We start from the raw sequence: 115,343 nt of genomic DNA on the forward strand, positions 1-115,343 counted from the left end.
GGGGAGCACCGCGCTGGTCGCGCCCGGCGGCGTCGCCCCGTACGGGAAGCTCTGCCCGTCGTGCAGGGTGAGCACGGTCTCCGGGTCGTTCTGCGACCGGAACGCCGTCCACACCCGGTCGCCCTCGGCGGCGCCGTACTTGGCGCGGGCGGCCACCCGGACCAGCGCGGACTGGATCTCGCTGCCGCCGCCCCCGCCGAAGAGCCCGCCGACGACGCCGGCGGTGGCGATGAGGTCGGTCATGGTGAAGTGCTTCGGCTTGCCGGCGCCGGCGAGCACGTACTCGCCCGGGTAGTTGTCCTCGGCGATCGACTTGTCGATGTAGGCGTTGATGCCGGCGATGTAGTCGACGACGTCGGTGTAGAGCTGCTGGCCCCGGGTGCCCTTGAGGCGCAGCGCGTCCACCTGGGCCTGGAGGTCCGCCTGGGAGTAGGGCGAGTTGGCCCAGATGCTCTGCTCCAGTTCCCGGTTGCCCGGCGCGCCGCCGGCGAACGAGGTGAGCGTGCCGCGACCGGCGTGGCGCAGCAGGTCCATCACCCAGAGCCGGTCCTGGGCCCCGGCGTAGCCGGCGCCGAACATGGTGCCGGCGCGGGTGGTGCCGGTGACGTGCGGGACGCCGGTGGCCTTGTCGCGCACGATGGTGACGTCCGCGCGCGGCGAGACGGTGCTCTCGACCTGCGCGGCCGGGACCCCGAAGGAGGCGTCGTTGTAGAAGTGGGCGATCTGCTCGTCGGTCAGCCCTGCGTAGTTGTAGACCAGGTTCGCGTACTCGTCGAGCTGGTCGCTGGAGTGCGCCGGGCGGGTGCCGAGCGTTTGGTGCGCCAGGATGGCGACCAGCGTGGCGTTGCCGTTCTGCCCCGGGGGCAGGATGTCGGCGCACTGGCCGAGGCAGTAGTCGTTGGCGGCGAACGTGCTGGCGGCCAGCGCCGGTGACGGCGGGGTCACCGTCAGGACGCTCGCGGTCAGGGCGGCGGCGGTGAACGCCGCGAGCCGGTTACGGAGAGCGGTACGGGGCATGGCGATCCTCCGGGGACGCGGAGTCGGGCCGTTCGGTCACGCCCGGCTTCCGGTGCCGACGTCTCGCCCTCCGCGCCCGGGCGGTCCGCCAGGAGGTGAGAGTGACTCATATCTATCTTCGGGCAATGATCGACGCAGGACCGCCGTCCGGGATACCCGTCGTTCACCACGCGCCAATGCCGACGTTTCGCCGAGCAAGGACGGCAACCTCGATGACCGGCAACATCTCGTCGTCATACAGCGGACCGGGAGCGCGGTCAGTTACACACTATGGTCGCGCTAGCCGGCGGCAGCCTCACGCTGGATCTGCTCGAATTGGGCGGCCATCGCGGCGGCCAGGGCCTGCGCGGCGGACAGCGGGCGAACCATGACTGTGAACTCGTCGATCAGGCCGCTCTCATCCAGGTGCAGGAAGTCGCATCCCTCGATGGTGACGTCGCCCATCCGGGCCTCGAACACCAGCGCGTGATCGCGACCGTTGTCGCCGCTCAGTTCACGGACGTACCGGAAGTCCTCGAATACCCGCAGGACGCCGCGCAGGATCGCCGCGGTGATTGCCTTGCCGGGATAGGGCTTGAACGCCACCGGGCTGCGAAACACCACGTTGTCGGCCAGGGCCGCCGCGACGGCATCGGGATCGCGTGCCTCAACCGCCGTACGAAAGTCGATCACCACACCAGCGTACGGGGCTTCCTCCCACCGCCAGAGGCGTCCGCTGCTGATTCAGCGGACCGGAAGGGCCTGTGCTCCGGCTGTGCGAGGACCGGAAAGTCGCCAGGCCCGCTGGGGCGTTCGAGCGCTACTTTCGTATCGTGAACCATCGCAGTCGTCGCAGGGGCTTCGGGCCGACTCTGTCGAAGGAGAGCCGGTCGAAGGCGGAGGTGGCGTTCAGGTTGGTGCTTCGCCACCTCCGCCAACGGTTCCACTGTGGCGCACCCGACCGCTCAGGCTGGCCATGGGCTTCATGGCTGGCCCTCTCATCTCGATGAACGTGTCGGCCCCCGTTGGCCCGAAGTCTTTCAACAGCATGTTGGCTCGATGTTGGCCGAAGGTCGGAGCCAGTTGTGTTCCCGAATTCCTGACCTCGGGGCACTTGACTTGCTGAGCTAGGGCCGTCGTGCCACGACCGGAAACCCTGCCGGGTACGTCCGAGGAAGGAATCATGCGGTTCGAAGTCCTGGGACCCGTGCGAGCCGTCGACGCATCTGGATCGAGGGTGCCGGCCGGCGGGCGCCAACATCAGGTGGTGCTGGCGTGCCTCCTTGCCGCCGACGGTCGAACCGTCACCGATGGCACGTTGCTGGAGATCCTGTGGGGTCACGGCCCGAGCGACAGTAAGCGCGTGGCACTACGGGTACTCGTCCATCACCTGCGTCACAACTTGGGCACCGAATCGATCGTTCGTGCGACCGGTGGCTACCGAATGGTGCTGGACGGCCACCAGCTTGACGCGAGCGAGTTCGTGGCGCTTGTCGACAGCGCCGCACATGACGAGGCGCGGGGCCGGCTCGGCGAGGCGCGCCGGAGCTACCGGAAGGCGCTCCGGATGTGGCGCGCGTCGGAGGCGTACCAGGGCACTGCCGACACCGAGCTTGTACGGGCGGCCGCCGACCACCTCGGCGAGCAGCGCATGATCGCCTATGAGAGCTGCGTGGACATCGAACTCAGCTTCGGACTGCACCGCGAGTTGTGCGCCGAGCTGTCGGCTCTGGCAACGGAGAACCCGCTGCGCGAGCGTCTTCAGGCACAGCTGATGCTCGCGCTTGTTCGCAGTGACCGGCGGGCGGAGGCATTGACCACCTACGAGCGGGTCCGGCGCCTGCTCGCCGACGAGCTTGGTGCGGACCCGGGCGCGCGCCTGCAGCAGCTGCACACCGCGATCCTGCGCGGTCCTGTGCCAGCAGGTGTGCCATCCGCCGTCTCCGATGCCGTTCGGCCGATGCAGCTACCCGCCCCACCCAGCAACTTCGTCGCACGCGACGATGAGCTTTCGGTCCTCGACAGCTTGCACCTGAAGGCCGGTCCCGGCCAACGGCTCCGTGGCTCGATGGTCGTCACCGGTGCTGGTGGTATGGGCAAGACAGCTCTGGTTACCCACTGGGCCCATCAACACCAGCGAGGCTTTCCCGGCGGGCAGCTCTACCTCGACCTCGACGACGACGCTCCGGCGGCGGCGGCACTGGCCAGGACCCTCATCGATCTCGGCATAGCCCCGGACGATGTGCCACAGCGGGCGGAGGCGCGGGCGGCGATGCTGCGCTCACTGCTGTCCACCCGAACGGTTCTGATGGTCCTGGACAACGTGAGCACCGCGGAGCAGGCACGGCCGTTCCTGCCCGGTAGCGGTGACAGCCTCCTGGTGATCATCAGTCGAAATCGGCTGGACGGGCTCGTCGCCCGCGAAGGCCTTCATCTGCTGGTACTCACCCCACTGCCCGTCGAGCCGGCTACCCGTCTGCTTCAGGAGACCGCCGGAATGTCCGAGTCCTCGAGTGGCGACGTCCGTACGTTGGTGGAGCTGTGCCATGGGATGCCGCTGGCCCTCCGGATCGTGGGAGCTCACCTGCGGCTGGGAGCCCAGCCAGGCGTCCTCGTGGCGGCCCTGAAGGATGAGCGAACACAGATCGCCGGGCTCACCACCACCGATGGCGACGTCAGTGTGCATGCCGTCATCGCGGTGTCGTACCGGCGGCTGGCGACCCCGGACCGTCGGCTCCTGCGCCGCCTCGGACTTTCAGGTGCCAGTGCGATCCCGCTGGGTGCCGTCGCCGCACTGGCCGGTGTCACGTCCGGCACCGAGCTGACCGGACTGATCGGCAGGCTCACCGCGGTCAACCTCGTCGCCCTCGAAGCGGGTCGAGTCGGCCTCCATCAGCTGACTCGCATCTTCGCCCGCGAGCAGGGCCAACGTGAGGACACGGCGGCCGATCGCGCCAACGCGGAACGGCGATTGCTGTCCTGGTACGGGCAGGCAACTGGCGAAGCACAACAACGCATCCGGCCGACCGCAGGCGGACCTGATGGTCAGGGCGCCCCTGACTCACGTCACCTCTTCCTCCCTGACCTGCCCGATACGGCCGCAGCCGTCCGCTGGGTCGACACCGAGTCGGACACGATCATCAAGATGATCACCGAGCACGCTCGGAGGCATCCTGATCTCGTCTGGCCCCTCGCCGCCAACATTCGCGGCTGGTTGCAACGCCGGGCCAACCGAGACACCTGGATCGCCGTCACCGAGCGGGGGATCCGGGCCGCGGCCCTGGCCGACAGCAGCACCGGCGAGGCCACCCTGCAAGGGAGCCTGGGCGTGGCACACAGCCTCCTGCTGCACCGCGACGAGGCCCGCGCCGCCTACCAGCGCGCCAGCGCACTGTGTCAACGTAACGGCGACCACGCCGGCATGGCCGACGTCGAGGCGAGCCTCGGCGGGATGCTGGTCGAAAGCGGGGAGCTTGACGAAGCACTCCCACCACTGCTGCGGGCCCGACACTCCGCGAACCTGCTGAACGACCCCGATCTCATCTTCAAGGTAGAACACAACCTCGGCCTCCTGCATCGCCGGGCTGGCCGCCAGCAGGAAGCGCTGGACTCCTACACGTCGGCGCTGGCCGCGGCCGACCGATCCAGCAACCGGGACTGGTTGTCCGCGAGCGTCCACACCAATCTCGGCCGGCTGCACTTCTTGCGCGACAACGTCGACCTGGCCGGAAACCACTACGACACCGCCGTCCGACTCGCCAGGAGCACCGGCGACCGGATGCGGGAAGCCTGGGCCCTGCACGGCTGCTCCGACGTCGCAGCAGCGCGACGAAACGTTCCCGCCGCCGTCGCGGCCATGCAGGAAGCCGTCACCATCCTCGAAACGCTGGGCGATCGTCGCCTCGACGAGATGCGTGCCCGGCTGGCCGAGTTGCTCTCGGACGGCACCGTGGGACAGACAGCGCCTGACCAGTAGACCTGCCGTAGGTGGGACCTGTCCGCCGGTTGATTCTGCCCGGGGTCGGCGCGATCCCATCCGCAGTGGGAGCGAGTGGTGATGCAGGTAGCCGTGGTGACGGTCGACGGGTTCAACGAGCTCGACCGGAACGACCCAACCAAAATCCAACGTCGATTCAGGATGATCCATCCCTAACAGATGCCGCCCATCCCGGGCTGGCACGGAGTCGTCGGCGCCAGGACGGTGCCGCGACGAGGGAGGACCGAGCCTTGTCACTGCCGAAGAAGGCCGCCGCTGCGGGCGCCGCTCTGGGCATGGCCGCAGCCACACTTGCCGTGGCTGCCCCGGCCAGCGCGGCGTCCAACTACATCCTCAACGCCAGCAACATCGGCGTGGGGGTCATCCACGTCCGGGACGGCAACTACACGCGCGGAAACTACGACACGGTCCTCGCCGCAGGCCACCGTACGAGCGAGTTCTGGGCGAACGCCGCCGGCTACTACATCGGTCCCGGCTACTGCGGTTACGAATGGATTCTCACCGGCGGCAGTTGGCTCCTGACCGACGACAGCGTGGACCCTGGCCAGCACTTCATCTCCACCACGCAAACCATCCGTGTGGTTGCGGAGCGTTGCTGACCGGCCGATGACCACGGAGGACGCTCAAGCAGGGACCGCGGTGGGGTGCGCCCGAAAGGACCCACCGCGGTGGGCGTCGAACCGACCTGGACACCAGCCTCGGCAGTCGCGTCAGCCAGGCCGGCTCAGCGCGTCGCGGAAAGTGGACGGAACGCTGCCCAGGTTGGGTGGCCGGGTCGCCCAGAGCGGCGTCATGCGGTAGTCGGCCCGTCTGAATTAGCGCTGCGAACGGGAGTGCGGGCCATTCCACCGGGGCTGGACAGAACGATCCGACAAGAATTCACCATCCGTCACGCACGATCTGATCTTGATCGGCGCCGCCCGCTCACCCACACGGACAGGAGCGTCAAATGCGAATGAGGCTGCGAACCCTTCGAACGACCGGTCACGAGTCACCGGCAGGCATGGGGAACACATTGCACAAGTTGATCCGATTGGTGGCGATCGGCGTTGCCCTCGCGGCGATGCTTGCCGCTCCCACCGCTGCTTCCGCGGCTCTCCCGGCAGGAGCGGAAGTCGCTACGACTGTGGAAGAGGCGAACGCCGCTGCCGGGATGTGCAACATCTACCGTGGGGCGTACCGGGGCGGGATGCTGTGCGGTGATTCTTACGCTTCCCGTGACTTCACGCACCCTGACGGCCGCAAGGAAACGTTCATCATTGGCTATGACCAAGCTATGTGGCACATCTACCAGCGTTACGCCGGCGACACTCAATGGAGCGGCTGGTCCTCGATGGGCGGCGGCTTCAACAGCGGTGTGTCACTGTGGCGGTCGAGCCCACTCATCGTGTATGGAAACGGATTGGACAATAGGGCGTACTGCAATTCGCTACGGGAAGGCCTTCCCTGGACCGGCTGGTACCGCTGTCCCTGGTAACGAGTCGTACGCCACTCGGGCCGCGCCCGCTCACGAGGCTGCGAACGGCGAGCCCGCGGCCCGATCCGACGATGTCAACAATGAGCCATTTCCATCGGGACGGTGCAGGTCACGAGTAGGCAAGGTCTAATGCGGACATATGCGAGGCTCCCGGTAAGACAGCAGTCGACCAAGATCCGACGCCCCAACCGGGAGCCTCGCTGTGCTCTCTTACCCCGCCGCGATTGCGCTGTCCACCCGCAGCCTGAACCACCTCGCCGACCTTATCCGGGCCCACCGCGCCCAGCGCCGGTCCCGATGGCGACGCCTCGATCCCGGCCGGCAAGCCGCCTGCTGGCCTATGCCATCCTCGACGGCACCCTCATCCCGATCGACCGGGTCGCCGACCAGAAGCCCCGGGGCTCAGCCGGTGAATTCGTTGACGCCGAGGGCGAAGTCCCAGTGGCCGACCCCGTTGCCGGCAAGGCCCACCGTGACCACGCCTACTCCTTCCAGCCAGTGCGCCATTTTCAGGCCGCCGACGTCCAGCGGGCGCAGGCCGAGGCTCTCGATGAATGCCGCCACGCCCGCCTTGGCCTGCGCATTGTCGCCAGCGATGAAGACGTTGGGCCGGCCCTTCTCCAGGACATTACGGAAGATGGTGTTGAATGCCTTCACCACGCTGGCGCTGGCCGGGGCCACCTTGGCGACTTCCTGCGCGATCGAGGTCTCCTCGCTGTGGGCCAGTCCGTCGAACGTGGCGTTGAAGGGGTTGCTGATGTCGACGATGACCTTGCCCGCGAGGGCGTCTCCGTACTCGGCGACGACCGGAACGACACCGTCATACAACAGGGCCGTGATGACGATGTCCCCGGCCGGGACGGCGCCCCACTTGCCCGTCGTCGCGCCGCCGCCCAGAGCCTTCGCCAGGTCATCGGCCTTGGACTGATCGCGTCCCATGACCTCGACGGTGTTGCCGCCCGCCACCGCGAGCGTGCCGATGGTACGGGCCATGTTGCCCGTACCGATGAGGGTGATGCTGCTCACGAGGTGTGCTCTCTTCCTGTTCTCAAGGTCTCGCTCTGTCTCGTTCGTGCCGGGTTAGGCGCCGGGCGTCGGCCGCGGAGTTTCTGGGCCAACTGCCGCGCCTTCCCGGCACCTCCGGCTCGTCGTCTTCCGCCGGTCGATTGGGCGTTGTGGGGTGTGACCGCGGCATTCCTGATGTGTGGTTCAGATGGCGGTGGTGCCGCCGTCGGCGACCAGTTCCAGGCCGTTGACGTAGCTGGAGTCGTCGGAGGCGAGGAACAGGGCGACGGTGGCGATTTCTTCGGGGCGGCCCATCTGGCTGCGGGGGATGAGGGACTCGAACTGGCGCTTGGTGGCCTCGTCGAACAGTTCTTCCTGCTTGGCGGTGGCGACCTGGCCGGGGGTCAGGACGTTGACCCGGATCTTGCGGTCGCGCAGTTCGTTGAGCCAGACGCGGGCCCAGGCCTGCTGGACGGCCTTGCTGCCGGCGTAGAGGCTCCAGCCGGGGAAGGCGCCGAGGGAGGCGTTGGAGCCGGTCATGAGGATGGAGCCGCCGTCGTTGAAGAGCGGGAGGGCCTTCTGGACGGTGAACAGGGTGCCCCGGGCGTTGAGCCCGAACCAGGTGTCGAACTGGGCCTCGGTGATCTCGCCGAGCGGGGCGGGCTCGCCGCCGCCGGCGCTGGCCCACAGTACGTCGAGGCTTCCCTTCTCCCGCTTGACGGTGTCGTACAGGCGGTCCAGGTCGTCCAGGTTGGCGGCGTCGCCCTGGACGCCGGTGACGTTGCGGCCGATCTGCTTCACGGCCTCGTCCAGGGCGTCCTGGCGGCGGCCGGTGATGAAGACGTGCGCTCCCTCGTCGACGAACAGCTTCGCGCCGGCCAGCGCCATGCCGGTGGTGCCGCCAGTGATGACCGCTACCTTGCCGTCAAGCTTTCCCATGATCGCTCCTTGGGGTCGGTGGTGCCGTGCGCACCTGGGGCGACGATGTTATGTACACCGCCCTGTGTGCTTAAGGTACGGGGCAGGCGGCCGGGACGCAAACTATGTACACCGGTCGTTACCCAGCTGGGGTACCATGAACCCATGACGGAGCTGGAGAAGGGCCCCCAGGGCCGCCGCCGGGGCCGGGGTGCCCGCGAGCGCATCATCAGCGCGTCCCAGCAGCTGTTCCGCGAGCAGGGCATCAACCGCACCGGCATGGACCAGCTTTGCGCGGCGGCCCAGGTGTCCAAGCGCACGGCCTACCAGCACTTCACCGGCAAGGACGAACTCGTCGCCGAGTACCTGCGCCGGTTCGACCCCTCCGTTCTGTCCGGCGTGTTCGACCGCACCGACCTCACGCCCCGCGAGCGGCTCCTGGCCGCCTTCGACGTCCCTCCCACCACCCCCCTGTGCCCCTACATCGGCGCCGCCGTCGAACTTCACGACCCCCAGCACCCCGCATCCCAGTACGCGCGCGACTACAAGGAAGCCGTCGCCGCGCGGCTCGCAGACACCGCCCGGGAAGCCGGCGCCGCGGAGCCTGAACAGCTCGGCGAGCAGCTCGCGCTGCTCATCGACGGCGCTGCGGCCCGGACCCGGGTTCTCAACGCCGACGCCTTCCCCACCGCCGCCGCCATCGCCGCCGTCCTCATCGACAACGCCATCCCCGCGTCATCTCCTCGGCAGCCCAGCGATGACCGCGGAACTACCGGGTCTGCTCCCGTTCCGGTGGGAGGCCAATGACGGCCGGATCACGCCTTGTCGCCCGGAAGGCGACGTCGAGTTCGGCGTAGCCGGAGCGGTAGATCACGCCGTACAAGGGCAAGATCAAACCCGATCCGCAGAAGGCCGCCAACCGGGCTCATGCCCGGCTTCGCGGGTCCGGCGAACGCGGCCAACGCCCAGCTCAAGTACCGGCGCATCCTGCTCAAAGTCCGCGTCAGCCCCCGCGGGGGCGGTGGACTCGCCAAAAACCATCCACGTGCTTCAGAACTACCAAGCAACCGCAGGATGAAAAGCGCCCATGATCCAGTGCAGCCCACTTGCACGACGCGGTTGCCCAGGCGCTCAGACCAACTGCCAGCTTAGGGATCGTCGACGGGCACCATCAGCGGCAGATCTGCGCACGAACCTCGGCGACGGCGTCGGCAAGGGCTTCCACTCCGTCGATGATGGAGCGTTCGGTGAGGGTGGCGTAGCCGAAGATCAGCCCGCCGGGTCCGGCGGAGCTCAGTCGGTACCGGGAGACGCCTTGCACGACCAGTCCACGCCGGGCGGAAGCAGCCACGACCGGCGCCTCGTCGAGGTCGTGCGGGAGCCAGGTTACGACGTGTTGGCCCGCCGCGACACCGACCGGTTCCAGTTCGGGCAGCCGTGCGCGCAGCGCGGCCAGGAGTGCGTCGCGGCGGCGGCGGTAGACCGGGCGCATGCGCCGTAGATGCCGGTCGAATTCGCCGCGGGTGAGGAAGTCGGCGAACGTTAGTTGGTCGATGACGGGAGAGCCGCGGTCGGCCCGTACCTTGGCCGCCGTGATGTCATCGACCAGGTGTGACGGCGCAAGCAGCCACCCGAGGCGCAGCCCTGGTGCCAGGGTCTTGCTCGCTGTGCCGCAGTAGACGACGGTGTCGGGTGCCAGCCCCTGCATGGCGCCGACCGGCGAGCGGTCATAGCGGTACTCCGCGTCGTAGTCGTCCTCGATCACCACGGCGCCGCGACGCTGCGCCCAGCCGATGACCCGCGCCCGCGCGGTGGCCGACAGGACGCCGCCGGTGGGCCACTGGTGCGAAGGCGTCAGCACGATGGCGTCCGCGTCGGTCTGTTCGAGCTTCTCGACGAGAATGCCGTCTGGCCCGACCGGGACGCCGATCACGTCCAGGCCGAGGGCGGCCGCGACGAGGCGGGCGTCGTCGTCCGCGGACGGGTCCTCGACGGCCAACCTGCGGGCGCCGCGCGCCGCGAGCACCTGCAGTATCAGCGCGACGCCTTGGCCATAGCCACTGCAGATCACGACGTTCTCCTGGCGGGCCGATGTGCCGCGGACCCGGCTGAGGTAGTCGATCAGGGCTGCGTGCAGTTCGGGTACGCCACGCCCGTCGAGGTAGGCGAAGCGTTCGTTCGGCGTGGTGGTGAGGACCGTTCGCACCGAACGCAGCCAGGCGGCCCGGGGGAATGACGACACGTCGGTGCGGCCGTACCCGAAGTCGATCCCGGCCGCCGGCCGATCCCCGCCGCGCCGGCCCGCCGACGGCGGAACCGGCTCGACCGCGACCTGGGTGTAGCCGCCCGCCCGACTGGTGATGTAGCCCTCGGCGACGAGTTGCTGGTAGGCCTCGACCACGACGCCGCGTGAGACTCCCAGATCGGCTGCGATGGTGCGGGTGGGCGGCAGGGACGTCCCGAGACGCAACCGGCCGGCCCGGATGCTGCCCCGGATCGAGGCGGCAATCTGCCGGTGCAGCGGTTCGGCCGCAGACCGGTCGACATGGATGAGCAGGTCCTCCGCGGTGCTCGAATTGGTCCTGGATCGGCCCATGAAATCGGACCTTACCGGGTGTACCGATTTCCGTCACGCTCAGACGTATGACAACGACCAGTCCCCGCTTCGACGGCCGCCTCCTCACCCCGGGTAATCCGGGTTATGACGCGGCCCGCACCGTCTGGAACGCCATGATTGACCGGCGCCCGCGGATGATCGTGCAGGCCGCCAGCGTCACCGACGTGGTGGCCGCGGTGCGCCTGGCCCGCGAACTCGACCTGGAGATCGGAGTGCGCTGCGGCGGGCACAACGTGGCCGGCCTCGCCGTCCCCGCGAACGGCCTGATGATCGACCTGACCCCGTTGAACGGCGTTCGGGTCGACCCGATCCGCCGACGCGCCCGGGTCCAGGGCGGCGCGCTGCTCGGCGCACTCGACCGGGCGTCGCAGCCATACGGCCTCGCCACGACCGCCGGTAACGTCTCGCACACCGGGGTCGGCGGCCTGACCCTCGGCGGCGGCATGGGCTGGCTCGCCCGCCAACACGGGTTGGCCTGCGACAACGTCGTCTCCTACACGATGGTCACCGCGGACGGGGACGTCGTGACCGCGAGCCGCACCGAGAACCCCGACCTCTACTGGGGCCTGCGTGGCGGTGGCGGCAACTTCGGCATCGTCACCGACTTCGAATTCCAGTTACACCACACCGGAACGCAGACCCTGGTCGCCGAATTCGACTTCCCCGCCGAGGACGCCGTGCCGGTGCTCGAGGGCTGGCGGGACCTCAACGCCGTCGCGCCGCGGCAGGCGACCTTCACCGCCGATGTCCACAGCACGGCCATCGGCCCGATCGCCACCGTCGGCTTCGTATGGGTCGGCGACCCGGCACAGGGTCACCGGTTGCTGCCGGCGATGCGCGCGCTCGGGCGCCCGGTCGCCGAGCGGGTCACTACGCTGTCGTACCTCGAGCTTCAGCACCGTGACGACACCGTCGGCGGCCACGCCTATCGGCGGTACTCCAGCGCGCACTACCTGCGGCAATTCCCCACCGCCGCGATCGAGGCGTTCCTGCTGCGCGGCGCGGCGGACCTGCGCGCCGACACCCAACTGCCCAGCGTCGGCCTGCAGGCGCACGGTGGCGCCATCGCCGACGTCGCGGATGCCGACGCGGCGTTCAGCCACCGCGGCACCATGTTCGAGTTCGGCGCCGGCTCCCGCTGGACCGACCCGTCCGAAGACGACAACCGGATGGCAGCGGCTCGCAGTGCCGGAGCCGCGCTCGACCCGTACGCCGACGGCGTCTACGTCAACTCGCTCGCCGCCGACGAGGGGCAACGCGGGGTACGCCGCGCATACCCGGCCGCCAAGCTCGCCAGGCTCACCGCACTCAAGACGATCTGGGACCCGCACAACGTGTTCCACCTCAACCACAACATCCGGCCCCACAGCCAGTAGCGCAGCCGGCTGCTCCTGCCCGGCCTGGCCACGGGCTGTCCGCGGCGCAGGGCCCTGGCGGCTCCGCTGGTGCCCTGCGGCGGGCTCACGCCAGTGACCGGCCGTATCGGTGCGCGCCGCCACCACCTCAGGCAGCGCCACGGGGCGCCGACGATGCCGGTGCAAGGATCAGCAATCCGCCGCCGGTGAACGCGTTAGACCGGTCCCGGCCACGAGCCCGACCTCCGAGCAACGCGGCTGCCGCCCAGGGGTCAGTCCTTGTCGCCCTTCTTCTCGTCGCGGTTCATGGCCAGGTCGAGCGCGAGGACGCTGCCGATGATGAGCAGCGGGTCGACGCCAGCGGTGACCTGCACGGCGTAGGTGTCCCGGATCGTCAGCCACCTCTTGGAGACCGCGGCCACCTCGGTGCCGTCGCGTTCGATCACGTACTCGTGGTCGAGCAGGTCACCCTTCATCTCCAGGTCGTCCGGCCCCGGCACGTCGATGGTGAACTTGTCGCGGAACGGCGTGAGCAGATTCTTGCGGACCTCCGCGGCCTTCTCGCCGCCGATCCGGATCTCGTACGTGGGACGCAGCGCCACCAGGTGCCGGTGCAGCGTGGCGACCTCACGACCGGAGGCGTCCTCGATGACGACCTTGTTGCGGACGCTGAGCACCTTGCCGTCAACGTGGAAGACCTTGGTCCCGTGCTCGTCGAGCACGTCGAAGTCGTCGCCGAACGAGAAGAACCGCTCCCTAATGACAAACATGATTCGATTCTCCCCCGCCGCGCACCGAGGCGTCGACCTCGAAACCGATCGTCATGGACCGCCCTGGCCCATCTCACGGCTGTCGCCCTCTGGCAGTAGCTCGCCGGTGACGACGTCGACGAGGCCGAGGAGGCGGTGGGCTGCGGTGATGGCGAGGCACAGGGTCCCAGCGCGGCTTGGTCGATGCGCTCGTCGAGGATCTGCCCGCAACGTGGCGGTGTCGACGCCGGATGGAAGACCCGCTCACCTCCCAGGGATCGACGACGGATCATGTGCTACGGTAGCCGAGTTGCAGTTTTGATTTCCGTAGACGTTTTCCGGCGCCTGATGGGGCATCTGAAACCCATCCAGGCGCCTTTCGTTTTTCGTGTCGTTTCGACGCGGGTGATCAACGCGGCGGCGTAAGGGTCCGCACAGTGCGGTCTCTAACAGCCTGCGAAGGAGCAGACATGACTACAGGCACCGTGAAGTGGTTCAACGCCGACAAGGGCTTCGGCTTCATCAGCCCGGACGACGGCGGCGCCGACGTCTTCGCCCACTTCTCCGCGATCTCGGCGAGCGGCTTCCGCAGCCTCGACGAGAATCAGAAGGTGGAGTTCGACATCACCCAGGGCCAGAAGGGCCCGCAGGCGGAGAACATCCGCCCGCTCTGATCCACACTCGACGAACGGCGGCCTGACTGGTTCAGCAGGCCGCCGTTCGGCGTTTCATGCGCTCACCACGGCATCGCGAGATCGTCCGATCGGCAGAAGGCCGACCGTCTCGGTGTGGAGCCAGCTCCAGCACTGCCCCCCTTTTCTCCACTCTGGACGATTCGGACCTCGGGCGCTAGTCTGCCCAGGCCGACTGTCAGCTCGCCCAAGGCGCGCCTCTGGCTCATGAACCAGACAGACCCAGACCTCCACCCTTATCGCCAAGAAGCCGAATTCCGCATCGCCGCCGCCCTGACGGTTGAGGCACGTACGGTCGCGGTCCAGGTGGAGCCCACCATGGTCGGACTCGACGCCGCGCCTCCTGATGACTGTCAGACAGCCGGGGCCCGGGGTGCACGGCGTTACATCCTGAAGGGTTGATGACTATGACGACGACCTACTCGGGTCCTGCGAGGCTGATCCTGGTCGACGGCGCATGCATATCCGGCATGGTTTCCCTCAGTACCAACCAGCGCGGAGGACTCAACGGCTGGGGCGGCACGTTCCGTCCGGACGAGATCACATCAGACCTTCGCAGCGCAGTCGAAGGGCTGCAATTGGAACTGCCCTACGATCGGATGGGGACGGTCGCCGTCACCGGCATTCGCAAGCTACTCGCCACGCAGGTGTTGATATCGTTGGCAGGCCGCGGACCCGCACCATTCTGATCGTGCGCCGCATTGCCGCCGCTACATCGTCGCCGCGACGCGGTCACTCTGCTCTGATGCAGCGAGCCACCGCCCTCACCGTTCACACCACCGGTGCCCTCATCGTCGGCTACCTCGTCGCCCTCGCCTGGTGGGGCATCCGACTCACCGCACACACCCTGCGGCTTGCCTTCCCCCAGCCTGGACTAGCGCTGCGCCGCCTCACCGACCGCCACAGCAACGAGAAGACTGAAGAAGCCGTTTCTGGTCGCTCGCGGAATCACGCTCTCTCCGCGGCCGTCTAGCACGAGGCGACCAACTCGGACGGACGAGGTCGCAGCTCACATGGATCATGATCCTGTGGGCCCATCCTCAGCTGGAAGACGTGAAGGCCCTACGCTCTGATCCCAGCGCGCCGCGCACCAGCATGGACCACAATGGCCGCGCCGGCTTCACCATAAGGCTCCCGCCCCAGGAAACCTGGCTGCTTGTTGAGGTGCGAACCGGGGCCAGGTGGCACTCGCCCTCCGAACCGGCTCCGCCTTACCCGCGGCTCGCGGTTGGGCAGCGCACGAGCTTACCGGCTCCATCGACATCTGCGCATGAAGAGGTACTTTCGTCCGTCTCGGACGAAAGTTCGGTTGAGCCGACGGAAAGTTATAGACACGTGCACATGTCTTTTGTAGCGTCGGCCAGGTCGATTGTGTTTCGTCGCGGTTAACCGCGACGTCGGCGGCCCTGGCTGCCGGCCGACACCTGACCGCCCCTGTCCCCTACCCGTGTCCTCCGCCCGCTCTCGACCACGCAACCTCGAGGCCGTCGGCAACCTGCTCGACGCCGCGGTGGCGGCGTGCGTCGCGACGGGCTACTCAGCCATGCCCGCACAGGTCCATCAAGGAGTTGTTGGCTTCCTCGACCTGCCCCGACCAGTCCCGAGCAAGGAGAGGCAGATGAAGAGACGATTCGCGCTCGCAGTAGCGGGTCTGACGACCATGGCGCTCGTCGCCACCCCCACCGTCGCGACGGCCGCGCCGACCAGCCCGCCGCCTGAGAGCGACTTCCAGAAGGTGACCCTCAACGACAACCCGGGCGAGCCGATGGACCTCGCGGTGCTGCCCGACCGCCGGGTGCTGCACGTGACCCGCGCCGGTGAGGTCCGGCTGCACGACACGGACACCGGCCGCAACACGATCGCCGCGACCCTAAACGTCTACCGGCACGACGAGGAGGGCCTGCAGAACGTCGCGATCGACCCGAACTTCGGCAGGGCCGGCAACAACTGGGTCTACCTGTACTACTCCCCACCCATGAACACCCCGGTCGACGACCCGTCGACGCCGAACGTCAACGAGGGCGACGCACCGGCCTGGGGCACCGCCGCGGACTTCGCGAGGTTCAAGGGCGCCCTCCGGCTGTCCCGGTTCCGGCTGGTCAAGGACAAGCTGGACCTCACCACCGAGCAGCAGATCCTCGATGTACCGGTCGACCGGGGCATCTGCTGCCACGTCGGCGGCGACATCGGCTTCGACGCCGAGGGCAACCTGTACCTGTCCACCGGCGACGACACCAACCCCTTCGAGTCCGGTGGCTACGCGCCGTTGGACGAGCGCCCGGGCCGAAACCCGGCGTACGACGCGCAGCGCACCTCGGCCAACACCAACGACCTGCGCGGCAAGATCCTGCGCATCAAGGTCGGCGCCAACGGCGGGTACAGCATCCCGGACGGGAACCTGTTCCCGCAGGGCACGGCCGGCACCCGTCCGGAGATCTACCTGATGGGCCTGCGCAACCCGTTCCGGATCGAGCTGAACCGCGAGACCGGCGACCTGTACGTCGCCGACTACTCGCCGGACGCGCGCCAGGCGGACCCGCTGCGCGGGCCGGCCGGGCACGGCAAGTGGCTCGCCGCCCGCGAAGCCGGCAACTACGGGTGGCCCTACTGCGCCACCGCGGCGCTGCCGTACACCGACTACGACTTCGCGACGGGCGTGTCCGGGGCGCCGTTCAACTGCTCCGCGCCGGTCAACGAGTCGCCGCACAACACCGGCCTGCGGGAACTGCCGCCGGTGGCGCAGCCGCAGGTGTGGTACACCTACGGCCGGTCGGCACAGTTCCCCGAGCTGGGCACTGGCGGCATCGGCCCGATGGCCGGGCCGGCGTACCAGTTCAGCCCGCCAGGAACGCACGGTCGTGCGCCGGTGGCGTGGCCGGCCTACTACGACGGCGTCCCGCTCCTGGCCGAGTGGACCCGCGACTACGTGAAGGGCCTGCGGCTGGACGCCGGCGGCGACCTGACCGGAATCGAGCCGGTGCTGCCGTCGTTCACGTTCGACAACCCGATGGACCTCGAGTTCGGTCCGGACGGGGCGCTCTACGTACTGGAGTACGGCGACGGCTACTTCAGCGAGAACCCGGACGCGCAGCTGGCCCGGATCGACTACACGGGCTGGACGGGCAACCACACTCCCGCGCCGCAGGTCTCGGCCACGCCCACCGCCGGGCTCGCGCCGCTGACCGTCACGTTCTCCAGCGACGGCACCACGGACTACGACGGCGACCGGCTGAAGTATGCGTGGGACTTCGACAACGACGGCAAGGTCGACTCGCGCGCGGCGAACCCGACGTTCACGTACCGGGACAACGGGCTCTACAACGCCACCCTACGGGTGACAGACCCGGGTGGGCTCTCGGCCGCCGCGTCGGTGCGGGTGGTGGTCGGTAACGCCCCGCCGGTGGTGGAGCTCGTCAAGCCGGTCGCGGGCCAGCCCTTCGCCTTCGGCGACACCGTGCAGTTCGAGGTACGGGTGACCGACGACCAGCCGGTGGACTGCTCCCGGGTCAGCGTCACGTACATCCTCGGCCACGACACCCACGGGCACCCGCAGACCACCGCGAACGGCTGCACCGGCTCGATCCAGACGACGGTGCCGTCCGGTCACGACCCGGCGACCGACCACCTGACCGGGGTGTTCGTCGCGTCCTACACCGACCCCGGCGGTGACGGCCTGCCGTCCCTGACCGGTACCGATGAGGTCGTCCTCGTCCCCAGCGCATAACGTTCGAGAAGGAGAGACCATGTGTTACGGACATGATGGGATGGCCGCGCTGCGGCGCTCCGTGGACCGGCGCAGCCTGCTGCGCGGCACGCTGGCCGTCGCCGCCGGCGTCGGGCTCGCCTCGTCCGGCCTCGGCGCGACGGCCGCGTCGGCCACCGCCCACCGGACCGGACGGCACCACGTACCCCCGGGTCTGATCAGCATCCAGCTGTGGACCGTGCGCGACGCCCTGTGGGGTGCGCCCGGCTACGACGCCACCCTCACCCACCTGGCCCGGCTCGGATATCCGCGCGTGGAGCTGGCGCTCGGATACTTCGGTCGGACCGCCGCCCAGCTGCGCCAGTTCCTGGACGGCATCGGCATCAGTGCCAGCTCCAGCCACGACGGGATCAGCGGTACTGCCGCGGAGCTGGAGCAGAAGGTCCAGAACGCGGTCACCCTGGGCCAGCAGTTCATGGTGGTGCCCTACCTGTACTCCGAGAGCACGGACGACTGGAAACGCTGGGCGGAGCAGATGAACGTCGAGGCTGCCGCGGCGCGGGCGGCCGGCCTGCGCTACGGCTACCACAACCACGCCCACGAGTTCACCATCGACCTCGGTGGCGGCAAGCGGCCGTGGGACGTGCTGACCGCCGAACTCGACCCGAAACTCGTGCACCTGGAGGTCGACCTCTACTGGGCGGTCACCGGCGGCATCAACTCCGGCGACGGCGTCGCGGACCCCGAGGGCTTCACCCTCGACGTCATCCGCTCCGCGCCGCAGCGCGTCCTGCAGTACCACGTCAAGGACCGGGACGTTACCACCGGCGACATGGCCGACCTGGGTACAGGGACCATCGACTTCGCCCGGATCTTCCGCGAGCACTCGGTCCTGGAATACATCGTCGAGAACGACACTCCCGACGTGACACCGCAGCAGACGGCCGAGATCGGCTACCGCTACCTGCGCAAGCTGCGGTTCTGAGATACCTCCGAGAGGAGCGCTGACGGACACCGGGCCGGCCGGAATTGCCGGCCCCGGTGTCGGACCGACATTTCATTCAATTGACTGCCGATAACCACTCTCTCCGTTGGGGAGAGTGGTTATCGGCATGCCTTTAAACCGTCGCGTCCGGCGACATGTGGGCGGCGCCGGAATATTGACCCTTCGGAATTGATCTCATAGGGTGCAGGAAACGTGGAAAGCGCTTTCTTACCACCGTCCCCGACAAGGAGCGCGTGTATGAGACGCCAACGCACGCTACTGTTCGCCCTGCTCGCGGCCGTCACACTCCTGTTGCCGAGCACCGCGGCGACCGCCACCGAATCCGCCACCGACGCCAATTTCCGAGTGCTGGTCTTCTCCAAGGTCACGAACTTCTACCACGACTCCATCCCCGCCGGCGTCGCCGCCATCCGGCAGCTCGGCGACCAACAGGGATTCGCCGTCGAGGCGACCACCGACGCGGGCGCGTTCACCGACGCCAACCTCGCCCGCTTCGACGCTCTCGTGTTCAACAACACCAACTCCACCCCCGCGTCCGGCGACCTCCTCGACGCCGACCAGCGGGCCGCGCTCCAGCGGTTCATCCGTAACGGCGGTGGCTGGGTCGGCCTGCACGCCGCGTCGGCGAGCGAGCGGAACTGGACCTGGTACGAGGGCCTGGTCGGGACCATCTTCGACCAGCACCCGGACTTCTCCGCCACGGGCGGCACCTTCCCGGGCCGGATCAAGGTCCTCGACCACGCCCACCCGTCCACGAAGGACCTGCCGGAGCTCTGGGAGCGCAGCGAGGAGTGGTACAACTGGCGGACCAACCCCACCGACAAGGTCCACACGCTCGCCCAGATCAAGGTGCGCGACGGCATTCCCGGGCTCGACGAGGGCACCGACCATGCCTACTCGTGGTGCCAGAACTACGACGGCGGGCGCTCCTGGTTCACCGCCGGCGGCCACAGCTCCTCGTCGTTTGAGGAGCCGGCCTTCCTCGCGCACCTGCTGGGCGGCATCAAGTGGGCCGCCGGCACCGCCCCCGGTGACTGCGGCGCCACCAGGACCACCAACTTCGAGCGGACCCCCCTGGTCAACCAGGACCTCTCCGACCCGTTCGAACTGGCGGTGGCGCCCGACCGCCGGGTCTTCTACATCGAGCGCACCGGCGCGCTGAAGGTCGTCAACCAGGACACCCTCGCGGTCACCACGCTGCTGGACTTCGCCTACACGCCGGCGCAGACCAGTCAGTCCGACGGCCTGCTCGGCATGACTCTGGACCGACACTTCGCCCAGAACAACTGGCTCTATCTGCTCTGGTCCGACCGGGTGGAGAAGCAGCTGAACCTGTCCCGCTTCACCGTCGACGGCGACAGCGTCAGCCTCGCCTCGGAGAAGCGCCTGCTCACGATCCCGACCTGGCGCGGTGAGGCTCGCGCCAACTCGCACATGGGCGGCTCGGTGACGATGGACCAGCAGGGCAACCTGTACGCCGCGATCGGCGACAACACCGACCCCTTCGAGTCCAGCGGCTTCACCCCGATCGACGAGCGGACCGGCCGTCGCGCGTACGACGCCCAGGGCACCGCCGGCAACACCAACGACCTGCGCGGCAAGATTCTGCGGATCAAGCCCCTGCCCAACGGCACGTACGCCATTCCCGACGGCAACCTGTTCGCCGCGGGCACGGCCCGCACCAAGCCCGAGATCTATGCGATGGGTATGCGGAACCCGTTCCGCATCACCGTCGACTCGAAGACGAACGCGCTGCTCGTCGCCGACTACGGCCCGGACGCCCGGTCCGCCAACCCGGCCCGCGGACCGGAGGGCACGGTCGAGTTCAACCGGATCACCAGCGCCGGCAACTACGGCTGGCCCTACTGCATCGGCAACAACATCCCGTTCAACGACTACGACTTCGCCACCGCCACCTCGGGGCCGACGTTCGACTGCGCCGCGCCGGTCAACGACTCCCCCAACAACACCGGCCTGACCAACCTCCCGGCAACCCGGCCGGCCCTGGTCTCGTACGCCTACTCGGCCTCCCCGCAGTTCCCGGAGCTGGGCACGGGCGGCGGCGGCCCTATGAGCGGGCCCGTCTACGACTACGACCCGTCCAACAAGCGGCTGACGAAGTTCCCCCAGTACTACGAGGGCAAGTGGATTGTCTACGAGCTGACCCGCAGGTGGTTCAAGACGCTGTCGATCCACGACACCGCCCAGACGTTCAGCGATCCCCGCTTCGGCCCCACCAACCCCGGTGACCTGCAGTCCATCAACGGGATTCTCGGCAACATGTCGTGGATCCAGCCGTTCGAGGCGGAGTTCGGGCCGGACGGCTCCCTCTACGTCATCGACTTCGGCGAGGGCAGCGGCAGCGGGCGGGGCGGCAGCAACGAGGGCGCCGGCATCTACCGCATCGACTACGTCGCCAACAGCCGGCCGCCGGTGGCCAAGCTGGCCGTCGACAAGGACAGCGGCCCGGCGCCACTGACCGTCGCCTTCTCCAGCGCCGGCTCAAGCGGGCCGGACGGCACCGCCATCACCTACGCCTGGGACTTCGACGGCAACGGCAGCGTCGACTCCACCGCCGCCAACCCCAGCCACACCTACAGCACACCGGGGCGCTTCACCGCCCGGCTCACCGTCACCGCCACCAACGGGCAGACCGCCGTCGCCGTACAGGAGATCACGGCCGGCAACACGCGCCCGACGGTGACCCTCAGCGTCCCCGACGGGGCCTTCTTCGATTTCGGTGACCGCATCCCGTACACGGTGACGGTCACCGACCCGGAGGAGAGCACCATCGACTGCTCCAAGGTGGTCGTCCAGACCCAGCTTGGCCATGACTCACACGCCCACCCGCTGGACAACTACGTCGGGTGCGCCGGGGTGGCAGTGACCGAGAGCAACGGCGGCGACGGGCACGGCCCGGGACAGAACCTCTACACGCTGCTCTCCGCGCAGTACACCGACGGCGGGGCAAACGGGGCACCGAACCTGGTCGGCTCGACCCGGGCCGAGCTGCAGACCAAGAGCAAGGAGGCCGAGCACTTCGACGGCCAGAGCGGCATCCAGGTCCTCGACCGCGCGACAGCGAGCGCCGGCAAGCGCATCGGTGACATCGACAACGGCGAGTGGATCAACTTCGGCCCGGTCAACCTCCGCAACATCGACTCGGTCACCTTCGGAGTCGCCTCGGGCAGCAGCGGCGGCGACATCGAGATCAGGGCCGACTCCCCCGCCGGCCAGCTCCTCGGCCGGGCCACCATCGGCGGCACCGGCGGCTGGGACAACGTCGTCTCGCCCACCGTCGAGCTGACCGATCCGGGCCGCACGACCACCCTCTACCTTGTCTTCCACAACCCGAACCAGACGGGTGGCACACCCGACCTGATGGCGCTGGACTGGCTGCGTTTCAACGGCGCCGGGGTACGCGAACAGACCGACGCCACCGTTTCGGCCTCGGCCACGCCCACCACCGGCACCGCGCCGCTGGCGGTCGCCTTCGCCGGGACAGCCTCGCCGGCGGCCGGGCGCACCATCACGGATCACGCGTGGGACTTCGGCGACAACTCAGCCGTCGTGCACGGGGCGTCGGCCAGTCACACGTACGCCCGTCGAGGCACGTACACGGCACGACTGACCGTCACCGACAGCGTCGGGGCGACGACGTCCTCGATCGTGGTCGTGACGGTGAGCTGAGCGTCACCGGTGGCGGGGCGGAACGCCGCCCCGCCACCACCGACCCGGGCGCGGCCCGACAGCCTCCAGCAACCGCCATCCGCGGCGCTGCACGCCGTGGCCTGACCACCTGCCCTCCGACTTCCGGGAGACAACGATGAACTTCAGCTCCGCCCGCCCGTCCCACCATCGATCGCGAGCCCGTCACCTCGTCGTGTTGCTCGCAGCGGCACTCCTGCCGTTCACCGCGGCTCCGGCGTCGGCCGCCGAACCCGACACGTCCGCCGCGGAACAGGTCGCCGCCGACCTCTGCCCGTGGGGCTACACCACCTCGTCCACGGTCTTCTTCGGCCGCGGCGCCGACTCAGGCGTACCCAACCGCGACCTCGGCAACGGGTGCACCATCCTGGACGCCGTCTGGGCGAAGGCCCCGTTCGCCGACCACGGCAGCTTCGTGAGGACCGTCAGCGGCCTGACCAACACGCTCCGGCAGGACGACGTCATCACACGGCAGGAGAGGGCGAGCATCGTACGAGCGGCAGCCGGCTCCGAGATCGGCACACCGCAGCCGGCATCGGGGACCCGCGCGCTACCCGACGACCGCATCGGCCTCGTCCTCTACACGGTCCGGGCCACCATGTCGAGCGCACCCGAAGCCACCCTCGGCGCGCTTGCCGCCTGCGGCTACCGCAACGCGGAACCCTCGGGCGCGGTCAACAACTTCTACGGCAGGACGGCCACCGCGCTCGCGCCCCTGGTGGCCGACGCCGGACTGTCCGTTCCCTCCATCGGGATCGGCCTCGGCGACCTCCAAAACAACCTCGACGGCGTCATCGCCAACGCCAAGGCGTTCGGCGCGAAGTACGTCCGCATCTCCGGATCGGGCTCCTGGACCCTCGCCGACTACTCCAGGGTGGCCGTGACCCTCAACACCGTCGGCGCCACGCTCAAGCAGGCCGGCATCACCGTCGCCTACCACAACCACGGCTTCGAGTTCACCGCCCAGAACGGCGTACGCGGCTACGACGTGCTGGTCCGCGAGACCGACCCGAACCTGGTGGCGATGGAGCTCGACCTCTACTGGGCGGCCAGCGTCGGCGTCGATCCGGTGGAGCTGATCAAGCAGTACCCGGGCCGGTTCTCGCTGTTCCATGTCAAGGACCTGGCCGCCGACGGCTCCTTCGCCGACGTGGGCGAGGGCACCATCGACTTCGCCCGCATCTTCGCCTACAGCCAGATGAGCGGCGTCGACCTCTACCTGACCGAGAACGACAGCCCCCGCCCGGACGGCGTCTCGTCCGCCTGCGACAGCTACACAAACCTCCGCGCCCTGCGCTACTGACAACTCCCACAGATTCGCCCGCCCGCAGTCCTGTGGCATTTCGAGTCCGATGGCTGGCTGGTGGTGGGGACCGAGCATCTTGCCGGTCCCCACCCCGACCTGTCACCCGGCAGCGCGGATCTCGATCTGCTCGCAGTCACACTGAAGGCACTTCAGCAAACTCCGGCGCCCGGCGAACCGTGGTTCACCCCGGCAGCCCGGCTCGGGTTCGCGCACCCGGCGATGGACGGCGAGACACTCATCCACTCCGACCTCAACCCGACCAACTTGATCGTGACCCCGCTCGGCCTACGGATCGTCGATTGGGCGTGGGCAACCAGGCCGCCGCATGGGTCGAACTCGCGTTGCTCATCCAATGGCTGAAGCGCAGCAGGCTGTACTGCGTTGATCAGGTGCACTCATCTCGGCAGTTCAGCGAGGCCGGTGCTGTGCGGCCGGCGCGCCTCCGACGCCGCGACGGAGCGTGACACTCGGCTCGGAAGGCAGGGCGCGCGCTCGGCGGCATGTGCGGACTTTGGTGTTCTTGGGCCACCGGTGCTACCTCACCCGCCGGAGAGAGTTGGTTAGAGGAACGGCTCTGATGATTCAAGCTGACGGCGTGCCATGATCGGCTCGTGTCGCTGTGGGAGGTCGTCTGGCGCATCGGATTACCGCTGATCGTCGTCGTCGGCGTCGCAGCCGCTGTGTCCGTCGCATTCTTCGACCCGCCCGACAAATTCTCCCGGCCACGCGGCTGGCAATGGGCGTGGGTGGGCCTATGGCTGATGACGGCCGGTGATGCGGCGTTCGGCAACGACCGATCGTGGTTCGAGCGCGCCTGGAAGGGTGCCATCGCAGTGCTCGTTGCCGTGGCCGTCACAGTCGCTCTGTGGCGCCACTACCGGTGGCGAAAGCGCGTCCGGCTTGCGGACGACTCGCCTCCGCTCGTCCCTCGGCCGCCTGGGTCGGACTCGTAGCCTTCCCGCAGCTGCCTTCTGGCAGCCCTGCACCTGCAAACGGCCGGCAGAGCCGGGCAGGCAATCGCGACAGCAGACATTCGCTCATCGGCAAGTCCGCGAGCTTGCCGACTCGACATGCCGTGACGTTCTGTAATGAGCTGATCGCGGCAGATGTGCGCAGTCGCTGGTCAGTTTACGGTCACGATGACCTTTCCGAGGGCGCGTCCCTCTCCAACGTGGGCCAACGCCTCGGGCACCTCGTCGAGGGTGAAGGCTCGGTCGATGTGGATGGCGAGGTTGCCCGTGGCGCAGAGGTCGGCCACCGGTTCGAAGTGGGTCGGCCCTTCCTTGACGGCGAGCACGCCCAGCCGGCGGTGTGTGAGTCGGCCGGCCGCCGCGCCGATCGTCGTTATGCGCAGCAGCGCCGAGACCGATCCGCCGACGCACCGGTAACGGCCGCCGGGGGCCAGTGCCCGGCGGTAGGCGAACACCGACCGGTGCGCGACCAGATCGAGGATGAGGTCGTACGGGCCGCTGCGGGTGAAGTCCTGGCTGCGGTAGTCGATCACCTTGTCCGCGCCGACCGACCGCATGAAGTCGAGCTTGCTGGCGTTGTCGACGCCGGTCACCTGGGCGCCGAGTCGCTTGGCGAGCTGAATCGCAAATGAGCCCGATCCTCCGCCGGCACCGTTGATCAGGACGCGTTTCCCGGCTGCGGCGCCTTCGGTCCCCTGCCACGCGATTACGCCCGCCTGCGGGATCGCCGAGGCCTCGGCGAAGGTAAGGCCGGCGGGCTTGCGGGCCAGAACCGACTCGGGAGTGATCGCGTACTCGGCGAAACCGCCCTTGAGCATGAGGTTGTCGCCGTACACCTCGTCACCGGGTCGGAACCGGGTGACGGTCGGGCCCACCGCCTCGACCCATCCGGCGATGTCCGAGCCGAGTGTCCGGCGTGCCGGTGAGCGCAGCCCACCGATGCGCGAATACAGTGGTGAGCCTTGCAGGGTCTCCCAATCGCTCAGGTTGACCGAGGTCGCCGCAATCTTGACGAGCACCTGCCGGGCAGTGGGAGACGGCTTGGGGACTTTCTCGATCCGCAACACATCCGGGGGCCCGTACCTGTCGTAGACGATCGCTCTCATCCGCGTACCCCTAGCCCTTGGTGGAAATAGTCCAGCCGCAGTACGTCCAAGGCCAGCAGTCTCCGGCTTCTTGGTAGCACACAGGGACGAGCGACTGACCGACAAGGAAGCTGCCGGCGACGGCGGGGTAGGTGTGCGGGGGCTCGGGGTGGTGGTGGATCCAGGATGGGCGATGAGTTCCGGTGCCGAATAGAAGGCGCTGAGCGACGCTGAAGTCCTGATGGAAGCCCGTCGCCGGAGCGTCGCTTGCTGCCGATCCTCGACGGCGGGTGGGCCGCGTCCGAGGAGGAACGGACGCGGCCCGCAGCGCAACCGTCAGGCGTTCGGCAGCGGCTCGATGTTCTGGTTCACCCGGAACAGGTTCTCCGGGTCGTAGCTGGCCTTGACCGCCCGCAGCCGCTCGTAGGTGGCGGTGGTGTAGGCGCCACGGACACCTTCGGCGGTGGCGTCGGTGGCGGTGAGGAAGTTGACGAAACGACGTCCGCTGTCCCACGGGGCCAGGTTCTGGAGCAGCTTCGCGGCGTACGTGTCGACCGCGGTCGCCTGGTCGGGGCCGGCGATGGCCACGGTGTAGAACAGGAACGGAAGTTGGTGGTGGTCGATCGCGCTCGGCGACCCGCCGGGACGCGCCAGGGCACCGCCGAGGTGCCGGATCTCGACCAGCACCAGTGGAGAGTTGGCGCCCGATCCAGCCAGCTCGACGATGGCGTCCACCGCCTCGGCCGGGAACTCCCGCAGCAGCGCGGACCGGTCATACATGGGGATCGGCGCGGGCGGGTCGGCGTGGATCGAACCGACCGCCGCGTACGGCATCTCGGCGACCGTGTCGATGATGCTCGGGGCGGCCGCACGCAGCGGCTCGACCAACGGCTCCGCGTCGGCGGCGGTGCCCGCAAACGCGATGCGGACGTGCACGGTCAACCGTCCCCGCAGCGGCTCGGGCACCTCGGGCAGGGGCGGCAGCCGGAGCAACGCGACCGAGGAGGTCATCTCGTCCGGAACCGTCGCGACCCACTCCCGCCAGGCGTTCAGCACCTGCGGGGCGTACTCACCGGGGAAGAAGAGACCACCGCCGTAGAAATGCGGCAACGGTACGAGGTCGAACTCGAGGGCGATGACGACGCCGAAGTTCCCCTTCCCGCCGCGCAGTGCCCAGAACAGGTCCGGCTCGCTCGACGGGGTCACCTGGCGCAGCTCGCCGTCGGCGGTGACCAGGTCGATGGCGCGTACCCGGTCGGAGGCGTACCCGTACGCGCGGCCCAACGGGCCGAGCCCGCCACCGAGCGTGTAGCCGACCACCCCGACGGTCGGGGATGCACCGTTGAGCGGCGCCAGGCCGAACGGCGCCGCCGCCGCCACAACCTGCTCCCAGCGGGTGCCGGCCTGGACCCGGGCAACCCGGTTCACCTCGTCAATGGTGACGGCGTCCATCCGCCGGGTGGCGATCAGCACCGCCCCGTCCGAGGCCATCGGCGTTCCGTGGCCGGTGGCCAGGACGGCGACCGGTAGCCGCCGCCGCGCCGCGAACCGTACCGCCGCCTGCACGTCCGCGGCGGTGACCGCCCCCACCACCACGGCCGGGCGGTGCGGGTGGGCGAGGTTGTACGTGGCGCACTCCCCCTCGTAGCCGGCGTCGCCGGGCAGGAAGACGGTTCCGGTGACCTCGGCACCGAGTTCGTCCGCCTCGTGGCGCTGAATCTGGACCCCGTCAGGCCGGGAAGATGGCGTGGGCATGTGCGCTCCAAGGTCGATCGGTTTCGCGTCGCGTGTAGGAATCCGGCGACCGGGCGATCGCACCATCGCGTGATCTACGACTGATGGACGACGCGTGGATACGGCCGGCGGTGCCCCGGTGACTGGACCGCCCCCACCAGGCAGTCAGACGACAGCGCGTAGCGCCGCCGGGTCGGCGTGGAGCGCCTGCGCGACCATCGCCAGTTCCCGATGCAGTGCCCGCGCCACGGTCGGGTTCGCCTCGCCCTGGTCGATCGCGGTGAGCAGGTGCCGGCGGCGCTCCGACAGCCACCTCCCGGCGGCCTCCCGGTCGCGGAAGGTGAGGCCAGCGACGTCGAGCACTCGAACCCCCGACCGGACCACACCGGCCGTGTCCAGGGCGTTGCACGCGCTGGCCAACAGGAAACCGACATACCTGGCGACTGCCGCGTCACAGGCGGCGATGCCGTCCTGGGAAAACGCCCGCTGCCGCGCCCAGGGCCGGATCAGGCCGAGGTAGTGGTAACGGCGTGAGCCGTCGGGCTCGATCAGGTGCAGGTCGGCGAGGGACTCGAGGGCCTCCACCGCGGTGTTCGGTTCGACGTCGAGGATCGCCGCCGCCGACATGATCGACACGTCCGGAGCATCGGCCAGGGCGATCAGCCGGAAGGCGCGGGCCAGCGTGTCGTCCAGCCGCCGGTACGCCCGCTCGATCGGGGCTGCGGCGATCCGGCAGTCCTCGAACATCGGCTGACCCGAATCACCGTTGAGGTACTTGTCCACGTACAGGTAGTGCTCGACGGCGGCCAGGCTGCCCCGGGGTCTGCTCGCGAGTCGCGCGGCCGCCATCCGCACCGGAAGCGGCAGGTACGAGAACTTCGCCGTCAGCCGGGTCACCACGTCGAGGTCGTCGCTCACCCGGTCGCGGCCGGCGACCCGCTCGAAGAGGGCCAACGCCTCGTCTGGCTCCAGTACGTCGAGCCGCAGCCAGTGTGAGCTGGGCAGGTCGACAAGTCGGCGCTGACTGGTGATGACCACGGCGCACCCGGGCGACATCGCCAGCAGCTCACGAACCTGGGCACTGTGCTGGACGTCGTCCAGGACGACGAGTACCCGCCGGCCGCGAAGCATGCTCCGCCAGAGGGCCGCCCGCTGACCGACGAGGTCCGGCAGCTCACGGAGCGGGACGCCGAAAGCCTGGAGCAGGAATTCCAGCACCAGACCCGGACCGATTGGCTGGCCGCCCTCGTCGGTCAGGTCGACGTAGACCTGCCCGTCGGGGAAGTGGTTTCGCACCGCGTGCGCCAGATGGACGGCGAAGGCGGTCTTGCCCACCCCGGCCAGCCCGTCAACGCCGAGCACCGTGGTCGCGTCGGGGCGGGTCAACAGGTGGACGGCGCGGGCGAGGAGGTCGGCGCGTCCTGTGAAGTCCGGCAGGTCCGGCGGAAGCTGGGACGGTGCCGAGAGCGGCTGGTCCAACGGCGGCCGATCGGCTGCCACGGCGTCCAACTCCCGGTCCGCCGCGAGGACCCGCTGGTAGAGGTCGCGCAGTGCCGGTCCCGGGTCGATGCCCAGCTCCTCGGCGAGGAGTCGCCGGGCGTCCTGGTAGACGTCTATCGCCTCGGCCTGTTGACCCGACCGGTACAGCGCCAGCATGAGCAGTTCGCGCAGCCGCTCACGAAGGGGGTGCTCCGCGACCAGCTCGGTCAACTCGAGGGCCACCTGTTCGTGGCGGCCGAGCTGGAGGTCGAGGTCGAACCGCCCCTCGATCGCGGCCAGTTGCAGCGACCGGAGGCCGGTGCGGCGACCGTCGGCGAAGGACCCCTTGATGCCCACAAGCGGCGTGCCCTGCCACAGGTCGAGGGCGTCGCGCAGCTCGGTCGCCGCCCGCGCCAGGTCACCGGCGCGTCGGGCCTCCCGGGCCTGCGCAAGCCGGTGGCGGAACATGCCGAGGTCGAGGACCTCGGCCGGAACGCGTACGACATAACCACCGGCGACCGATTCGATGACCAGGGGCGACCCGTCGCCGCCCAGCACCTTCCGGAGCCGGTAGACGTAGGTCCGTACGGTCCCGACTGCCGTACGCGGCGGGTCGTCTCCCCATACGCCGTCGACCAGTGTCTCGGACGAGACCTGCACACCATCGCTCAGCAGCAGGATCGCCAGGACCGCCCGCTGCTGTGGCGATCCGAGGTCTATCTCCCGTCCGTCCCACCAGGCCCGTACCGGACCCAGCACCGCGAGCCAAAGTCCTCGCTCAGCAGCCACGCTCGTACCCCTCCACCGCCTGTCGGGCAGCTCGCCGGAAAACTGCCACGCACGCCCCGCCGCCCGGCTGCTCCGCCGGTCGCGGTGACCGCTTCCCCCGCGCAGGTCGGACACACCCTGGCAAGGATGAAGTGCTTCAAGATCCTGCGCGACTACCACCGCGCCGCCCGCACATTGACCGACACCGCTTCCGGCATCGCACACCTGCACAACATCATCCTGGCAGGCTGACCCCCAGCCCTTGCCAGGCAACGCCTCCACTCATACGAGACGTCCTTCAGCCCGGCAAACTGTTGCTGTAGCGCGTCCACAAACTGATGATCCAGAGATTCGCCCCCTCCTCAGATATTCCGCGTCATCTCGACAGGTTGCGCTGCAGCACTCGCCGACGCGTCCGGGTAGTCCGTGGAACGGCTGACATCGGCCCACTGCCGGGCCTCCGCGAGCCGTTTCTCGCCCGACTCCAGCGCGAGCCCCAGGGCGTCGCCGCCGAGCAGCAGCCGACGCGGCGGCTCCTTGGAGTCCACGACGTCGATGATCGCTCGGGCCATGCGGGCGGGGTCGCCCGGCTCGTTGCCGGCGTAGTCGGCGAACATGGTTCGCCACTGTCCGACGATCTGCTCGTAGTCGGCCTGGGTACTGCCGGAGGCCAGCGCCGCGCCCCCGGCCCAACCGGTACGGATGCCGCCCGGCTCCACGATGGTCACCTTGATGCCCAGCGGTGCCACCTCGTTCGCCAGGACCTCGGAGAAGCCCTCAACCCCGAACTTCGCGGTCTGGTACGCGCCGAGTCCGGGAGTGCCGCCGACGCGGCCGCCGATGGACGAGATCTGTACGAAGTGCCCCGAGCGCCGGCCTCGCAGGACTGGCAGCGCCGCCCGGGTCACGTTGATGACGCCGTACAGGTTTGTCTCAATCTGCGCACGCAACTCATCCTCCGGGAAGTCCTCCAACGAATTGCTGGTGGCGTAACCGGCGTTGTTCACGACCACGTCGAGGGAACCGAAACGCTCGACCGCCGCCGCGACCACGTTCCGGGCCTCGGAGGGTGACGTGACGTCCAGCGCCACGGTCTCCAGCCGCTCCGGGTGCTCGGCCTTCAGATCGGCCAGCACCTCCGGCCGACGCGAGGTCACCATGACCTGGTCACCCGCAGCCAGCACCGCAACCGTCAGCGCCTTCCCCAGTCCCTGGGAACCACCGGTGATCAACCAAGTCCGTCGCATGGCGTACCACTCCTATCTCATACGAACGTTTGAGTAACCGCCTCAGTAGAAGCGCTCTATCAATGTAGATGTTTGGGCTCCTAGGTGCCACATATGTGTGGCGTAGGCGGCCTCTATCACTTCGACTGAGTAGCCAATGGCATCCAAAACGCCGCAGTGCTAGGCTAGGGGAGACTATGAGAGCTGATGCCGCACGCAATCTGTCGGCGGTCCTGCGCACGGGTGCCCGACTGCTGGCTGAGGATCCGAGCACGTCCGTGGCAGCCATCGCCAACGCGGCGGGGGTGGACCGCACCACGGTCCATCGGCGCTTCGCCAGCCGGGAAGCCCTCCTCACAGCCGTATTCCAGGCGAAACTCGACTCCACCGAACAGGTCCTAGACGAGGCGCGACTCACGGAGGCGCCGGTGCCGGTCGCACTGCACCGCTACGCGGAGGGCATCATCCCCGTCAGCCGTGAGTGGCCGGTCGACACGGCCCGCTTGATGCAGCAGAACCCTGACGCGCGCCAACGGCGTCAGGGCCAGAGCGAACGGCTGAATGACTTCCTCCAACGCGCCGTCGATGAAGGCTTCCTGCGCTCGGACGTACCCCTGGAATGGGTGCGGGCGGTCCTCGACCAGCTGGTGGCCAGTGCTGCCCATCAGTTCCCCGACCTGGCGCCCCCGCAGGCGGCCGACGTCGTCGTGGACACGTTCCTCAACGGCCTCGGCAGAGCCTGACCCCTCGGCGGCGACCCGCCCCGACGCTGTTGGCGGCGGTGAACGCCAGGGCCCTGTCCCCGCAGGCGTTCTTGGCAAGGGGGTCGGCCCTGCGGATTCGAATTGGGCGTACGGCCCGTCGACCGTGTCGACGCCCAGGGCCCAGTTGCCTGGCACCACCAACCGTCGCGCATATGGCTGGCGCAGCCTTCGCGGGGGCCCGCCGGCCCGGTGTCCGGCATCAAGTTGATTGGCCGGCACGAACCGGAGTTCTCGATCGTCATGCCTCGCCCCTTGGCATCCTGAACCGTCCAGTGGCTGGCAAGACAAATGCTCATCAAAGAGGTCTGCCGCGTCCAACACCCTTTTGCTGTCGCAGCCACAGTCTGATCCTGTTGTCGCTTTCCATTGCCATGAAATCGGCGCCTCGTCGAGGGCGCGTCAGGGTGAGGTGAGCGTGTCGATCGCCATGGGACTGCGGGTTGACCGACCTCGCCACGTACGGCTTGTCCCATGGTTGCGACGACCTGCTCGGCGCGATCCAGCGCTGCGGGCGTCGGGAACGGGCGGCACGCTGGGGGAATCACCAGGGCAGCCGCCCACATGAGACCTATTGCGCGTGCCAAGGCAAGAAAAGCAGCGCACTTTACCCAGCTCAGGGGGGTCACAGGAGCAGACTGTCACTGCTACAGGAAGCGAGTGTTGGACGATCCGCGCGCCGGTGGTGAGGATGGTTCTCGCAAGCAGTTACAGAGAACCGGCACCGATCAGGAAGCAAAGACATGACAGATCAGACCCAGGGCCGCGTGTGGCTTATTACAGGATGCTCAAGCGGTTTCGGCCGTGAGATTGTGCGCGCCGCAGTGGCCGCGGGTGACCGGGTTATGGCGACAGCGCGCCGTCCCGAAACTCTTCAAGACCTTGCCGATCTCGGCAACGGGCAGGTCAGCACCTGCGCTCTGGACGTCACTGATCCCGACTCCATTCAGGTCGCGGTAAAGTCGACGCTGGCACTATTCGGCCGGATCGACGTCCTTGTCAACAACGCCGGATTCCTCATGATGGGCGCCGTCGAGGAAATCACTATGCAACAGCTGCGCGAGCAGATGGAGGTTCTGTTCTTCGGCGCCGCCGAGACAACGAAGGCTGTACTGCCAAGTATGCGCGAGCGGGGTAGCGGAACGATCGTGCAGATGAGCTCGATGGGTGGACAAACAAGCTTCCATGCCTTCGGGGCCTACCATGCCGGGAAGTTCGCCCTGGAAGGCTTGTCACAGACACTGGCGGGAGAAGTCGCCCCACTTGGGGTGCGAGTCCTGATGGTGGAACCGGGATCATTCCGCACCCAGATCAACAGCAACAAGACCGAGTCATCGGTCATCGACGCCTACAGTGGGACCGCCGGGGCGTTCCGCAGCTACGTCAACGCGATGCAAGGCTCCGAGGAAGGCGACCCCGCCAAGGCCGCAGCTGCCATTGTCACCGCGGTTGACAGCGACAATCCGCCCCTTCGACTCGCGCTGGGTGGTGACGCGGTCGACGGGCTCCGCGCCGAGCTCGAATCGCGTCTAGCCGACCTGACTGCTTGGGAAGAGCTGAGCCGATCGACCGCAGCGTCCTGACACGCTGTGCGTATGGCTGAGCCTGGCCGGCTTGATTCCTACTGCCGAGCCGGGGTTGTCGGACTCCCGGTCTAGGTTTCCGCGTTCCTTTGGCCGGACGTGCTCTGCACGTCCGGCCAAAGGAACGCCGAGCGCGGCCATCGCCGACCGCCGTCGGCTCAGGTCCGTCACGTGTTGCCCGGGGTTGCTCTCGGCATCGCTGATCTTTATGCTTCCTGGGCGTCAAGAGTGGTCAGCGTCAAGCCTCCCGGCTTGCTGACCCGGCAACCGCGCCACCCGCGCACGGTGCCTCCGGGGGAAGACCAGGCCGGCCGCAAGCTGCGGTACGGCAAGAGCGGGTGCCTCGGGCACCGGAAGGCGAGTTCACCGTGCCATTCGAAGAGCCGGACCTGGCTGCTTTCGCGGTCTGCCTGACCTGCGGGACCCTCCGCGATGGCGCGCCGCGCGAGCAGCGGTGCCGCTGCCAGCCGCGTACGCCGGAGTGGGAGCAGCAGTGGCAGGGGCAGGACATCTCAAGTGACCTCGACCTGTGCGTGTTGTGCGTCCGAGACACGGTGACCACCCGAACCCGGTGGTCGTGGCTGGCCTGCGAAACCTGCCGACACGTCTCGCAGGTCGTCGGGGAACGGTACGGCCACCGCGCCGCACTGCCGCTAGGCCGGCACTCGATCATGAACGGCGACGTGGTCCAGCCGCAGACGGCCACGACCACCGAGGTCGCCGCCTCGCTGGTGACCTCGGCGCGGCGTTGCAACGAGCTGCGCGAGTGGCAGCAGGTGGAGTTCGACCGGCTCGCCGAGCCACTACGCGTGGTCGCTTCGAGCGTGCCGCTGACCGAGTGGCAGCGAAGATGGCCGCCCTCGCTCGGAGCGAGCGTCGACGCTTTCGACCGCTACGGCGTCATGCCCGTACCCCACGACCTCAGCAGCCTCCGGCAGGCCCAGACCGAATTCCTGTCCACCGCTCGTTGATCGCCGGTCCGGGCAGTCCGACATCGCTTGAGTTCGCGGTGTTGGTCGAGGTTGTAGGGATGCTTGAGCTTGTTGATCTCGCCATGCGAGCTAGTGATTGCAAACTGAATCCTCTTCAGAAAAGCTGAAGCCACATCGGGCGAGCCGATGTGGCTTCGGATGGCATGAAGGCAGGTATCTCGGGTTGGGGCTGGCAGTTGTCCGTGATCTCCGCGACCGGCGGGCGCCGGCGACGGACGAGGAGCTCGAAGACTTCGAGGTAGATGTCCTGGCCGGGTTCGTGTTGGCACGCGCCTCGGCGGGGTTGACCGACGGGACCGTGCGCGGCGACGTGAGCCAGTTGGAGCAGATCCGCGACTGGTTCGGCCGACCGCTGTGGGAGATGGAGCCGACCGACGCGGACGCATACTTCGGCCGAGTACTACGCGGCGCGCCCTCCGGCACGCGGCTCGCGAGGTCGCAGGCACTGCGGACCTACTTCGCGTTCCTGGAACTGCGGTCCAAGCGCAGCTGCACACGCTGACTGGGCGGGTCGTGACCTGCCCGATCGACGAGGTCAACCGGCCGCGCGGGCGCAAGGACGCCATGCTGCGGATCCCGCCGGACGAGGGCGAGATCAGGACCTTCTTCTCTGGGTGGGCGGCCGGGCTCGCGACCTGCCGCAAGTTCGCGCCGACGGCACGCAACTACACGGCCGCCCGGTTGATGGCCGATGTCGGGCTGCGAGTCAACGAGGTCCGCAACCTAGATCTCGACGACATCAGGTGGGGCCTCGGCCCGTTCGGCAAACTCCACGTCCGCGTCGGGAAGGGCTCAAACGGCTCTGGCCCGCGCGAACGTATGGTGCCGCTGATTAACGACGCCGGGCGCACGCTGCGCTGGTACGTCGAGGACGTATGGGCCCACTTCGGCGGCGACTACCGCTCGCCGAAGGCCCCGCTGTTCCCGTCCGAGCGACAACCGCTCGGACGCGTCGGCTATGACGCTTTGCGCGCCGGCCTAGCGACCGCAGTCGCCGCGTATCTGCCGAAGTGGACCGAAAAGCTGACACCCCACGTCCTGCGGCACTACTGCGCGTCACAGATGTATATGAACGGGAGTCGATCTGATCGCGATCCAGGAGCTGCTCGGCCACGCCTGGGTCGCCACGACGATGAAGTACGTTCACGTGCACCGCACCCGCATCGAGCAGGCGTGGCTCGACGGGCAACGCCGCGCCGCGCGACGACTGGAAGGGCTCGCCTGAAATGCGCTGGAACATGCGCCTGGTCGCGGCGCAGCGCGGCATCTGGAAAGCGTCCGACCTGCTCCGGCTGTTCGCCGAGCACGGCCTGGTCATCTCTGCCGGAAAGATGTCCGGCCTGTGGTCCGGCAAGCCGGTCACGATCAAGCTCGCCGACCTCGACGTCATCTGCGTCGCGCTCGACTGCCAGGTCGGTGACCTGCTCATTCCCGAACCCGAAACGGTGACCCGCTTTGGCCAGGAGACCGCCAAACCGGCCGCCGACGCCACCAGACCCACCGACATCCAGGCCGTGATACCCCGGCGGCGTGACGGCCGCTCGTTGCCGCCTCTCTGACCGATGGGCGCTCGCGACCACGACGGCACCTGGACGCCGCGCACCGTGACCAGCTGCGCGGGCTGCCTGGCCTGGGGCCTGACCTACGCCCAAGGCGTCTGCCTGGCCTGCTACAACTTCGCCGCCCCGAGCAGGCACCACCCGATCGGGGTGTGCGCGGCCTGCGACCGGGTGACCAGGCTGAAGAAGAGCTACTGCCGGCTGTGCTGGTGCCAAGCCCGCGACGAGCGCGAACGGTTAGCCGTCGACGCCCGGTCCGCGGTCCTACTGGCGCCCTACCTCGACGGGATCCGCTGGCAGCAACTGTTCCTGAGCATCAGCGATCGCCGATTGCCACCGCCGCGCACGGCCCCACGCCGCTACGGCACCAAGGGGCGCCCGCTGAAGCAGGCTCCACCTCCCGCCTCTCGACCGGTCAGCACCTGGCTGCAACCGGCGCTGGTACCGCCGGGACCACGCGACTACCTGAACGCCGCCGTCGACCTGCGCACCGCACCACCGCCGGACAAGCCCTGGCTAGCCTGGGCACTGCACCTGGCACACACCAACGCCGAGACACGCGGCTGGAGACCAACCGCGCAACGCGCCATGCAACGAGTCCTCGTCCGGCTGTTCTCCGACCACCGCGAACCGGACCGCATCCGGGCTAGCGACCTCGGCGCCCTAACCGCCCAGTACTTCATCAACCTCGACCGTGTCGTCGAGATCCTCGCCGCGATGGACGTCCTCGACGACGACAGGCCGGCCGCCCTGGAGAACCTGATGGCCGTCAAAGTGGCCGACCTGCCGGACGCCTGGCGCCACAACCTGCTCACCTGGGCGCGCTTGCTGCGTGACGGTGGCCCCCGCAGCCGACCCCGCGACGAACAGACCGTCCGCGCCTACCTCGGCGTCGCCGCGGACGCCGCCGCGAACTGGCCACAACGCGGCCACCTGCTCGAAGTCACCCGCGACGATGTCCTCGCCTACCTGTGCACGCTGCAGGGAACACGCCGGGAAATCGCCGCCACCGCACTACGAGCACTGTTCCGGTGGGCCAAACGACACAAGTTGATCTTCCGGAACCCGACCCACGCGATCTCGATCCCGAAAGTGCCAGACCCGATCTGGCAGCCGCTACGTCCGGACGAGATCACCGCCAGCGTCACTGCCGCGACCACCCCGCAGGCCAGGCTCTGCGTGACCCTCGCGGCCGTCCACGCCGCCCGACCGGGCCAGATCCGTGCCCTACACCTCGACGACCTCGATCTCGCCAAACGGCGGATCACCATCGCCGGTAACAGCCGCCCGCTCGACGATCTCACCACCCACGCATTGCTCGACTGGCTGGCCTACCGCCGCGAGCGATGGCCCGGCACCGCCAACCCGCACCTGCTGGTCAGCACCACGAGCGCGCTGGGCCATGCGCCGGTCAGCGCCACCTGGATCCTGAACCTGCGTGGCCTGCCCGGCACCCTCGAACGACTGCGCATAGACCGCCAACTCGAGGAAGCCATCACAGCCGGCGCGGACCCGCTGCACCTGGCAGCCGTCTTCGGCTTCAGCGAAGGCACCGCGATCCGCTGGGCCACCAACGCGCGGCAGCTACTCACCAACCCCCTCGCCGACACCCCGAAGTAGGCTGCGAGCCCAGACTGCTGAAGTACGCCGCCGCTCGGATCGCGGCAGATCCGGATACTCACTGGGCTTGAGTCGGGCAGGGTGTTGGGCGGTCAGGTGTTCTCGGCCAGCGGTTGTCTCCTTCCCAGGCGTCGAGGTTGAGCGGCCGGGTGGCGTCGACGCCGGCGGCGAGCGGCGCACCGGCGGCAACGGCGTGCGTCGGGGTGCCCGCGCCATCCGGAACACCGGCGCGACCGAACTGCGAAGACGGCGTACTCGCACATATGTACGATGTGCGGCTTTCGGGATTTCGACCTAGCCTGCGTGGTGACCGCCGCCGCGCCATTGGCCGTGGATTCGCGGCGGCGGTCTATTGCCCCACTCCAGGTATTCGAGAAGGAGCAACGTGACAATCCTAGTAACCGGAGCGACCGGAAACGTGGGTCGCCAGGTGGTGGCCCAACTGGTCCGGGCCGGGCAACCGGTGCGGGCGATGACCCGCCGGCCGCAGACAGGCCGGCTGCCGGACAGTGCCGAGGTGGTCCAGGGAGACTTCGAACGTCCCGACACCTGGCCGGAGGCGCTGGACGGAGTGCAGTCGGTGTACCTGTTCCCCTTCGTGTACGCCGCGCCCGACCATGGGTTCGTCGATGAGGCGGTCAAGGTCGGCGTCACCCGGTTCGTCGTGCACTCCGCGGCGGCGGCCGGGTTCGCACCCGGAACCGGAGGTGACGGCGCCCTCGGGCGGCACCTGACCGAAGAGCGGGAAGCGCACCGCGGGTCGGAACTGGTGGTGGAGGCCTCCGGCGCTGAATGGACCCATGTGCGGCCGGGCCTGTTGGCCGCCAACGCTCTGCAGTGGGCCGACCAGATCCGGGCCGGACGGGTGGTGCGCGGGCCGTACGCGTCCGCTGGCTATCCGGTGGTCCACGAGGCTGACGTCGCCGATGTGGCGGTCGCGGCGCTGCTGACCGACGACCATGTCGGTGCCGCGTACACCGTCACCGGCCCGGTGAAGGTCTCGCAGGCGGAGCAGGTCACCGCGATCGGTGCCGCCATCGGCGTTCAGGTGGGATTCGAGGAGCTCGATCCGGCCGAGGCGCGCAGGCACTGGCTGCGCGACGGCGTCGATGACGAGACCGCCGACTGGATGATCGCGCTGCTCGCCGACGCGGTCGACGGGACCGGTGCGCTGCCGCCAACGGACACCTATCTGCAGGTGACGGGACGACCACCGCGCACGTTCGCCCAGTGGGCCAACGACCATGCCGCCGACTTCCGCCCGGAGGTGACGCGATGACGATTCTGGTCACGGGTGCCACCGGCATGGTGGGCCGACACGTCGTCGCCGAACTGGTGAAGACCGGCCATCGGGTCCGCGCACTCACGCGGACGCCGTCGGCGTCGAGCCTTCCGGACGGGGTGGAGGTCGTCGGCGGCGACCTGACGGACCCGCCGTCCCTGGAGCCGTCGTTGAACGGCGTCGAGAGGATGTACCTGTTCTCGGTCGGACGGACGGCGCGTGACGTTGTCGCTGCTGCGAAGTGGGCCGGCGTGCGGCGCATCGTCGTGCTGTCCGGGGCGCTGGCCGACACCGACGACAGCGAGGACGGGTACCTGGCGGTCGAGCGTGCGGTCGAGGACTCCGGACTGGAGTGGACGCACGTCCGGCCCGGGGAGTTCGCCGCGAACTGGCTGGACTGGGCCCCGGCCATCAAGAAAGGTCGGGCGGTTCGCCGCCCATACGGGGCTGCGGTCACCCAACCCACCCATGAGGCGGACATCGCCGCGGTCGCCGCGACGGTGCTCGTCGAGGACGGCCACGCCGGCCGGACCTACACCTTCGCCGGCCCCGAGGCGCTCACCACCGTCGCGCAGGTCGACGCGATCGGCACGGCGATCGGTGCCACGGTGCGATTCGACGAACTCGATCCGGCCCAGGCCCGAGCCGAGTGGATCAGCAACGGCTATCCGGAGGCGTTCGTCGACTGGATCTTCGCCATGTGGGCGGAATCCGCGCGTGCCCCCGCCCCGACGAACCAGGAGTGGGCAGACATCGTCCCGCGCCTGACCGGCCGACCCGCGCGGACATTCGCGCAATGGGCCACCGACCACGCGACCGACCTCCGGTAGACCGTTCATCGTGGGGCATGGCGACCCGTCCGGGCCACCGTGCCCCACACGACCGTCAACCCAGCACGACGCGCGACGAACGCTCCGCGCAAACATCCTCATCTCGGCAGATCCGCGCGTCGGCTCGTGGAGGTTGGCCGTCAAGATGGGTATTGAGAGACGCCACCGTATCGGCGTGGCACTCAACAAGCTTCGCCCAGTCGCTGATTGACCATGGGGCGACGACATATGCGCCGCCGCCCTCCCGCCAGGCGATCGTTGCCCACAGCTCATCTGAACCAAGCGGTCCGATCGAAGGAAGCCGCGAGCCCTGCGCAGTGCGAGCCTCCGCGTAGTCACCGAGCGCTAGGGTGAGTCCGAACCCGAGTGTCCGGATGGCATGACGAGCCCACCGGACACCCGCATTCGCCGCGTCAACACTTGGGTTCGTTGGAACTCGCGGAGATTAGGACCTTTGTGAAGATCAGGACATCCTCGTGGGTGATCAGGTGCAGCGGGCTACCGGCAGCGCGTGCCTTCCGCACGGCTTGGAGTTGGAAGAACGACGGTCGGGCAACGAGCTGCCCGTCGCGGACTGCCGCCAGGAGGGCCACGCACCGCTCGGTCGGTACCAGGCCCGCGCGGACGCCGGCGGCGATGACGGCGGAGGGCAGGTCGACAAGCTGGCCGTTTTTGCGCCACGGCCGGGCGGTGACCACCACGATGCCGCCGGGGCGCAGCAGGTCGGCGCAGCCGGCGAGGATCTGCGCGAACCCGTCGGTGAGGCCGGTGAGGTCGCGGTACGCGAGGTTGCCCTTGTCGGTGCCGTCGTTGTAGGCGTTGTCGAACTTCGCCACCCCGTCGATGCCGGGCCGGACAAGGCCGTGGACGGTAGGCCCGTACGGCGGTGAGGTGACCACGAGGGCGACCCGTCCGGTGAGTGCGGCCGGTAGCAGGGACCGCAGCCGGGTGGCGTCACCGCGAAGGACGGAGCCGCGGCCGGTGGCGCCCTGGGTGTGGGCGTGGCTGATGTTCGCATCAGCGATGTCGGACCAGCGAGATTCGTACTCCACGCCGATGGCGTCGCGGCCGGCGTGCACGGTCTCGACGAGGGTCGTGCCGATCCCGCACATTGGGTCGAGCACGAGGTCGCCGGGCTGGGTGTAGGCGTGCACGGCGTGGGCGGCGATCGCTGGGAGCATCCGGGCAGGGTGCTTGACGGACTCGGCCACGTACCGGCCGCGGCGTTGCACCGGACCTGTCTGTTGGGCGGTGGCCCACACCGACAGACCGTCAATGTGCCGTTCGCCGTCGGCTCGGTGGCGGCCCTCGTAGGTGCGATGCTGTCCGCTGGCGGCGCCGGTCGGGATCGGCTCGTCCGGGCCGGAGTGGTGGGCATACTCAGCCACGGTTGCCACCACCCTTCCGCCGTGCGTGGGGTGCGGAGATGTGGTGCTGGCTGAAGACGAGCAGGTCGGCGTGCACCCGCAGGTGCGACACCGCCCAATGCTGCTCGCCGGCCTGCTGGGCGAGGGTGAGCAGTTCCTCGTCGGTGAGGTGGTAGACGAACGCGTCGCCGTCGGTGTCCGCGGCGACGGCGACGATGTGCTGGAGGTAGCCCAGGCCGACCGACGCGGCGGCGGTGGCGACCGAAGTGAAGTCCTCGGGCTGGGAACTGGTGGAGGGGACGGTGACGACGAGGACGAGGCAGCCGCCGGGGCACAGCAGCTTGGCGCAGGCGGTCAGTAGCCACGCCAGCCGGATCCGGTTGGTCGTGTCGGTGGGGTCGAGGGGCCAGCTGGCTACGACCAGGCTGGTCGCCTCAGCCAGGGATGCGGAATTGGGTGCGGTGGCGCTGGGCAGGTCGGTGTCGGTGAGGTCGTCACCGAACCAGGCGCTCATGTCCGGCAGGTCGCCATCGTGGGAGAGGGTGGCTGGGTCGGGGCGGCCTGGAGGAGTGGCGGGTCCAATGATCAGGCTGGACGCGTCGGTGAACCAGGCCGGGTGGTGCCGGCGGCCGCCCGTGCTGCAGACGGCTGCCAGGGCGTGGTCGCCGGTGAGGTCGACGACCACCTCACCGGGGCGGCTGTAGGCGGCCACGAGCCGGTAGGCCAGTCGGGCGCCGATGCTGCGGCCGGCGTCGGTTTCGGTGCGGGCGGTGCGCCACACGGTGACCGGCACCGGCGGGTCGCCGGCGACCAGGTCGATCAGGGTCGGGTCGACGTGGTGCGGGTCGACCGGGTGGGCAGGGTCGGGGTGGTGCGGCGTGTGCTCGCTCATGTGGTGTCGGCTCCGCGCCGCGCCGTGGTGCGCTGACATCCTCAAACCGGCGATTGTCAGCTCAGGCGGAGACCCCTGGATCTGACAGAGGACTGACAGTGCCGTCTGCGGAGCACTGTCGCGGTCCGCGACGTCGGTCGCCCCGGTGTGTCAGAGCGGCGCCGCACCGGCGTGGCCGGCACTGACAGAGCGTGGCCCGCTCCGTGACAGATGCCCGCGCGGCGCGCGGGCTGTCATGCCATGTCGGCGAGGACAGCGCCGCGGCGTCGTGTCATCCGGGACGGTGCCACTGCCCGCCGCGGTCCGTGGCCGGGTTGTCGCCGTGACCGACAGGGCTGCTACCGCTTCGCTATCCGACCGAGGCTGTCTGACAGTGGGCAGCTGTCAGGGGCGGCCGCAGTGGCCAGCGCGGGCCGTCAGGCCACTGTCAGACGCCCAGGGCGAGCTTGGCCGGGTTGCCGGGCCCGACGACACGGGGCCTGTCATCAGCAACACGTGGGTATCTACTCGCAGGTCAGCGACGGTTTGTCAGACCGCTGTCAAAGCCGGCAGCGGATGTCGTCAGGTGGTCGGGCCAGCGCGCAGACAGGGCGTCGCCGAGATTGTGGCCTCCGTTGTCAGAGGGCTGTGAGGTTGTCGTGGCGCAATCGGTGCCATCACGCCTAGGCGATTCCGCCCAGCGGGTCCTCGACGACTTTCTCTGACATGGAGTGTGGACATGAGCGTGTCCGAACAGGACTGGCCCGATTCCCCGCTGGATGCTGTCGACGCCGCCTTCACGGCGCTGACCACCGGCCCCGACCCGATGACACTTGACATGGACGCTCTCGGACCCGACACCGGCCTTCCGGGCGGTGTCATGACACTCCCGGCGCTGCGTGACTGGCTCCTGGATCGTCCCCGTGCCTACGCGGCGCGGGACGCGGTGTGGCGGGATCTCGTGCGCCGCGCCCGCCTCGACGGCCCGTCCTGGGTGGTTGTGGCGGTGGCGATGGCGATGCCCGCGCTGCGGCGTCACGCCGGTCGCCTTCATTCTGGTTGGTCCGGTGACGGCGCCGACCTCGACGCGGAGATCCTCACCGGTTTCCTCACCGCGCTGCGCGACCGCGTCGACCTGGCCAAGCCCGCCCCGTACGCGGCGTTGTGCATGGCAGCCTGGCGGGCCGGGCACGAGCTGCGCCAGCGCGCCGGTACCGCGGTGCCCGTCGAGGACGTCGAGCACGTCACCGGACCCCGCACCCCGCACGTCCCGTACGGCCACCCTGACCTCCTCGTGCGCCGCGCCGCGCGACTCGGGCTGCTCGAGCACACCGACCTTGAGCCGTACATCGATCTGCGGTTGGGCCGACGGGCGATCGAACCCATCGCCGCGCGGCTGGGCATTACTGTCGACGCCCTCCGCAAGCGCATGAACGGCATCGACGAACGCCTCGCCGACGCCCTCGCGAAGGGGCTACTCACTAGCGTCGTGTCTCCGAAGGCACGCGAGTACCTGCAAAGCCGGTCCATACACCGCACGAAGACTCGCACCGGCCTCGCCACCGCCTCCCAGAGGCGGACGGAGGCGGCGAGAGCCGCAGCTGCCTGACCTGCGTGACATCCCGCAGTGGCGGGGTCTGACCTTCGTGGTCGGACCCCGCCATTGCGTTGCCCGCCTCTTGGCAGGGGTGGCGGAAAGCACCGCGACGCGGTCGCGTACCACCTCGGCGGTGAGATCGTGGCGGCGCTATGCGAGACCCGATAGGTCAGCACCGACGTCGGTGTCTTACCGCGGATGTCATGGGTTACCGGGCCAGGAGATACCTGCCGCATTTGACCAGGTACCACCGGTCCGCTGTCCGAACCTGACGGCTGATGGTGGGCCGTGTCAGAAGCACACCACGCATGTCACGACATCGTCGTCTGAGCCGCGGTTCCGGGGACGTAGCTCGGCTGTCAGACCCGTGTCAGGGCCGAAGGTGTCCACCAGAGCTGACAAGCGCCGGTTTGAGGGTGCGGAACATCCTCCGGCGCACAAGTCGCCTGCGGGGTTCCGCCCGCCGCCGGGCCCTGAGGTTGGGGCCGACCGCGAGCCGGGCGCCTCGGGTGCCGCGCCGTTTGGTGCGCTGACACCTCACCGAAACCCGCCACACCCGACAGGGAGGACGCGCTCCTCCCGAGGACATGTCGCGGCTCGACCACGCCCTGCCTTCCGCGCCCGGCGGCGGCCCCCTATCCGCCGATTCGACGCCCCACCCTTGCCGCTTGCCGGGGTGGGGCCGGAGGTGACCATCCCCATGTTCCGCATCCCGGCACGTTGTCGTGCCCTCACCTACTCCCCTACCGTCCGCGTGGTCAGCGGCACTGCCGTCGTCGCCGCAACCGGCTTGTTGTTCCTGTCGGTGCCTGCGCCCGCGTACGCCGAGGCCGGTCAACCGGTGCTGGCGGCGAACTCTCTGCCGGTTGTCATCGCGAATCTGCAGGCCTGGCTGATCGGCATCCTCGCCGCGGTGGCCACCCTGTTCCTTGTCCTGGCCGGTGTGTACTGGGCGACCGCGGGCGGTGACCCGGCGCAGGTCGAGCGGGCCAAGGGCGCGCTGAAGAACGCCTTGGTCGGCTATGGCCTGGCGGTGCTCGCGCCGATCCTGTTGCAGGTCGTCCAGGGCATCGTCGGAGGCTGATCATGGGTTGGCTGCTCGATCAGATCCTCGACTGGCTGACGGCGGCGATCCTCGCGACCTTGGACGCGCTGATCGGGGTGATCAGCAGCGCGCTGCTGATCACCCCGGACGTCACCGCCCTGCCGCAGGTGCAGGCCCTGACCGGCCGTTCGGTCCTCGTCGTCGACGCCGTCTTCGTCCTCGCCTTTGTTGCCGCCGGCGTGCTCACCATGAGCGCCGGCGGCAGTGAAACCTCCCACTACACCGTCAAGGACCTCGTGCCGAGGTTGATCGTGGGGTTTATTGCCGCGCATTTCTCGCAGCTGTGGTGCGGCATGCTCATCAGCCTCGCCAACGCTCTCACCGGCGCGCTCACCACGCCCGACGGGGACAGCGACCGCGCGCTGCGGGCGATCAAGACGCACGTGGCCGCCGGCCAGGACAAGACAGCGGTGCTGCTCTTCGTGGTCTGCGTGGCGATCATCGCGGTGCTACTCGCGTCCACCGCGTTCAGCGTGATCGTCCGCTTCGCCGTCGTACTCGTCCTGACCGCGTTCGCGCCGCTGGCTCTGGCGTGTCACGCGCTGCCCCACACCGACCCGATCGCCCGGATGTGGTGGAAGGCCTACGCCGGCACTCTCGCGGTGCCGGTGGTGCAGGGCTTCACCCTCTACGCGGGGCAGTGGATGCTCACCGACCCTGCGCACCTGCTGCCAGTGCTCGGACTGCCGGTGGACCCGGGCGGGGTGATCAACCTGTTCGTGGTGATGGTCATGCTCTGGACCACCCTGCGCGTTCCGGCGATGATGAGCCGCTTCGTGTCCACCGGCAACGGCCGCGGCGCGAACATGATCGGCGCCGCGGCGCGGGTCATCGTGGTGCAGCAGGTCACCCGGTCGATTCCCGGCCTCGGCCGCGGGCTGCGGGCGGTGAGCCGATGACCGCCGACGGCCGCAGCGAGCAGGGGCGGACGCGGATGCCCGCCGACGTCGACGCCCCCGACAAGGTCCTCTACGGACTGACGTTCCGGCAGCTGGCCATCCTCGCTGTCGCCGCCCTGGCCTTCTACGGCGCGTGGCGCGCCCTGCATCAGCTCCTTCCCGCGCCGGTGTTCGTCGGCGGCGCCGTCATCGTCGGCGGGCTTGTCTTCGGCATCGCGGTTGGCCGCCGTGACGGACTGCCCTTGGACGTGTGGCTGCTCGCCGCCGTGCGCTACTGCCGGCTCCCCCGCGCGCTGTCGACCACTGACACCACGTCGGGGACACCCGACTGGGTGCAGATGCCGCGGACAACCGTGACGCTGCCGGCGCCGCTCAAGCTGCCCGCCGACGCCATCGACGACCGCGGGGAAATCCGCCTCGGCGCGACGCGGGCGGCGATGGTCGCCGCGACGAACGTCAACCTTGCCCTGCGCACTCCCGATGAGCAGGCGGCTCTCGTCGACACCTTCGGCCGGTGGCTGAACTCCCTGTCGACGCCGACGCAGATCGTGGTGTCGGCGCAACCGGTGGACCTGCGCTCGCACGCCCGCACCATCGGGGCGGCAGCCGGCGCGTTGGCGCACCCAGCGCTGACCGACGCGGCAACCGATCACGCTCGGTTCCTCGATGACCTCGCGACACGGCGGGATCCGCTGCGCCGTCAGGTCCTCATCGTCACCCGCGCCAGCGCCGGTGAGCGGGGCGAGCACGCCGCGCGGCGCCGAGCCGGCGACACCGCCCGCGCCCTGTCCGGCCTTGGCGTGACCACCCGCGCGCTGGACGGCGCAGCGGTCACCGCGGCTATCGCCGCCGCCGCCGACCCCTATCGGCCAGCCCGCCCGGGTGGGCTGGCCGCCCCCGACACGGTCATCACCGGACCGGATCTCCCCACCGGCACAAGAAAGCGGCCCTCATGAAAGTCCTCACTCGTTTCCGCACGCCCGCCAACGGTGACCGCCAGCCCTCTTCGCTGGCGGCCACCGTCGCCCCCGCCTCGATCGAGGTAACTCCGCGGATGCTGCGCGTCGGCGACGGCTACGCCGCGACCCTTGTGGTCACGGGCTACCCGGCCGAGGTCGGGCCCGCCTGGCTGGAACCCCTGCTCAGTTGGGCCGGCCGCCTCGACCTCGCCCTGCACATCGAGCCGCTGCCCGCCCCGGTCGCGGCAGCACGGCTGCGCAACCAGCGGGCGCGTTTCGAGTCCTCCCGCCGCAGCGACGCCGAGCGCGGCAAGCTGTCCGACCCCCACGTCGACGCCGCCGCCGACGACGCCGAAGACCTCGCCCAGCGCCTCGCTCGCGGCGCGGCCAAGCTGTTCCGCGTCGGGCTCTACCTCACGGTGCATGCCCGCACCGAGGACGAACTCCTGGACGCCTGCGCCCAGGTGAGAGCCGCGGCCGCGTCGACGCTGATCGAGGTGCAGCCCGCCACGTGGCGGCACCTCGCCGGGTGGACCACCACTCTGCCCCTCGCGACTGACTCCCTGCAGATGCTGCGGACCATGGACACCGCCGCGTTGGCCGCAGCCTTTCCCCTGGCCTCGGCGGACCTGGCCGCTCCGCTGCCCGGCGACCCATCCGCCGAGGGCGGCATCCTGTATGGGATCAACCCCGACTCCGGCGGCATTGTCTGGTGGGACCGGTGGGCGCAGGAGAACCACAACTCCGTCGTCCTGGCCCGCTCCGGCGCCGGCAAGTCCTACTTCGTGAAGCTGGAGATCCTGCGCAACCTTTACCAGCAGGTGCAGGTCGCCGTCATCGACCCCGAAGACGAGTACCTGCGCCTGGCCGACGCCGTCGGCGGGGCCGTGGTCCGCCTCGGCCTGGCCGGGGTGAAGATCAATCCGTTCGACCTGCCGGCCGGGGACACCCGCCCCGACGTGCTGACCCGGCGCGCGCTGTTCCTACACACCTTGATCGCGGTGCTGCTCGGCGAGCAGCCTCCACCGGCGGAACGGGCCGCTCTGGACCGGGCGATCCTCGCCGTCTACCGCACTGCGGGCATCACCTCAGATCCCGCCACCCACCATCGGCCCGCCCCACTGTTGCGCGACTTCGCCAACTGCCTGCGCGCCGACACCGACCCCGCCGCGGCACAGGTGACCGCCCGCCTCGCACCGTGGGTGCACGGCTCGTTCTCGGACTTGTTCGACGGACCCACCACCACCCGTCCCGACGGGCACCTGGTCGTATGGTCGCTGCGGCACCTGCCCGACGAGCTGCGCCCCGTCGGGACCCTTTTGGCGCTGGACGCCATCTGGCGGCAGGTCGACGCCCCCGGCCGGCTAGCCACCCGACGGCTCGTCGTGGTCGACGAGGCGTGGCTGCTGATGCGTGACGGCGAGGGCGCCCGGTTCCTGTTCCGCATGTCCAAGGCCGCCCGCAAACGCCACGCCGGTCTGGCGGTCATCACCCAGGACGTCGCCGATGTCCTGGGCACCGACCTCGGCCAGGCCGTCGTCGCGAACGCCGCCACCCAGGTCCTGCTCAAGCAGGCACCGCAGGCCATCGACGCCCTCGGCGACGCGTTCGGCCTCACCGCAGGCGAGCGCCGCCTGCTTCTCACCGCCCGCGTCGGCACCGGACTGTTGATCTCCGGCACCAACCGGACCAGCGTCGAAGCCATCGCCTCCCAAGCAGAGCACCACCTGTGCACGACCCGTCCCAGCGAGCTCGCCGGCTTGGACGAGGGAGACGACCTGTGACCCCACCCGCCACCGCTTCGGCTCTCCTACCGCCCACGCCCGCGCCTGACCCGTCGGGGCCGGGCGCGGGCGTCGTCCTACCCCCGACCGGGCTCACCCGCTGGCTCATCGACGCTGCGGCCTGGGCGGGACAGCGGCCGTGGCTGCTCGCCGTGGTCGCCGCCGCGCTGATCGCCAGCGTCGCCGGGCGCAACCTGCTCGCGCGGTGGCGGCACCGGTGGCACGCCGACGGCGCCCGCCTCGTGACGATCGCCCCGCCACCCGAGATCGACCCGCACAGCGCGCAGGTGCTGTGGGCGAACCTCGCTGGCACCCTCGCCCCGTCGCGTCGACGAAGGTGGCTTCACGGAAGCCCGCACGTGGTCTGGCAGTACACCTGGACCGGCCGGCGGCTGCTCATCGGCGTGTGGGTGCCCGGCACCGTGCCATCCGGCGCGGTGGAGGCCGCCGTGCGCGCCGCGTGGCCCGGCGCGGCGTGCAGCACCGAGGACACCGCTGCGCCGCCGATACCGGTGGACGTGGCGGCGGCGGTGGGCGGGCAGCTGCTGCCCACCGCCGCCGAATGGCTTCCCTTCCACACCGACCACGACGCCGACCCGCTGCGGGCACTGATGTCCGCCGGCTCCCAGCTGCGCGCCGACGAGTACGCGTGCGTGCAGGTCCTGGCCCGCCCGGCCGCACCCCGCCGGGCGCTGCGCGCCCGCCGCGCGGCCATCAGGTTGCGCGACGGCAAAACCGCCATCCCCGCCATCAACCCGGCAGCGCCGCTGCTGTGGCTCATCGAGGTGTTCCTACCCGGTGGTCCCGCTGGCCCCGCACGGCCCGCTGCCGCAGGCCGGCGGGACCCGGGCGTGGAGCGCGACGTGCGGGCCATCCTGGACAAGAGCGCCCACCCCCTGTGGGAGACCGCCGTGCGCTACGCCGTCGGCAAGGACAACCGGCGTTCGAGCACCGACCAGCGGCCCCGCCTGCGCGGCATCGCCGACACCATCGCCTCCTCGTTCGCCGTCTACTCCGGCCGCAACCGCCTCACCCGCCGCACCCGCCTGCCGGCGCCCGCCGCCGTCATGGCATCGCGGCGCCTCGGCGCCGGGTTCCTCACCTGCACCCCGGAACTGGCCGCTCTCGCCGCCCTACCCCGCGACCTGGCCGTGCCCGGCCTGGACCGGGCTCGGGCGAAGTCCATGCCGGCCCCGGTCGCCGTGCCCACCGGTGGGCGCGGCACGAAGACGATCGGCGACGCGCAGGTCGGCGGCCACGGCGTCGCCCTGGCCGTCCCGGACGCCCGCTACCACCTACACGTCGTCGGATCCACCGGCTCCGGGAAGACCACCCTGCTGGTGAACATGGCCGTCGACGACATCACCGCCGGCCGCGGCACCGTTGTCATCGACCCCCACGGCGACATGGTCCTCGACATCCTCGACCGGCTTCCCGCCTCCGTCGCGGATCGGGTGGTGCTGTTCGACCCCGACCAACCCAACCCGCCCACCCTCAACCCGCTGTCCGGCGACGACCCGGACCTGGTGGTGGACAACCTCGTGTCGATCTTCGGGAACATCTTCGCCAAGGCGTGGGGGCCGAGGATGGACGACGTGATGCGGGTGGCGTGCCTGACCCTGCTGCGCCACGCCAACGTCACCCTGCAGCACATCCCGCCGCTGCTGAACTCCGCGCAGTTCCGGTCGGCGATGACCGTCGACCTCGACGACCCGGCCGGGTTGTCCGGGTTCTGGCAGTGGTACGACGAGCTCAACCCCGCCCTGCGCTCCCAGGTCATCGGCCCCGTCCTCGCCCGCCTGCGGGCGTTCCTGTTGCGCGACTTCGTCAAGCGCACGATGCGCTACCCGAAGTCGAGCTTCGACATGGGCAAGGTCCTTGACGGCGGCGCGCTGCTCGTCCGGATCCCGAAGGGCCAGCTCGGGGAGGACACCAGCAAACTCCTGGGTTCCCTCGTGCTGGCGCAGGTGTGGCAGGCAGCGACCGCCCGCGCGAAGACCGCCCCGGACAAGCGCCGCGACGCCACCCTGATCATCGACGAGGCGCAAAATTTCCTCACTCTGGCCAACAGTCTCGACACGATGCTCGCCGAGGCCCGTAAGTACCGGCTGTCGCTGGTCCTGTCCCACCAGGACCTCGCGCAGTTCCCCAAAGACCTCCTCGCCGCCGCGTCCGCGAACGCCCGCAACAAGATCTACTTCTCGTGCGCGCCCGAGGACGCCCGCGTGCTCGCCCGCCACACCCTGCCGGAGCTCGACGAGCACGACCTGACCCACCTCGACGCCTACACCGCCGCCACGCGCCTGGTCGTGGACGGCCGGCAGACCCCGGCGTTCACGATGCGCACCCGCGCACCGAAGCCCGTCGTCGGGGAGGCGACCGCCATTCGACAGGTCGCGGCGGCCCATGTGGCATCGCAGGACACCAGCGGTATCGACGAGCTGGTCGAGCAGTACTCCCGGCGCGGGGACAAGGCGACCAAGGGCCGCCGACGGTAGGCCGGGCCCGTCGCGGCAGGCTCATCCGCCGAGACGCCTGCGGGATCGGCGTCGAGGTGGGGCTTCCGGGCCCTCTTCCGTGAGGGCTTCAGCCGCCCTTCACCACCGCCCACCCGCCGCACCGACGACCGGCCCCGTCACGGGGACCGTCCCTGCAGCACACGAGGCCTGAATGCCCATGGCCGTCGTCACTGTCAGTTCCCGACACCCTCCCCACAGGAGGGTTCATTCCTTCCACCCCCTAGGAGATGCCTCGTGTCCCGCTCCCTCATGCGTGACCGTCTCGATCACCTGCGCCGGCTCACCCTGCGCGATCGTCAACTCCTGGCCTGGCTGGCCGAGCACTATGTGCTGTCGGCCGGTCAGATCACCCAGGCCCTGTTCCCGTCAGAGCGCTCGGCCCGGCTTCGGCTGGCGACCCTGCACACGATCGAGGCCCTCAGTCGATTCGTGGATGTCACGACCGGCGACCGGCAGCACCTCTACGCTCTCGGCCCGCTCGGCATGCTCGTGCACCCCACCACCTTCCACGACCCGGACCATCCCGACGCCCGCACCCCGCACACCAGCTTCGAGCGCGTCGCGCGGATCGTCGGCAGCCGCAACCTGCGGCATCTGCTCGGCACGAACCAGCTGTTCATCGACCTGATCGCGCACACCCGCACCCACCCTGACGCGCAGCTGCGGCGGTGGTGGTCCGAACAACACGCCACCGGCGCCTACGCCATCGCCGGCATCCGACCCGACGGGCACGGCATCTGGTCGGTCGACGGCCACACGGTGGGGTTCTTCCTCGAACACGACAACGCCACCGAACCTCTGGCCACCGTGCTGGCGAAGCTGCGCTCCTACAGCCGCCTCGCCGAGTTCGGGCCCCGCTACCCGGTCCTGCTGCGCGTGCCCAGCCGTCGCCGCGAAGCGCACCTCCTCGACGCGCTGGCCGGCCTGACCACCGCCATGCCCGTGGCCGTGGGCGTTCATGGCGAGCATCCCGCAGGACCCGTGTGGACGCTGGCAGCGGACCCGGCGGTGCGCCGCTGCCTGCATGAGCTGCCCAGCGACCACGGACCCGCCAATCCCGCGACCAACCCCCACCGCTACATCGAGGACGCCGACGCCTGACAGCCCTGTTCTGCGCCGTCAACCGCTCCGGCCGGCTAGCAGCGCAGACATCCCACCAGGTCGGGTAGCCGCGCTCGTCTCGGTCGTCGTCGATGCGCGACTGTCAACCGCCGGGCCGGCCTGTCAGACCGGACCGGTCTGACAGAGCAAGCGCCGCAGCGCTCCCGTGGCGGTGAGAAGACCATCTGACAGGGCAGCTCATGGCCGCTTTCGATGGCCGTGGCGACCCCGGTCGCGCTGACAGGCCGCGCCGCTACCGTTCTCGGTACCACCACACCCCATCGCTGCACCCGGTTCGGTCCCACCTCAGGGATTGTCCGCCGCACCCACCGGTGCGCCAGGCCCACCCGCCGCTTCGGCCGGTCGGCAAGCGCCCCGCGCGGCGAACCCCGAGGTCGCACCAACCCACCCGCACGAGTTCTTTCCTGTCTCCCTGACCCGACCCATGCATCCCGTGGGCCGGTCACTCCTGCGCGCCTATCGCGCACCACTCCGAGGAGGAAACTGCCATGGCCGACAACCTGAACGGCACGGTGCTGACCCGTCACGGCAGCCGTGTGCCCGCCCTTCCGCCCCGGACTGTCACCTCGACCAGCAGGTCTGCCCCTACCCGGCCCGCCGCTGCCGCCCCGCAGCAGAGCGTCACGCCGGCGCCGAGCATCCACACGATGATCGTGTGCCTGCCCGACGCATTGCCGGCCGACGCGCTCAACGCGCACCAACTCGACAAGCACTTCGGGGTCACCGGCACCCTCACGCCCCGGTTCTGGGCCGTCCCTCGGCTACGGCTGTGGCAGCGCCACCACATGATCGGCCTGCGCAAGGGCCGCCCCGCAGCGTGCGCAGGAGGACCGCTCATGCTGCTGGACCTGTCGGGCACGCGCCACGCCGCCGGTGTCGGCGCCGGGATCCGCCACCAGATCTGGCAGCAGGTCGTGCACGGCACCCGTCCGGCTATTCCGTGGCCGGTGTTCGAGGCCCGCCACCTCGCCGATCCACAGAAGTACCCCTTCGAGCAGGCAGCCGCGGACTTCCACGCGCAGCCGCGCGTCAACGCGATGCGGATGCACGCCGCCGCTACACCCGGTGCGGGGCAGCCCGGCGTCGGTGAGCTGGAGATGTACCAGGCAGGACTGATGGCCTACCAGCACTACAGCGCCAGCTCCGCCATCGTCGGTGACGCGATGCTCACCGTCGACGGTCGCACTCTTGCCCCGGCCAGTGACGCCCTCACCCACCGGGTGACCTACCTCGATCAGGCGCTGCGCTACCTCGACACCGTCGAGCCCCGCCAGCGGCTGCTCGCGGTCGCCCTCTAACCACCACACGACCGGCCGGCCGGCGCGCCCTGATCCCTGCCCAGGGACACCAGAGGGCGTCGCCTGGCCGGTCGGCGTCCACCACTGCGCACCAACGAAGGAGGCATCACTGATGAGGTCACGACACCGCGCCGCCGCCATCGGGGCGGCGCTCACCGCCGTCGAACACGACGCCAACAGCCGAGGCTGGGACGCCCTGCCCGCGCTGCTCGGCCTGTTCGACGCCACCACCGACCGCCACCAGCCGCACATCGCCATCGACGTGCTCGGCGTCGACCCGGCCTTCTGGTGGCTGCACGAGCAAACCGTCCCCGGCATGCGACTGCCCTACGGGGTGGGCCTGAAGACCCTCACCGCCCACCTCGTCGGACCCGACGCGCCGGCGACGCTGGCACGGTGGGCCGGGCAGCGGCGCCTGGCCGGGATGGCCTTCCTCGCCGAAGGCCTGGATACCAGCGACGCCGGCCGACGCGATGCTGCCGCCCACGGCCTGTGCGCCGGCCCCGACGGCGTGCCGGTGCGTGTGCTGACGGCCTGCGACGTCGACGGGCGGCACTATCAGATCCTGCGCGTTCGCGGCGCGGCCACCACCAGGACCACCATCCTGGACGACCCGCCGGCGCGGGTGCGGGCCAGCGTCATCCCGGCCTGCCTGCACCGCCTGCTCGCCGCAGCACGCCCGTAACCGCCGGACCCGACGCGGCGCGGGCGGACGCGCCCATCCGGCGCTGGAAGCAGGCAGATCGGCCGACTGCACCTGCGATGTCACCCGCGCTAACCGGCAATCGGCTGGCACGCCGTTTCTGGTCAGCGCACAGCTGTGGAGCTGAGCCGGCCTCAACCACCTACCGCCTGCCGCTGCAGTCGACAACACCGCTCTGCTCTCGCAGCCGCGACCAGTCAAACCCTTTGGTGGCAGGCCAACGGACGGTGTGCTCCGCGGGCCGCCGGGCGCCCCGGGCTGGGGCATCCAGCCATGCCCAGGCCTGCAACAGGCCACCCTTCCCCTCTTCCGGCCATCCCCCTATCGACCTGGAGGCACACCTGTCATGGCCGATCGCATGTGGTTCCGCGTCGAGGACGTGCTGCCGCTGGCAGAACACGCCCTCGCCTGTCCCACCCACCGCCTCACCCGCGCGCAGGTCGCCGCTGGCGAGCGCAACGGTCCGGCACTGACTTTGAGCCGCACCGGCACCAGCGGCGTCTTGCGGTCCAACGGCATCCCCGCCTGGCACACCGCGCAGGGCGAGGAGCAGGCCGCCCGCAGCATCTCGTGGCGCCCCTCCCGTGCCAGCAGCGCCGAGGCGCAGGAGAGCGTGTACCTGTCCCTCGGCCAGCCGGGTTCCGGCCAGCGTCGGCTGATCGATGTCCTGCGCGCCGGCCGCGCCCTCGAGTGCCTTTGGCTCGCCATTACCGCCGACACCTCGCCCGGGATGGCTTTGGACGTCACCTGTGTGCGGGTCCTCGACAGGCGGGAGGACATCGCTCCGCCTGGCGTCCGCTGGCATCCTCTGATGGTCACCTCACCGCAGGTCGCCAACAGGTCCTACCCCGCGCTCGTGGCCGACGGGTACACCACCGACGCCGGCGGGCTTATCTGCCGCTTCGACCCTGGCACCGCGCGGCTCATCGCCGCCGACCTCGACGGCCCGTGGCGGCTGGGCACCATGCCCGGGGAGTACCCGCTGCTGCGCTTCGACGGCGACACCCTCACCCTGCTCGAAGAACACGACACCGGTGACGACACCGCCCTCGACGTCGACGACCGGTGCTACCCCGACCCAGACGGCTACTACAGCGTCGGCGCCTACCGGTGGCTCTGGCACACCGACGCCACCACCCCGATGCCGCTGCGCACGCGGATACGGCTCAGCGTGACCGCTCTTGCCGCACGTGCACGCGAGAGCGCCGCCGAACGCCGGCAGCCCCGCCAGGCACCTCCCGCCAACGTCGAGTGTTTGTTCTAGCGCGCGTCCCGGCGCACCCACCCGCTCATCGCCTGCGCCTCAGCAGCGCGGGAGCTGACCGATGCGCGGCAACCCGCGCCACACGCTCCCGGCCAGGCAGACAAGTCGTTCCCGCAGGTGCCCATCCCTGGGTTACCTCGACGGTTACCCGCGGCCCCGCCCAGGTGATGGGCCGTCGCGTCGCCGCCGTCCGGGACCGGCGAAAACCCCGCGCTACGCCGCCTGGGCCCACCGCACCCGCACGGGGCCTCTGCCCGCGCTGGCGATGAGGCCCCCGCTAGTCCCGAGATGCGGTCCGTGCACTTGATCAGCGCCGCCATCTCAGCGTGGATCAGTGCGTGGATCTCGACGCAGATCAATCCCACCAGGAAAGGACGCCTTCGCATGACCGACACGTCCGACGAGACCCCACCGGCGCAGAGCGCGGGCAAGGTCCTCGCGGCGCTGGCCGACCTCGGCGAGGCCACGGCCTCCGCGGTGGCCGAGCACGCTGGACTGGGCTACTCCACCACCACCCCGAAGCTGCGTGCCTGGGAAGGGTCCGGGCAGGCCGAGCGGGTTCGCGCCGGTGACGGCCGCACGCTGTGGCGGCTCACCGACGCCGGCCGCGCCACCACCGCGCAACCGGGAGTGACAGCAGATAAGCCCGTGCCGGCCGGCTCTGCGGCCGCAGAGAAGCAGAACCGGAGCGGCGTTGCGTCTCCGCCCGCTTCGGCAGCAGCGGACACGCCGGCCGACGGCGCTGTCCCGCAGCCGCTACGCGAGGCGGACGCGCCAGAGCCGAACCCTGCTGTCGACGCCGGTGGCACACCCGCCGACTCGTTGTCCGAGGCACCGCAGGACGGCTCGGAGGTTGACGAGGCATCCGGCGGGGAGGGCCGCCCGGGCGCGGCGCGCCGTACTGGTGGGTCGCTGCGCGGCGCGGTCCTGGACATCCTGGAAGCCCACCCCGAGCGGCAGTACAGGACGAGTGAGTTGTGCAAGCTCGTCGACGCCGCGAATGCCGGTACCGGCGCGGCCAAGGCCAGTGCCGGGGCGGTCGCCAACGCCGTGACCAAGCTCGTCGCCGCCGGGACGGCGGTGCAGACGGTGGAGCGCCCGGCCACCTATCAACTCGCCCCCGTCACCGGCGGCCGGTAGCCCCATTGAGCCCGAGGGCGGGCGTCGAAGTTGGCGCCTCACGCCCGCCCCCGGTGCTCCTTCATCCACAAGGAGCGTCCTCGAGTGTCTCCCATCCTGCACACGATCGCTATCGCCGCTGGCGGGATCCTCGCCGGCCTCGCCCTCGCCGGAGCTCTGCTCTGGCGCCAGCAGCAAGCGCTTGACGTGGCCCGCTATCAGGCCAGCCACGACGACATCACCGGCCTGCCGAATCGGCGGCTGTTCCTCGACCGGCTGCGCGCCGCGCTCGCCGACAACGCGCCGGTCGGGGTGGTGCTGCTCGACCTCGACCGGTTCAAGACGGTCAACGACACCCTCGGCCACGACAGCGGCAACGTCCTGCTCGACCAGATCGGCCGGCTGTTGACCAGCCTGCCCACGCCGGTGCAGGTCGTGGCGCGGCTCTCCGGCGATGAGTTCGCCGTGCTCGTCTGCGGCGACCGCGACGACACCGCCGCAGCGGCCGAAGAAGCCTGGCGGGTCATCGACGCCGCTGCGATCCGGGTGATTAACGGTGACGTCCGGGTGAGCGCGTCGGTCGGCTACACCCACATTCACGGGCCGCACGCCAGTCCTCGGCAGTTGCTCGCCGAAGCCGACACCGCCATGTATCAGGCCAAACGCTTAGGCCTTGGTGTGTGCGACTACCGCCCCCACAGCACGCCCGACTCGGGCCGCAGCCGGGACCGCCATTACCGCTGACCCGCCCGACGACCCTTGCACCCCAGGAAGGACCCCGCAGCCGCCGGCTGCGGGGTCCTTCCCCCTTTTGCCGCCCTGACAAGGGAGAAGCCCGTGTTGTCCTTCCGTACCGTCCACACCCTCGCCGGCTGTCTCCTGGCCGCCGACGCCGACGCCGAGCTGCTGGGCTGGGGCCAGCCCGCGACGCTGCTGCTCATCCACGACCGGGCCCTGGACTGCGCCGCTCCGGCGCGGATGCGCGAGCTGCGCAGCCTGGAGTTCCCGCTGCACCGCGACGATCTGCTCACCGACCCTGCCGGCCTGCCCGCGCTGCTGCACCGCCTCGCCGCCGGCCTCGACCCGGATGCGCCGACGCCCTACCAGGCCACCCTGCACACCATCCTCGGGCTGATCCGATCTACCGCACCCGACGCGCGGCTGCTGGCCTGGGCCACCTGCTACGACGCCATCGACACCACGGGCGGGCAGCCCCGGCAAGCCCGCCGCATCGACGCCGTCGACACCGACGGCCGCGGCTACCGCCTCACCCGCCTGCGCGGTGAGGACCACCCGCTGCTGCTCGTCAACGACACCAGCGAGGCCAGCGACATTCCCGCCACCTACCCCGGGCTGGTCGCCCTGCTGTCAGCCACCGCCCGCTACAGCCACGCCAGCGCGAACACGCCGTGACCGGCCCGCAGCTGCCAGCCCATACCGAACCCGACGATCCGATCTTCGCCGTGTGTGGGCCCGATGGTGCGTCCCTTCGCTGCCGGGTCTGCGGCGCGGTCGACGAGATCGTCGCCGACGAGGTGCCGTCCATGGCCGGCTACGGCGAGGACACCTGCACCCGCTGCACCCGCTGCGGCTCGGTCGAGACCACCGACCCGATCTTCGGCTGGCGCGCCAAGCCCGCCACCTGGCCGCCCGCCCCTGAGCACGACCAGCCATGACGACCGTCCGCAGCCGCATGCGGCTCTCCTTGGAGGAGACCTGTTCCGTGAGCACCCACTGCTATATCGGCGCCACCGATCCCTCGCGCCCGCACCTGGTACACGCCCGGTTCGTGCTCTTCGACGGGCACCCCAGCCATGTGCTGCCCGCCCTGGCCGCGATCTGGGCCGGCAGCGCCCGCTACCACACGCGCGCGCTGATCGCCGCGATCCTCGCCTGCGACTGGGAGTACCTCGACGCGCACATCACCGCCACTACCCGCTCCGGGTTCGCCGGGCAACGTCCTGTGCCGGGTGTCGGTATGACCCTGGCTTCCACCACTGACGGCGTCATCGACGCGCCGGAACCAGTCACCGTCTTCCCGCTGTGCCACGCCGGTCACCTCGACGCCGAATGGATCTACCTCATCGACCCCGGCACCGCCACGACCGCCGTGCACACCGGCGACGGCACCCCTGCGGCCTCCTATCGGCTCGCCGGCTGCCTGACCCCGACCGGCGTGGACCGCCGCCCCCAGCAGCCCTGTGGGTCGCAGCCGGCCGTGGGAACGACGCGGTGACCGCCCGCGCCCTCGCCGCGATCAGCGCCGGGGTGATCGCCATGCTGGTGCTGTGCGCGGGCGGGATTGGCGCCCTGTTCACCGGCGGCGGCACCGCCTCAGCCGCCTGCTACGGCGCCGCCGCCGCGAACGGGCAGCCGCTACCACCCACCATCACCGTGTCCCCACCAGGCAGCGGCGACGCCGGCGGGTGGACCAGCGAACAGACGGCCAACGCCGCCGCCATCGTCGCCGTCGGCGTACAGCTGCAGGTTCCGCCGCGGGGTTGGGTCATCGCGGTGGCGACCGCAATGCAGGAGTCCAGTCTGCGCAACCTGCCCGGCGGGGACCGCGACTCCGTCGGGTTGTTCCAGCAACGCCCCTCCCAGGGCTGGGGAACCCCTGCCCAACTGCAGGAACCCCGCTACGCCGCCGGGAAGTTCTACACCGCGCTGCTGGCCGTCGACGGCTGGGAGGCCATGACACTGACCGACGCCGCACAAACTGTGCAGCGATCCGCCTACCCCGGCGCGTACGCGAAATGGGAAGACGACGCGATCGCCCTGATCCGGATCCTGACCGGCGGCACCGCGGCCGGCCCGGTCGCCGGGGACCTGGAGCAGGCGATGAGCAACCCGCTGTGCCTATTCGACGGCGGCGACGGGCAGCTCGGCGCCGACCAGGTGCCCCTCCCCACCGGATTCACGGTGGCGCCGGGAACACCTCTGCCGGTCGTCACCGCCATCGGCTGGGCCCTGGCGCAGCTCGGTACCCCCTACACCTTCGGCGGGGACTGCACCGCCGCACACTCCGGCATCCCGGCGCGCCAGTGCGACTGCTCATCACTCATCCAGCAGGCCTACCGGGCCGCCGGTATCGGCATTCCCCGCACCACCAGCGACCAGGTCCACGCCGGCACCGCCGTCGGCGACTACCGGGACCTGCGACCGGGTGACCTGCTGTTCATCCCCGGCAGCCGCGGCAGCGCCGCCCGGCCCGGCCACGTCGGCCTGTACCTCGGCCAAGGGCTGATCGTGCAGGCCCCGCACAGCGGCGACGTCGTCAAGATCAGCCGCCTGCCGGCGTGGGCCGGTCAGCTGGCCGCCGTTCGCCGCATCGTCGCCTGAACCGGCGATAGAGGTTTCCAGCGCCTACGACGCTTTCTCACGATCGTGTCGCCGTCAGTAAGCCGCTTCATCGTGATCATGACAGGTTGAGCAGGCAGTAGGTGGGAATGGCGTGCCGCCGCTCCAGGTAGGACGAGGCTCCCGACCGAACAACAGTCGACCCAAAACGACCCTCCAGCACCAGAGCTTCGTTGCTGACCTAGCTGCCAGCATCCCGCTGTCCACACGCAGCCCGACCCGACTGACCGACCTGATCCGCGCCCGCCGACGGGCTCGCCAGTCGGCGGGCGCGGACTGCCAGCACAGCAGCAGGCGCCGATGGCCCTGACCCACTCGCGCAGGCCGGCTGGTCTGGGCCTCACCCGCTCTGCCCAGGGCGGACCCATGACCTGACCGCAGCCCGAACCCACGGCTTGGTCGCCGCCGCGCAGCCGGCGTACGGCTGGTCAAGCAGGTTAGCGAAAAGGCGGGGAGGGTGCCGCGTGGACGTGGCGGGATTCGGTGGGCGTCTGCGCACGGGGCCTCGCCGAGCGGGCCGATCGCCACCTCGCCTGGCTGTCGCGGGTCAGTCGCCGCCTTGCCACGGTCGCAGCCCTGGCGTGGTCTCCCGGTCTCCGCCGGGGACCAGGATATGACCGGCCAGCCCGAGCGCCACGATCGCGGCGACCAGCAGCGGCGGCCAACCGCCGGCCCACGGCAGCACCAGCAGTGGCATGAGCTGCCAGGCCACTCGCCGCCACGGCACGACCGCGGACACCAGCAGGGTGAACAGGACGCGACCGAGCACGAACAGCGCAGGGCCGCCGATGATCAGCACCAGCCACCGCGCCGGCGTCGTTCCGGTCGGATGGTGGACGACCAACTCGAACGAGGCCGCCGTGACGACCACACCGGCCAGCAGCACCAGATGCGTGTACGGGGCCAGCCGCGGCGGCCGGCCCGCATTGGCCCCGGCCGCCTGCAACAACTCGCTGGCCCGGTAGGCGTAGATCTGCCAGAGCAGCAGCATGGTGGCGAACGCGCAGAGCAGGGCGGTGAGCCGGAGAAGGTCGAGGCCGCCCCTGCTGACCTGCAGGGTCGGCAACAGGATGATGTCGCCGAGGGCCAGGATGACGAACTGCTGGTACCGCTCGCCCAAGTGCTCGGTGGTCCGCTCGTATTGGGCGACAGGAACCCTGCCCAGCCGGGGCGTCGGATAGCGGGCCGCCGCGGCGACCAGGTCGATCGTGATGGCGACGGTCCAGAGCGCCCAGTTCGGACTGTGTGGCAGCGCGCCGGCGACCCAGAAGACGCCGGACACGGTGAACCAGAACAGAAACCGGGTGGCGCGCTCCAATGCCGTCCGGTGCCCCTGCCGGTACAGGGCCGTGACCAGGATGATGCAGCGAAGCAGGTGCGTGCCGACGTACGCGATCACGAAGACCAGCCGGTGCGCGGTGGTGACCATCGGCAGCGCTACCGCCATCCCCACCGAACCGACCATGGCGATCATCAGGATGGCCTGGATCGGGCGCTGCTGCGGGTCGTAGAACTCGGTCGTGGTCGCGGTGATCGACCAGGTCCACCAAATGGCCGTCAGCATCAGCAGCACCTTGGCGCTGCCGGACCAGGAGTGCTCTTCGGTCAACAGTGTCGAGATCAGCGCGAGGGCGGCCACGAAGACCACGTCGAAGAGGAGCTCCAGCAGCGTGGCCCGGGCCGCCCCCTCCATCCGGCGTACCAGCGCCGTACTTCCTCCGGTGGTCATGCCCGGCCTCCCGCCGCATCCTTCCAGGATTATCGGCGGCGCCGGCGGGGCCCGTCTCCGGATCGGCGATTCCCCCCGACCGGCGTGGCAGGAGACAGCAGCGGCGCAACACGGGCTGACGCTGGCGTTTGGACGACCTGACGTGGCTCTGACTCGCCTCTGCCACCAGGGATTATGAGATCCAGATGGGGGACCCGCCGAGCTGCCCGGATGGCCTTCTAGCAGCGGAGATACCTCTCGGCATCTCTCAGCACTCCCCCGCTGTCCGTCGCCCTCTTGCGGACTAGATGCGGACTGCGCCGCCTGGACTCACTCCCCTGCCACTCATAGGCTCGCCTGGTGGTGTCGATGGTTGCGACGGCGGGGCTTGTGTTCGTCATCGCGATGACGCTCACCCTCCTGGCGCTCATGGTGATCAGTCTGTTCAGGCCACGAGACCCCCGGTCCAACGACGGGCCGCTTGACCACATGCATCACCCTCCGCCGGATGGGGGCGCGGGTGGCGGTGGAGACTAGAAGATCAGGGATGGCTGGCCAGTGCCGGCTCCTGCTGGTCAGCCCGTCGGTGGTTGTCGGGCAGCGTCGGCGGGCGCGGGCACTCTTGGCTGTACGGATGGCTGTACGGCCAAACGGGGCCGTGGGCTTGTCCGGCTCGCGATGGGATCATCTCGGAAACCGGGACAGTTGTCCCGAGGTCGGCTGCCATCGGACACGGAGGAGATCATCATCAGCGCCGAGCCGGGCATCCCAAACCTCGCCGAGTTGCGCGAGGCAATCGAACGAGATCGGGTTCTGCTCGGATCGCTGACCCCGGGATCCGACGAATATCGGCGGCTTCGGCGAAAGATCACCCGCAACACGGCGAAGCTGCATGAGTACGAAGAACTCGGTGACCGGCGTCGCGTCGAAGTCGGGTACACGGGACTGCTTTTCGTCCTGGTCGGCGGCATCGTCACCTGGGCCGGCTGGGGCTCATGGTGGGTTCTACTCGGGTTCGGCATGCTGTTGCTCGGGGTTTATTGGGCCGATCGGCTACGGCCTAGTCGCGACAGCCGGCTCTGACGCTGCTGCGCGGATCTCCTCGTCGGGCAGTCGTAGACCGTCCAGCCTCCACGGACGGGGACAAGGTGGAGCGCCCTGCCGGACGAGTCTCAATGGCGGCTGTCAAGCGTTGGTATAAACGGCCTGCGGGTTAGAAGAAGATCAGGGATGGCTGTTCAGGGGTCGCATCTCTGGTTAGCACGTCTGCTTTGCGGACAGCGCTGGCGTCTGCCAGTGGTCTTGGCTGTGCGGATGGCTGTACGGCCGGCCAACGCGCGGTCAGGGAGAACCCTAGGCTGACGCCATGTCGGCGGAGCGCGAAGTGATTGACCTGAACGAGCACGATCACGAGCCAGCGGAGCCCGGCGGCGCCACCCCCGAGGGCCTCATGGCCAGACGGAAGATGAATGTATGGCTCGTCGCTGCCTTCGTGGTCGGCGTTGTGCTTGGCGGTGTCGGTGTCAGCGAGCTGCGAGACTCGCGGGAGGAGCGGGAGCGGAACGCTTCGGTCTCACTCGTGGCCTTCCCTGCATCCATCAGTAGCGGGGGTTCGGACGCCACGGGCGTCCTCCAGATGGACGGGCAACTGGCAGTGATCAACGCTGGCCCCGCGCCGATCACGGTTCGTGCGGCTACCGGTCAACGACCCGGCGTCCAGGTCCATGACACCGGCCAGACTCGGCTGCTGCGCCCCGGCGGTACCGCCTGGATCGATGTCAAGCTGCGCATTGAGTGCTCTATCGCGTTCGGGAGCGAGCCGTTGTCGATACGGTTCTCCGTCGAGACCGCCGACCAACAGATCAGAGAGGTCAGCTACCCCGCCGCCGTAGTGGGGAGCGCCTGGCACCGTGAGGCCGAGCAGCCATGCGCGCACCTCGCTGACTTGGCCAAGCGTGGCAGCTAACGCTCAAGCGGATCTCCTCGTCGGGCAGTCGTAGACCGTCCAGCCTCCCCGGACGGGGACAAGGTGGAGCGCCCTACTGGAACGACCTTGGCCCCGACCGGGGACTGGTAGCCCTTATGGTGCCCGATGAGGTGATCCGCGGGCGGCATCTCTGAGACCTCCCACAGGGGTGTGTGTCAACCGGCGGCTCCTTGGAGGGCCGGGGTGTGGGGCAGAGCCCAGGGTTGGCGCGGAGCGGGACGGTTGTTACCGGGCTTTGCATCGTCGGCTCTGCCGGTCCCAGTGCCGGAAAGGCTCTGGTCTCGTCGTAGGGCTGGCCGGCGGTCAGGCAGTGGTGGATGCCGAGCATCCGGTTGAACAGGTTGCGTTGAGCGGCGGCGTGCCAGTCGCCGCGGTCCCGTCGTCGGCGGTAGTGGGCCAGTGCGCCGGGTGAGGTGGTCAGGGCGCAGAACGCCCACTGGTAGCCGACCGAGGCCAGACGCTGGTTTTTGGCTTGCGGTTGAAGACAACGCGGCTCTTGCCGGAGGCACGAGTGACCGGTGCGGCACCGGCGTAGGCCTTCACGCGCGGGCGGTGGGGAACCTCGCCGGGATCGACGACGTTGACCCGCCGGTCCTCGACGGGCTTCCCGCCGCCGACCGGTATGGCCTGGCTGCGACCGCTACGCCGAGCGCGCTCCACCGGGCGCACCCGTGTGGGCGAAGTTGACCGCGAGGCAGTGCGACCAGACTCGGTGGGCGTGGTGCAACGGGTACGACGAGGCCGTCGAAGACGAGGCGGCCCGCCACTGCCGCAGGGTCCTGCACCCCAACGGCGACGATCGGGACGTCAGCCACCTGCACCCCGACCGGGTGCGCCTGGGCGGGCAGGGCGTGTTCGCACGGGACTGGGCGTGGACGCCCAACCCGGACGGAGACCTCCGAATTCCGGTCGGCTTCGCCGGCACCCTGGTTGACCGGTGGAACGGGTGGGCGGTGTTCACCTGCACTCGGGAGGTGGCCGAGGCGATCGTCGCCGACCAGCAGGAGGCCTGCGGTCGCTACCGGCGGCAGCTCGCGGCTGACGGCATCGGCGAGCGCGGCGAGCAGATGGTGGACGACTCCTGGCGCGGCTGCGGTTCGACGGTGACGTCCTCGTCGTCGACGAGACGCGGGTGCACGACGACCCGGGCGCCGTCGACCGCATCATCCCGGACGGGCAGGGCCGCTGCATCGTGATGGGCCGCGCCTGGACGTGGACGGCGGTGCACCCCTACGACTGCGACCGCATTGCCGGCAGCATCCCCGATCCGCCCTTACCCGAGGCCGGACCCTCGTCCGACACCAACACGGAAAGGAGGCCTGGCGATGCGCGATGACGGCGACGAGTTCGGCGAGTACGCCCACGAAGAGATCCTGCAGGCCCTCGTGACGCGCCTGCTCACCAGCGGTGACCTGGACCAGCTCTGCGATGACACCGACCTGCCTCACCTGGTGCACGGCGACGGCAGCCCCGTGACCATCACGTCCGCCCGCGTCTACCGAGACGCCGGGGTGCTGACCCTCGACCGGGGCGTGTGGCTCGAGCTGTCCGACGGCAACGTGTTCGGCCTGACCGTGCAGATCTCCGGCCGCCCCTGCGGTGAGGTCACCCTGCACCGCCTGTAGCCCCGGCAGCGGATCGACTTGATCGATCCGCCGCCCGGTGCGTTCCTTGTCGTCGCCCGCCAGCGGCGGCACCTGATCGGCAGCCCTTGTGGGCTGCCGTTGCTGTGAGCACCTCACGGTGGTCGGCCGACCCTGCCGCAGGGCGCGCCCGCCACCGCCCGTCTCCGCCGCGCGGACACCGCACCACGTTGCCCGCGCACCGCAGACGGGTGCGCGGGCCCCTATGACAGGAGGACCCACATGGACCCCGCGACCCCGCCCGCCACCGCCGACACTCCGCCCGACTTGGGTCACGGACGCCGGCCCGGCTACCTCTACCGGCAGGTCGCCGCCTACCTGGCCAGCCAGCCGGACCAGTGGTTGAAGGTCGGCCAGGTCACCACCGCGATCGCCGCCCGCTCGAGCGGCGCCGTGTTCGAGGCGTTGAAGAAGATGGCCGCCGCCGGCTACGCCACCCACTACCCCGGTCCGCACCGCTTTCACATCACCCAGGCGGGCATCGACGCCGCCGGCGCGATGCCCCCACCCGCGCCCCGCGCGCCCGCCAGCGGTGGCGGCGGGCGGTCGGCGCGGCGGCAGCCGGTCGCCCGGCCGAACGGGGACCTGTACTTCCCGCGCAAGCTCGCCGGCGCGACCGATGTGGACGTGCTGCGCCGGCTGCGGGACAAGCGCATCCCTGTGCTGCTCTACGGCCCGCCGGGCACCGGGAAGACCGCCCTCGTCGAGGCCGCCTTCGCAGATCTGCTGACCGTCGCCGGGACCGGCGACACCGTGGTGGAGGACTTCCTCGGCAACTTCATCCCCCTGCCGGACGGCGGGTTCGAGTTCGTCTACGGGCCGCTCGTGGTCGCGATGCGCGAGGGCCGGGCGTTGCTGGTCGACGACGCCACCCTGATCCCGCCGAAGGTCCTCGCCGTGCTGTACCCGGCGATGGACGGCCGCCGGGTGATCACCATTCCCGGCTACCGCAACGAACGCGTCGAGGCCGTCGACGGGTTCTACGTCATCGCCGGACATAACCCTGGTGTGCACGGGGCGATCCTCACCGAGGCCTTGGCGTCGCGGTTCGACGTGCACATCGAGGTCACCACCGACTGGGACCTCGCCCGCCACCTCGGCGTCCCCTCCCCCGCCATCCGGGCTGCCATCGCGTTGAACGCCGACCTGGCCGCCGGGCGCGTCAGTTGGGCGCCGCAGCTGCGCGAGCTGCTCGGCTTCGCCCGCGTCCGCAAGACCCTCGGCCTGCCCGCGGCGGTGGCGAACCTCGCCGGCCGCGCCCCCGAAGACGACCGCGAGCACGTCCTCGCCGTCCTGCGGCAGCACTTCGGCGCCGACACCTCGGCCCTGACCCTCGGCAAGCAACGCTGAAACGGAGACATCTCATGCCCCTGAGCAGCACTCACGTGCGTACCAGCCATCCCAGCACGACGGGCGGCGACCCGGACTGGCAGCCGTGGAGCGACGCCTGGACCCGCCACATCCCGGTCCTGACCGACCGACGCGACCTGCAGGTCACCGTCGCGCCCGGCGCCGGCGGCGACGCGCCGGCCTGCTTCTACCCCGACGCCCGCCGCATCGAGGTCGACGCCACCCACATCGGGGCACCCACCATCACCGACCCGCGCCGCCCCGGCCACAAACGCCTCGTGCCCACCGCCTACGGGCTGCTCGTGCACGAAGCCGCCCACGCCACCCACAGCCTGTGGCGCACACCGCCGGGCACCCCACCGGTCGTCGCCGCCGTCGCGGACCTGCTGGAGGAGTCCCGGGCCGAGAACCGGCAGCGCGGCAGGCGGCGAGCCGACCGGCGGTGGCTGCGCCACGCCGTCACCCACCTGCTCAACCCCGACGGGGCGCCCGTCGACGACCCGTGGCACGCCGGGCAACTCGCCGCGCTGCTCCTCGCCCGGGTTGACGCCCGCATCATCACCGCCAAAGACATCACAGGAGTGCGGGCCGCCGTCACCGCCGTCATCGGCCGCCCACGTCTGCGGCAGCTGCGCGACGTGTGGCGGCACGCCCACACCGTGGGTGACAGCGAAGGCGAGCAGATGATCGACCTGGCGTGGCGGTGGTGCCGGATCCTCGGCATCGACCCCCACCAGCAACCCGCCCCACCGCGGCCGGATCTTGGGGTGTTCGCCGGGCAGCTCGCCCAAGCCCTCACCGACTACCTCGCCCACACCGCCGGAGTGACTCCCGCCGAGTACACCGCGCAGCAGGTCGCGGACCGGCATGGGCCGCCGGCGACGTGGACGCGCCGCGACCCCACCGACGCCGAACGGGCCGCCGCCCGCCACCTCGCCGCCCGGCTGCGCCGCGCGCGCACCCACCAACCCGAACCCGACACCCGGCCCAGCCCGATACCGCCCGGACGGCTCCGCACCCGCCACGCCATCACCGCCAAGGCCCAAGCCGCCGCCGGCACCACGCCCACCGCCACACCGTGGCAACGCCGGACCACCCTGCCGCCGCCGAAGCCGGCCCTGCACCTGGCCGTGCTCGTCGACACCTCCGGCTCCATGCGCGCCTACGCGGCGCCGATGTCCGCCGCCGGGTGGATCCTCGCCCACGCCGCACGCACCAACCAGGCCACCACCGCCATGATCGGGTTCGGCAGCCGCGCCACGGTGCTCGTGCCGCCACGCCAGCAGCCGGCGAAGGTCCTGCAGATCGCGGCGGTCGGCGGGACCACCGCGTTCATCGAGGCGGTGAAGCTCGCCGACCAGCTGCTGGGCCTACGCCAGCCAGGGCGGCTGCGGATGCTCGCCGTCGTCTCCGACGGCGACCTACCCGACATCGAACCCGCCCAACGGCTGATCACCACCCTGCACCAGGCCGGCTGCGCCGTGCTGTGGCTGCGCCCCGCCGACCTCGCCGGACACACATTCCGCCACACCACGACTCTGCTGGCCGCCGATCCCGTGCAGGCCGTCGACGCCATCGCCGACGCCGCCGTCACCGCCCTCGAACGCGCCTGAGCAGCACCTGACCCGACGCCGGTCGGACACCGAGCCACCACCTCCCAGCCAACCGCGTCGCCGACCGGGTCGCGTCCTCGCCGAGCACCAGCGCCGCGGCGGACTTCGCCGCGGCCGCCGGGGCTGGAAACGCCGCCACCGGCATACCGCCGTCGCTGCCGCACCGCGTCCCGGCCACCATGCCCGCCTCAGCGTTCACAGCCGACCGGCACTCGAGCACCCGACTGTCGTTCGGGTGCCACCGGCGCGAGCAGCGCCGCCCCTGCCCCCTCTAACAGTCAGCCCTCACAAGGGCACGCCGACACCGCCGTGAGGCCCCGCAGCCGAGCCCGCTGCGGGGCCTCACGGCGTTGCACCCCATCTCTCGAACCGAAGGAGTTGTCCCCTATGGCCCACGAGCATCTATCCCGCCTGACCTTGACCGCGGTCGGTGACCTGCTCGCCGTCGTGCCGTACCTGTTCGGCTTCCACCCCGGCGACAGTCTCGTCATCGTCGGACTCCGCGCGAACACGATCGCTGTGGCGGGCCGCGTCGACCTGCCCCACCGCGACGAGATCCCCGAATGGGTCGACGGTGCCGGCCCACAGCAGCTCACCCTGCTGCGCAACGTCGGCGCCATCGCAGCGATCATCATCGGCTACGGGCCCGCTACCCACGTCACCCCCATCATCGACGCTCTCACCTCACAGGTGCGCGACGCGGGCGTCACCGTGCTCGACGCGCTGCGGGTCACCGACGGCCGCTACTACTCCTACCTCTGCCAGGAACCAGACTGCTGTCCCGTCGACGGGGTTCCGTTCGACGCCGTCGGCAGTGTCGCCGCCGTCTGGGCGATCGTCGCCGGTCAGAGCGCGCTGCCCGACCGGGCCGCTCTCGTCGCCAGCCTCGCCCCCACGACCGGCGTCGCCCGCGACGCCGTCACCGCGGCCACCCGGCGCGCACAGAAGCGACGCATCACCGCGTTCACCGCAGGCGGCCGCGCGGCGGTCATCCGGGCCGGGCAGAAGGCGGTACGCGAGACGTTCGCCCGCTACGCGGGAGACAGCGTGCTCACCGACGACGAGGTGGCCTGGCTGTCCGTGCTGCTGGTCGACACCACGGTCCGCGACGCCGCCTGGCTCGCCACCGACACCGACCCGTCGCACATGGCTCTGTGGACCGACCTCACCCGCCGCGTCGAACCGGCCCTCGCCGCACCACCGGCGACCCTGCTCGCCTTGACCGCCTGGCGAGGCGGGCTCGGCGCCCTCGCCTGCGTCGCCCTGGACCGGGCCCTGGCCGCCGACCCCACCTACTTCCTCGCCCAGCTGCTCGACCGCGCGCTGCGCGACGGCCTCCCGCCCACCGTCCTCGACGGCTGGCCCGCCACCGACAACCCCACCCCTAGGCCGCCGGGCCCCGGGCAGAAATGAGCCCTCTCATGGCACTGCACCTCTTCTTTGACCTGACCGCCGCGCTGCGACTGGCCGAGCACGCCGTCGCCGCACGCGAGCACGGCCCGTCGTTCAGCGAACACGACGACGGCATCGCCTGCCCGGGCGCGCTGGTCTGGGTCCACGACCACGGCGTCTACCTCATGTCCAGCGGCCTGCCCCGCCTCGACGACCCGGACCGTCCCGGCTCCAGCCTCGTCGTCTACGCCGACGGCTGGAACCCCGACACCGACGGGCACCGCCGCGACGCGGACCTCGGCGGCGACGACTTCGCCGATCACCTGCACCTCAGCGACGCACCCACCCACTGATCACCGTCCTGCGCGCCGCCCAGGCCGACGGCTACCCGTGGCTGCACCTGAGCGTCACCGGCGACGCCTACGAGGTGCGAGTCGCTCGCACCCGACACCACCAGCCCTGACCAACCACCCGCGCGTCTGCCCCGCCGCCCATCTGCCGCGGGGCAGACGCGCCCTTTTGAGCACCGGAGACCTGATGAGCACGCCCGACGCGGCCACGCCGCCACCACCGACCCTGGAATCCGTCCTGCGCGATGCCTGGGCCGCATTCACGCCGACCGAGCCCGCCCCGCTGGGATGGCTCACCCACACCACCGCCCAGATCCGCGCCTACCTGCGCGAGCACCACAGCCCGCCCGCGCCACTGCTCCCGGCCGCCGACGCTGGGGCGCGGCTGCGCCGCGAGGTGTGGCGGGCGCTGTACGAGGCGGCCAGCACGCACGACATCGATGGTGACGCCGCAGACCGGGTGCTGTGCGCGCTCGACCTGCCGCCGCTGCCCCGGCGCTGGCAGGTACGCCTCACCCTCCCCGTCCTCATCGAGGTCACCGCCGCCGGCCGTGAGAACGCCTTCGACACCGCCGAAGCCTGCATCGAGACCGCCCTCACCGGCGCGGACCTTGTCGTGCGGTTCGAGTGGGACGGCGCCGAACGCGACGACGCCAACCCGGGCGACCTCGACGCCACCGCCGCCGAACCAGCCGAGCTGACGTGACCGTCGCCCGCACGCCATCCGCCCGCCCGCCCGAACTCTGAGGAGTCTTCCCCGTGACACTGCACCTCATCGGTAAGTACACCGGCCACGACATCCCCGACGACACCCTCGCCGCCCGCACGCGCGGAGGCGCGCCGGCCGTGCTCGCGGCCGCGCTCGCCGATGCCTGCCATGCCCTCACCGGCACCGAAACGGACCTCGCCCGCTGCGCCGACACTATCGCCGCCCGCCTCGACGACGTCCGCCGCGCCCTCGCCGCCAGGCCCGGTGAGCCGGCACCCACCATCAACCCGACCGGTGTGCTGCAAGCTGACGGACCGCGCCTCGATGCGCTGAGCGCGCAACGCGCCGCCCAGATCAGTCATCTCCGGGCCCTGGTCCGTATCTGGCGGGCCCAGCACCAACCTCACCAGCCGCCGACCGGGGACTCCGCCGACCAGGTCCGGCGCTTCGCCGAGCGCATCGTCGCCGAGATCGACGACGACATCAGCGAAGGGATCGTGCCCGCCGGCGTCGGCTCGTTCACCGACCTGCACCGCTACCTCGACGCCAACGACTACCTGATCTGCGCCGGCGTCCCCTACGACGGCACCCCGGCCAGCATCGACCTCACCCGCTCGGTGCAGGACCTGGTCGTCGCCCGGCTCCGCACACCCGGCCGCCGGTTCTGCACCCACGGCACGTGCACCTTCGCCGCGCACGACCACACCAACGCGCACGGCCCGGACGGCACCGACCTCGACGCGGCCGTGCCCCTGCGCTGCCGGCACTGCGGCCAACCCGCTCACTACGACGCCCGACTGGAGGACTACCGCCACGACGACCCCGCCGTACGCGACTGCTTCCTCATCCATCGCGACGACTAACCCGGCCCTCGGGTCGCGACGGACGGGCGACGACTTGATCAATGGGGAAAGTCGAGCGTCACTGGACCCGGTCGCCACCCGGGGCGGACCCGACAGCGGCATCCCCACACCGCTGGCCCGGGGTGGCGGCCACCCACGCTGACACCCAATCCGGAAGGCGCCACCGATGACCCCACCGCACCGTCGCGCCGTACCGCGCACTGTCACCGATGTCCCGCTGTGGCTGCTCGCCGCAGACGTCGCCGCCGCCCACCTTCCCGAACCGGACCGCCCGGACCGCTGCGCGAACCTGCGCTGCGCTGGCGAGGCGTACCCGTGCCCACCAGCACGCGACGCCCAACGGGCCTGCCGCGCCGCCACCCGACCCACACTGCTCGCCCGACGCCGAGCGCAGGTCCTCGGCCCGGCCACAGCTGCGGCGGACCGATTCGCCGGCTGGTTCCGGCCCAACCCACCAAGCCAGCCGCAGCAGTGGCACATGCTGTCGTCCCAGGCCGCATGACCCAGGCCCCATCGGGGTTGCGCCCATCCAGCCTGCGCCAGCGGCCGGTCGGAGGCACTGGACCTCACCGCACCGCGAGGGACCGACACGGCACAGCTGTTCTTCGGCGAGACCTCACCGTCCTCGCCAGCTAGATGGCGGCCTGCGGCGGCTAATCCTTCATGCCGCACCCGTGACGTCCCCGAGGGGGATGTCCAACCAGTTGCCTTTGAGGACCGCGCACCACCTTTGACACCTGCATAAACACCGGGGCGAGGCGCCCTGCCCTCCCGGCGGCGCCCTCGCCTCCTCGCAGATGGAGACACCGTGAAACCCGTACCCGACGCCAACTCCGACGACGAGTCCACTGACGCCACCGCAGGGGCCACGCTCAGCGTCGGCGACCCTGAGCTCGGCAAGTCGCGACTGATGTCGCGGCAGTGCCAGACCTGCATCTTCGCCCCCGGCAACCGGATGCGCCTCGCCGCCGGCCGGCTGCGGGACCTCGTCACCGAAGCCCGCCAGCGGGAGTCGTTCATCATCTGCCATGACACGCTCCCGTACTACCAGCACCCCGAGGCCAAGCCGGCGATCTGCCGGGGTTTCGCCGACCGTTACCGCACACAGGCGCTGCAGCTCATCGAACGGCTCTTCGGCTTCGTCGAGGTCGATCCACCGCAGCCGACAGATACGACCGCAGGGCATGGCCGGTGACCGCACCCGACGACTGCCTGCCCCCGCCAAGCCGAGAGGTCCAGCGGGTCGGCTCTTCTGTCACGCTCGTCGGAGCTGTCAACGACGACCCCGACTGTGGGGTTCGTTCCCCTCGGCACCGAGTTCCTGAGCAGCGCGGCTCGTTCGTCGCTCCATTCACGCCGGCACCGCGCACGGCGGCAGGCCGCGATGACCGATGTTGACCGCTGTATCGAGCACGCCTCACAGTCATGCTGAGGCTCTGGCCATCCACGCATCGTCTCGGAATCTGAACTTCGATCCGATCGACCGATCGAGGAGTTCGACCTCGCCGGCCTCGTTGTCACCGTCCGACCGTCGCCGACGTCAGTCGTTTGGCGACGCCGAGTCATAGCAAGGGGCTGCGCCGTCACACGTCGTCGCCGACCTGCCCGGCGTAGCGGAACGTTGGCGGGTCGGTCTCGTTGCCATGGCGGACGTAGCGGTAGTGGGCGGGCGGGCCTGGGTCGTCGCTGGCACCCGGCTCGGGGACCGACCCGCCGGCGGTACGGCCACCGTGGCCGACCTCGCCACGTTCCGCGCCGCCGACCCGACGCGCGGTGAGCTGCCCGCACTGATGTGGGGCACCGTGCCCGCGTCGGTTGCCGGACGGCACCAGGCTCGCCGTCGCTGTCAACGGGACGGTCGGCGCGGTCGTGCTCGTCGTGCCGCCGGACAAAGGTGGCCGGCGGTTCGCGCACTCCTGCCCGACAACCCGATCTTCACCGCCGCGGCCAACCGATTGGACCTCTACCAGGTGGGCGCCGACGGCGGGCTGCGCCGCCTGACCCTGTCGTGACTGGCCGCCGGGTACAGCGGCGCGGGGGGTGATGCCTGATGACGGAAGCCCCGCGTGTGGGGACGACCTGGATGTGGTGGGTGGGCAGGGACAGCCCGAGCGAAGGCCCCGGGCGTGCAGGCCAGCATGCCCGGGGGGTCTTCGCTCAGATCGGCTGATCGGAGCCTGCGGGTATGCCGACACTGCCCATCGCGTAGGAAGGCGCCCCGCGGGCTCCGGCAGGTACCCTTGGTCGGTGTTTTCGCCTCAGGGTCCGTCTCTGCGTGAACTCTGCATCCAGGCGTTGTCCTCGGTCGAGCGCGGCTATGACCTGCTAGCTCCGAAGTTTGACCACACGCCCTTTCGCACGCCGGATAGCTTTCTCGGCGCGACCGCCGACGCGCTGTCCGAACTCGGGCCGTTCGATCATGGGCTGGACGTGTGCTGCGGTACCGGCGCGGGCATGCTGGTTCTCAGGTCTGTGTGCCAAGGAGGCATCACGGGCGTGGACTTCAGCGCTGGCATGCTCGCGCAGGCGCGCAGCGCTCACCCGGACGCCACGTGGGCTCGGGCCGACGCTCGGGCCCTGCCATTCACTGAGTACTTCAACCTCGCCGTCAGCTTCGGAGCGCTCGGGCACTTTCTGCCAACCGAGCGACCGGCACTCTTCGAGGGGGTGTACCGCGCGCTGCGGCCCGGCGGGCTCTTCGCCTTGCCGATCGGCGCACCGCCGCCCCTGGCCTCGGTCTCGCACTTGGCCACGCTCGGATTCGACCTGGCCATGCGGGTACGTAATGCCATATGGCGACCGCCGTTCGTCATGTACTACCGCACCAGCCCGCTGGCCGCAGTCCGCGACAATCTGACAGCGGCTGGCTTCACCGTGACGGCCGTCGCCTTGACCGTCCTGGGCCAGCGCCGGGACGGCAGCTCACGGTGCACGCTGATCCTCGCGCGTAAGCCGGCAGACCTCACGGATGCCCACTCGCGGACCATGTCGCCGCCTTTGGTCCGGGATTGCGTCACATCCACCTAACCGACGGCCGTCCAGATTAACAGACATCCACTCATGTCGATGACAGCGCAGTGTGCGTGAGCGCGCTTTCCAATCGGCCGATGCGGCTTCGTTAGTCAGCGCGGGCAAGCCGCCCGTCGGTGCGCCTCACTGGTCGTTGTCGCCGCGCTTGCTCTGAGTCATCGCCAACGACACCGAGAGCCTCGCGCCGACCTCCACGGTTTCGTCGCCCGCCGGATCCCGGCCGACCCCGTGCCAAAGCCCCGTTCACCCTCGCGTGCCAGCCGGGGCAGGTACCAGCAGGACCTCGCAACCAGCAGTGGAGCCAAACAGGCAGAACGCGCGAATCGGCCTTCGGGGCAAGGTATGGTCCCGAAGAGACTGAGCGATTGTGCAACGAATCGCGCGTATCGTGCTAGTTGATCAAGGCTCCGCGGGCTTGACTGGTAGAGCACAGCGGGCGGCTCGTCCCGCCATCTCGTACCTCTATCAAACTCGGAGTTCCTGATGTCGCTCGATTCCTACGTCACGCTCGGCCGTTCGGGCCTGCGCGTCAGCCCCTTCACGCTGGGCACGATGACCTTCGGCGAGGATTTCGGTTGGGGAAGCAGCCCTGCGGAATCCAAGAACATCCTCGCCGCCTACCTGGACCGGGGCGGCAACTCGATCGACACGGCCAACATCTACACGAACGGCCACTCCGAGAAGATCATCGGCGACTACTTCGCCGGCCAGCGCGCACTGCGTGACCGGGTGGTGATCGGTACCAAGTTCTTCGGCAACCTCTACCAGAACGACCCCAACGGCGGTGGACCCGGCCGTAAGGCGATCGTGCAGCAGCTGGAGAACTCACTGCGGCGCCTGCAAACCGACTACGTCGACATCTACTGGTTGCACAACTTCGACCCGTCCACCCCGGTCGAGGAGACCCTCCGGACGCTGGATGACCTGATCAGCGACGGCAAGGTCCGCTACCTCGGATTCTCCGACATCCCGGCGTGGGCGACGGCCGAGGCCGCCACCATCGCGCGCTTCCGCGGGTGGGCGCCGATCATCGCCCTGCAGTTGGAGTACTCCCTACTCGAACGCACCTCGGAGGGAGAGTTGATCCCTATGGCTCAGGCCCTGGGCATGGGCGCAATGCCATGGGGACCGCTGAAGAGCGGATTCTTGTCCGGCAAGTACTCCAGCGCCACCACTGGCCCAGTCGACACCACACGCGCGCAGATGGTCGGCGTCCCTAGCGAAGCCGACTACGTCGTGATCGACGCGCTCAACACCGTCGCCCGCGAGGTGGGCGCCAGTCCCGCCGCGGTGGCCCTGGCTTGGGTGCAAGGCCGCCCCGGAATTACCTCCACCCTCATCGGCGCCCGCCGCATGGACCAGCTCGACGCCAACCTGAATGCCCTGAACGTCACTCTCACCGAGGCCCACCGCGCCACACTGGATGACGTGTCCGCTCCCGCGCTGAACTTCCCCGCCAACAACAACAAAATGTTGGCGCGGATGTTGCAGTTCGCCGGAGCCACCGTGGACGGGCAACTGTCAACGGTCTCCCCGCGACTGCAATCCAGCAGCGCCCGCTACTGACCAACACCCAGACACTCGTTCCGACGGCCCGCCTCATGATCCTGGCCCGTCGATCCGTGGTGTCCTCAAGCCGGCAGGCTGGTCGCCGAGCGTGGTGGTGACGCGATTGCTGACCAGCCGGCGGAACTGGCGGGCTGCAGCCCGGCGAACGGAAAGATCCACTCCGGGCTGGCCGCCGGAGTCACTTGCACCCCGACATGATCCGCCACGGACCAACCACAGATATACGAGACATCCCTTAAGCGGCAAGCCACCGAGTTAGCGCACACAGACATTGTGATCGGGCCTCGCACCTGTCCCCCGGCAAGTACGCAACCACATGTGGCGTTACGCCCGGACCGCAAAGTCATGCGGGGAGGGATTCGCCTTACGGCCTGACGCCAGGAGCTGGGCCGGCATGATTCCCGTGCAGGTCATTCCCAGAAAGTGCCAACCTCGTCCCGGTCGGTACCGCGCCGCTCGTCAGGGGCGGCGGTTGCCGACGAGACTGCCGGCCTTGTCTGCGCTGGTCGGAGCGCTGGCACCGGGGGGTGGCCAGTATCGACGGACGGTCCGTTCGGAGCGTCCGATGCGTGCGGCGATGTCCGCGGGGTGCAGGTGGGGGTCCCGCCGGTACCAGTAGGTCACCGCTGCTGCCGTATCTCTGGGTACCGGCGCTCCGTCATCGGCGACGGCGTCGGGCCTGTTCGGCTCGGTCGCCGGTCCGTCATGCGGCCTTCTGAGGGGCGTCTGGCCGGAGTTCGGCGCGGGCCGGGCTGGTGGTGGCGCGGGCGCGGAGACGACGGGATTGGCGTCGGCGGGAGGCGGCGAGTGAGCGGAGCTGGCCAGGGTTGCTGAGAGGGATCGGGGGGCGGCACGGAGACGGCCGGTGATTTCGACGAGGCTGACGCTGGCGACAACGACGAGTCCGTCGACGGACAAGGGAAGCAGGTAGGCGGCGGCAGCCTCGGTTTCGCCGTATCGGGCGGCGACGCCCACCATGTGCCAGTAGCTCACCCACGCCGCGATGCCGGCGATCGGGGCGGCGGCGATCAGTCGCAGCACCGCCAGCATCCGCTGGTGGGTGGGAACGCGGGAGATGAGTTCGACGGTGAGCATCAACGCCAGCGGCGGCCACGCGGAGATGACCTGGCTGACCGGGTTGGGTCGGGCGTGGAGCACGTTCGCGGCGATCGACGCGGCGACACCGAGGGCGAGGACGCCGCGCACCGCCCACCGCAGGCGCCGCAAGTGGCGCAGCTCCGCCTCCCTGATAGTCATGTCCGTGACGGGTGTGCGCGTGGCGTTCATGTCGAGATCTCGCCATCACCGCGGGTGCTTGTGGGGTTGGGCCGCGCGGTGTGGTGGATCTGCGCGGTGAGCCGGTCGGCGAGGGCGAGGGTGTCGTCGCTGGGTTCGGCGTCGATCTCGGCGAGTGCCCGGGTCAGCTGGCGGCGGAGGGCGCGGATCGCGTCGAGGTGCCCGAGCTCGGCGCGGGCGCGCATCGCCTGCTGGTAGAGGGCTTCGCAATGTGGGTGGTGGGTGATGGCGGTGTCGAGGACCGCGACCTGTTGCGCGGGGTTGCCGGCGAGGGTGTCGGCGAGGGCGAGGTGGGCGTCGAGGGCGTCCTGGCGGATCGCTTCGCGGTAGGACTCGACCCACTCGTAGTCGCAGCCCTCGGCCAGGGGCCCGGTGTAGGCGTCAACGGCGCGGCGCAGCGCCGCAGTGCGCGCCTGCGGGTCGGTGGCCCGCGCGGCCTCGCGGATCGCCACCCGCATCCGCCACAGGTCGACATCGAGGCAGTCGCGGTGCAGCAGGTAGCGGTGGTCGGGATGGATGACGTAGCTGCCGGGCCCGCCGTTGTGCCGCAGGACGGCGCGCAGCCCAGAGACGTAGGTGTAGAGCCTGCCCGGGGCTTTGCTAGTCGGGGCGTCGGGCAGCAGGTCGTCGAGGATCGCCTCCGTTGAGGCGGCGCCGTCGTGTACCGCCAGGTACACCAGCAGTTCCAGGGACTTGGCGCGCAGGCTGCGCTGCGGGTCGGCGTTGACGACGCCGGGGCGGCCCAACACCCGCACCCGCAACGGGCGCTGCTGGGGCTGGCGGTCCTGCACGCCTGCCGTCCGCTGCGCGTCCACCGTTTCACCAGCGCCTGCAAGGGTCTTTCCCTGTCCGTCGCGCTGCTCGATGTCAGGCGTCGCGGCGGCGGCGGTGCTGATGTCGCCCGCTGGCCTTGCGGTGCTGCCGCGCACATCGTCGGCCTCGCTGCCACCCCCGACCGTCACATCCGGCACGCCCCGGTCAGCGAAGATGGTGGGAGATGGCATGCGTTCGTCGTTGCTGCCACCGGCGGGTGAGGCGGGGGCGTCGACCTGGGCCTGGGCCGTGGATGCCGAGGGCTGCGGCTGCCCGGTGTGGGACTCGGCAAGCGTGACAAGCAGGCCGCTGGTCTCGACGGGATCGAGGACGGCGAGGCGGCCAACGTCGGCAGCGTGCCTGCCGCGGGAGGTGGTGCCATCGTTGGCCGGGGTGGTGGTGCCGTCGGCGGCGACGGTGATCGTGTCGCCGTCGGGCCACTCGCCGAGCAGCACGCCGTGGATGTCCAAGCGTTGACCCTGAGCCAGCAGCGCGGCGACTTGCGCGCGTTCGTGGCGGCTGGCGGCGCTGGCGATCAGCATGACCGGCGGCAGGGGTTCGGCGAACGGATCGGCGCGGCGCAGCTCGGCGACGGTGTCGACCTCGCGCTGGTAGGTCAGCCGCGTGCGGTGCAGCGTTTGCGCCTCGAGGAGGTCCAGGGCTTCGTCGAGGCCGGCGGTGACGGTCAGCCGGGGTGTGCGGGGCAGGGTGACCGCGGCGGCGCCGAGTAGCGTCGCCGCGGCCGTCGACGGGATGACAACCTCTGTGCGCCCATCGGGATGGTCCACACCGCCGGCGGCCAAGGCGGCGATGAGGAGCCCACGGGCGGCCGCGTGCGCGCCAGGCCCAGTCAGGCCCAGGCCGGCCGATAACCACCGCGTCGACAACGGACTATCCAGCGCCGGCGCGACCGGCAGCGGGTCGCCGTCCTCCACGCCGCCCTGGCCCCCACGGAAGTTGTCGCCGCCGTCAGGGACCTGGTCGTCGCCGGTGCATTCGGCGTCGTGACTGCCGCTGTTCGCATCCGCGCGGACACGCACCATTTCGTCATCGAGGTCGCCCCCTTCGTGGTGGTCACCATCTCGCAGGCTGGCGGACTCATCGCGGGCGGGAGGGCTGGCGGTGGCCCGGTGCAGGCCGCGGCGGATGTGCCCGACCACGCGGGGCATGGAAGCGAGGTCGGGGGCGTCGAGGCGGCGTGCGATCGAGGGTGTGCGGGGAACGTAGCGGCGGCGGCGGTGCGCCCACACGAGAGCCGCCGCGGCGGTGATGGCCAGAGCAAGACCCACATCGACCCAGCTGCCACCGGGTAGGGACACTCCTCCGGTGGCCGGCCCGGGCGTAGTGGTGTCACCAGGTTGATCCGCCGGGGTGCCGGCGGCTTCCGGTGGCGCGGTGTCCGGTTCGGATGTCGCGGTGGCGGGCGTTGCAGGAGCAGTCGGTGTTGTGCCTGCCGGTGTTGGCGCTGGTGCTGTCGCTCCCGGGTTGGGGCTGGTGGTGTCAGGATCATCGCCCTCGGCGGACGGCGTGGCGGGAGCCGCTGACGGGGGCGGCCCAGGGGCCGCCGTTGTGGGGAGGCGGAGGGCCCAGCCGGGGTAGATCACGTCGGGGTCGCGCAATGTGCCACCGGTGCTCGGGAAGTGGGTGCCCCTGTTGAGGGCGAAGATGTCGGGCCAGCGGTCGGCGTCGCCCAGGCACCGCTGGGCAATGTCGGAGAGGGTGTCGCCGCGCCGGACGGTGTACGTGGCGGGCTCGTGGGCGGCGACCTGCGTGAGTGCGGGGGCCCCAGCGGTGTGGACAGTGAGGGTGGGTGTGATGTGCCGCGGGTCGGGGCTCGGGTACTGGGTGTCGCCAGCAGCAGCGGTGGTTGATGCTGCGGCGTGGGCGGGCATGCCGGCTGTGGCGGTGGTGACGGCGGTCGCGCCCAGCAGCGCAGCGGTCAATCCGCGCATGGGCCCGGGGAGCTGTAGGGCTGGTAGCCAGCGCCGAGTGTGGGCGAGGCGGGTATAGACGCGTGCGACGGTGACGGCGGCCAAGACTGCCCAGACCAGCCAGGCGCCAGCCTGCAGGCATACCGTAAGGAACCCGGTGGTTAGGGGGTCCCGGATCCACTCCTGCATGGTGGTTGTCGAGGGGATGCTTGGCGTCAGCCACGCGTTGAGACGCAGCAGCGCGGCAGGTACGGCGTAGAGCAGCAGAACCAGTGGGATGGCGGCGGCTATAGAAGCTGACCGGCGTCGCATGGCTGCCACCTGCCTCGTCGTCATGGTCGGCCCTCCCCCGTCAGACAAGGACGGAACAGCAGCCAACGCTGGCAGTCGGTAACCGACTGGGAGGGATGCTGCTGGTGACGCCGACGGTATGGCGTGTCGCTCTGCCGGCGGGCGCGTTAGAGGCTGACACAACCTCACAACACCTGACGGCGCCTCACACCTGCGGGCCAGTGGCCTCTTGATGGACCCGGCCGGTCAAGGCTTCGCTCTCGCATCCGCCGATTTCAAGCCTCGGCGGGAGTGTCGGCTCGGTGCAAGGGACTCCACAACTGCTGGTGGCGACGCTCTACTCGTCCGTTGCAGCGTCGGCCCGTCCAGCGCTGTTGCTGTCACCGGCGTTGCCGTCACTACCAGCTCGGCAAGCAGCTCCTGCAGGGGCGCAGGGCGCGAGCAGGCTCAGCACGTATTCCTGACGCTGCTCCTCGCTGAGGTCCTGCCACGCCTTGCCCGCATCAGCCAGGTGGGCACGGACAGCCTCGATGCGGAGCGGATGGCCCTCGATACGCACCGCCTCAACATCCACCCGTCAAGAGTGCACCGAGCGGCAAGCGGTTTAGGAGTGTGGACACGGCCGCTATCCGCGCGGTACTGACCTGGCTCGCCATGCCGGCCGCCACGTCCAGGAGCTGATCGCCGTTGACCCTCGGCTTCCGGGCCAACGGGCACGCGATGGGGCACGGCGACCGAGGGACTATGAGATCAAGATGGGCGATCGGCTGACCTGGGCACGTGGCGGTCTAGCAGCCGAAACACCTCATGCTGGCGCTCCCCGACCCGACCGACCACAACCTGCGCCGCTGGAACACCTGGGAACCTAGGCAGTTAGCGCAACTCGGTTCGGTGCTACTGCAAAAACGGCTGCTCGTCGAAGTCGTGCGCCCGTCGGCCGGACGTAGGTACTTCATCCCCGGGCCCTGGCTTGAACGGAGATTCGTGCCGGCATTCGATGCATGGAAGTCTGTCCTGTACGGGTTCGCCCCAGACCAGGATCCTCCGTACCGATGGACTCTTGTCAGCCGCCCGGTTGCCGAACTGTTCCAGGACGCGGCCGACCGTGTGACCTCGGGCGACCTCCCGCACTGAACGCTGCCGCACGAGAGGCTGCCCGGACTGGGTTAGCAACAGAAAGGCTCGACTGGCGGAACTCATCCGCCCGTGCCGCGAACAGCGCATCCGCGAACTTGCCCAAGGCGCGACTCGCGGCATGTGTGCGTGCACCGGTCCTATGCTGCTGGCGCCTCCGTCCACACACAGCGCGGATACTCGTCCATCGGCAGCCACAGCTCCGGCTGCGCATCATAGGTACCGTGCTCACGCTCTGGGTCCCCTGGGTACCGGCCGGACGTGTCAGGCCACAGGAGTTGGACCACCGGGAACGGTGGGCGCTGATAGTAGTCAATGGCGGCGCCGAACAATCGCTCGTACCAACTGCTGTGCACCGGGGCGAGGCGGAGTTCGCACTCAATGACGCCCGCCAGTTTGAGATCCGGCGTCAGCGTGAGCCCGTCACGTATCCGTTGGCCGACCGCGTTGACGATGACCATAGCTTGCTGTTGGGGGACGCCGAGTAGGCAGACCTCAACGCTGCCGTAGCTGTGCCACAGGCCGATCGAGTACGCCCAGTCGGGCATGGTTGTGCCGCGGACGCCGGTCACGCCCCACCCGTACTCACGGACCAGCCGTGCGTTGCGGCGCTCGCGATCTGGCCAAGACCATTCGGCCGACCGCCACCAGCGCCTCGGCCTGCCGTCGCCCTCGCAGAGCAGGCAATGACACTCGCGGTTGAGCGGTTCAGGCATCGGCGAATCGTACCGAGCGAACTTCGGTGTCACGTAGGCGGTGAGTCCCTTAGCATCCGCTCATCGGCACGACCGGACGGCAACCGAGCCAGCTCGGCGCCACGCTGCGTAGCGCACGGATCGCGGCAGAATCCATGAGATCCGGATACTGAATCGCCGCAGTAGGGACAGGAAGTCCGTCTGCGCGGGCAGAGGTCCTCATGGGCGCGGTTGGGGGGTCTCGGTCTTCGGCGAAGGCTGTCTGCTCCGCGGGTGCAACCCAGATGCCGGATAGCTGTTTGACGTGGTGGACATGGTCTTTACTCGGCAGGTTCCCGACGCTTCGGGCGGCCATCGCTGTCACGCTGGGCGACGCGCGACTTGCGGCGATGCCGTGCCATACTGCGGCACGTGCACGTGACCGGGGAAGTACAGGTGACGTACGGCCTGCTGCGGCGGATGAGCCAAGACGCCCAGGGCCGTTGGCAACGCGTCATGCGGATGCTTCTGCTCGCCCTCGCGGCACTGGTTGTGCTGCTGGCCACGCTGCTCGCCACACTGGCCGGGTTCAACGGTCGGCTGCTCTACCTCGTGCTGGTGTTGTGTGCCGCGTACGCCGTGATGGAACTCCTTCCGGTACTGAGTTGGTTGCTGCAGCGCCGCCTCTTCGTCGAGCCGTTCCGGTACGGGGTGAGCACGTCGGGCGTCGACATCCAGACCGCGAGCAGCCGGACCCAGATCGACTGGTCCGGCATCAGCCGGATTCGGCGGCGACGCCATACCTGGCTGCTGAAGTACGGCATGAGCCAGATCCCGGTGCCGCGGGCGGCGTTCTCGCCCGAGGATCAACGGATCGTGGACGACTTCATCGTCGGGCGCCCCGAGTTCGCTGGGTGACCGTTCCCCCAACGCGACCAGACCGAGCAGCGAGACCGCCGAATCGTGCATCACGTCGGCAGCGTCCTCGCTCGCAGCAGCCGACCGCTCGGCTACGGCCAGTAACCCGTACGGTGTTGTTCGCTGGTTGACCACGGTGTCTTGTGCCCCCTGCGTGCCCCAGGATGCCGCGCTACCACCTCCGACGCCATTCAAGGCGACCTCGATGCGCCACCGCCGGGACGTCCCCTCGCTGGACGTACAGCACCTCGTCCTCAACCCACCAGACGTCGCCGACGCGAAGGAACACCGGCACCTCCAACGTCAGGGCAAAAAGGCAGCCGCCGGAACTGCCGGGCAGCCCTTCCAGGTCATCCACCAGCTCCATACGGCCAGCAATGACGGGCTTGGTCACCACGCCACCATTCTGCCGGTGCCCCACGCGGCCCCGACGACTCCTTAACCCCCACGCAACCAACACAACCAGGCAACCAACACAACCGCCCGATTTGCTCCCCCGCGACAGATGAGCTGCGAGAACGGTCCTCCGGCGTCCACAGTTGTCCGCCGACGTCGATCCCGGTCGTCACTCAGTTAGTCACCCGGTCCCACCGGGACCTCGTAGTCCCCACCCAAGCCGGTGACCTCGTCACCCTGAGGGTCGTAGATAACCGGGCCGTACCGCTCCGCCAGGTCCAGGACGACGTCTAGCGCCTCACTGCCCCGCGGTGAGTAGCTGATGTTCATGCTCATGTGGTCGATGCCGGCACCGAGAGGTGCCGACATCCAGGGCGACTCCGGGTCGTACGGCGGATGGTCCGGGAAGCGCGCACGCAGTTCCTCGTAAAAGGAGACGATCCGCTGGTCAAGCTCACCGTCTCGGTGCTCCATGCCGGTGCAGTGATCGGCCATCTGCCGCACATCGTCTGCCGTCGCGGAAGGCTCGACCGACAGGACCATAAGATCAAAACTCACCGCTACATGCTCCCTGACCAGAAGCGGCTCCGTCGACCTCAACCCCACCGTCAGGTTGGAAGGTGCCGCGCATCAGCTTGGGAATCGGATTGATCTACACCTTGGGTAGCGGTGCCGGCTGGTCGAGCAACACGGAGCGAGTAGACGCCCGCCAAGGTGCCGGTGTTGGCCGCCACATCGGGCACGACACGGGCACGGCCGCCCCCAAGAGCGAGGGCGAGGGCGAGGGCGAGCGGACGGTACGACGACGAGATCGGCCGAGCCCTAAGATCAGCCGATGGCTAGGTTGGCACCCGCATCTGCTCGGTCTCGCACACATCCAGGAGCAGTCGGAGACGTGCTATTGACCGACGTAGCGGACATCCCTGCGGGTGTCGTCGTCAGCGTCCTTACGTTCGCTCCGGGTACGCAAGTCACGCTCGGAGCGTCGGAAGACATGGAAATGTTCTGTGTCATCACCGGCGCGGGCTGGGTCGACAGCAGCGAGAGTGGACGCCAAGAGCTACACCTCGGATCGAGGCTCGCCGTGCCAAAGGGCGATACTCCTACGCTGGGTTCGACTGAAGGCATGATGGTCGTGGGCGTCTTCGGTGGCTGGATGATGCCAGAGTGAGGCGTTGAACCTCGCTACCTCTTCGGTGTGAATGAAGGACCGCCGCTCGGCTGGCTGTTGCAGCAGTGGACGGCACCTTCACCGACCGTCGCTTCCTGTCCACGCTCGTCCTCCCTGGTGCATCCCTGTGGTCACTCAGTTAGTCACTCAGCAGCGACTCGCCCAGGTTGCGCATCTCTGGCGTCATGCTGGGTCAACGCTGTCTCGCTTGGAGTGGCTAGACAGCCGTAAACTCGGCTGATGGCGTCAGTGATCCAGGCCATGGGCGTCGTCGGTGTTGCTGCGGTCCTGGTCACCGTGGTCGTCCTCGCGCTGATTTCCTTCCGAAAATCACGGCATCGCCAAGCAGACGATGACGCCGGGGACTTCCCGCTCAGCCCCCCACTGGATGGGGGCCAGCGGTGGTGACACAGGTGATAGCTGCTAGACATTGAGCCTTTTCCAACCTGACCTTGCAGCTCAGGGTGGGTGCGGCGAGCCCGGAGATCGATGAGGGTGCGGCTCCGAGGGGCGCTGGAAGCTTTTCACGTAGGGATGAAGCCCGGCCGTCATCGGCCGGGCTTCATCCCATGGTCGTGCTATCCGTAGTTGTACATGCCGGCGTAGGGGTCGGGCTCGCCGGTCCACGGGTCCACCCCGGACCGCAGCCGGCGCATGTACTCCGTCCGGGTCAGGAAGGTGGCCCTCCTACGGCCGAAAAGGCCGACGTCGCTCAGAGGGCAGGTGGGGAAGTCTCCTTCCAGGTGGCGGACGAGAAATTCGACTATGCCGCAGTCGTAGCGACGCCAGATGGACTTGCCGCGGTTGTAGAGCAGCACCGGCCAATTCTCGGGGTCCGGATCGGAGGCGTCCCAGCACAGGTTGTCGCCACTGGAGTCCACGGCCCACAGGACCAGCCGTGGAGTGGCGCCCTCGAGGTCACGCTCCTTACGCGACTCCTGCCACAGGACCTCGGCGAACGCCGTACCGGCCCGCATGTCAGCGCCGTCCCCGTCGGGCGGTTCGACCCAGGGCTCCGGTGTACCGATCACCAGATAGTCCTCGATCATCCCCGCTCCATAGATTGCGATGAAGCGCTGGTACGCGGCCGGGAAGGCTCTCCCCCAGGACTCGGCGATCTCGTCCCAGCCGACCACCGTGTCGCTCTCCGTCTCGGGCGGCATGAGGCGCAACAGCGCCTCCAGCTCCGCGGGTTCAGGCATCACGTCTCCTCAGCTCGGCGATCAATGGGTGAGCCTTGCATCCTCCGTAGCGGTTGGCTTCGGCGTGGTGCAGAACGAGGATGGCCTGCACGATTGTGGTCGCTCGCCGTGGGCAGCACCCCAGCTTGACCAGAGTCCTCCATGTCTTGAGGGTGGCGATCGCGCGTTCGCCGCGGGCGCGGATCGTCGCGTGGGCGCGGTTCACGGCCTTCTGCCGGCGTGACAGCTTCGGCCGGAAGCGGCGCCGCTTGAACGGAGTGCGCACGCTACCGCGGGCACCTTGATAGCCCTTATCAGCGAAGGTCATCACGTCTGCACGGGTCAGCGCCTCGATGATGCCGTGGGCGCGGGCTGCGCTCAGGTCATGGATCGAGCCGGGCAGCGCCGGCGAAGCCCGGACGAGGCCGCCGGCGGCGTCGGCGATGACCTGCACGTTCACGTCATGGCGCTTGTGTTTCCCGCAGTAGTACGGCTTCTGGTCGGCGACCCGGTAGATCGGAGTCAGGGTGCCGTCCAGAATCGCGTACGCCAGTCGGCGGATCCGGTCCATAGCGGTTGCCAGGTCATCGGCGGCCATCGCGAGGAGGGCTAATCGCTTCCTGCACCTACCGCCATGCGGTGCTCACGCCAACTTCGAACGGGATTCTGGTGACGGCGTCCCCGCCGGCCGAGCCTGACCCGACTTTGAACTGGCTCCGTGCCCTCATGTGGACCCGTCGACCCGGTCGGCGGGGGCGCCTATCTCGGCGCGCACGGGCCGGCGTGGTGACCTGATTAGGAGCTTGGGCTCGTCCCTCATCCCCGTTCTGTCCAGCGTTCTCCTCGTGCTCAGCGGCCGAGTCATGCCGTTCATGCAGCAGGTGGGAGACAGGGTGAGCGAGGAGCAGGACGTGACCGTCGGCGTGGACACCCACAAGGGCATCCACGTCGCGGCGGTATTGGACCAAGCCGCCAGGGTGCTGGGCAACAGAAGCTTGCCGACGACGATGCGCGGCTATGCGCAGCTGGCGACCTGGGCTGAGTCCTTCGGCAGGGTCGTCAAGGTCGGCGTGGAAGGCACCGGCAGTTACGGCGCCGGTTGCTGCGGTTCCTGACTGACTACGGCCTGGTCGTTGTGGAGGTTGACCGCCCGGATCGCTCCACCCGCCGCCGCGTCGGCAAAACCGACACCATCGACGCTGAGTCCGCAGCCCGCGCGGCGTTGTCCGGTCGTGCCAGCGGCACTCCGAAGACTCGCCACGCGCAGGTCGAGATGATCCGGGCTCTGCGCGTCGCCCGCCGTGGGGCGATGAAGGCTCGCATCCAAGCCGGCGGCCAAATCGAGGCGCTCGTCGTCTCCGCGCCCGATGCAGTCCGGCAGCTCCTTCGCGGGCTGGCCGGCAAGCACCGTATCCGTAGCTGCGCCGCCTTCAGGCCAGGCGCGGCGACCGATCCGGCAGCCGCCACAAAGGTGGCCCTGCGCAGCCTCGCCCGCCGCTGGCTCGCCCTTCAAGCCGAGATCAACGACCTCGACAGCCACCTGACCACCCTCGTCACCGCCGTGGCCCCTGACCTGGTCGCCCTGCCCGGCGTCGGCGTCGACACCCCCGGACAACTCCTCGTCACCGCCGGCGACAACCCCCACCGGCTCCACTCCGAAGCCGCCTTCGCCCGACTCTGCGGCGTCGCCCCATCCCCGCCAGCTCCGGACGCACCGATCGCCACCGCCTGCACCGCGGCGGCGATCGCGACGCCAACAGCGCCCTCTGGCGTATCACCCTGGTCCGCATGCGCTGCCACCAGCCCACCAAGGACTACGTCGCCCGCCGCACCGCCGAGGGCAAGACCAAGACCGAGATCATGCGCTGCTTGAAGCGCCATGTCGCCCGGGAAGCTTTCACTCAACTGACTCGAACCGCCGACACCAGCCAGGTGCCACATGCGCTGAGGTCAACGCGCCCCCTCCGGGATGCCTAGTTGCTCGGCTCCCGCACCTGCTGCCACAGTCGAGATCATGGGTTCGACTTTCACGAATTTTCGTGGCCAAGGCTTCTGGGCTCGCGACGGCCTGCTAGAAGTCTGGCTCGAAGCTCTCGCGGAGGTCGTGCCCACGCACGCACCTGGCTTGGTTGCAGGACGCTCAACGACACTGGCGGAAACAGGCCCGCATCGGCTTCCAGGGCTGCGTTGACGCCAACCTCGACGCTCTCCTCACGTCACAAGGCCGAGTCGCGGTGGCGCTGCGACTGGTCGACCAAGCCCACGAGCACCTCATCCGACTTGCCGGTCGGAACGGCCGCATCCCGGCGGCGTGGCTCAACGATCGACGTGTCGGCGGAAGCAATCCCTGGGGAGCTGATCTCGATCTGCAGCCCGTCCGGCAGATCGCTAACGCGTTCGCCGCCCTGATTCATGGCGATCTTCAGACGACAGCCATAACCAGCCCAGTTTGCCCAGGCCGGCTTCCCAACAGCCCTGATCCCGCACCAACTTGACTCGGCGGGGTTGCGGGAAAATAGGAGCGTCCACTTCGCCGGCAGCCGGCTGTCGTACTCCGGTTGATGGGTGACACCGTGGCTCCACTTAATGCGTGACGGCACTGGCAGGCCCGGCGCGGACGGGGCGCTACGGTTTCTCCGTGTCGATCGACCTTGAGGCGTCGTTGCCAAGACCCGTTCCGCTCGCTGCCGTGTTGACCGCCGCACGGAACACCCTAACGGAGCTTCTCGGCGTGGACGCGACACCCGGACTGAGCGTGGTCGTTGACCGACGTTACGAGCAGGGGCGTCGCATCGCTGTCGGCCGGCGGCTTGGGGGCTCGGAACTGCTGTCAACCACCATCGGTGACCCCATCGACCCCGAGTCCAACGGTTCGCCTGGCGCGATCCACTATGAAATCGATATTACGGGCTGCAATGACGGCGTCTGGCTGATGGTCATGGACCATGCTCCAGAGGGCGGCAGCGAGGTCGAGGCCGTCTTTAGTCCCTACCGCACGTGTGTGAGTGTTGTCGTAGCGACGGCCATGGCGCTGGCCGTCGCCGATCTCGGGGGCGGTGAGTTCATCGACGATCAGATTCAGATGCTGCGACCCGGCCACACAGACCCACGCCACGTCGTCAAGGTGACTCGCCTGCCACGTGACCAGGGCGAATTCCCCGCGAGATGCGAGCGCTACCTACGCCAGTTCCCGCACCTTGGAGACTGGCCGCGCGACGTATCGATGCCCCTAGCCGATGCGTACAAGATCGTTTAGCCGGACATGTCGCCCATCATTTGACCTCAATCCGTCACGCATCAAGTGGAGCCCGACAATTCTGGTGGCGTGTGTCGTGTCCCGGCTGATGCTATACACCGGCGTCCCACCACACGCTTGATATGATCGCCAAGACGCATGGGCCGCGTTCACGATCCGTGTCGGCCGTCGATGCCGTCGCGTTCCGGTGCTACCGGCGGCTGGCTTGGTGTTCGAGGAAGTCTTCCGCGTCTGCCCGGGCCTCGGGCGACGCCGCCGAATGTCCGACCGCCTGTCGCAGCAACTCAAGCCACTGGGTTGCGTCGGAGGGGTCGGTGTTGAGTAGGCGGTTGGCCATCCAGATTGTCAACGGGGTCGGCTTGCGCCGCAACGATTCGGCGAGCAGCGGAGGGTAGCCGCTCCAGGCCTCCAGGGTGTGCACGATCGGGCCTGGACTACCCATGTCCGCGTCGTCGAGACTCTCCATGAGTGAGTAGAGCAGCGGTGCCCACCGCTCCGGGTCGTCCCGTTCGACCAGCTCGGCACAGATCGCCTGTAACCGGTCGGCACCGTCGGCGTTGACGTTCATCGGGTGGAAGTCGAGCAGCGTGAGCGCCTCCAGCTCGGCGGCAATCCCAGTCAGGCACCGGCTCATGCTCGAAGCCTACGGCCATCGCCGGCTGATCCCTGCTCACGCCCGACCGTGACCACGGCGACGAAGCAACCAAGGCCGACCGTCGTGCATGTGCTGGGACGGAACGTGAAGCATCAGGTGGCACTAACACACTTGTCGTGTCACGGCACATGCTTGAGTCTCGCGTCCGACCACATGCTTGACGCTGTCGTAGCCTCCCGCCGTGGACATCTACGAGAATCCGCCGCTGGCGCCGCACGGTCAGGCGGATGAGGCGCTCACTGCTGCTCTAGAGGGCAGAAACCAGGCCCTCTCGCCCAACTCGGTGTTGGTAGGGCTAGCGCTCTACGACGACGACCGCATCTTTGTCGAGGGCTGGTGCAACCGGATCGCGCACGAAAGCACTGACCTTTGGCTCGTCGCCACGGCGTCGCTCTGCCTGGGCCACCTCGCCCGACGCTTCGGGTACCTTGAGCCCGAATCAGTCATGCTCGTCCGCCGCCTCGCTGAGCGTACGGACCTCGACGGCCGGGTCTTCTCCGCCCTCGATGACGTGACGTTCTTCCTTGAAGAGCTGCCCAACCGAAGGAAGTCGGAGCAGGGCGATTAGGCCGATCGTCAAGCATGTCGTGGGACGGATTCGTCTGGTCGTCAGGGTTGCGTACGGCGATCACTCGGCGCCGAGCCCAGGCGGCCCGGGTTGACTCCGTCACCATGCCTCGTGTCTCGTTCGCCAGCTCTCAGCACAACCGACGCGCTCAACAAAATCGTTGGATTGCGTCACGGTGGGGCATGGGACTTGAGGTCCGCGCTGATTGCTTTGGTTGGAGAACTGGTTCCCGCCCAGCAGATGAGCGGCCCACTGCGGCTACGGCAGCCGTCGCTGCCCTTTATCGGCCTGGTAGGAGGGTTTCACGGGCGAGGTGGCGAGCGACGGCGCGCAGTTCGTCGCTGGGCTCAAGCCCGGCGGCGACAAGGCGACGGGCGTAGGAGTCGTAGAGGGCGGCGATGGCGCTCTGGTCGCCGAGGGTCGCGAAGGCGGTCATCGCCCGCTGGTGCAGCTCGGCGTTGTAGGGATCAACGCGGATGCCGCGCTGCAGCCAGGTAAGGGCCTGCCGGGGGTCGGTCTCGATGGCGGCCAGGGCGGCGTAGGCGTCGATGGCGACGCGGCGGGTGGCCTCTCGCGGTTGTTGCAGCCATGGCCAGGCGTGCCCGTCGGCGAGTTCGCCGGTGTAGGTGTCGGTGACCGCTTTCCAGGCGGTGGCCCGGTCAGTGCCTGCTGTGGTGGCGTCGTTGCTGAGGGCGTTGAATCGCCAGAGGTCCGCGTCCAGCAGGGTGGGGTTGAGGCGGTAGCGGTCCTCGGTGTGCTCGATGACGGTCGGCACCTCGGCGGCGCGAAAGGTGCCGCGGAGCTCACTGAGAGTGGTGTAGAGGCGGCCGGTGAGGGTGTGGGTGGGTAGGCCCGGCCAGATGGCTTGCACGAGTTCGCGGCTGCTGGCGCCGTCGGGGTGGACGGTGAGGAACACCAGTGCTTGCAGGGCCGCGGTGCGGCGGATGGTCAGTGGCTGTTCGTCACGCAGGACAGTGGGTTGGCCGAGGACGCGAACCTCGAGCCGATGCTTGCTCCGGCCGCCGGCGACCGGTGATAGTAGCGGCTGGGGTGACGGCTTCGGGCTGGTGCTCTGTCGTGGTATCCGGGGGCCCGCGGGTGGGAGATGCTCCTGGGAGCCAGGTGAGTGCGCGTGGCCGATCACCGTGAGCAGATCGGCAGCTGCCATCGGGTCGAGGACGCACAGCCGCATCTTCGACGTCCCACCATCGGGGTAGGTGACGTAGCCGCTGGGGTCGATGACCCAGGTACTGCCGTTGAGCGACGGGCCGAGCACCAGCGTGGTGCCGGTGTCCGCGGCTGCCGCGCGCCAGTTGCTGGCGGCGCCTTGTGCAGTTGCGTCCACGATGAGCAGCGGTGGCTGCTGGCCCGGTAAGCGCGGGGCTGCATCGGAGGTTGCCAGGTCTCGCCCGGTGGGGTCCGCGGTGCGAGGCTGGCTGAGGATCGCTGCGGCGTCTTGAGCGGTGGCGGCCACTCGCACGTGCGGAATCCCGGTGGCGTGGTCGGTGGCGGAGCCGATTAGTGCGTTCAACGCGGAGCGGGTGATGACCAGCGGCGGGGCGTCGGGATTGCGCAGCCCCGCTAGCGCGGCGGTGACCAGGGCTCCTCGGGCGGCAGCGAGGGCGCCGGGTCCGGTGAATCCGATGGTGCCGCGGGGCAGGCCGGCAACGGGAGCGGGCAGCACTACCGGGGCGTCTGCAGCGGCGGAATCGTCGTGTGGGGCGGGTGACGCGGTGGGCTCGGCGCTGAGCGCGGCTTGGACGGCGGCGACGGTGGTGGGCAGCGCGGCCAGATCCGGCTGGTCTCGGGGCTCACGGTCGGGTGGGGTGGGGTGGTAGGCACGGCGGCGGCGCAGCCACACCATCGCCGCGGCAGCGCCAACCTGCTGGGCGACGTCATCGGGTAGCCAGCCGCCGGGCACGAGGACTCCCCCGTCCACCGCCAGGTAGGGGGTGTCGGCGTGGCTGTCATGGCGTGCCGCGGAGTGCCCGTCTTCGGTTCCGGCGGCGATGGGTTGCGCGTTCTGTTGCGGTGGGTCGGCTGCGGTGTGGGCGCCGACGCTGAAGGCGGCTGCCCCTGCTACGCCGGTGGCCGTGGCTTGCAGGGGCGTGGGCAGCGGTATCCGGCGAAGCCACCGGACGCTGTCCAGCATCCGGATCAGCATCCGCATGGTGACGGTGTAGGCCAGCAGCAGCCATACCAGCCACGCCAGCACGCTCAGGGCAGCGGTCAGGGTCTGCTCGGTCAGTGGCTGCGCCACCCACTGCTCGACCTGCGGAAGGGTCGGCCAGCCGGTCAGCGGCCAACCGATGATCCTGACCAGCACGACTGGCGGGACGGCCAGCAGCAGGGCCAGGAACAGCAGGGATGCCACCTGGCGGGTCCGGCGCACCTCATCCACCTTCCCAACCAGACACGGGAACGCGTCCAGCTGCGGGGACGGTTGAGGTGTTCATCGCGCGTCGACCGGCCTCGGGTCGGTGCGGATGATGCGCGTCCAGACCTGGCGGATCCACCACAGCGTCACCGCGATGGCGTAGATGACGCCGAGGATCCCTGACGCGGGTCGGCTCACCAGGGCTGCGGTGATCACGCCCAGCGGCGCGGCCAGGATGATCCGTAGCAGCAATGGTGAGACAACGGCCATCACGACCGCGACGCCGAGCAGGAGCCCTCCGATGCGGCCGGCGAGGTCGATCCACACCACCATGTCAGGCCACCGGTCCGCGACCAGCGAGTACTGGATCAGGACCATTCCGGCCGTAGCGGTGATCACCGAGCCCACCGGGAACGCCAGCATGTCGGCCCAGCCGCCTCGAGGTGTCCGCCACGCCCTTGCGGCAACCAGCGCCATCACCGTGGCAACCACCACGATCGGGGCGATCGGCAGTAGCGCCCACCGCAGGAACGGTCCGACCTCGTCGCCGATATACAGGCTGCCGACGACCGCGTACATGCCGGCAACCGCCGTCCCGAGGGACGCCGATGCCAGGATCCCGGTGCCCACATGCGCCCCCGGTGACGTCGATGAGCCGGAGGGCTCGCGGGCGGCTACGGCGGCGCCGATGACGGTGCCCGCGCCCAGGCTCGCGACGACAGCGAACACCGCGGCCATCGCCAGCTCACCCCAGTTCAGCGTCGCCCAGCGCCACAGCACCCCACCACCGCTCCATACCGGGGTCAACAGAAATTGCGACACCAGCGCCAACGACGCGAAACCGGGTACGGCAATCGCCGCCGCCCGGCGCACCGACGGCACCGGCGAGGCATTCGCGGTTACAGGCTCTCCGGCGGGCGCCGCGGCGCCGGCGTCCGCCGCGCCTCGCACCGCGGCGAGACCCGGATCCGAGACAACCACCGGGTTGAGGCTGGCTACCTCAATGAACACCTTCTCCAGCGCAGGCGTCTGCGCGGCGCCGCCGGCGCAGTAGATGCCAGCGATCGCGGTCCGCTCGATCTCCGCCGCCGTGATGACCTCCCCGGTCAACCGGGCGGCACGACGCAGCACCGGGAACGCTGCCTGTTCCAAGACCGGGGCGTTGAGCACTGTTGCCGAGCCCGATGGCAGCGCGACCGTCACTGCGGGGTGAATCGCCAGGGCGTGCTTGGCTTCCCGGACGCTCGCGGCCAGGGCCCACCATCCGCCCTGCTCGGGTGCGGAGCTAGGGTCGCCGCCTGCCAGCGCCTCGGTCAGGGAACGGTCGATGGCGGCGCCGCCGGCATCGGGGTCGGCAAGGGTAGCGAGGACCTCGAATCCCGTCGGCCCGCGCCGTAACACACTCACCTCGGCGCCGGCGCCCAGATCACACACCACCACGAACGAGCCCACCGGCAGCTGCACACCCGAGGCCACCAGATAGCCGGCAACCGCCACCGGCGCCTCCACCAGACGGGGCTGCGCCAATCCGGCTCGGTGCGCGGCTTGGCGCAGCCACGTCCGCCGCCGCGGTCCCCACCCCGCCGGCACCACCATCCGCACATCGGACACGGTCGCCCTCGCAGTCCGCTGCGCTTCCTCGGCCACTCGCCGCAACGTCGCGGCCACGACGTCTAGGCCGTCAACCTGCGTGCCCGCGACAGTTATCTGCTCCGGGGAGCGCCGCGGCGTGGGAATGAACCGGTCCGGAGCCGCTGCTGCCGCCTGCCACGCGCCCTGGCCGGTCAGGAGTCCGCCGTCCGGCGACAGCAAGACCGCGCTGGACAGCGCCGGCTGGCCATCGAAGAGCAGGGGCACCCAGGTGCCGTCCGGCCATGCCAGCACCGCGCTCGTGTTGGCGCTGCCACAGTCGATTGCTAGCCGCGCGTCCCCCGCTCGCATAGATCTCAGTCAAACATGAGGATCACGTTCACGTCACCCATGAATTACTCACCGACACCACCGCCGGCCACCTCACCCGCCCTGGTAGGGGCTGAAACACCGCCCACAGACGCTGTGACCGAATCCGGGTCACTGCGCTGCCCCTTGTCGAACCCTGATGGCCCACCCAGCGGTCATGTTCAGCCATCAAGGCACCCGACCAGTTGCCCCTCGCCAACGACACCGACGCGTATTGGATAAAACCGTGGACCCCTCAGACACCGCCATCCCCTCCCCCGCCGATGACCTCGCCCGCGTCTGGACCGCCGCAGCCCTGACAACCGAATCCGCCGATCACGACCGCGCCGAGACAGCAGCGCGAGCCACCTACCGTGCGGCCGGCCTGCCGGAACCGGCGCAGTTCATCTGGTGCCCGTCCCCGTGGGTCGCTTCCGATCACCTTCAGCGGCTCATCGACGACGGGCAGAGCCCGCTCGTCACCGCCGTGCGCCGCGCGGTGTTGAACCGGGCCTTGTCCAGGGCCCGCGCCCGCTGGTGCAGCGGGCCAGCGACATCGAGCGGTTCACCGCCTTCGGCGACTTCCACTCGTTCTTCGAGCGGAAGGGTTGTCAGCAGTTCTCGCTTCTGTGAGCAGACATCCGGATACGTGAGTATTAGTGTCGGTCTCATGAAGCTTGCCGAGTGGGCACGCCGCAACGGGGTGCATCCACAGACCGCGTACCGATGGTTCCGCGAGGGAACCATGCCGGTACCCGCTCGGCGTCTTCCGTCGGGAACGATCATGGTGGACGTTGTCAGTAACGACACCCAGGGCCAGGTGGTTGTCTACGCCCGGGTGTCGTCGGTCGATCGGCGAGCCGACCTTGACCGGCAGGTCGCCCGGGTGGCCGGCTGGGTCACCGGGCAGAACATGGTCGTCTCCCGCGTGGTGACCGAGGTCGGCTCCGCCGTGGACGGCCGATGTAAGAAGTTCCTCGGGCTGCTGCGCGACCCGTCCGTGACGACGATCGTGGTCGAGCACCGGGACCGGTTCGCCCGGTTCGGCGCCGAGTACGTTGAGGCGGCGCTGGCCGCCCAGGGCCGCCGGCTGTTGGTCGCCGACCCGGCCGAGGTGGACGACGACCTGGTGTGGGACGTGACGGAGATCCTGACCAGCCTGTGCGCCCGGCTGTACGGCCGTCGGGCCGGGGCGATCCGCGCCAGCCGCGCTGTGGCCGCGGCCACAGCCGAGGACGAGTCGTGAAGCGGTACGAGCCGCCGGCCGGCTGGACCGTGCAGGCGTACCGGTTCGTCCTGGACCCGAGTGACGCCCAGGTTCTCGGTCTGCGCCGCAACACCGGTGCGGCCCGGTTCGCCTACAACCACATGCTGCGCCGGGTCAGCGCGGTGACGACGCAACGGGCTGCCGAGGCCAGCTACGGGGTGGCCGAGGCCGACCTGACGCCGTGGCAGGGCTGGTCCCTACCGGACCTGCGGCGCACCTGGAACGAGATCAAGCAGTGGGTAGCGCCGTGGTGGGCGCAGTGCTCCAAGGAGGCGTTCAACACCGGGCTGGCGAACCTGTCCGCGGCGCTGGGTAATTGGCACGCCTGGCGTACCGGTGCCCGCAAGGGCCGCCGGATGGGCTGGCCCCGGACCAAGAGGAAGCACGGTCGCAGGTCGGCCCGGTTCACCACCGGCGCGATCCGGGTCGACCCCGGCTACCGGCACGTGGTGCTGCCCCGGCTGGGCCGCATCCGCACCCACGAATCCACCCGTAAGCTGGCCCGCCGGGTGAAGGCCGGCACCGCGACGATCCTGTCCGCCACGGTCACCGAAACCGCCGGACGGTGGTTCTGCTCGTTCCAGGTCGCCGTCCGGCGCACGGTCGGACGGCCGGCGCACGCGCCGAAGGCCGGCCGGGTGGTCGGGGTGGACGCCGGGATCAAGCACCTGGCCGTGTTGTCTACCGGCGAGATGGTGCCGAACCCGGCGCCGTTCAAGGCCGCGTTGAAGAAACTCGGCAAGGCGCAGCGCCGTGCGGCCCGGCGGATCGGCCCCTACGACCCGCAGGCCAGGCGCAAGCGGACCGCGTCGAACCGGTGGCAGCGGGCACAGGACGCGGTGGCTCGACTGCACGCCACGGTCGCGGCCGTCCGCGCCGACTCGTGGCACCAGCTCACCACCCGCCTGGCGCAGCAGTTCACCACGATCGTCGTGGAGGACCTCCACGTGGCGGGGATGGTACGTAACCGCAAGCTGGCCCGGTCCCTGACCGACGCCGCCCCGGCGACGCTGCGCCGGCACCTCGGCTACAAGACCGGCTGGTACGGCAGCACGCTGCACGTCACCGACCGGTGGTACCCCAGCTCCAAAACGTGCTCCGCCTGCAAGACGGTGAAACCCAAGCTGTCGCTGGCCGAGCGCACGTTCCGCTGCACCGCGTGCAGGCTGTCCCTGGACCGGGACGTCAACGCCGCACGTAATCTTGCCGCGCTCGTGCGGCACGTCGACCTGGAGTTGCCGGGCGACGCAAAAACAGGACGTGGAGCCTACGTAAGACCCGTAAGACCTGCATGCGCAGGCGGGGCGGCGGGCCGTGAAGCGTCAAGACCGGTCCATCCGGTCAACGTCGCCCGGCAACGGACGACTGCCAATCAGGAGTCACCTTCGCTCACTGAAAGGTAACGGTACTACGGCGAGCAGCGCTATGACGGCATGGACGAGCGCTACAACCTAATGGACGACCCTACCGGTGCCCACCGGTTCTGCCGTCCGAGCGATCAGCGCTGCAGACGGTGCTCAGCGGCAGCGTGGACCACGACCGGAATGGCCCTCTAGCTATTCAGGCTTCACCCCCCGCCGCTGACTGGCATCGTCTCCGATGCGATCTCGAAGGAGCCGTAGCTTGTCATCTGGAAACAGGACACCCCCCCAAGCGGCGGAATATGCCGCCGCATTCTTATACTTGACCAAAACATGCTCGGCCATGGTCACGGTCTGGCGGACGAAACGCTCGACGCTTACATGGCCATTCCAGCGAAGCCGTCCACCGCCCCAACGCCCGGCCTCAGATGACATGTCGTCAAAATCGACGACCTGCAAATACACGAGCGAATCGGCGCCAGCGAAGAATAGGCAAGTACCTCCCGGCTCGGCGGGCAGAAACGCTATCGCCGAGCTAGACCCACCTTGGAGGTCGAGGGCTGCTTGCAGCACAGACCCCAAGCCGTCACCGACGTAGGTCGTGTGAACTTCGACCGCCTCTTGCGGAAAATCCAAGGAAAACGTTGCTGAGCCAGGACTTCCAATGCGCCACCGCAGGAAGAATTCATCCATACAATCACCTCGGGTATGCAGTACGGAGAGAGCCATCAGGATTCAGGATGACCTCTACGGTTGTCTCGCCACGGGATCCAACGGGGTAACCAAAATCCACCGTATGCTTCGTTCCATCCCGGGGGAGCCCCGTAACCGGATTAGGAGTATTCGGAACGCCACGGGCTTTGGCGGTGTCCTCGATCAATTCTCCGATTTCCTCCAGGTCCGAATATTTGGAGAACGTAGTGTTACCTGGGACAACCCCCGGACTTCCGTCTACGTGTTCATGCAGTACGTGCTGCCAACCGTCTCCCTTGAAAAGGTTCCCACAATTCGTGTTGTGAACTAGGACTGGCGTGTTGCCGGCGAGCACATAGTACGTGTGGATGTCGGCAACTGTGAGGTTGTACGCCACCCCAACGCGGGCCGTCGCCGAGAGGCGACCATCGAGGCGAACCGAAGCAGCATTGAGGGATAGCAGCCTGTCACGGGAACTGAGCTGATCTGCCGGTTCCCACCTTCCGACCGAAGCATTCCAGAACGGATGCCCCTCCGTGGTGGAAATAATCTTGCCGTCGATCTTCAAATCATGCAGCCGGTCCTGATGGATCCAGGTATGGGTTACGGTGCGTCCACTTGTCTCACCCGCCTCTGGATCGGTGGCCAAGACCTTGTCTCCGACCCTCAGATCGCTGATGGGCTTGGAGGTGCCGTCGGCCATGACGACTTTAGTTTCGGGGCTGAAGCTGCAGAGGGCCTTTCCGGTATCGAGCAGGGCTTCGCCGATCTTGCCGGCTGACTTCAGCTTGCCGATCGGGACGAAGCCGACGATCGTCCAGGCGCATCCCGACACACTTCCGTTTGCGCAGTCAATCCCGTCGTTGACCCCGGTTATTTCGCCGAGGAAGTTTCCGACGTCTGCCCACATCTCGTCGAGAATTTGCTGGCAGATGTCGGGATAGTTGTAGCAGAGGACGTCCGAGCGGGCTCGTTCGAGTTCAACTGCCGTAAGGTTGGAGACGTGCGTGCCGTAAACGAGCTGCGCCCAGACGGTGAGGGTGACCTGGCCCTTACTCGGGGCCTTCCGGCCGTCCGACATGTGGTCGGTCCAGGTTTCAGGATCAAAAGCGTATTCGGCGTCAGCGACGGCATCACATTTTGCCGGCCAGCAGCGGTTATCCTTGTTGTTCTTTGCGTCCTGGTTGCCTTTTTCGTTGCCCGGTTGGTATAAGGGGCAGCCACCCTTAATTGATACACAGTCTGCGGGGATAAGGCCGCTGGGGTCACTGAAGGTGGCCGGGTTGTGCCGTGAATAGGCGTATCCGTGCCACTGCTGCGGATCGGCGAGGTCCATGACGGGGTCGACAGAGATGAAGCGGCCGATGGCGGGGTCGTACTCGCGGGCATTCAGGTGGGTCAACCCAGTGTTGTCTTTGGTGCCGCCGACGAAGCCCTTGTCCATCACAGACGGCCAGTTCGTGGGTGCGGCACCTCGTTCGGCGCCAAAGGGGAGGCTACGTCGCCGGGATACTGCGAGGTCGCTGTTTCGGATCGTCGCCTCGGCTGTGCCGTGGTGGTCGCTGACGATCCAGTCGAGTCCTCCGGATGAGTCTCGGACGGCGACGGGTCCGCCATTGTGGCTGTAGTAACGGGTGCCGGTGGCTGCGGAGCTGGTCGGCTTTCGGACCTCCATGCCGCCGGGCAGGTAGAGCGTCGAACCAGCAGGATCGCGGCGTACCAGGCGGTTGCCGTCGGCGTCGTAGACGTAGCTGGTGCTGCCGGAGTTGTCGGCGAGTGCGAAGAGTCGACCCTCGTTGTCCCAGGTGAGATCCTGCTGCCCTGCGGGGCCGGGACGAGTTTTGGTGTTGCCCGTCTCGTCGTAGGTGTAGGTCTCGGTGTTGGTTGCGGCGCCGGTGGAGTCAACCTTCGTTGCGGCATGCGGATGCGAGCCGGTGCCGGCTCCTTGGGCGGGGTAGTTGTACGTGCGAGTGGTGGTCTGTGTGGTGCCGTGGATGGTTTCAGTCTTGCGGTTTTCCGTGCCTGCGTCGTAGGTGTAGGAGTGCCAGAAGGGCGCGGGACCGCCGAGTTTCGACGCGTCAGGGGTCGCAGCGCAGTTGTCGGTTCCCGGTGTCCAGGCGTTCGTGAGTCGCCGCAGTTGGTCGTAGGTGTAGCACTGGGTTTCCGCAGGGCCGCCGGCCGGAGTGTCGGTGATCTTCTCCATGTTGCCGGCTGGGTCCTGGAAGTAGCTGAAGTTGAAGACCTCGGGCTTCAGCTCAGGCACGACGTTGCTGTTGGTCAGTCGGCCGGTGTTCGCGTCGATGGTGCTCGTGATCCAGGTCCGCTTACCGGTCGCGCCGAGGATCGTTTGCCACTGGTGGCCCAGTTTGGTGTAGCTGGTCTGGCTGACGTAGATCTGCGACGCGGACAGCATGCCATTGGGCAGACCGACGTCGTTGTAGGTGTAGGTCAGCTTCTCGCTGGACAAGCCAGCTGCGGCTGGCAGGGTAGTGGTGCTGACCTGCCCGTCCGGACGGTAGGTGCTGGTGTACCCGTACGAGCACGGCGTGAGGGTGCTGGACGCGCACAGGGCTCCGTCTGCGGACGGGATGGTGATGCGAGAGTCCTTCGGCCTTCCGGTCGTGTCGTAGGCGATGACCTCGTTGACGTATGCGTTCGCGGAACCTGCGGGCTCGTACCGAACCGATTTCGTCAGCTTGCCGATGCCGTACTGAAGAGTGTCGTAGACCCACTCGGCTCGCAGCGGGCCTGTCGTGGAACCGTCCCGAACGGTCTTCTTCCGTCCGAGGTTGTCGTAGGAGTATGCGAGGGTGCGGGTCCGGGCGTCGGTTGAGGTGAGCATCTCGCCGGCGAGGTTGTAGGTGTAGCTGCTGGTGCCTCGGTCCGGGTCATCCTCGCTCGTCTTGCGGCCCCGTTGGTCGTAGCGGTAGCTCCAGCTGTTTCCTACAGGGTCGGTGACACTCGCCAGTTCGCCCCGGTCGGTGTAGCCGTAGCGGTACTCGTCGTAGGTGCCGGCGGTGTCGCTGCCTACTGCGGTCCGGTCCGTGTACTGCCGTTGAGCGACAGTCTGGCCGCGTCCGTCGACGATGGTCGTGGTGGCGGTGCCGCCGTCCGGTGGGGTGACGCTGGTGCGTTCGCCGGCGTAGGTGGTGGTGGTTCGCCATTTCTCGTTGAACCTGGTGTCGACGCCCACCTTGAAGATCGCATCGGTCAGTCGGCCGGCGCCGTCGTAGACGTTCTGCGTGAGCGCGGGGACCGCGGGCGTGCCCACGCTGCCCACCAGGACCTTGTTCGGCGGGGTGTTGGTGGTGTCGTAGTACGGCTGGGACGCCCAGTCGAGCAAACCGCGGGAGTCGTAGACGGTGTCATTGAGGACTCGGCCGCCGCCCGGGGCCTGCGTCTGAATCTGCCGTGCCCGCAGCAGGCCGTCGTAGAGGGTGATAGTCGTGTGGTAGGCCGGCGTGACGGAGGGCAGCAGCGTCTTCGCGGTGACCGCGGAGGGTGCCGTGTTGCGGACGTCGTAGCTGAACTCCTTGTCCGGCGTCGCCGGGAGGCTGCTCTTGAGCCGTCCTGGCAGCCATACCTGGCGGAGTCGTCCCAGGCCGTCGTATGTCAGGTCGGTGCGCAGGCCGTTGGCGTCCTCCAGCGTCGTAGGCAGGTGCCACGCCGGCGCGTAGGTCGCGGTATTGACCTGTGACTCGGGGTTGGTGATCTTCACCGACCTCACTGGGCCCGCGGTGACCGGGACGTAATCGGTCTTGGTCACGCGGTCCAGGGCGTCGTAGCTCTCCATGACCCGGCCGACCGGGTCATGCTTCGCCCGGCCGATGGTGAACCAGTTCGGCGTGCTGCCCGTCCATCCGTCGATCTCCTCGACCTTCGCGACGTTGCCCTGGACCGGCAGGTAGGTGTCCCAGTCGTTGGTGTCCTTGTCGTAGGTCGTCCGAGTAGCGGACAACATGTCGCCAGGCAGTGCCGGCGTCGCCGCGCACTTGACCCCCACGGTTTCGGTCTTCTTCGCGAGGTCGAGCATCCAGGTCGTGTCGTTGCGGGCGTACCAGGTTCGAGTACACCGGTCGTCCGTAACGGTGGACTCGTCGCCCAGATCGTCGACGGCGGTGGGCAGGTTGTCGCCGTTGTAGCTGGTGACGGTTTTCGTCCAACGGGTCGAGCCGTTGGCGAGCTTGAGCCGGCTGCGCACCGTGCCGGTGTTGGTCATGAAGGACTTGAGATTGCCGAAGGTGGCGGTGGGTCCCTGCTTGACCGGGGTGGTGATGGTGCCGCCGATCCAGCCGCCACCCGCACCGAGCAGCGTGGTCTCCTCGCGGACCATGCCGGCGTACTGGTCCTCGTCGGCGACCCGGGTCTGCTGGGAATCGATAATTTCGACGTCGCGTGTGCCTGATGGCTGCTTGTCGCCGTCCATACCCCGGTAGTAGAGGAACTCAGTCGCCGACTGCACGCCGGACTCCAGGCCCTTACGAACCCGCACCTTGCCGTAGCCGCGGAACTCGCCCCACGTGCGCTTCTTCGGCTCAGTCAACTCCGAGTCGTCGTAGTGCCAGGCGGGCTGGTCGAGGTAGTCGTAGTTGGTCTGCTCGTGGGTGAACCCGCCGGTGTTGTCGTACACGTCGACGCGGTCGACCCGGTACTTGTGGAACCAGTCCAGGGTGGGCTCTTCACCCTTTGGTCCGTAGTAGCTCGGATAGCACCGCTTGGTGTTGGCATGCACCTGCGGCAAGCCGCTGCGAGTGCATTCGGCCGGCGAGTAGGTGACCGCGATCTGGGCGCCCGACTCCGTGGTGATGGTCTGGATGCGGTAGCGGAACAGGTTAGAGCGGCCATCAGCCATGGCGTCGACCCGGTTGGCGAGTGCTTCGGTCCCGGGGTCGAAGACGACCTCCGGGTCGCTAGCCTCGCTGCCGCCGGCCGTCGTGACCTTGCCGGTGCGGGTGATCCCCGATAGCCACATCGGGTTGCCCTCGTTGGCGCCGGACTGGAGATAGGTGTGGCGCAGCGTCCACCACTCGACCTCGTTGTACGTGCTGCCCGAGCCGGAGTAGACCTGGGTGCGAATTCGCGAAAGCCGCTTGGCCGTCCAGAAGGTTGGTGAAAGCTGGTCCGTGCAGGGCGCCGCCTTGCAGTACTGGTCCCAGGGAGTGTCCGGCCAGGACGCTGTCACCGGGTTGTCGCTGGACCCGCAGTTGCTGGCGCATCTGTCGGCCTCGTCGAAAAGGACGCGGGCTGCCGCGTAAGTGGTGGCGGGCGCGTCGGCTCGGTTGCCGTACTCGATCGCGGACAGCCAGCCGCCGCGGTCGTAGGTGGTGCGCTTGTCCTTGTTGCCTTCACGTCCGTAGGCACCCTCCTCCTTCTTATAGAAGTAGGTCATCGTGTTGCCCTGCGGGTCGACGACATAGTCGAGGTTCCACCGCCACGCCTGCGTGGTGCGGGAGGCGGCGTAGTCACCGGCCACCCAGCCGGGTTCGTCGGGGTGGTTGCCGTACACCGGGGCCGTCCAGACCGACTTGGTCTCGGTGGCGGCTGACGACCCGCCAACGCCGTGGTTGCGGCCAAAGAAGTATTGAGTGCCGTCGGTCTTCGTGACCTTCCAGTACTCGTTGTCGTCGTCGCCGTTAGCGAAGGACGCATTCTTCAGCAGTTCGATCTTCGAGCCGTCGTCTGCCTCGCCCTTCCACGTGTTCCCGCTCGACTTGACGAGCTCGGTCGCCTGGCCGTTCAGCGAGATGGTTGCATTGCCCTCTGGCTTGTACCAGCACTGGTCCCCGCTGTTGACCAACTTGTTGTTGGGCTCGCCGCCACGTATCGCATCCTTGTCGTCGGCGCATGACTTGAACTTGCGCTCGACGAAGCCGGGCCACAGATCCCAGCCGTCACCGATCCAGGAGCCCTGGGTGTTGGTGCCAGCGGACAGGCCGTCGACCGAACCCGATGAGTAGCTCAGCGCCGTCGACGGCTCTGGGCCGCCCATCGCTGGCACGTTGTTGAGGGCGTACGACCATGAGAAGGCACCCGTTTGCTGCGACACCTGCCAGGTGCCCGCCACAGAGAGGCTGGTGGCGTTGTAGTCACCGTTGTCGCCGGAGGGACCGGCCGTTACTGCGAAGGCCGTTGCCACGCCGCTGCCCGCGACGCGGACCGTCGCGGACACCCTGCCGGTCCGGGTGTTGTTCTGTCCGGGCATCGGTTTGCCGTCGGGCAGTGATACCACCCGCAAGCGCGAAGCCCAGTCGCCGCCGTACGCCGCCGCGAAACTGGAGTAGTCGACCTCGACTTCCACCTCGCCTGCAGAGCGATGACCGTCTGCCCGGCTGATTCGCCCGACGATGCCAGCCACGCCCGCTCGCGCGGCGGCCGCCCGGTCGGAGACCTCAACGGTTACCTTTTGAACAGGAGCGGTGAACGCGCGAGCTGTCGACCCGGCCCCTGCCTCGTTCAGCGGGGTGATCGAGATCGGCAGACCGGCGGCCTGCGTTCCCCCATCGCCCCTTCGGGCAGCGGCCGACGCCCCGGCAGACAGGTCCACCGTCGTTCGGGCTGCCTGTGGCCACGCGACGGCACCACCTTGGCGGACCTGCCGATCGCCGGCAGTCCAAACCGGCCGCGTCCGGTGCTTCAATGCAACCGCAGCCACCCCCGTGACGTCTTCACCCTTCGGCGGCTTCCATCCAGGTCGAGTCTCAGCCGAGGCAGGAAGCTGCCCGAGCAGGCCGACCGCCACCACGGCTGCGAGGATCCCCGACAGGCGGCGGCTGACTCTGCCGGCCGACCTCAGAAAACGGCCTGTGTATGGGCGCTTCACATCGACGGAACTCACGGTGCTCCTTGAGAGAGAGGGCACGTTCGGGCAGGAGTGGTGGATTGTGGGTGGAGTCACTCCGCGATCCAATGCTGCGTAATTTGCGTGTCATTCCAGACGGACTGGGTGGCGCGGACGTGGTCGAGCTCACCGGTCCAGTAATCTGCCGAATTCGCATCTTCGCGGCCCCGGCCAATGGCGAAGGAGCCTGTTGCCGACCATGGGGCACTGGTCGTGGCGGTGACTAGCGTTCCACCGTCGTCTGGCGTCCCGTTGACATAGAGCCTGAGTTCACCGGCAGTCCTGTCGTAGACGCCGACCAGACTCACCCACTCATCGTCAATGACGTAGTCCGTGGTGCAGGCCGCGTCTTGGGCGCTCAACGTGATATCGCTGTGAGCGACGGTGAAGCACCAGGTTGGGTCGTTGACGCCGTCGGCGTCGAGGTCCCGGTCGTTCTGGTAGCCGAGGCGGAACATCGACGTGTTCGTTCCGTCCTGGGAGACCGCCGTTTGCAGCGCGCCGCCTGCTTCGGACTTGCGCACCCAGGCGGCGACCGTGAAGCCAGCCGGACTGACCGTCTCCAGCACCGGCGAAGCGGTGTCGGCGCTTCCTGTTCCGCTGAAGAAGGCTGCAGTTCCGACGCGGCCTGAATCTGTCCAGGCAACTCCGGTAGCGCTGAGCGCGGCGGGTCTCGTATCGGGAACGGAGGCGGCGGTGGTGCCGGCGCTCTCGTCCAGGTTCCAGGCCCAGGAACCGTCGGTCGGTCTGACCAGGAACTGGTACACCCGCGGGTCGGAGGTAGCCCCAGCGGAGTTGCGCGACTGCACGGACAGGGTGTTGACACCGTCGCTACTAGGGGTGATCGTGGCGGTGGTACTCGTGCCCGTTATCTCTTGAACAGACAGGTCATCCCAGTAGACCGCCTTGGCTGTCTGGCCCGTCGGGAAGCCGTTGTAGAGACGCACGAACGCCTCAGTGGCCCCGGCAGGTACAGACATGACCAGGGACAGCTGGTGCCATTCGTCTAGGCGGAAGGCCTTGATGGAGGTGACCTCGACGTAGAGGGAGCCGACCTTGTAGGAGCTCATGATCCGCAGGCCGCGTGTGTTCCCAAAGGTGCCGGTGGTGTTGAGGCCCGTGCTGGCCGGAACGTAGATCCAGCCGGTGATCGAGTACCGCTTGCCCGCCTGCATGCCCAGGCGTAGCCCACCGACGTCGCCGCCCACCGCGGCGAACGTGTCGCCCTGCGGCCCTGTGCTCGTGCCGCCGGACGCGAGCGGCGTCACCTTCAGCGAGTCGCCGCTGGCGTGGCCCCGGGCGGTGTCCCGAGCGATCGTGGCGTTGAGGCCCACGAAGCCGGTCAGGTCGGTCACCTGTTGCTGGCTCGAGTTCAGCTTCTGACCCTGTGGAGCACCTGCCGGCAGGGTGACGGTGTTGGTGTTGTTGAGGCTGTAGAGGTATTCCTGGACGTCGGTGCCGCCGTTGGGAGCGAAGGTGAAGGTTCCCGGTTGGCCGGGTCCGCCGTTCCACGTGTCCGAAGACTTCTCGGCGTAGGGCGTGCCCGTCACGGTCGGTAGCGACGGGTCCTGGGTGTTGACGGTAAAGGTGAACCATCCCGAGTAGCCGCCACAGGTGTAGGTGTCGCAGGCCCGCGCGCGCCATTGGTAGGTGGCGTCGGGCAGAGCGCCGCCGGCAGTGGGGACGACTCGCCACGGTCGTGCCGTACCGGAAGTGACCCCGGTAAGAGCGGTACCCGACTTGGCTTTCACTGTCGACCTGCTGTTGTCGAAGACCTCGTACTCCGCGCGTAACGTGCCGCCATCGGGGTCGGACACCAGCGCGGAAAGAGTGGGCTGGCCGGAGCGCACCACTGCCGGGGACACGCATGCCGAGTAGCAGGAGTCGACCGCGAGGGCGGTGGGCACGTTCGGGGTGCGGTTATAGATCAGGGTGACGTAGGGCCTGGCGGAGGGCGCGTCGAACGACTTGAACTTCTTCCACCCGGTATGGCTTGTCTCGCTGGAGGCCCGTAGTCCGACGTTGGCGGTGTTGTAGCCACCCGAAAGGCTGGTCTGGAAGGTTTTCTTGACCGACGCGGATACTCGTCCCCCTGCGCAGTTGGAGTTGTATCCCTTGGTGCCCGTCGACCTGCCGTCCAGTTCACGCCATACCGGCTGGCTGCCCCACCTGACAGCTGAGCCGACAGCGTCCACGCGCCACGTCTGCCACTCCGCTGCATCGCACTGCCAGGAGTAGTAATTCCACAGGGACAGCTCAGCAGACACGACGGTCGCGCCAGCGTAGGCGCTTAGTCCGTAGAAGGCGAGGAAGGAGCGGGCCAGGCAGCCGGAGGCGCAACCCTCGTCGGCGTCGTCGCTGTAGCCCAGGCGCAGCTCGTCGTCACCGGACTTGTCGGTGTTCGCGATCGTGTTTTGAACGTAGGTGTCAAACGATGGGTTCAGGTTGATGGTGGGGTCGATCGTGACGGGGTACTGCAGGTGCGGATCCTGGTAGAACGCCTCGTCGGTGCTCAGCACCAGACTCGTACGGCCGCCGACAACGTCATTGGTGACCTCCACGTTGGCCCGGTGCAGAGGCTCGCCGCCGGCGGAGATCCGGGAGTCCCACATCTCCCCCTGCGAGACCGTCACCGGCTCTTCCGCGGCAACCGCCCGGGCACCGGCTCGCATGGCGGAGCCGGGCGACCAGGGCATGGCCACCGTCGTCAACTGCGCTGCGGCCTGCGGGGACTTCACGAGGAAGGAGTAGTTAACGCCCGTTGGCCGCGCTTGAAGGACCAGGTCGACATCCGGTTTAACGTTCGGATACGTCGCGGTCGCGCCGTCCAGCCTCGGCTCGGGCAGGGCACCGACCCAACCCATGGTGGTCCGCTTGGCGCCCTCTCCGAGGCTCACTAGGTCGTCGGCGTCAGCCGACCGGGAACCCGACAGCCACAAGCCGAACGGACCGGCCTTGGATCCGATCGAACCGTCGCTCTTGCGCTCCAGCGTCAGGTCCACCGGCACCCACGCCCCCGCAGGAGTCTGCACCCGCTCAGGTGAGGCGTGGACCTCAGCCCGGAAGGTGCCGTCCGGCTGCGCCCACGTCATTGACGTCTGAGACGTCATTCCCGTTACCAGCACCGGCTTGCGTGACTTGTGCGCCAGCAACATCGCCGACGACTCATCCGCCGCCTCCAGCGGCCCGGCCGCCTGTGCCTGAACGGCAGGCGTCGCCGCCTGAGCAACACCGGCGGCTGACGGAACGACCACACTCGCCGCAGCGACCACCAGCAGCGCCAAGGCGGCTACTCGCCGTCGCCTCGCAACCTCTGTGCGCGACGTGAGACACGCACTGACCAACGCACCCATCGAGAGCCCCCGTGATCATCAACTGCAAACGAGCAGACGGTAGTGATCACGGGAATCCCATGTAAAGCACCGCTACAAATTGATACCACAAAACCGTCATTACGGTAGCAAGCGGACTCACGGCTCACGATCAGCTACCGCGGGGTGCTGGCCGACAACATTTCGTGCACTGCCTGAAGGCTGGAACCACCAAATAGACAACTCGCGAGCGGAAGAATTTACCTTCAGGGCTGAAAACGTTAACCTTGCCCCTGGTATTTAAATCGCCTCGCACAAGCGCCGCCGCGTCGGCAGGCGCCCCATGCCCCGACCAGAAAATTGGTCAAAGCTGACTCGTTTGGTGTCGCACAGGATCCCCCCACACCCCACTCCCCACCATCGGACCCACCGTCACCAAGGGAACGGCGTGCGCCTACCATCGCGATCCGCCTACCGCGGGCATGGGTTCATGTCGGTGGGGCGAGTTTAACCCCGATTACATGATCAGGCTTAATGCCGACCTGCAATTGGCTAACGGCGTCTAATCGCGGCAACCTTCCACTCTAGACACCGTATGGCGCAACGCGGAGGTGGAACCGAAGGTGGTGGCTTAGAACGAAGTGGACATCGCGTTCGAGCACCAGCGTTGGCGCCACCGGGTGTGGTACGTGCGACCCGTGCTGGACCTGTCGGTGTACGACGCACCGCTGCTGCTCGGCGAGGACGCTGACCTGCTCTGGGATACCGCAGCCGGGCGTGAGCAAGGCGGGTGACTCAACGGCTAACGGCGGCAATCTGCTCTAGGTGTTTCCTCAGCTAACCGGCGTCCACGTCGGGACGGCCGGATGATTGCACTGTGCAACTGCTGTGAGACTGTGGGTGCTATTGCGCTCAGTACGGGCAGCGCAACACCAAGCCTGGGAGACCTTCACACCAATGACGACCCCCTACGACCCTGCCCAAAATCAGCCGCCCGCCACCCAGCAGCCGATGCCACCGACCGCGCAATTCCCGCAGGTGCCCGCCGGGCAGTACCCTCCGCCCGCCGGCCAGTTTCCTGCGCAGCCCGGCCAGACCCCGCCGCCCGGCGGCTGGCACAACGTCGCGTCGGCGCCCGCCGCCCGCAAGCGCCCCGCCTGGCTGGTCCCGACCCTCATCGGCGTCGGCGCCATGGTGGCGCTGTGCTGCGGCATGGGCGCCGTCGGCGCCATGTTCGGCGACTCGAAGCCTGGGAGCGTGTCGGCGAGCGAGCCTCCGGCGGTAGCCAAGCCTGCGGACGCGACGACCACGGTGCCCGCCACGACCGCCCCCGCCACGACCGCTGCCGCTCCGGCGCCGGCGAGGACCACCGCGGCCCCGGCTCCAGCGAAGCCGAGGACCTTCGGCATCGGCGACAAGGTGCGCGGCGGTGACTTCGAGTTCGCCGTCAAGAGCGAGAAGTGTGGGATCTCCCAGGTCGGCACCCAGTTCCTGAACACCAAGGCGCAGGGCACCTTCTGCAAGGTCAGCGTGACCGTCAAAAACGTCACCAAGAACGCGCACACCTTCCACGCCGACGGGACTCTCACCGCACAGGACGCCAGCGGCCGGGAGTACGAGGCCGACGGGGAGGCCGGGATCTACGGCAACAGCGACGGGCAGGGCTTCCTCGACGAGATCAACCCGGGCAACTCGGTGACCGCGAACGTCTACTTCGACGTGCCGAAGGGCACCAAGCTGAAGACGATCACGTTCGACGCTGGCCTGTTCACCCTCGCCGAGGACGCCGTCGTCACTCTCTGACAGTGATGATGTAGGAGCGGGTCACCCGGCCGGTCTGGCTCGCTCGCTGACTGGCGATGCTGCCTTCCGGCGGAGTCGTCGGTCTGTCCGAGTGACCCGTTCCTGCAACCACTGGCCGGACGTTCGTCAAGCTGGCAGGAGCCTGCGCAAGAGGTCCCGTCACTGTCCTGTCCGTTCGGGCCGGCGGTGCGTGCCGATCCTGTTCGGTGCAAGCGAGAGGGACGACGGTTCAGCATGGCAGCCAAAGAGCGTCAGGTCGCAGGTGGAGTCGACAGTCACGGGAAGACTCATCACGCCGCCATAGTCGGTGAGGCGGGCAGGGTTCTCGGGGATCAAGGATCCCGCGCGACCACGGCGGGCTACCAGCAGTTGCTGGCCTGGCTACGGGGTTGCGGCAGTGTGATCAAGGTCGCCGTGGATGGCAACTGCACCCACGGCGCCGGTCTCGCCCGCTACCTACCTCACCGCCGATGTGTCGCCCTGGTTCCGGCCGACCCGCATCGGGGCTACCGCTACCTCCCGCCGAGGACCCACAGCTCGCGGTCCAGTTGGGCTGGCAATCGCAAGCGCTGCCGCCCGCTTGGTGCTCGATCGTGCTGCCGCCAGCTACCCCGCAGCAGTGGGCCGCACAGGTTGCGGAAGCCAACGCGAGGGCAGGAGTTTCGCCCGCAGACTGGGTGTCAAATCGGGAGCCGCCGGTCGACCGGCGGAAACAGCATTTGTTGACCTTCGCGCGTGCATTGCGGATCCTCGCGGTGCTCATCTGCCCCGCGCCAGCGCAACACCCGGCGGTACGCCAAACCCTGCAGCCGCTCGGAGACGACATCGCCAAGATCCTCGCTCCGGGCTTACCAAACTCCTCGCCGATTGGCGAAGGGACCGCGACAGCTAACCGACCGAGTAGCGAAGGCGTGTATCGCTCCAGACCGAGCACGGACGCCGTCCGGTTTGCTCACGCGCGTTGAATGGATCCCGTGATCGTATGGCTCAACGGCACCCACGGCGCGGGCAAGACGACGACCAGCGCCTTTGTACAGCAACTGATCCCGGATTCCCGGGTGTTCGACGCCGAGAAGGTCGGCGAAACACTCATGGACATTACGCCAGGGCTGCCCAAGACGGACAACTTCCAGCACTGGCCGCCGTGGCGGCAGCTCGTCGTCGAGACCGCCCGCAGCGTGCTCGACTACACCGGCGGCACTCTGGTGATGCCCATGACAGTCCTGGTCGAGCAGTACTGGCGCGAAATCAGCACGGGCCTCGCCCACCATGCCATCCCGCTAAGGCACTTCGTCCTCCACTCGGACCAACACACCCTCCGCGCGCGTATCGAGACGGAACACCCCGTCCCCTCCCCGTTCCGCCTCAAGTACCTCCAGCCCTACGCCGAGACGGCCCGCACGTGGCTGCATGCCGAGGCCGAGGTCGTCGACACCACGCACCTCACGCCCGCCCAAGCCGCACTGCAGATCGCCCTCCGAGTCACCGGGGAAGGCTCAGCCGGCGGCGGAGGCGCAAGCCCTCGCTGAGCTGGTTCGCCCGACTGTGACCGCCGAGGCCATGACTCGGCCGGCGCGTCCCGGAAATCGCGGCGAGTTGCGGGTTGCCTACGGACCCGGCGGGGGCTGTCCGTGGCTGCAGCACGCCTGTCGTCACTCGATTCGTCGTCGCAGCGCCGCTCGACAGTGCAGGCGTTTCGAGCGGCGCGGCCGGGGATCGAGCTCCGGTTAAGTCCAATCACCTTCACTCCCAAAGATTGCCGATGAACGATACCCTCGGTAGGCGGCATGTAACTCGTCGATTTCACCGGCTACCCAGCAGGAACATCGCAAGGGGGACCCGTGACCGGACCAGTCTGGGAGCACCTCGACCCGTTCGCCTTCAACGACGGCGTGTTCTACGTGCCGGCCACGGTCGAGCTGCAGCCGCGACTTGCGCTCTGGGGTCACCCCGACCAACCCGATCTTCGCGAACAGCTGGCCAACGACCGCCCCCACGGCATCCGCGGCGAAAAGCTGCTCTGCCTGCTCTGCATGCGCTACCAGGCCCAAAAAGGACTCCCCCGCGCACCGGTCTGGCTGACCTTCGTCGAAGGGCGGCACGGTCCCATGTTCCGACACGAGGACGGCCGCTCGCCGCACCCGGAACACCAGCCCGAGACCGACACCCACAAGGCGCTCAAAGAGCGCAAGGCCCGCACGTGGGGATCCGTCGGCGGCACCGTAGAGGTCGAGGTGTGGCGGCCACGCGCCCGCCGCCGACCGGACATCCTGGCCATCGGTCCGGTCCTGACGGTGGCCGGGGAGATCCAGCACTCCAAGGAGACCCCTAGGACCATCCGGGCCCGGCAACGAGCGCTTCGCAAGGCCGGAGACCGGGTGGTGTGGACCACCGACCGCGGCGCCGGCGACATCGCGTTCCTGCACTCGGTGCCACACCTGTCCGTACCGGCCCACGACGACCACCGCTTGTACCTATCCGAGACCCGGCTAGAGATCGGCGCGGGCGCCATCACGTTCGAGACGCAACGGTGCGGCTGGGCGGACCTCTGGACTGGCACCACCCGGTGCCCGGTCACCCGCAAGGTCATGCCGTGCGGCCGACTGCACCTGTACCCGACGCTGAACCCGCACAGCTACAGCCGGCAGAAGGCCGCCACGACCGCCATGTTCCCCTGCGGTCCACGCCCTCACCTGGACCACCTGCTGGAAGGCATCCTGCACGGGACTTGGCTGCCCTACCGACACCGCGACCGCGTCAGTTGGATCCCCGCCGACGCGCACACTACGGTTACGGCCGAACGCGGAGGGACCGTCGACCTGGCCGAGGCCGGCAGCGTCAGGCGCCGCGACGAGCCTGTGGAACGCGCCTGCGAGCGGCGGTACGGTGCGGTCGGCGTGCAGGCCGAGGCGCCCGAGGTGGAGAGTCTGCCCTTGTGCTGCGGCGACAAGCCGCCCGGTCGGTCCGGTCAGCCGCTGGTTCTCGCCTGCCAACTCTGCCGCAACTCGCCTACCTACTACCGGCGGGACGAACTCGGCGGGGCGCGGTCCGGAGCCGACCTGTGATCAGGGCTCGCCAGAGTCGGAAAGGTTCGGCAGGGTAAACGGCGACGTCTGCGAGTAGGCCTCCGCGCTGCCGCATGCGACCCGCTTTTCACAGACATGCCACCTCGCGCCTTTCCTCCGGCAGCCGCCGGAGGCGACTCGCGGCCGTTCCCGCCACCACGCTGATCGCCACCCTCGTACGGCCTCGCCTACCTGCGCACCCTGCAGGGGTGAGGGAGAGATGTCGGCACCAAGTGTGGAGCCGACGACGATCCGGCTATCCAATGGCCCGACGGTCACCACGTGTGGGCGCAAGAAGGAGCTCTCATCCGTCCACCACGGTCAGGAGCGATACCGCTTGGCGCATGGTCGCAGAAGTTCACGATGATCATCCAGTTATCCACAGCACCTGAGTTGTCCACAGATGGCGCCGCGACGGGTTGATTGGTCGAACCACCCCTGTTGAAGTACCTCCTCGGGGACGACGGGACGTCCCCTCGACTGGCGAGGGAGAGCAGCCATGAGCCGGGGTGGACGCGGCCGATCACGACGCACGGACCGGCAGGGCCCACCAGACCACCTCCCTGGCGTCATCGGTCGCGTCGGCGCGGTGGCAGCTCTCATTGCGGCTGTTGCCGGGCTGCTGACGGCCGCGGCCACGCTGATGGTGAATCGCTGATGCCCGCGGTCGAGGCATGGCTTCTCGGCGGACCGGCCGACGGCCGGCTCACCCCCATCGAGGTCGACGAGAACGGGTTCCTCCCGCAGGTCATCATCCTGCCGCAGACCGGTGCCTATATCGGTGCCCGTGACCACCCCAGCCCACCCGTGCAGCATCGCTATGTCCGTTGCGCCGACGAGGACGACCCGCCCATATTCCGGTACGACAGGCCCCTCCTTCACGGCCAGTGACTCCTCAAGGCAAGCAATAGGCCGGGTAAAGGCTGGCCCTCGAACGCCTACCGCTACGCAGAGGCTCAGCTTGGCAAACCCGCCACCCCACACCGACTGGTGATCGAACACTTGTACGATGCCTTGGTGGAGGACGTGGCGGGACGCTGGTGGAACGGCATCTGGGGGCGCTTGGGCCGCCGGGATGTGTGGCTGACCCGTGAGGTTCGGTGGAAGGTCGTCGCCCGCGCGGGCGACAGCGAGAATGGCCGGGTGCTGCGCTGGGAGTTCGACACTGAGGCAGACGCCCTGGTGATGGTCAAGCGCCTCCTCGCCGCTGACGCGGGCGGCCAGTGGCGCAAGCAGGCCGGCGACTGCGCGGCGTCTCCACCACAGCAGGCATAGTCCGGTCGGTGGTGCGTTCTGGAGGACGCCCCGCTGGCCGAGTGGTTGTGTCAGGAGCTGCAGGTGTTGAGCATGCTTTGCAGGGCGCCCTTCTCGGAGGACTGCAGGGTGAGGCTCCAGTTGTACTTCACGGTGATCCACATTTTGCTGTAGGTGCAGCGGTAGGACGACAGGGACGGCTGCCAGGTGGAGGGGTCCTGGTCGCCCTTGGATTGGTTGACGTTGTCCGTCACCGCGATCAGCTGGGGGCGGGTGAGGTCGTTGGCGAAGCTCTGCCGACGGCTGGTGGTCCAGGAGTTGGTTCCGGAGCGCCATGCTTCCGCGAGGGGCACGACGTGGTCGATGTCGACGTCGGAGGCGGCCGTCCAGGTGGCTCCGTCGTAGGGGCTGTACCAGCGGCCCGAAGTGGCCGCGCAGGAGCTGTCGACCACGACGGAGGTGCCGTCGCGCTTGAGGACCTGCTCGCGGGTGTTGCAACTACCGCTGATCGTGATCCAGTGCGGGAACAGGTCCCGCGAGTAACCGGCCGTCGAGCCCTGGGCGGCCACGGTCAGGGCGTTGAGCTGCGACTGCGCCGTCGCCTTCGACGGGATCGCGGGAGGCGTGGCCGACGCGGGTTGCGCGCTGACGCCGACCAGGCCGGCGCCCGCGAGCGCGGCGAGGACGACTGCGGCGGCGTGGCGGGTGACGCGTGGGAAACGGGCTGAGACTTGGGTTATCCGCATGGGGGCCTCCTCGGCACTGGGTGGACGGCAACCGTCCCTGACGATCATGTCGATCGAAAGGCATGTTTGTGAAGAGGCGAGGAGGTAGCTACGAAACTTCAAGAGAGCCGAGCGTGGCCGGCACTGGGTCACGAGCCGGGCAGGACCACCCGATGCTGGCCCGCTATTCGGCCCCGTTGCGCCCCGCCATCGAGCTTTGACATCTTCCAGCGGCCACCCCGCGCGCCCCTCAACCATGAGGGAGGAGGTGGGCAAGGATCGTATTCACGGTCGAGGGCGTGTTTGCGGTGACTCCGGCCGGCCGGCGTGCCAGCACGACCGCAGGGCTGCATCCGCCGCTCACGCCGATGCTGGCGAAGGCCGTCGATGCCGTCCCCCAGGCGTCTGATCCGGCCTACGAGCCGAAGTGGGACGGCTGGCGCGCACTGGCCTTCCGCCACCCCGACGGCATGTACTTGCAGGCCCGAGCCGCCGCCAGGAACATCCTCGCCGTCGGGCTGGCGGAGAGGTGAAACACCTGTGGAGGGCCGGTAAGACCCGACCCGCGCAAGCGGTGAAGGCGCGGCCCGGTGAAACAGGAACCCCCTCGGGTGACCGAGGGAATCCCCGCCCCTCAGGGCGGTGGAGGATGTCAACTCGAATGCCACCTCCACAGTTGGCGGCACGTATCTCTCATCGTCAGTGCCCGGGTACGTCAACCCGGCCGCGGCCGTCCTCGGACTGATCACCGCCGTGTGCGGGATCCTGGCCGTCACGACGGCGAAGCGCGCCCAACTGCCGGTCGCGTAAACGTACGAGCACTCCAC

At 68.9% G+C, this 115,343-nt stretch carries 93 protein-coding genes, 9 pseudogenes and 1 riboswitch (1 of these 103 only partly in view); of the genes and pseudogenes, 71 read left to right on the forward strand and 31 right to left on the reverse strand.

Annotated features, from left to right (window positions below):
- Positions 1-1,017 carry the 5' end (the start) of a penicillin acylase family protein gene (locus M8C17_RS00855; RefSeq protein WP_252414182.1) on the reverse strand. It extends 2,169 nt beyond the left edge of the window, so the window shows 1,017 of its 3,186 coding nt (coding positions 1-1,017); the start codon lies at positions 1,015-1,017; its stop codon lies beyond the left edge, outside the window.
- Positions 1,018-1,296: 279 nt separating this feature from the next.
- Positions 1,297-1,689, reverse strand: coding sequence for a nuclear transport factor 2 family protein (locus M8C17_RS00860; RefSeq protein ID WP_252414183.1), 393 nt, complete (start codon positions 1,687-1,689; stop codon positions 1,297-1,299).
- Positions 1,690-2,179: 490 nt separating this feature from the next.
- Here M8C17_RS00860 and M8C17_RS00865 point away from each other — a divergent pair, with 490 nt between their 5' ends.
- From M8C17_RS00865 to M8C17_RS00875, 3 genes and pseudogenes are all read left to right on the forward strand, one after another.
- Positions 2,180-4,972, forward strand: a complete 2,793-nt coding sequence (locus M8C17_RS00865) for a BTAD domain-containing putative transcriptional regulator (protein WP_252414184.1) — start codon at positions 2,180-2,182, stop codon at positions 4,970-4,972.
- Positions 4,973-5,223: 251 nt separating this feature from the next.
- Positions 5,224-5,592, forward strand: a complete 369-nt coding sequence (locus M8C17_RS00870; protein WP_252414185.1) for a hypothetical protein — start codon at positions 5,224-5,226, stop codon at positions 5,590-5,592.
- A gap of 1,080 nt (positions 5,593-6,672) precedes the next feature.
- A pseudogene (locus tag M8C17_RS00875) lies at positions 6,673-6,923 on the forward strand (hypothetical protein); the annotation flags it as partial.
- On the opposite strand, the gene M8C17_RS00880 reads toward M8C17_RS00875, so the two are convergent.
- Positions 6,873-7,496, reverse strand: a complete 624-nt coding sequence (locus tag M8C17_RS00880) for an NADPH-dependent F420 reductase (protein WP_252414186.1) — start codon at positions 7,494-7,496, stop codon at positions 6,873-6,875. The pseudogene M8C17_RS00875 and the gene M8C17_RS00880 sit on opposite strands and share 51 nt — an antisense overlap.
- Before the next feature lie 183 nt (positions 7,497-7,679).
- A complete protein-coding gene (locus M8C17_RS00885; RefSeq protein ID WP_252414187.1) occupies positions 7,680-8,414 on the reverse strand; it encodes an SDR family NAD(P)-dependent oxidoreductase in 735 nt (244 codons plus the stop codon).
- A gap of 144 nt (positions 8,415-8,558) precedes the next feature.
- Here M8C17_RS00885 and M8C17_RS00890 point away from each other — a divergent pair, with 144 nt between their 5' ends.
- A complete protein-coding gene (locus M8C17_RS00890; protein WP_252415048.1) occupies positions 8,559-9,200 on the forward strand; it encodes a TetR/AcrR family transcriptional regulator in 642 nt (213 codons plus the stop codon).
- A 62-nt stretch (positions 9,201-9,262) separates the two neighbouring features.
- A pseudogene (locus M8C17_RS00895) lies at positions 9,263-9,471 on the forward strand (IS5/IS1182 family transposase); the annotation flags it as partial.
- Positions 9,472-9,564: 93 nt separating this feature from the next.
- Here the strand turns inward: M8C17_RS00895 and M8C17_RS00900 are convergent.
- The gene (locus tag M8C17_RS00900; protein ID WP_252414188.1) at positions 9,565-10,989 is read right to left on the reverse strand and encodes a PLP-dependent aminotransferase family protein; all 1,425 of its coding nucleotides are present in this window, start codon (positions 10,987-10,989) and stop codon (positions 9,565-9,567) included.
- Between the two features lie 47 nt (positions 10,990-11,036).
- Here M8C17_RS00900 and M8C17_RS00905 point away from each other — a divergent pair, with 47 nt between their 5' ends.
- Positions 11,037-12,386, forward strand: coding sequence for an FAD-binding oxidoreductase (locus M8C17_RS00905; protein ID WP_252414189.1), 1,350 nt, complete (start codon positions 11,037-11,039; stop codon positions 12,384-12,386).
- A gap of 251 nt (positions 12,387-12,637) precedes the next feature.
- On the opposite strand, the pseudogene M8C17_RS00910 reads toward M8C17_RS00905, so the two are convergent.
- Positions 12,638-13,147 (reverse strand): annotated as a pseudogene (locus M8C17_RS00910) (LURP-one-related/scramblase family protein); the annotation flags it as partial.
- 437 nt (positions 13,148-13,584) lie between these two features.
- Here M8C17_RS00910 and M8C17_RS00915 point away from each other — a divergent pair.
- From M8C17_RS00915 to M8C17_RS00955, 9 genes and pseudogenes are all read left to right on the forward strand, one after another.
- Positions 13,585-13,788: a cold-shock protein gene (locus M8C17_RS00915; protein ID WP_013283833.1), complete on the forward strand. Its 204-nt coding sequence runs from the start codon at positions 13,585-13,587 to the stop codon at positions 13,786-13,788.
- A gap of 425 nt (positions 13,789-14,213) precedes the next feature.
- A complete protein-coding gene (locus M8C17_RS00920; protein ID WP_252414191.1) occupies positions 14,214-14,495 on the forward strand; it encodes a hypothetical protein in 282 nt (93 codons plus the stop codon).
- Positions 14,496-14,551: 56 nt separating this feature from the next.
- Positions 14,552-14,779: a hypothetical protein gene (locus tag M8C17_RS00925; protein ID WP_252414192.1), complete on the forward strand. Its 228-nt coding sequence runs from the start codon at positions 14,552-14,554 to the stop codon at positions 14,777-14,779.
- A gap of 645 nt (positions 14,780-15,424) precedes the next feature.
- The gene (locus tag M8C17_RS00930) at positions 15,425-17,530 is read left to right on the forward strand and encodes a PQQ-dependent sugar dehydrogenase (protein ID WP_252414193.1); all 2,106 of its coding nucleotides are present in this window, start codon (positions 15,425-15,427) and stop codon (positions 17,528-17,530) included.
- 19 nt (positions 17,531-17,549) lie between these two features.
- Positions 17,550-18,494 carry a sugar phosphate isomerase/epimerase gene (locus M8C17_RS00935; RefSeq protein ID WP_252414194.1) on the forward strand — a complete coding sequence of 315 codons (945 nt, stop codon included), beginning with the start codon at positions 17,550-17,552 and terminating at the stop codon, positions 18,492-18,494.
- 258 nt (positions 18,495-18,752) lie between these two features.
- Positions 18,753-22,205 carry a ThuA domain-containing protein gene (locus M8C17_RS00940; protein WP_252414195.1) on the forward strand — a complete coding sequence of 1,151 codons (3,453 nt, stop codon included), beginning with the start codon at positions 18,753-18,755 and terminating at the stop codon, positions 22,203-22,205.
- A gap of 136 nt (positions 22,206-22,341) precedes the next feature.
- Positions 22,342-23,526 (forward strand): sugar phosphate isomerase/epimerase, encoded by a 1,185-nt coding sequence (locus M8C17_RS00945; protein ID WP_252414196.1) that lies wholly within the window; start codon positions 22,342-22,344, stop codon positions 23,524-23,526.
- A gap of 18 nt (positions 23,527-23,544) precedes the next feature.
- Positions 23,545-23,888: pseudogene (locus M8C17_RS00950) on the forward strand (aminoglycoside phosphotransferase); the annotation flags it as partial.
- A 252-nt stretch (positions 23,889-24,140) separates the two neighbouring features.
- Positions 24,141-24,482, forward strand: coding sequence for a hypothetical protein (locus tag M8C17_RS00955; protein WP_252414197.1), 342 nt, complete (start codon positions 24,141-24,143; stop codon positions 24,480-24,482).
- 170 nt (positions 24,483-24,652) lie between these two features.
- Here M8C17_RS00955 and M8C17_RS00960 read toward each other — a convergent pair whose 3' ends face one another.
- From M8C17_RS00960 to M8C17_RS00970, 3 genes are all read right to left on the reverse strand, one after another.
- Complete coding sequence (locus M8C17_RS00960; RefSeq protein ID WP_252414198.1) at positions 24,653-25,606, reverse strand: NAD(P)-dependent alcohol dehydrogenase; 954 nt, start codon at positions 25,604-25,606, stop codon at positions 24,653-24,655.
- A gap of 315 nt (positions 25,607-25,921) precedes the next feature.
- Positions 25,922-27,340, reverse strand: coding sequence for an FAD-binding oxidoreductase (locus tag M8C17_RS00965; protein WP_252414199.1), 1,419 nt, complete (start codon positions 27,338-27,340; stop codon positions 25,922-25,924).
- A gap of 144 nt (positions 27,341-27,484) precedes the next feature.
- Positions 27,485-29,587, reverse strand: coding sequence for a BTAD domain-containing putative transcriptional regulator (locus M8C17_RS00970; protein WP_252414200.1), 2,103 nt, complete (start codon positions 29,585-29,587; stop codon positions 27,485-27,487).
- A gap of 99 nt (positions 29,588-29,686) precedes the next feature.
- Here M8C17_RS00970 and M8C17_RS00975 point away from each other — a divergent pair.
- A pseudogene (locus tag M8C17_RS00975) lies at positions 29,687-29,818 on the forward strand (IS5/IS1182 family transposase); the annotation flags it as partial.
- Positions 29,819-29,928: 110 nt separating this feature from the next.
- Here the strand turns inward: M8C17_RS00975 and M8C17_RS00980 are convergent.
- Positions 29,929-30,813, reverse strand: a complete 885-nt coding sequence (locus M8C17_RS00980) for an oxidoreductase (RefSeq protein WP_252414201.1) — start codon at positions 30,811-30,813, stop codon at positions 29,929-29,931.
- A gap of 176 nt (positions 30,814-30,989) precedes the next feature.
- Here M8C17_RS00980 and M8C17_RS00985 point away from each other — a divergent pair, with 176 nt between their 5' ends.
- The 9 genes and pseudogenes from M8C17_RS00985 to M8C17_RS01025 all read left to right on the forward strand — a co-directional run bounded on the left by M8C17_RS00985 (position 30,990) and on the right by M8C17_RS01025 (position 39,419).
- Positions 30,990-31,535 carry a TetR/AcrR family transcriptional regulator gene (locus M8C17_RS00985; protein WP_252414202.1) on the forward strand — a complete coding sequence of 182 codons (546 nt, stop codon included), beginning with the start codon at positions 30,990-30,992 and terminating at the stop codon, positions 31,533-31,535.
- A gap of 761 nt (positions 31,536-32,296) precedes the next feature.
- Positions 32,297-33,136: an oxidoreductase gene (locus tag M8C17_RS00990; protein WP_252414203.1), complete on the forward strand. Its 840-nt coding sequence runs from the start codon at positions 32,297-32,299 to the stop codon at positions 33,134-33,136.
- A gap of 220 nt (positions 33,137-33,356) precedes the next feature.
- A riboswitch (SAM riboswitch) is annotated at positions 33,357-33,477 on the forward strand.
- 27 nt (positions 33,478-33,504) lie between these two features.
- Positions 33,505-34,107 (forward strand): hypothetical protein, encoded by a 603-nt coding sequence (locus M8C17_RS00995; RefSeq protein ID WP_252414204.1) that lies wholly within the window; start codon positions 33,505-33,507, stop codon positions 34,105-34,107.
- A 184-nt stretch (positions 34,108-34,291) separates the two neighbouring features.
- Positions 34,292-34,630: a hypothetical protein gene (locus M8C17_RS01000; protein ID WP_252414205.1), complete on the forward strand. Its 339-nt coding sequence runs from the start codon at positions 34,292-34,294 to the stop codon at positions 34,628-34,630.
- Between the two features lie 182 nt (positions 34,631-34,812).
- A pseudogene (locus tag M8C17_RS01005) lies at positions 34,813-35,145 on the forward strand (site-specific integrase); the annotation flags it as partial.
- Between the two features lie 209 nt (positions 35,146-35,354).
- Complete coding sequence (locus M8C17_RS01010) at positions 35,355-35,687, forward strand: helix-turn-helix transcriptional regulator (RefSeq protein ID WP_252414206.1); 333 nt, start codon at positions 35,355-35,357, stop codon at positions 35,685-35,687.
- A 3-nt stretch (positions 35,688-35,690) separates the two neighbouring features.
- Positions 35,691-37,307, forward strand: coding sequence for an integrase (locus M8C17_RS01015; protein ID WP_252414207.1), 1,617 nt, complete (start codon positions 35,691-35,693; stop codon positions 37,305-37,307).
- Positions 37,308-37,692: 385 nt separating this feature from the next.
- Positions 37,693-38,586 (forward strand): NAD(P)H-binding protein, encoded by an 894-nt coding sequence (locus M8C17_RS01020; RefSeq protein ID WP_252414208.1) that lies wholly within the window; start codon positions 37,693-37,695, stop codon positions 38,584-38,586.
- Positions 38,583-39,419, forward strand: coding sequence for an NAD(P)H-binding protein (locus M8C17_RS01025; protein ID WP_252414209.1), 837 nt, complete (start codon positions 38,583-38,585; stop codon positions 39,417-39,419). The genes M8C17_RS01020 and M8C17_RS01025 overlap by 4 nt, the downstream gene beginning before the upstream one ends.
- 413 nt (positions 39,420-39,832) lie before the next feature.
- On the opposite strand, the gene M8C17_RS01030 is transcribed toward M8C17_RS01025, so the two are convergent.
- Together M8C17_RS01030 and M8C17_RS01035 are read right to left on the reverse strand one after the other, a co-directional pair.
- Positions 39,833-40,816 carry a TRM11 family methyltransferase gene (locus tag M8C17_RS01030; RefSeq protein ID WP_374556632.1) on the reverse strand — a complete coding sequence of 328 codons (984 nt, stop codon included), beginning with the start codon at positions 40,814-40,816 and terminating at the stop codon, positions 39,833-39,835.
- Positions 40,800-41,678 (reverse strand): hypothetical protein, encoded by an 879-nt coding sequence (locus tag M8C17_RS01035; protein WP_252414211.1) that lies wholly within the window; start codon positions 41,676-41,678, stop codon positions 40,800-40,802. The genes M8C17_RS01030 and M8C17_RS01035 overlap by 17 nt, the downstream gene beginning before the upstream one ends.
- 718 nt (positions 41,679-42,396) lie before the next feature.
- On the opposite strand from M8C17_RS01035, the gene M8C17_RS01040 reads away from it, so the two are divergent.
- The 16 genes from M8C17_RS01040 (at position 42,397) to M8C17_RS01115 (ending at position 59,368) form a co-directional block, all read left to right on the forward strand.
- Entirely contained in the window at positions 42,397-43,266 is an 870-nt protein-coding gene (locus tag M8C17_RS01040) for a hypothetical protein (protein WP_252414212.1), read from the forward strand.
- Positions 43,267-43,954: 688 nt separating this feature from the next.
- Positions 43,955-44,338, forward strand: a complete 384-nt coding sequence (locus tag M8C17_RS01045; protein WP_252415049.1) for a pilin — start codon at positions 43,955-43,957, stop codon at positions 44,336-44,338.
- 2 nt (positions 44,339-44,340) lie between these two features.
- Positions 44,341-45,258 carry a hypothetical protein gene (locus M8C17_RS01050; protein WP_252414213.1) on the forward strand — a complete coding sequence of 306 codons (918 nt, stop codon included), beginning with the start codon at positions 44,341-44,343 and terminating at the stop codon, positions 45,256-45,258.
- Complete coding sequence (locus M8C17_RS01055) at positions 45,255-46,214, forward strand: PrgI family protein (RefSeq protein WP_252414214.1); 960 nt, start codon at positions 45,255-45,257, stop codon at positions 46,212-46,214. The genes M8C17_RS01050 and M8C17_RS01055 overlap by 4 nt, the downstream gene beginning before the upstream one ends.
- Positions 46,211-48,001 (forward strand): VirB4 family type IV secretion system protein, encoded by a 1,791-nt coding sequence (locus M8C17_RS01060; RefSeq protein ID WP_252414215.1) that lies wholly within the window; start codon positions 46,211-46,213, stop codon positions 47,999-48,001. The genes M8C17_RS01055 and M8C17_RS01060 overlap by 4 nt, the downstream gene beginning before the upstream one ends.
- Positions 47,998-50,499, forward strand: a complete 2,502-nt coding sequence (locus tag M8C17_RS01065) for a helicase HerA domain-containing protein (protein ID WP_252414216.1) — start codon at positions 47,998-48,000, stop codon at positions 50,497-50,499. Before M8C17_RS01060 ends, M8C17_RS01065 begins: the two co-directional genes overlap by 4 nt.
- Positions 50,500-50,769: 270 nt before the next feature.
- The gene (locus M8C17_RS01070) at positions 50,770-51,621 is read left to right on the forward strand and encodes a replication-relaxation family protein (RefSeq protein WP_252415050.1); all 852 of its coding nucleotides are present in this window, start codon (positions 50,770-50,772) and stop codon (positions 51,619-51,621) included.
- Between the two features lie 509 nt (positions 51,622-52,130).
- Positions 52,131-52,940: a hypothetical protein gene (locus M8C17_RS01075; protein ID WP_252414217.1), complete on the forward strand. Its 810-nt coding sequence runs from the start codon at positions 52,131-52,133 to the stop codon at positions 52,938-52,940.
- A 112-nt stretch (positions 52,941-53,052) separates the two neighbouring features.
- Positions 53,053-53,625 (forward strand): hypothetical protein, encoded by a 573-nt coding sequence (locus M8C17_RS01080; RefSeq protein ID WP_252414218.1) that lies wholly within the window; start codon positions 53,053-53,055, stop codon positions 53,623-53,625.
- 364 nt (positions 53,626-53,989) lie between these two features.
- Positions 53,990-54,907: a hypothetical protein gene (locus tag M8C17_RS01085; RefSeq protein WP_252414219.1), complete on the forward strand. Its 918-nt coding sequence runs from the start codon at positions 53,990-53,992 to the stop codon at positions 54,905-54,907.
- Between the two features lie 384 nt (positions 54,908-55,291).
- Positions 55,292-56,047, forward strand: a complete 756-nt coding sequence (locus tag M8C17_RS01090) for a MarR family winged helix-turn-helix transcriptional regulator (protein ID WP_252414220.1) — start codon at positions 55,292-55,294, stop codon at positions 56,045-56,047.
- A gap of 186 nt (positions 56,048-56,233) precedes the next feature.
- Positions 56,234-56,770 (forward strand): diguanylate cyclase domain-containing protein, encoded by a 537-nt coding sequence (locus M8C17_RS01095; RefSeq protein ID WP_252414221.1) that lies wholly within the window; start codon positions 56,234-56,236, stop codon positions 56,768-56,770.
- Between the two features lie 93 nt (positions 56,771-56,863).
- Positions 56,864-57,439, forward strand: coding sequence for a hypothetical protein (locus M8C17_RS01100; RefSeq protein ID WP_252414222.1), 576 nt, complete (start codon positions 56,864-56,866; stop codon positions 57,437-57,439).
- Positions 57,440-57,489: 50 nt separating this feature from the next.
- Positions 57,490-57,702 carry a hypothetical protein gene (locus M8C17_RS01105; RefSeq protein WP_252414223.1) on the forward strand — a complete coding sequence of 71 codons (213 nt, stop codon included), beginning with the start codon at positions 57,490-57,492 and terminating at the stop codon, positions 57,700-57,702.
- A 47-nt stretch (positions 57,703-57,749) separates the two neighbouring features.
- Positions 57,750-58,262 (forward strand): hypothetical protein, encoded by a 513-nt coding sequence (locus M8C17_RS01110; protein WP_252414224.1) that lies wholly within the window; start codon positions 57,750-57,752, stop codon positions 58,260-58,262.
- A 41-nt stretch (positions 58,263-58,303) separates the two neighbouring features.
- Positions 58,304-59,368, forward strand: a complete 1,065-nt coding sequence (locus tag M8C17_RS01115) for a C40 family peptidase (RefSeq protein ID WP_252415051.1) — start codon at positions 58,304-58,306, stop codon at positions 59,366-59,368.
- A 565-nt stretch (positions 59,369-59,933) separates the two neighbouring features.
- Here M8C17_RS01115 and M8C17_RS01120 read toward each other — a convergent pair.
- Positions 59,934-61,115 (reverse strand): low temperature requirement protein A, encoded by a 1,182-nt coding sequence (locus M8C17_RS01120; RefSeq protein ID WP_252414225.1) that lies wholly within the window; start codon positions 61,113-61,115, stop codon positions 59,934-59,936.
- 684 nt (positions 61,116-61,799) lie between these two features.
- On the opposite strand from M8C17_RS01120, the gene M8C17_RS01125 reads away from it, so the two are divergent.
- Together M8C17_RS01125 and M8C17_RS01130 are read left to right on the forward strand one after the other, a co-directional pair.
- On the forward strand, positions 61,800-62,177 hold the full coding sequence (locus M8C17_RS01125; RefSeq protein ID WP_252414226.1) for a hypothetical protein: 378 nt from the start codon (positions 61,800-61,802) through the stop codon (positions 62,175-62,177).
- A gap of 283 nt (positions 62,178-62,460) precedes the next feature.
- Positions 62,461-63,060 (forward strand): hypothetical protein, encoded by a 600-nt coding sequence (locus tag M8C17_RS01130; RefSeq protein ID WP_252414227.1) that lies wholly within the window; start codon positions 62,461-62,463, stop codon positions 63,058-63,060.
- 280 nt (positions 63,061-63,340) lie between these two features.
- Here M8C17_RS01130 and M8C17_RS01135 read toward each other — a convergent pair.
- Positions 63,341-63,624, reverse strand: a pseudogene (locus M8C17_RS01135) (IS110 family transposase); the annotation flags it as partial.
- A 140-nt stretch (positions 63,625-63,764) separates the two neighbouring features.
- Between M8C17_RS01135 and M8C17_RS01140 the strand changes: the two are divergent.
- The 13 genes from M8C17_RS01140 to M8C17_RS01200 all read left to right on the forward strand — a co-directional run bounded on the left by M8C17_RS01140 (position 63,765) and on the right by M8C17_RS01200 (position 75,597).
- Entirely contained in the window at positions 63,765-64,277 is a 513-nt protein-coding gene (locus tag M8C17_RS01140) for a hypothetical protein (RefSeq protein WP_252414228.1), read from the forward strand.
- 129 nt (positions 64,278-64,406) lie between these two features.
- Positions 64,407-64,706 carry a hypothetical protein gene (locus M8C17_RS01145; RefSeq protein ID WP_252414229.1) on the forward strand — a complete coding sequence of 100 codons (300 nt, stop codon included), beginning with the start codon at positions 64,407-64,409 and terminating at the stop codon, positions 64,704-64,706.
- A gap of 240 nt (positions 64,707-64,946) precedes the next feature.
- Entirely contained in the window at positions 64,947-66,074 is a 1,128-nt protein-coding gene (locus M8C17_RS01150) for an AAA family ATPase (RefSeq protein WP_252414230.1), read from the forward strand.
- Positions 66,075-66,088: 14 nt separating this feature from the next.
- Positions 66,089-67,687, forward strand: a complete 1,599-nt coding sequence (locus M8C17_RS01155) for a VWA domain-containing protein (RefSeq protein ID WP_252414231.1) — start codon at positions 66,089-66,091, stop codon at positions 67,685-67,687.
- Between the two features lie 387 nt (positions 67,688-68,074).
- Positions 68,075-69,100: a DUF4192 domain-containing protein gene (locus tag M8C17_RS01160; RefSeq protein WP_252414232.1), complete on the forward strand. Its 1,026-nt coding sequence runs from the start codon at positions 68,075-68,077 to the stop codon at positions 69,098-69,100.
- Between the two features lie 8 nt (positions 69,101-69,108).
- A complete protein-coding gene (locus M8C17_RS01165; protein ID WP_252414233.1) occupies positions 69,109-69,432 on the forward strand; it encodes a DUF3085 domain-containing protein in 324 nt (107 codons plus the stop codon).
- Between the two features lie 184 nt (positions 69,433-69,616).
- On the forward strand, positions 69,617-70,135 hold the full coding sequence (locus M8C17_RS01170) for a hypothetical protein (protein ID WP_252414234.1): 519 nt from the start codon (positions 69,617-69,619) through the stop codon (positions 70,133-70,135).
- A gap of 53 nt (positions 70,136-70,188) precedes the next feature.
- The gene (locus M8C17_RS01175) at positions 70,189-71,001 is read left to right on the forward strand and encodes a hypothetical protein (protein ID WP_252414235.1); all 813 of its coding nucleotides are present in this window, start codon (positions 70,189-70,191) and stop codon (positions 70,999-71,001) included.
- Positions 71,002-71,167: 166 nt separating this feature from the next.
- Positions 71,168-71,503 carry a hypothetical protein gene (locus M8C17_RS01180; protein WP_252414236.1) on the forward strand — a complete coding sequence of 112 codons (336 nt, stop codon included), beginning with the start codon at positions 71,168-71,170 and terminating at the stop codon, positions 71,501-71,503.
- A gap of 306 nt (positions 71,504-71,809) precedes the next feature.
- Positions 71,810-72,196, forward strand: a complete 387-nt coding sequence (locus tag M8C17_RS01185) for a hypothetical protein (protein ID WP_252414237.1) — start codon at positions 71,810-71,812, stop codon at positions 72,194-72,196.
- A gap of 448 nt (positions 72,197-72,644) precedes the next feature.
- The gene (locus M8C17_RS01190) at positions 72,645-73,013 is read left to right on the forward strand and encodes a hypothetical protein (protein ID WP_252414238.1); all 369 of its coding nucleotides are present in this window, start codon (positions 72,645-72,647) and stop codon (positions 73,011-73,013) included.
- Between the two features lie 235 nt (positions 73,014-73,248).
- On the forward strand, positions 73,249-74,028 hold the full coding sequence (locus M8C17_RS01195; RefSeq protein WP_252414239.1) for a class I SAM-dependent methyltransferase: 780 nt from the start codon (positions 73,249-73,251) through the stop codon (positions 74,026-74,028).
- A 486-nt stretch (positions 74,029-74,514) separates the two neighbouring features.
- On the forward strand, positions 74,515-75,597 hold the full coding sequence (locus M8C17_RS01200; RefSeq protein WP_252414240.1) for an aldo/keto reductase: 1,083 nt from the start codon (positions 74,515-74,517) through the stop codon (positions 75,595-75,597).
- 462 nt (positions 75,598-76,059) lie between these two features.
- Here the strand turns inward: M8C17_RS01200 and M8C17_RS01205 are convergent, their stop codons facing one another.
- The 3 genes from M8C17_RS01205 to M8C17_RS01215 all read right to left on the reverse strand — a co-directional run bounded on the left by M8C17_RS01205 (position 76,060) and on the right by M8C17_RS01215 (position 80,505).
- Complete coding sequence (locus M8C17_RS01205) at positions 76,060-76,857, reverse strand: DUF2637 domain-containing protein (RefSeq protein WP_252414241.1); 798 nt, start codon at positions 76,855-76,857, stop codon at positions 76,060-76,062.
- Positions 76,858-76,883: 26 nt separating this feature from the next.
- The gene (locus M8C17_RS01210; protein WP_252414242.1) at positions 76,884-79,976 is read right to left on the reverse strand and encodes a BTAD domain-containing putative transcriptional regulator; all 3,093 of its coding nucleotides are present in this window, start codon (positions 79,974-79,976) and stop codon (positions 76,884-76,886) included.
- A gap of 292 nt (positions 79,977-80,268) precedes the next feature.
- Complete coding sequence (locus M8C17_RS01215; protein WP_252414243.1) at positions 80,269-80,505, reverse strand: hypothetical protein; 237 nt, start codon at positions 80,503-80,505, stop codon at positions 80,269-80,271.
- A 233-nt stretch (positions 80,506-80,738) separates the two neighbouring features.
- Between M8C17_RS01215 and M8C17_RS01220 the strand changes: the two genes are divergently transcribed.
- Positions 80,739-81,065, forward strand: coding sequence for a hypothetical protein (locus M8C17_RS01220; RefSeq protein ID WP_252414244.1), 327 nt, complete (start codon positions 80,739-80,741; stop codon positions 81,063-81,065).
- A 140-nt stretch (positions 81,066-81,205) separates the two neighbouring features.
- Here M8C17_RS01220 and M8C17_RS01225 read toward each other — a convergent pair whose 3' ends face one another.
- Entirely contained in the window at positions 81,206-81,781 is a 576-nt protein-coding gene (locus M8C17_RS01225) for a DUF4262 domain-containing protein (protein ID WP_252414245.1), read from the reverse strand.
- A 396-nt stretch (positions 81,782-82,177) separates the two neighbouring features.
- On the opposite strand from M8C17_RS01225, the gene M8C17_RS32070 reads away from it, so the two are divergent.
- The gene (locus tag M8C17_RS32070) at positions 82,178-82,657 is read left to right on the forward strand and encodes a YcxB family protein (protein ID WP_252414246.1); all 480 of its coding nucleotides are present in this window, start codon (positions 82,178-82,180) and stop codon (positions 82,655-82,657) included.
- Between the two features lie 172 nt (positions 82,658-82,829).
- Here M8C17_RS32070 and M8C17_RS01235 read toward each other — a convergent pair whose 3' ends face one another.
- Both M8C17_RS01235 and M8C17_RS01240 read right to left on the reverse strand, forming a co-directional pair.
- The gene (locus M8C17_RS01235; protein WP_252414247.1) at positions 82,830-83,054 is read right to left on the reverse strand and encodes a hypothetical protein; all 225 of its coding nucleotides are present in this window, start codon (positions 83,052-83,054) and stop codon (positions 82,830-82,832) included.
- Positions 83,055-83,230: 176 nt separating this feature from the next.
- A complete protein-coding gene (locus M8C17_RS01240; RefSeq protein ID WP_252414248.1) occupies positions 83,231-83,548 on the reverse strand; it encodes a hypothetical protein in 318 nt (105 codons plus the stop codon).
- Between the two features lie 400 nt (positions 83,549-83,948).
- Between M8C17_RS01240 and M8C17_RS01245 the strand changes: the two genes are divergently transcribed.
- A complete protein-coding gene (locus M8C17_RS01245) occupies positions 83,949-84,224 on the forward strand; it encodes a hypothetical protein (protein ID WP_252414249.1) in 276 nt (91 codons plus the stop codon).
- A 240-nt stretch (positions 84,225-84,464) separates the two neighbouring features.
- A complete protein-coding gene (locus M8C17_RS01250; protein ID WP_252414250.1) occupies positions 84,465-84,632 on the forward strand; it encodes a hypothetical protein in 168 nt (55 codons plus the stop codon).
- A gap of 170 nt (positions 84,633-84,802) precedes the next feature.
- On the opposite strand, the gene M8C17_RS01255 is transcribed toward M8C17_RS01250, so the two are convergent.
- Both M8C17_RS01255 and M8C17_RS01260 read right to left on the reverse strand, forming a co-directional pair.
- Positions 84,803-85,426, reverse strand: coding sequence for a hypothetical protein (locus M8C17_RS01255; protein WP_252414251.1), 624 nt, complete (start codon positions 85,424-85,426; stop codon positions 84,803-84,805).
- Positions 85,419-86,181 (reverse strand): annotated as a pseudogene (locus M8C17_RS01260) (transposase family protein); the annotation flags it as partial. The pseudogene M8C17_RS01260 and the gene M8C17_RS01255, both read right to left, overlap by 8 nt.
- 105 nt (positions 86,182-86,286) lie before the next feature.
- Here M8C17_RS01260 and M8C17_RS01265 point away from each other — a divergent pair.
- Positions 86,287-87,382: pseudogene (locus M8C17_RS01265) on the forward strand (IS110 family transposase).
- 239 nt (positions 87,383-87,621) lie between these two features.
- Here the strand turns inward: M8C17_RS01265 and M8C17_RS01270 are convergent.
- A complete protein-coding gene (locus tag M8C17_RS01270) occupies positions 87,622-87,819 on the reverse strand; it encodes a hypothetical protein (protein ID WP_252414252.1) in 198 nt (65 codons plus the stop codon).
- 224 nt (positions 87,820-88,043) lie between these two features.
- On the opposite strand from M8C17_RS01270, the gene M8C17_RS01275 reads away from it, so the two are divergent.
- Positions 88,044-88,661, forward strand: a complete 618-nt coding sequence (locus M8C17_RS01275) for a hypothetical protein (protein ID WP_252414253.1) — start codon at positions 88,044-88,046, stop codon at positions 88,659-88,661.
- 190 nt (positions 88,662-88,851) lie between these two features.
- Here M8C17_RS01275 and M8C17_RS01280 read toward each other — a convergent pair whose 3' ends face one another.
- The gene (locus tag M8C17_RS01280; RefSeq protein ID WP_252414254.1) at positions 88,852-89,295 is read right to left on the reverse strand and encodes a hypothetical protein; all 444 of its coding nucleotides are present in this window, start codon (positions 89,293-89,295) and stop codon (positions 88,852-88,854) included.
- Positions 89,296-89,497: 202 nt separating this feature from the next.
- Here M8C17_RS01280 and M8C17_RS01285 point away from each other — a divergent pair, with 202 nt between their 5' ends.
- Positions 89,498-89,884: a hypothetical protein gene (locus M8C17_RS01285; protein ID WP_252414255.1), complete on the forward strand. Its 387-nt coding sequence runs from the start codon at positions 89,498-89,500 to the stop codon at positions 89,882-89,884.
- Between the two features lie 280 nt (positions 89,885-90,164).
- On the opposite strand, the gene M8C17_RS32075 is transcribed toward M8C17_RS01285, so the two are convergent.
- The 3 genes from M8C17_RS32075 to M8C17_RS01300 all read right to left on the reverse strand — a co-directional run bounded on the left by M8C17_RS32075 (position 90,165) and on the right by M8C17_RS01300 (position 94,787).
- The gene (locus tag M8C17_RS32075; protein WP_252414256.1) at positions 90,165-92,276 is read right to left on the reverse strand and encodes a BTAD domain-containing putative transcriptional regulator; all 2,112 of its coding nucleotides are present in this window, start codon (positions 92,274-92,276) and stop codon (positions 90,165-90,167) included.
- Positions 92,277-92,336: 60 nt separating this feature from the next.
- On the reverse strand, positions 92,337-94,145 hold the full coding sequence (locus M8C17_RS01295; RefSeq protein ID WP_252414257.1) for an Hsp70 family protein: 1,809 nt from the start codon (positions 94,143-94,145) through the stop codon (positions 92,337-92,339).
- 498 nt (positions 94,146-94,643) lie between these two features.
- The gene (locus M8C17_RS01300; protein WP_252414258.1) at positions 94,644-94,787 is read right to left on the reverse strand and encodes a hypothetical protein; all 144 of its coding nucleotides are present in this window, start codon (positions 94,785-94,787) and stop codon (positions 94,644-94,646) included.
- An 82-nt stretch (positions 94,788-94,869) separates the two neighbouring features.
- Between M8C17_RS01300 and M8C17_RS01305 the strand changes: the two genes are divergently transcribed.
- Together M8C17_RS01305 and tnpB are read left to right on the forward strand one after the other, a co-directional pair.
- Entirely contained in the window at positions 94,870-95,445 is a 576-nt protein-coding gene (locus M8C17_RS01305) for an IS607 family transposase (protein WP_252414260.1), read from the forward strand.
- A complete protein-coding gene (gene tnpB / locus M8C17_RS01310) occupies positions 95,442-96,869 on the forward strand; it encodes an IS607 family element RNA-guided endonuclease TnpB (RefSeq protein ID WP_252414261.1) in 1,428 nt (475 codons plus the stop codon). The genes M8C17_RS01305 and tnpB overlap by 4 nt, the downstream gene beginning before the upstream one ends.
- A 153-nt stretch (positions 96,870-97,022) precedes the next feature.
- Here tnpB and M8C17_RS01315 read toward each other — a convergent pair whose 3' ends face one another.
- The 3 genes from M8C17_RS01315 to M8C17_RS01325 are packed head-to-tail and all read right to left on the reverse strand — an operon-like array spanning position 97,023 to position 107,642.
- Complete coding sequence (locus M8C17_RS01315; protein WP_252414262.1) at positions 97,023-97,520, reverse strand: hypothetical protein; 498 nt, start codon at positions 97,518-97,520, stop codon at positions 97,023-97,025.
- 4 nt (positions 97,521-97,524) lie between these two features.
- The gene (locus tag M8C17_RS32080; protein ID WP_252414263.1) at positions 97,525-104,355 is read right to left on the reverse strand and encodes a polymorphic toxin-type HINT domain-containing protein; all 6,831 of its coding nucleotides are present in this window, start codon (positions 104,353-104,355) and stop codon (positions 97,525-97,527) included.
- A 56-nt stretch (positions 104,356-104,411) separates the two neighbouring features.
- Positions 104,412-107,642: a LamG-like jellyroll fold domain-containing protein gene (locus M8C17_RS01325; RefSeq protein WP_252414264.1), complete on the reverse strand. Its 3,231-nt coding sequence runs from the start codon at positions 107,640-107,642 to the stop codon at positions 104,412-104,414.
- Positions 107,643-108,626: 984 nt separating this feature from the next.
- Between M8C17_RS01325 and M8C17_RS01330 the strand changes: the two genes are divergently transcribed.
- From M8C17_RS01330 to M8C17_RS01350, 5 genes are all read left to right on the forward strand, one after another.
- Complete coding sequence (locus tag M8C17_RS01330; protein ID WP_252414265.1) at positions 108,627-109,472, forward strand: DUF4352 domain-containing protein; 846 nt, start codon at positions 108,627-108,629, stop codon at positions 109,470-109,472.
- Between the two features lie 965 nt (positions 109,473-110,437).
- Positions 110,438-111,001, forward strand: coding sequence for an AAA family ATPase (locus M8C17_RS01335; protein ID WP_252414266.1), 564 nt, complete (start codon positions 110,438-110,440; stop codon positions 110,999-111,001).
- Positions 111,002-111,313: 312 nt separating this feature from the next.
- Positions 111,314-112,537, forward strand: a complete 1,224-nt coding sequence (locus M8C17_RS01340; protein ID WP_252414267.1) for a hypothetical protein — start codon at positions 111,314-111,316, stop codon at positions 112,535-112,537.
- A 657-nt stretch (positions 112,538-113,194) separates the two neighbouring features.
- Complete coding sequence (locus tag M8C17_RS01345; protein WP_252414268.1) at positions 113,195-113,428, forward strand: hypothetical protein; 234 nt, start codon at positions 113,195-113,197, stop codon at positions 113,426-113,428.
- A gap of 126 nt (positions 113,429-113,554) precedes the next feature.
- A complete protein-coding gene (locus tag M8C17_RS01350) occupies positions 113,555-113,812 on the forward strand; it encodes a hypothetical protein (protein WP_252414269.1) in 258 nt (85 codons plus the stop codon).
- Positions 113,813-113,862: 50 nt separating this feature from the next.
- On the opposite strand, the gene M8C17_RS01355 is transcribed toward M8C17_RS01350, so the two are convergent.
- A complete protein-coding gene (locus tag M8C17_RS01355; RefSeq protein ID WP_252414270.1) occupies positions 113,863-114,537 on the reverse strand; it encodes a DUF1524 domain-containing protein in 675 nt (224 codons plus the stop codon).
- Positions 114,538-114,815: 278 nt separating this feature from the next.
- On the opposite strand from M8C17_RS01355, the gene M8C17_RS01360 reads away from it, so the two are divergent.
- Positions 114,816-115,049, forward strand: coding sequence for a hypothetical protein (locus tag M8C17_RS01360; RefSeq protein WP_252414271.1), 234 nt, complete (start codon positions 114,816-114,818; stop codon positions 115,047-115,049).
- The last annotated feature ends 294 nt before the right edge of the window (positions 115,050-115,343 follow it).

The sequence above is a fragment of the Micromonospora sp. RHAY321 genome, assembly GCF_023896955.1.
In the GTDB taxonomy this organism is placed as follows: domain Bacteria; phylum Actinomycetota; class Actinomycetes; order Mycobacteriales; family Micromonosporaceae; genus Micromonospora.

Excerpts from the sequence above, each read along its gene's own strand:
- M8C17_RS01155 (WP_252414231.1), top strand. The coding sequence starts at position 66,089 with ATGCCCCTGAGCAGCACTCACGTGCGTACCAGCCATCCCAGCACGACG.
- M8C17_RS01180 (WP_252414236.1), top strand. The coding sequence starts at position 71,168 with ATGACCCCACCGCACCGTCGCGCCGTACCGCGCACTGTCACCGATGTC.
- M8C17_RS01055 (WP_252414214.1), top strand. The coding sequence starts at position 45,255 with ATGACCGCCGACGGCCGCAGCGAGCAGGGGCGGACGCGGATGCCCGCC.
- M8C17_RS01345 (WP_252414268.1), top strand. The coding sequence starts at position 113,195 with ATGCCCGCGGTCGAGGCATGGCTTCTCGGCGGACCGGCCGACGGCCGG.
- M8C17_RS00985 (WP_252414202.1), top strand. The coding sequence starts at position 30,990 with ATGAGAGCTGATGCCGCACGCAATCTGTCGGCGGTCCTGCGCACGGGT.
- M8C17_RS01210 (WP_252414242.1), bottom strand. The coding sequence starts at position 79,976 with ATGACGACGAGGCAGGTGGCAGCCATGCGACGCCGGTCAGCTTCTATA.
- M8C17_RS01015 (WP_252414207.1), top strand. The coding sequence starts at position 35,691 with ATGGGCGCTCGCGACCACGACGGCACCTGGACGCCGCGCACCGTGACC.
- M8C17_RS01280 (WP_252414254.1), bottom strand. The coding sequence starts at position 89,295 with ATGAGCCGGTGCCTGACTGGGATTGCCGCCGAGCTGGAGGCGCTCACG.
- M8C17_RS01070 (WP_252415050.1), top strand. The coding sequence starts at position 50,770 with ATGCGTGACCGTCTCGATCACCTGCGCCGGCTCACCCTGCGCGATCGT.
- M8C17_RS00890 (WP_252415048.1), top strand. The coding sequence starts at position 8,559 with ATGACGGAGCTGGAGAAGGGCCCCCAGGGCCGCCGCCGGGGCCGGGGT.
- M8C17_RS01270 (WP_252414252.1), bottom strand. The coding sequence starts at position 87,819 with ATGAATCAGGGCGGCGAACGCGTTAGCGATCTGCCGGACGGGCTGCAG.
- M8C17_RS00990 (WP_252414203.1), top strand. The coding sequence starts at position 32,297 with ATGACAGATCAGACCCAGGGCCGCGTGTGGCTTATTACAGGATGCTCA.
- M8C17_RS01115 (WP_252415051.1), top strand. The coding sequence starts at position 58,304 with ATGCTGGTGCTGTGCGCGGGCGGGATTGGCGCCCTGTTCACCGGCGGC.
- M8C17_RS00905 (WP_252414189.1), top strand. The coding sequence starts at position 11,037 with ATGACAACGACCAGTCCCCGCTTCGACGGCCGCCTCCTCACCCCGGGT.
- M8C17_RS01060 (WP_252414215.1), top strand. The coding sequence starts at position 46,211 with ATGAAAGTCCTCACTCGTTTCCGCACGCCCGCCAACGGTGACCGCCAG.
- M8C17_RS01250 (WP_252414250.1), top strand. The coding sequence starts at position 84,465 with ATGGCGTCAGTGATCCAGGCCATGGGCGTCGTCGGTGTTGCTGCGGTC.
- M8C17_RS00885 (WP_252414187.1), bottom strand. The coding sequence starts at position 8,414 with ATGGGAAAGCTTGACGGCAAGGTAGCGGTCATCACTGGCGGCACCACC.
- M8C17_RS01220 (WP_252414244.1), top strand. The coding sequence starts at position 80,739 with ATGCTGGCGCTCCCCGACCCGACCGACCACAACCTGCGCCGCTGGAAC.
- M8C17_RS01035 (WP_252414211.1), bottom strand. The coding sequence starts at position 41,678 with ATGAGCGAGCACACGCCGCACCACCCCGACCCTGCCCACCCGGTCGAC.
- M8C17_RS01145 (WP_252414229.1), top strand. The coding sequence starts at position 64,407 with ATGCGCGATGACGGCGACGAGTTCGGCGAGTACGCCCACGAAGAGATC.
- M8C17_RS01225 (WP_252414245.1), bottom strand. The coding sequence starts at position 81,781 with ATGCCTGAACCGCTCAACCGCGAGTGTCATTGCCTGCTCTGCGAGGGC.
- M8C17_RS01150 (WP_252414230.1), top strand. The coding sequence starts at position 64,947 with ATGGACCCCGCGACCCCGCCCGCCACCGCCGACACTCCGCCCGACTTG.
- M8C17_RS01080 (WP_252414218.1), top strand. The coding sequence starts at position 53,053 with ATGAGGTCACGACACCGCGCCGCCGCCATCGGGGCGGCGCTCACCGCC.
- M8C17_RS01330 (WP_252414265.1), top strand. The coding sequence starts at position 108,627 with ATGACGACCCCCTACGACCCTGCCCAAAATCAGCCGCCCGCCACCCAG.
- M8C17_RS01075 (WP_252414217.1), top strand. The coding sequence starts at position 52,131 with ATGGCCGACAACCTGAACGGCACGGTGCTGACCCGTCACGGCAGCCGT.
- M8C17_RS00925 (WP_252414192.1), top strand. The coding sequence starts at position 14,552 with ATGCAGCGAGCCACCGCCCTCACCGTTCACACCACCGGTGCCCTCATC.
- M8C17_RS01335 (WP_252414266.1), top strand. The coding sequence starts at position 110,438 with ATGGATCCCGTGATCGTATGGCTCAACGGCACCCACGGCGCGGGCAAG.
- M8C17_RS01170 (WP_252414234.1), top strand. The coding sequence starts at position 69,617 with ATGAGCACGCCCGACGCGGCCACGCCGCCACCACCGACCCTGGAATCC.
- M8C17_RS00920 (WP_252414191.1), top strand. The coding sequence starts at position 14,214 with ATGACGACGACCTACTCGGGTCCTGCGAGGCTGATCCTGGTCGACGGC.
- M8C17_RS00900 (WP_252414188.1), bottom strand. The coding sequence starts at position 10,989 with ATGGGCCGATCCAGGACCAATTCGAGCACCGCGGAGGACCTGCTCATC.
- M8C17_RS01090 (WP_252414220.1), top strand. The coding sequence starts at position 55,292 with ATGACCGACACGTCCGACGAGACCCCACCGGCGCAGAGCGCGGGCAAG.
- M8C17_RS01200 (WP_252414240.1), top strand. The coding sequence starts at position 74,515 with ATGTCGCTCGATTCCTACGTCACGCTCGGCCGTTCGGGCCTGCGCGTC.
- M8C17_RS01045 (WP_252415049.1), top strand. The coding sequence starts at position 43,955 with ATGTTCCGCATCCCGGCACGTTGTCGTGCCCTCACCTACTCCCCTACC.
- M8C17_RS00915 (WP_013283833.1), top strand. The coding sequence starts at position 13,585 with ATGACTACAGGCACCGTGAAGTGGTTCAACGCCGACAAGGGCTTCGGC.
- M8C17_RS01010 (WP_252414206.1), top strand. The coding sequence starts at position 35,355 with ATGCGCTGGAACATGCGCCTGGTCGCGGCGCAGCGCGGCATCTGGAAA.
- M8C17_RS00940 (WP_252414195.1), top strand. The coding sequence starts at position 18,753 with ATGAGACGCCAACGCACGCTACTGTTCGCCCTGCTCGCGGCCGTCACA.
- M8C17_RS01315 (WP_252414262.1), bottom strand. The coding sequence starts at position 97,520 with ATGGATGAATTCTTCCTGCGGTGGCGCATTGGAAGTCCTGGCTCAGCA.
- M8C17_RS00865 (WP_252414184.1), top strand. The coding sequence starts at position 2,180 with ATGCGGTTCGAAGTCCTGGGACCCGTGCGAGCCGTCGACGCATCTGGA.
- M8C17_RS01025 (WP_252414209.1), top strand. The coding sequence starts at position 38,583 with ATGACGATTCTGGTCACGGGTGCCACCGGCATGGTGGGCCGACACGTC.
- M8C17_RS01130 (WP_252414227.1), top strand. The coding sequence starts at position 62,461 with ATGTCGGCGGAGCGCGAAGTGATTGACCTGAACGAGCACGATCACGAG.
- M8C17_RS01040 (WP_252414212.1), top strand. The coding sequence starts at position 42,397 with ATGAGCGTGTCCGAACAGGACTGGCCCGATTCCCCGCTGGATGCTGTC.
- M8C17_RS01190 (WP_252414238.1), top strand. The coding sequence starts at position 72,645 with ATGGCGGACGTAGCGGTAGTGGGCGGGCGGGCCTGGGTCGTCGCTGGC.
- M8C17_RS00960 (WP_252414198.1), bottom strand. The coding sequence starts at position 25,606 with ATGAGAGCGATCGTCTACGACAGGTACGGGCCCCCGGATGTGTTGCGG.
- M8C17_RS00935 (WP_252414194.1), top strand. The coding sequence starts at position 17,550 with ATGTGTTACGGACATGATGGGATGGCCGCGCTGCGGCGCTCCGTGGAC.
- M8C17_RS01050 (WP_252414213.1), top strand. The coding sequence starts at position 44,341 with ATGGGTTGGCTGCTCGATCAGATCCTCGACTGGCTGACGGCGGCGATC.
- M8C17_RS01305 (WP_252414260.1), top strand. The coding sequence starts at position 94,870 with ATGAAGCTTGCCGAGTGGGCACGCCGCAACGGGGTGCATCCACAGACC.
- M8C17_RS01240 (WP_252414248.1), bottom strand. The coding sequence starts at position 83,548 with ATGGCCGATCACTGCACCGGCATGGAGCACCGAGACGGTGAGCTTGAC.
- M8C17_RS01085 (WP_252414219.1), top strand. The coding sequence starts at position 53,990 with ATGGCCGATCGCATGTGGTTCCGCGTCGAGGACGTGCTGCCGCTGGCA.
- M8C17_RS01205 (WP_252414241.1), bottom strand. The coding sequence starts at position 76,857 with ATGACTATCAGGGAGGCGGAGCTGCGCCACTTGCGGCGCCTGCGGTGG.
- M8C17_RS00930 (WP_252414193.1), top strand. The coding sequence starts at position 15,425 with ATGAAGAGACGATTCGCGCTCGCAGTAGCGGGTCTGACGACCATGGCG.
- M8C17_RS01255 (WP_252414251.1), bottom strand. The coding sequence starts at position 85,426 with ATGCCTGAACCCGCGGAGCTGGAGGCGCTGTTGCGCCTCATGCCGCCC.
- M8C17_RS01355 (WP_252414270.1), bottom strand. The coding sequence starts at position 114,537 with ATGCGGATAACCCAAGTCTCAGCCCGTTTCCCACGCGTCACCCGCCAC.
- M8C17_RS01165 (WP_252414233.1), top strand. The coding sequence starts at position 69,109 with ATGGCACTGCACCTCTTCTTTGACCTGACCGCCGCGCTGCGACTGGCC.
- M8C17_RS00980 (WP_252414201.1), bottom strand. The coding sequence starts at position 30,813 with ATGCGACGGACTTGGTTGATCACCGGTGGTTCCCAGGGACTGGGGAAG.
- M8C17_RS00945 (WP_252414196.1), top strand. The coding sequence starts at position 22,342 with ATGAACTTCAGCTCCGCCCGCCCGTCCCACCATCGATCGCGAGCCCGT.
- M8C17_RS01120 (WP_252414225.1), bottom strand. The coding sequence starts at position 61,115 with ATGACCACCGGAGGAAGTACGGCGCTGGTACGCCGGATGGAGGGGGCG.
- M8C17_RS00965 (WP_252414199.1), bottom strand. The coding sequence starts at position 27,340 with ATGCCCACGCCATCTTCCCGGCCTGACGGGGTCCAGATTCAGCGCCAC.
- M8C17_RS01160 (WP_252414232.1), top strand. The coding sequence starts at position 68,075 with ATGGCCCACGAGCATCTATCCCGCCTGACCTTGACCGCGGTCGGTGAC.